Origin of the sequence: Amycolatopsis suaedae (genome assembly GCF_004214935.1) — a bacterium.
Lineage (GTDB): Bacteria > Actinomycetota > Actinomycetes > Mycobacteriales > Pseudonocardiaceae > Amycolatopsis > Amycolatopsis suaedae.
Window position 1 is genome coordinate 57,295 of sequence record NZ_SFCC01000011.1, and the last position, 111,664, is coordinate 168,958.

General features: G+C 70.7%; 115 protein-coding genes, 1 tRNA gene, 2 pseudogenes and 1 riboswitch (2 of these 119 running past the window's edge). Of the genes and pseudogenes, 61 read left to right on the forward strand and 57 right to left on the reverse strand.

What is annotated here, in order from left to right:
- The 3 genes and pseudogenes from EWH70_RS36715 to EWH70_RS21900 all read left to right on the forward strand — a co-directional run.
- Positions 1-15, forward strand: a pseudogene (locus tag EWH70_RS36715) (histidine kinase); its annotated part reaches 240 nt to the left of the window's first position; the annotation flags it as partial.
- Positions 16-61: 46 nt separating this feature from the next.
- Complete coding sequence (locus EWH70_RS36260; RefSeq protein ID WP_240687140.1) at positions 62-460, forward strand: ATP-binding protein; 399 nt, start codon at positions 62-64, stop codon at positions 458-460.
- A gap of 34 nt (positions 461-494) precedes the next feature.
- A pseudogene (locus tag EWH70_RS21900) lies at positions 495-1,019 on the forward strand (response regulator transcription factor); the annotation flags it as partial.
- Between the two features lie 883 nt (positions 1,020-1,902).
- On the opposite strand, the gene EWH70_RS21905 reads toward EWH70_RS21900, so the two are convergent.
- The 3 genes from EWH70_RS21905 to EWH70_RS21915 are packed head-to-tail and all read right to left on the reverse strand — an operon-like array spanning position 1,903 to position 3,673.
- Positions 1,903-2,613, reverse strand: a complete 711-nt coding sequence (locus EWH70_RS21905; protein ID WP_130477357.1) for a class I SAM-dependent methyltransferase — start codon at positions 2,611-2,613, stop codon at positions 1,903-1,905.
- A gap of 20 nt (positions 2,614-2,633) precedes the next feature.
- A complete protein-coding gene (locus tag EWH70_RS21910) occupies positions 2,634-3,170 on the reverse strand; it encodes a GNAT family N-acetyltransferase (protein WP_130477358.1) in 537 nt (178 codons plus the stop codon).
- A complete protein-coding gene (locus tag EWH70_RS21915; protein ID WP_130477359.1) occupies positions 3,167-3,673 on the reverse strand; it encodes a CGNR zinc finger domain-containing protein in 507 nt (168 codons plus the stop codon). Before EWH70_RS21915 ends, EWH70_RS21910 begins: the two co-directional genes overlap by 4 nt.
- A gap of 150 nt (positions 3,674-3,823) precedes the next feature.
- On the opposite strand from EWH70_RS21915, the gene EWH70_RS21920 reads away from it, so the two are divergent.
- From EWH70_RS21920 to EWH70_RS21940, 5 genes are all read left to right on the forward strand, one after another.
- Positions 3,824-5,080: a M14 family metallopeptidase gene (locus tag EWH70_RS21920; RefSeq protein WP_130477360.1), complete on the forward strand. Its 1,257-nt coding sequence runs from the start codon at positions 3,824-3,826 to the stop codon at positions 5,078-5,080.
- 73 nt (positions 5,081-5,153) lie between these two features.
- Complete coding sequence (locus EWH70_RS21925; protein ID WP_130477361.1) at positions 5,154-5,681, forward strand: gamma carbonic anhydrase family protein; 528 nt, start codon at positions 5,154-5,156, stop codon at positions 5,679-5,681.
- A 65-nt stretch (positions 5,682-5,746) separates the two neighbouring features.
- A complete protein-coding gene (locus tag EWH70_RS21930; RefSeq protein WP_130477362.1) occupies positions 5,747-6,175 on the forward strand; it encodes an uL11 family ribosomal protein in 429 nt (142 codons plus the stop codon).
- Positions 6,175-6,561 (forward strand): CGNR zinc finger domain-containing protein, encoded by a 387-nt coding sequence (locus tag EWH70_RS21935; RefSeq protein ID WP_130477363.1) that lies wholly within the window; start codon positions 6,175-6,177, stop codon positions 6,559-6,561. Before EWH70_RS21930 ends, EWH70_RS21935 begins: the two co-directional genes overlap by 1 nt.
- 11 nt (positions 6,562-6,572) lie before the next feature.
- Positions 6,573-7,841 carry a serine hydroxymethyltransferase gene (locus tag EWH70_RS21940; RefSeq protein ID WP_130477364.1) on the forward strand — a complete coding sequence of 423 codons (1,269 nt, stop codon included), beginning with the start codon at positions 6,573-6,575 and terminating at the stop codon, positions 7,839-7,841.
- A 50-nt stretch (positions 7,842-7,891) separates the two neighbouring features.
- Here EWH70_RS21940 and EWH70_RS21945 read toward each other — a convergent pair whose 3' ends face one another.
- On the reverse strand, positions 7,892-8,410 hold the full coding sequence (locus EWH70_RS21945) for an inorganic diphosphatase (protein WP_130477595.1): 519 nt from the start codon (positions 8,408-8,410) through the stop codon (positions 7,892-7,894).
- Positions 8,411-8,544: 134 nt separating this feature from the next.
- Between EWH70_RS21945 and dacB the strand changes: the two genes are divergently transcribed.
- The 13 genes from dacB (at position 8,545) to folK (ending at position 21,145) form a co-directional block, all read left to right on the forward strand.
- Positions 8,545-10,143 (forward strand): D-alanyl-D-alanine carboxypeptidase/D-alanyl-D-alanine endopeptidase, encoded by a 1,599-nt coding sequence (gene dacB, locus EWH70_RS21950; RefSeq protein WP_130477365.1) that lies wholly within the window; start codon positions 8,545-8,547, stop codon positions 10,141-10,143.
- Positions 10,144-10,153: 10 nt separating this feature from the next.
- On the forward strand, positions 10,154-11,194 hold the full coding sequence (locus EWH70_RS21955; protein ID WP_130477366.1) for a zinc-dependent metalloprotease: 1,041 nt from the start codon (positions 10,154-10,156) through the stop codon (positions 11,192-11,194).
- On the forward strand, positions 11,191-12,180 hold the full coding sequence (gene tilS, locus EWH70_RS21960) for a tRNA lysidine(34) synthetase TilS (RefSeq protein ID WP_130477367.1): 990 nt from the start codon (positions 11,191-11,193) through the stop codon (positions 12,178-12,180). The genes EWH70_RS21955 and tilS overlap by 4 nt, the downstream gene beginning before the upstream one ends.
- A gap of 2 nt (positions 12,181-12,182) precedes the next feature.
- Positions 12,183-12,731, forward strand: a complete 549-nt coding sequence (hpt, locus tag EWH70_RS21965) for a hypoxanthine phosphoribosyltransferase (protein ID WP_130477368.1) — start codon at positions 12,183-12,185, stop codon at positions 12,729-12,731.
- Positions 12,732-12,915: 184 nt separating this feature from the next.
- Positions 12,916-13,284, forward strand: coding sequence for a hypothetical protein (locus EWH70_RS21970; RefSeq protein WP_130477369.1), 369 nt, complete (start codon positions 12,916-12,918; stop codon positions 13,282-13,284).
- A gap of 16 nt (positions 13,285-13,300) precedes the next feature.
- Positions 13,301-14,605: a WXG100 family type VII secretion target gene (locus tag EWH70_RS21975; protein WP_130477370.1), complete on the forward strand. Its 1,305-nt coding sequence runs from the start codon at positions 13,301-13,303 to the stop codon at positions 14,603-14,605.
- Positions 14,605-15,387 carry an ESX secretion-associated protein EspG gene (locus EWH70_RS21980; protein WP_130477371.1) on the forward strand — a complete coding sequence of 261 codons (783 nt, stop codon included), beginning with the start codon at positions 14,605-14,607 and terminating at the stop codon, positions 15,385-15,387. Before EWH70_RS21975 ends, EWH70_RS21980 begins: the two co-directional genes overlap by 1 nt.
- Positions 15,388-15,432: 45 nt before the next feature.
- A complete protein-coding gene (locus EWH70_RS21985; protein WP_130477596.1) occupies positions 15,433-16,227 on the forward strand; it encodes an ESX secretion-associated protein EspG in 795 nt (264 codons plus the stop codon).
- 199 nt (positions 16,228-16,426) lie between these two features.
- Positions 16,427-18,832, forward strand: a complete 2,406-nt coding sequence (gene ftsH / locus EWH70_RS21990; RefSeq protein ID WP_130477372.1) for an ATP-dependent zinc metalloprotease FtsH — start codon at positions 16,427-16,429, stop codon at positions 18,830-18,832.
- Entirely contained in the window at positions 18,822-19,424 is a 603-nt protein-coding gene (gene folE / locus EWH70_RS21995) for a GTP cyclohydrolase I FolE (RefSeq protein ID WP_130477597.1), read from the forward strand. Before ftsH ends, folE begins: the two co-directional genes overlap by 11 nt.
- The gene (gene folP, locus EWH70_RS22000) at positions 19,421-20,254 is read left to right on the forward strand and encodes a dihydropteroate synthase (protein ID WP_130477373.1); all 834 of its coding nucleotides are present in this window, start codon (positions 19,421-19,423) and stop codon (positions 20,252-20,254) included. Before folE ends, folP begins: the two co-directional genes overlap by 4 nt.
- On the forward strand, positions 20,251-20,649 hold the full coding sequence (gene folB / locus EWH70_RS22005) for a dihydroneopterin aldolase (protein WP_130477374.1): 399 nt from the start codon (positions 20,251-20,253) through the stop codon (positions 20,647-20,649). Before folP ends, folB begins: the two co-directional genes overlap by 4 nt.
- Entirely contained in the window at positions 20,642-21,145 is a 504-nt protein-coding gene (folK, locus tag EWH70_RS22010; protein WP_130477375.1) for a 2-amino-4-hydroxy-6-hydroxymethyldihydropteridine diphosphokinase, read from the forward strand. Before folB ends, folK begins: the two co-directional genes overlap by 8 nt.
- Positions 21,146-21,564: 419 nt before the next feature.
- Here folK and EWH70_RS22015 read toward each other — a convergent pair whose 3' ends face one another.
- A complete protein-coding gene (locus tag EWH70_RS22015) occupies positions 21,565-22,494 on the reverse strand; it encodes a MerR family transcriptional regulator (protein WP_130477376.1) in 930 nt (309 codons plus the stop codon).
- 62 nt (positions 22,495-22,556) lie between these two features.
- On the opposite strand from EWH70_RS22015, the gene EWH70_RS22020 reads away from it, so the two are divergent.
- From EWH70_RS22020 to EWH70_RS22050, 7 genes are all read left to right on the forward strand, one after another.
- Positions 22,557-23,018, forward strand: a complete 462-nt coding sequence (locus tag EWH70_RS22020) for a DUF3180 domain-containing protein (RefSeq protein ID WP_130477377.1) — start codon at positions 22,557-22,559, stop codon at positions 23,016-23,018.
- Between the two features lie 69 nt (positions 23,019-23,087).
- A complete protein-coding gene (locus EWH70_RS22025) occupies positions 23,088-24,620 on the forward strand; it encodes a DUF6779 domain-containing protein (RefSeq protein ID WP_130477378.1) in 1,533 nt (510 codons plus the stop codon).
- A gap of 84 nt (positions 24,621-24,704) precedes the next feature.
- Complete coding sequence (locus tag EWH70_RS22030; RefSeq protein ID WP_130477598.1) at positions 24,705-25,835, forward strand: PrsW family intramembrane metalloprotease; 1,131 nt, start codon at positions 24,705-24,707, stop codon at positions 25,833-25,835.
- A 143-nt stretch (positions 25,836-25,978) separates the two neighbouring features.
- Positions 25,979-26,869 carry a Rossmann-like and DUF2520 domain-containing protein gene (locus EWH70_RS22035; protein WP_130477379.1) on the forward strand — a complete coding sequence of 297 codons (891 nt, stop codon included), beginning with the start codon at positions 25,979-25,981 and terminating at the stop codon, positions 26,867-26,869.
- Positions 26,866-27,789 carry a pantoate--beta-alanine ligase gene (gene panC, locus EWH70_RS22040; protein ID WP_130477380.1) on the forward strand — a complete coding sequence of 308 codons (924 nt, stop codon included), beginning with the start codon at positions 26,866-26,868 and terminating at the stop codon, positions 27,787-27,789. The genes EWH70_RS22035 and panC overlap by 4 nt, the downstream gene beginning before the upstream one ends.
- Positions 27,790-27,801: 12 nt before the next feature.
- Complete coding sequence (gene panD, locus EWH70_RS22045; protein ID WP_130477381.1) at positions 27,802-28,302, forward strand: aspartate 1-decarboxylase; 501 nt, start codon at positions 27,802-27,804, stop codon at positions 28,300-28,302.
- The gene (locus tag EWH70_RS22050) at positions 28,302-29,081 is read left to right on the forward strand and encodes a type III pantothenate kinase (RefSeq protein WP_130477382.1); all 780 of its coding nucleotides are present in this window, start codon (positions 28,302-28,304) and stop codon (positions 29,079-29,081) included. Before panD ends, EWH70_RS22050 begins: the two co-directional genes overlap by 1 nt.
- On the opposite strand, the gene EWH70_RS22055 is transcribed toward EWH70_RS22050, so the two are convergent.
- Complete coding sequence (locus tag EWH70_RS22055) at positions 29,078-29,392, reverse strand: DMT family transporter (protein WP_130477383.1); 315 nt, start codon at positions 29,390-29,392, stop codon at positions 29,078-29,080. The two genes, EWH70_RS22050 and EWH70_RS22055, sit on opposite strands and share 4 nt — an antisense overlap.
- A 33-nt stretch (positions 29,393-29,425) precedes the next feature.
- A riboswitch (guanidine-III (ykkC-III) riboswitch) is annotated at positions 29,426-29,488 on the reverse strand.
- A 59-nt stretch (positions 29,489-29,547) separates the two neighbouring features.
- On the opposite strand from EWH70_RS22055, the gene lysS reads away from it, so the two are divergent.
- Both lysS and EWH70_RS22065 read left to right on the forward strand, forming a co-directional pair.
- On the forward strand, positions 29,548-31,068 hold the full coding sequence (gene lysS, locus EWH70_RS22060) for a lysine--tRNA ligase (protein ID WP_130477384.1): 1,521 nt from the start codon (positions 29,548-29,550) through the stop codon (positions 31,066-31,068).
- Positions 31,069-31,201: 133 nt separating this feature from the next.
- The gene (locus EWH70_RS22065; protein WP_130477385.1) at positions 31,202-31,549 is read left to right on the forward strand and encodes a histone-like nucleoid-structuring protein Lsr2; all 348 of its coding nucleotides are present in this window, start codon (positions 31,202-31,204) and stop codon (positions 31,547-31,549) included.
- 593 nt (positions 31,550-32,142) lie between these two features.
- On the opposite strand, the gene EWH70_RS22070 is transcribed toward EWH70_RS22065, so the two are convergent.
- Positions 32,143-32,913: a (2Fe-2S)-binding protein gene (locus tag EWH70_RS22070; protein WP_240687156.1), complete on the reverse strand. Its 771-nt coding sequence runs from the start codon at positions 32,911-32,913 to the stop codon at positions 32,143-32,145.
- A 464-nt stretch (positions 32,914-33,377) separates the two neighbouring features.
- On the opposite strand from EWH70_RS22070, the gene EWH70_RS22075 reads away from it, so the two are divergent.
- Positions 33,378-35,936 (forward strand): ATP-dependent Clp protease ATP-binding subunit, encoded by a 2,559-nt coding sequence (locus tag EWH70_RS22075; RefSeq protein ID WP_130477387.1) that lies wholly within the window; start codon positions 33,378-33,380, stop codon positions 35,934-35,936.
- A gap of 60 nt (positions 35,937-35,996) precedes the next feature.
- On the opposite strand, the gene EWH70_RS22080 is transcribed toward EWH70_RS22075, so the two are convergent.
- Positions 35,997-36,836, reverse strand: coding sequence for an SDR family oxidoreductase (locus tag EWH70_RS22080; RefSeq protein WP_130477388.1), 840 nt, complete (start codon positions 36,834-36,836; stop codon positions 35,997-35,999).
- Positions 36,837-36,929: 93 nt separating this feature from the next.
- Here EWH70_RS22080 and EWH70_RS22085 point away from each other — a divergent pair, with 93 nt between their 5' ends.
- Both EWH70_RS22085 and EWH70_RS22090 read left to right on the forward strand, forming a co-directional pair.
- Positions 36,930-37,292: a winged helix-turn-helix transcriptional regulator gene (locus EWH70_RS22085; protein WP_130477389.1), complete on the forward strand. Its 363-nt coding sequence runs from the start codon at positions 36,930-36,932 to the stop codon at positions 37,290-37,292.
- Positions 37,293-37,316: 24 nt separating this feature from the next.
- Positions 37,317-40,433, forward strand: coding sequence for an AfsR/SARP family transcriptional regulator (locus EWH70_RS22090; RefSeq protein WP_130477390.1), 3,117 nt, complete (start codon positions 37,317-37,319; stop codon positions 40,431-40,433).
- Here the strand turns inward: EWH70_RS22090 and EWH70_RS22095 are convergent.
- Complete coding sequence (locus EWH70_RS22095; RefSeq protein WP_130477391.1) at positions 40,412-41,212, reverse strand: ABC transporter permease; 801 nt, start codon at positions 41,210-41,212, stop codon at positions 40,412-40,414. The genes EWH70_RS22090 and EWH70_RS22095 overlap by 22 nt on opposite strands.
- Positions 41,209-42,162, reverse strand: a complete 954-nt coding sequence (locus EWH70_RS22100; protein WP_130477392.1) for an ATP-binding cassette domain-containing protein — start codon at positions 42,160-42,162, stop codon at positions 41,209-41,211. The genes EWH70_RS22095 and EWH70_RS22100 overlap by 4 nt, the downstream gene beginning before the upstream one ends.
- Before the next feature lie 96 nt (positions 42,163-42,258).
- Between EWH70_RS22100 and EWH70_RS22105 the strand changes: the two genes are divergently transcribed.
- Complete coding sequence (locus EWH70_RS22105) at positions 42,259-43,236, forward strand: endonuclease/exonuclease/phosphatase family protein (protein WP_130477393.1); 978 nt, start codon at positions 42,259-42,261, stop codon at positions 43,234-43,236.
- On the opposite strand, the gene EWH70_RS22110 is transcribed toward EWH70_RS22105, so the two are convergent.
- Both EWH70_RS22110 and EWH70_RS22115 read right to left on the reverse strand, forming a co-directional pair.
- Complete coding sequence (locus EWH70_RS22110) at positions 43,220-44,041, reverse strand: SIR2 family NAD-dependent protein deacylase (protein WP_205669209.1); 822 nt, start codon at positions 44,039-44,041, stop codon at positions 43,220-43,222. The two genes, EWH70_RS22105 and EWH70_RS22110, sit on opposite strands and share 17 nt — an antisense overlap.
- The gene (locus EWH70_RS22115) at positions 44,038-45,450 is read right to left on the reverse strand and encodes a M1 family metallopeptidase (protein WP_130477394.1); all 1,413 of its coding nucleotides are present in this window, start codon (positions 45,448-45,450) and stop codon (positions 44,038-44,040) included. The genes EWH70_RS22110 and EWH70_RS22115 overlap by 4 nt, the downstream gene beginning before the upstream one ends.
- Before the next feature lie 13 nt (positions 45,451-45,463).
- On the opposite strand from EWH70_RS22115, the gene EWH70_RS22120 reads away from it, so the two are divergent.
- Entirely contained in the window at positions 45,464-46,231 is a 768-nt protein-coding gene (locus EWH70_RS22120) for an alpha/beta fold hydrolase (protein WP_130477395.1), read from the forward strand.
- A gap of 823 nt (positions 46,232-47,054) precedes the next feature.
- Here the strand turns inward: EWH70_RS22120 and EWH70_RS22125 are convergent.
- The 3 genes from EWH70_RS22125 to EWH70_RS22135 all read right to left on the reverse strand — a co-directional run bounded on the left by EWH70_RS22125 (position 47,055) and on the right by EWH70_RS22135 (position 50,288).
- Positions 47,055-48,032, reverse strand: a complete 978-nt coding sequence (locus EWH70_RS22125; RefSeq protein WP_130477600.1) for a peptidoglycan recognition protein family protein — start codon at positions 48,030-48,032, stop codon at positions 47,055-47,057.
- Between the two features lie 255 nt (positions 48,033-48,287).
- Positions 48,288-49,166 carry an HhH-GPD family protein gene (locus EWH70_RS22130; protein WP_130477396.1) on the reverse strand — a complete coding sequence of 293 codons (879 nt, stop codon included), beginning with the start codon at positions 49,164-49,166 and terminating at the stop codon, positions 48,288-48,290.
- Positions 49,167-49,187: 21 nt separating this feature from the next.
- Positions 49,188-50,288, reverse strand: a complete 1,101-nt coding sequence (locus EWH70_RS22135; protein WP_130477397.1) for a LacI family DNA-binding transcriptional regulator — start codon at positions 50,286-50,288, stop codon at positions 49,188-49,190.
- A gap of 191 nt (positions 50,289-50,479) precedes the next feature.
- Here EWH70_RS22135 and EWH70_RS22140 point away from each other — a divergent pair, with 191 nt between their 5' ends.
- From EWH70_RS22140 to EWH70_RS22150, 3 genes are read left to right on the forward strand one after another with little or no spacing between them, the layout of a single operon-like run.
- Positions 50,480-51,439 carry a metal ABC transporter solute-binding protein, Zn/Mn family gene (locus EWH70_RS22140; RefSeq protein ID WP_130477398.1) on the forward strand — a complete coding sequence of 320 codons (960 nt, stop codon included), beginning with the start codon at positions 50,480-50,482 and terminating at the stop codon, positions 51,437-51,439.
- Positions 51,436-52,245, forward strand: coding sequence for a metal ABC transporter ATP-binding protein (locus EWH70_RS22145; protein ID WP_130477399.1), 810 nt, complete (start codon positions 51,436-51,438; stop codon positions 52,243-52,245). Before EWH70_RS22140 ends, EWH70_RS22145 begins: the two co-directional genes overlap by 4 nt.
- Positions 52,246-52,248: 3 nt before the next feature.
- Entirely contained in the window at positions 52,249-53,133 is an 885-nt protein-coding gene (locus tag EWH70_RS22150; RefSeq protein ID WP_130477400.1) for a metal ABC transporter permease, read from the forward strand.
- Here the strand turns inward: EWH70_RS22150 and EWH70_RS22155 are convergent.
- Genes EWH70_RS22155 through EWH70_RS22165 form a run of 3 tightly spaced genes read right to left on the reverse strand, consistent with a single transcriptional unit; the run spans position 53,090 to position 56,930 of the window.
- Positions 53,090-54,406, reverse strand: coding sequence for an alginate O-acetyltransferase AlgX-related protein (locus tag EWH70_RS22155; protein ID WP_130477401.1), 1,317 nt, complete (start codon positions 54,404-54,406; stop codon positions 53,090-53,092). The genes EWH70_RS22150 and EWH70_RS22155 overlap by 44 nt on opposite strands.
- Before the next feature lie 49 nt (positions 54,407-54,455).
- A complete protein-coding gene (locus EWH70_RS22160) occupies positions 54,456-55,682 on the reverse strand; it encodes a DUF445 domain-containing protein (RefSeq protein ID WP_130477402.1) in 1,227 nt (408 codons plus the stop codon).
- A gap of 24 nt (positions 55,683-55,706) precedes the next feature.
- On the reverse strand, positions 55,707-56,930 hold the full coding sequence (locus tag EWH70_RS22165; RefSeq protein WP_420809084.1) for a DUF445 domain-containing protein: 1,224 nt from the start codon (positions 56,928-56,930) through the stop codon (positions 55,707-55,709).
- 125 nt (positions 56,931-57,055) lie between these two features.
- Between EWH70_RS22165 and EWH70_RS22170 the strand changes: the two genes are divergently transcribed.
- Positions 57,056-57,769 carry a coiled-coil domain-containing protein gene (locus tag EWH70_RS22170; RefSeq protein WP_130477403.1) on the forward strand — a complete coding sequence of 238 codons (714 nt, stop codon included), beginning with the start codon at positions 57,056-57,058 and terminating at the stop codon, positions 57,767-57,769.
- Here the strand turns inward: EWH70_RS22170 and EWH70_RS22175 are convergent.
- Positions 57,766-59,202: an FGGY-family carbohydrate kinase gene (locus EWH70_RS22175; RefSeq protein WP_338078602.1), complete on the reverse strand. Its 1,437-nt coding sequence runs from the start codon at positions 59,200-59,202 to the stop codon at positions 57,766-57,768. The genes EWH70_RS22170 and EWH70_RS22175 overlap by 4 nt on opposite strands.
- Before the next feature lie 126 nt (positions 59,203-59,328).
- Between EWH70_RS22175 and lepB the strand changes: the two genes are divergently transcribed.
- The gene (lepB, locus tag EWH70_RS22180) at positions 59,329-60,153 is read left to right on the forward strand and encodes a signal peptidase I (protein WP_130477405.1); all 825 of its coding nucleotides are present in this window, start codon (positions 59,329-59,331) and stop codon (positions 60,151-60,153) included.
- Here the strand turns inward: lepB and EWH70_RS22185 are convergent.
- From EWH70_RS22185 to EWH70_RS22225, 9 genes are all read right to left on the reverse strand, one after another.
- Positions 60,146-61,450: an alpha/beta fold hydrolase gene (locus tag EWH70_RS22185; protein ID WP_130477406.1), complete on the reverse strand. Its 1,305-nt coding sequence runs from the start codon at positions 61,448-61,450 to the stop codon at positions 60,146-60,148. The genes lepB and EWH70_RS22185 overlap by 8 nt on opposite strands.
- A 1-nt stretch (position 61,451) precedes the next feature.
- Complete coding sequence (locus EWH70_RS22190) at positions 61,452-61,772, reverse strand: ArsR/SmtB family transcription factor (protein ID WP_130477407.1); 321 nt, start codon at positions 61,770-61,772, stop codon at positions 61,452-61,454.
- An 87-nt stretch (positions 61,773-61,859) separates the two neighbouring features.
- The gene (locus tag EWH70_RS22195) at positions 61,860-63,296 is read right to left on the reverse strand and encodes an MBOAT family O-acyltransferase (RefSeq protein ID WP_130477408.1); all 1,437 of its coding nucleotides are present in this window, start codon (positions 63,294-63,296) and stop codon (positions 61,860-61,862) included.
- Between the two features lie 446 nt (positions 63,297-63,742).
- On the reverse strand, positions 63,743-64,711 hold the full coding sequence (gene rlmB / locus EWH70_RS22200) for a 23S rRNA (guanosine(2251)-2'-O)-methyltransferase RlmB (protein WP_130477409.1): 969 nt from the start codon (positions 64,709-64,711) through the stop codon (positions 63,743-63,745).
- A 2-nt stretch (positions 64,712-64,713) separates the two neighbouring features.
- Positions 64,714-66,090, reverse strand: coding sequence for a cysteine--tRNA ligase (gene cysS, locus EWH70_RS22205; protein ID WP_130477410.1), 1,377 nt, complete (start codon positions 66,088-66,090; stop codon positions 64,714-64,716).
- Positions 66,091-66,131: 41 nt separating this feature from the next.
- Entirely contained in the window at positions 66,132-66,818 is a 687-nt protein-coding gene (locus EWH70_RS22210) for an HAD family hydrolase (RefSeq protein WP_130477411.1), read from the reverse strand.
- Between the two features lie 159 nt (positions 66,819-66,977).
- Positions 66,978-67,463: a 2-C-methyl-D-erythritol 2,4-cyclodiphosphate synthase gene (ispF, locus tag EWH70_RS22215; protein WP_240687141.1), complete on the reverse strand. Its 486-nt coding sequence runs from the start codon at positions 67,461-67,463 to the stop codon at positions 66,978-66,980.
- Complete coding sequence (locus EWH70_RS36265; protein ID WP_130477413.1) at positions 67,460-68,104, reverse strand: IspD/TarI family cytidylyltransferase; 645 nt, start codon at positions 68,102-68,104, stop codon at positions 67,460-67,462. Before EWH70_RS36265 ends, ispF begins: the two co-directional genes overlap by 4 nt.
- Positions 68,105-68,138: 34 nt before the next feature.
- A complete protein-coding gene (locus EWH70_RS22225; protein ID WP_020669809.1) occupies positions 68,139-68,630 on the reverse strand; it encodes a CarD family transcriptional regulator in 492 nt (163 codons plus the stop codon).
- A 308-nt stretch (positions 68,631-68,938) separates the two neighbouring features.
- On the opposite strand from EWH70_RS22225, the gene EWH70_RS22230 reads away from it, so the two are divergent.
- Both EWH70_RS22230 and radA read left to right on the forward strand, forming a co-directional pair.
- On the forward strand, positions 68,939-69,577 hold the full coding sequence (locus EWH70_RS22230) for a hypothetical protein (RefSeq protein ID WP_130477414.1): 639 nt from the start codon (positions 68,939-68,941) through the stop codon (positions 69,575-69,577).
- Between the two features lie 39 nt (positions 69,578-69,616).
- Positions 69,617-70,999, forward strand: a complete 1,383-nt coding sequence (gene radA / locus EWH70_RS22235; protein WP_130477415.1) for a DNA repair protein RadA — start codon at positions 69,617-69,619, stop codon at positions 70,997-70,999.
- Between the two features lie 9 nt (positions 71,000-71,008).
- Here radA and EWH70_RS22240 read toward each other — a convergent pair whose 3' ends face one another.
- From EWH70_RS22240 to EWH70_RS22260, 5 genes are all read right to left on the reverse strand, one after another.
- Positions 71,009-72,142 (reverse strand): hypothetical protein, encoded by a 1,134-nt coding sequence (locus EWH70_RS22240; protein ID WP_130477416.1) that lies wholly within the window; start codon positions 72,140-72,142, stop codon positions 71,009-71,011.
- On the reverse strand, positions 72,135-72,692 hold the full coding sequence (locus tag EWH70_RS22245; RefSeq protein WP_130477417.1) for an RNA polymerase sigma factor: 558 nt from the start codon (positions 72,690-72,692) through the stop codon (positions 72,135-72,137). The genes EWH70_RS22240 and EWH70_RS22245 overlap by 8 nt, the downstream gene beginning before the upstream one ends.
- Positions 72,693-72,759: 67 nt before the next feature.
- Entirely contained in the window at positions 72,760-75,288 is a 2,529-nt protein-coding gene (gene otsB / locus EWH70_RS22250) for a trehalose-phosphatase (protein WP_165436362.1), read from the reverse strand.
- Positions 75,289-75,336: 48 nt separating this feature from the next.
- The gene (locus EWH70_RS22255; RefSeq protein WP_130477419.1) at positions 75,337-76,794 is read right to left on the reverse strand and encodes an alpha,alpha-trehalose-phosphate synthase (UDP-forming); all 1,458 of its coding nucleotides are present in this window, start codon (positions 76,792-76,794) and stop codon (positions 75,337-75,339) included.
- A gap of 26 nt (positions 76,795-76,820) precedes the next feature.
- Positions 76,821-78,326 (reverse strand): threonine/serine exporter family protein, encoded by a 1,506-nt coding sequence (locus EWH70_RS22260; RefSeq protein WP_130477420.1) that lies wholly within the window; start codon positions 78,324-78,326, stop codon positions 76,821-76,823.
- A gap of 214 nt (positions 78,327-78,540) precedes the next feature.
- Between EWH70_RS22260 and EWH70_RS22265 the strand changes: the two genes are divergently transcribed.
- Both EWH70_RS22265 and EWH70_RS22270 read left to right on the forward strand, forming a co-directional pair.
- Positions 78,541-78,613: transfer RNA gene (locus EWH70_RS22265), tRNA-Thr, on the forward strand.
- Between the two features lie 49 nt (positions 78,614-78,662).
- A complete protein-coding gene (locus EWH70_RS22270) occupies positions 78,663-79,307 on the forward strand; it encodes a GNAT family N-acetyltransferase (protein ID WP_130477421.1) in 645 nt (214 codons plus the stop codon).
- Here EWH70_RS22270 and EWH70_RS22275 read toward each other — a convergent pair.
- On the reverse strand, positions 79,300-80,034 hold the full coding sequence (locus EWH70_RS22275; protein WP_240687142.1) for a class I SAM-dependent methyltransferase: 735 nt from the start codon (positions 80,032-80,034) through the stop codon (positions 79,300-79,302). The genes EWH70_RS22270 and EWH70_RS22275 overlap by 8 nt on opposite strands.
- Before the next feature lie 190 nt (positions 80,035-80,224).
- Positions 80,225-80,731, reverse strand: coding sequence for a DinB family protein (locus tag EWH70_RS22280; RefSeq protein ID WP_130477422.1), 507 nt, complete (start codon positions 80,729-80,731; stop codon positions 80,225-80,227).
- A gap of 63 nt (positions 80,732-80,794) precedes the next feature.
- On the opposite strand from EWH70_RS22280, the gene EWH70_RS22285 reads away from it, so the two are divergent.
- The 3 genes from EWH70_RS22285 to EWH70_RS22295 all read left to right on the forward strand — a co-directional run bounded on the left by EWH70_RS22285 (position 80,795) and on the right by EWH70_RS22295 (position 83,180).
- On the forward strand, positions 80,795-81,106 hold the full coding sequence (locus EWH70_RS22285) for a hypothetical protein (protein ID WP_240687143.1): 312 nt from the start codon (positions 80,795-80,797) through the stop codon (positions 81,104-81,106).
- A 51-nt stretch (positions 81,107-81,157) separates the two neighbouring features.
- Positions 81,158-81,982, forward strand: coding sequence for a MerR family transcriptional regulator (locus tag EWH70_RS22290; protein WP_130477423.1), 825 nt, complete (start codon positions 81,158-81,160; stop codon positions 81,980-81,982).
- A 211-nt stretch (positions 81,983-82,193) separates the two neighbouring features.
- Positions 82,194-83,180, forward strand: coding sequence for a glycoside hydrolase family 25 protein (locus tag EWH70_RS22295; RefSeq protein ID WP_130477424.1), 987 nt, complete (start codon positions 82,194-82,196; stop codon positions 83,178-83,180).
- A 26-nt stretch (positions 83,181-83,206) separates the two neighbouring features.
- On the opposite strand, the gene EWH70_RS22300 is transcribed toward EWH70_RS22295, so the two are convergent.
- Positions 83,207-83,791, reverse strand: coding sequence for a TetR/AcrR family transcriptional regulator (locus EWH70_RS22300; RefSeq protein ID WP_130477425.1), 585 nt, complete (start codon positions 83,789-83,791; stop codon positions 83,207-83,209).
- An 87-nt stretch (positions 83,792-83,878) separates the two neighbouring features.
- On the opposite strand from EWH70_RS22300, the gene EWH70_RS22305 reads away from it, so the two are divergent.
- The 3 genes from EWH70_RS22305 to EWH70_RS22315 all read left to right on the forward strand — a co-directional run bounded on the left by EWH70_RS22305 (position 83,879) and on the right by EWH70_RS22315 (position 85,613).
- Positions 83,879-84,433, forward strand: coding sequence for a dihydrofolate reductase family protein (locus EWH70_RS22305; protein ID WP_130477426.1), 555 nt, complete (start codon positions 83,879-83,881; stop codon positions 84,431-84,433).
- A 12-nt stretch (positions 84,434-84,445) separates the two neighbouring features.
- Complete coding sequence (locus EWH70_RS22310) at positions 84,446-84,952, forward strand: GyrI-like domain-containing protein (protein WP_130477427.1); 507 nt, start codon at positions 84,446-84,448, stop codon at positions 84,950-84,952.
- 85 nt (positions 84,953-85,037) lie between these two features.
- On the forward strand, positions 85,038-85,613 hold the full coding sequence (locus EWH70_RS22315) for a dihydrofolate reductase family protein (RefSeq protein ID WP_130477428.1): 576 nt from the start codon (positions 85,038-85,040) through the stop codon (positions 85,611-85,613).
- Here EWH70_RS22315 and EWH70_RS22320 read toward each other — a convergent pair.
- The gene (locus EWH70_RS22320) at positions 85,577-86,788 is read right to left on the reverse strand and encodes an FAD-dependent monooxygenase (protein ID WP_130477429.1); all 1,212 of its coding nucleotides are present in this window, start codon (positions 86,786-86,788) and stop codon (positions 85,577-85,579) included. The genes EWH70_RS22315 and EWH70_RS22320 overlap by 37 nt on opposite strands.
- Before the next feature lie 118 nt (positions 86,789-86,906).
- Here EWH70_RS22320 and EWH70_RS22325 point away from each other — a divergent pair, with 118 nt between their 5' ends.
- Positions 86,907-87,830, forward strand: a complete 924-nt coding sequence (locus EWH70_RS22325; RefSeq protein WP_130477430.1) for a TetR/AcrR family transcriptional regulator C-terminal domain-containing protein — start codon at positions 86,907-86,909, stop codon at positions 87,828-87,830.
- On the opposite strand, the gene EWH70_RS22330 is transcribed toward EWH70_RS22325, so the two are convergent.
- Genes EWH70_RS22330 through EWH70_RS22350 form a run of 5 tightly spaced genes read right to left on the reverse strand, consistent with a single transcriptional unit; the run spans position 87,768 to position 90,883 of the window.
- Complete coding sequence (locus tag EWH70_RS22330) at positions 87,768-88,556, reverse strand: EI24 domain-containing protein (RefSeq protein ID WP_130477431.1); 789 nt, start codon at positions 88,554-88,556, stop codon at positions 87,768-87,770. The genes EWH70_RS22325 and EWH70_RS22330 overlap by 63 nt on opposite strands.
- Before the next feature lie 17 nt (positions 88,557-88,573).
- The gene (locus tag EWH70_RS22335) at positions 88,574-88,924 is read right to left on the reverse strand and encodes a hypothetical protein (protein WP_130477432.1); all 351 of its coding nucleotides are present in this window, start codon (positions 88,922-88,924) and stop codon (positions 88,574-88,576) included.
- 32 nt (positions 88,925-88,956) lie between these two features.
- Complete coding sequence (locus EWH70_RS22340; protein ID WP_130477433.1) at positions 88,957-89,859, reverse strand: M56 family metallopeptidase; 903 nt, start codon at positions 89,857-89,859, stop codon at positions 88,957-88,959.
- The gene (locus EWH70_RS22345; RefSeq protein WP_130477434.1) at positions 89,856-90,215 is read right to left on the reverse strand and encodes a BlaI/MecI/CopY family transcriptional regulator; all 360 of its coding nucleotides are present in this window, start codon (positions 90,213-90,215) and stop codon (positions 89,856-89,858) included. The genes EWH70_RS22340 and EWH70_RS22345 overlap by 4 nt, the downstream gene beginning before the upstream one ends.
- 32 nt (positions 90,216-90,247) lie before the next feature.
- On the reverse strand, positions 90,248-90,883 hold the full coding sequence (locus EWH70_RS22350) for an HNH endonuclease family protein (RefSeq protein WP_130477435.1): 636 nt from the start codon (positions 90,881-90,883) through the stop codon (positions 90,248-90,250).
- Positions 90,884-91,021: 138 nt separating this feature from the next.
- Between EWH70_RS22350 and EWH70_RS22355 the strand changes: the two genes are divergently transcribed.
- Positions 91,022-91,597, forward strand: a complete 576-nt coding sequence (locus tag EWH70_RS22355) for a P-loop nucleotide/nucleoside kinase family protein (protein ID WP_130477436.1) — start codon at positions 91,022-91,024, stop codon at positions 91,595-91,597.
- A gap of 74 nt (positions 91,598-91,671) precedes the next feature.
- Here the strand turns inward: EWH70_RS22355 and EWH70_RS22360 are convergent, their stop codons facing one another.
- From EWH70_RS22360 to EWH70_RS22380, 6 genes are all read right to left on the reverse strand, one after another.
- A complete protein-coding gene (locus EWH70_RS22360) occupies positions 91,672-92,805 on the reverse strand; it encodes a SagB/ThcOx family dehydrogenase (protein ID WP_130477437.1) in 1,134 nt (377 codons plus the stop codon).
- 155 nt (positions 92,806-92,960) lie between these two features.
- On the reverse strand, positions 92,961-93,761 hold the full coding sequence (locus tag EWH70_RS22365) for an ABC transporter ATP-binding protein (RefSeq protein ID WP_338078603.1): 801 nt from the start codon (positions 93,759-93,761) through the stop codon (positions 92,961-92,963).
- Positions 93,758-94,789: a FecCD family ABC transporter permease gene (locus EWH70_RS22370; RefSeq protein ID WP_240687144.1), complete on the reverse strand. Its 1,032-nt coding sequence runs from the start codon at positions 94,787-94,789 to the stop codon at positions 93,758-93,760. The genes EWH70_RS22365 and EWH70_RS22370 overlap by 4 nt, the downstream gene beginning before the upstream one ends.
- Positions 94,786-95,832, reverse strand: coding sequence for an ABC transporter substrate-binding protein (locus EWH70_RS22375; protein ID WP_165436363.1), 1,047 nt, complete (start codon positions 95,830-95,832; stop codon positions 94,786-94,788). Before EWH70_RS22375 ends, EWH70_RS22370 begins: the two co-directional genes overlap by 4 nt.
- The gene (locus tag EWH70_RS35550; RefSeq protein WP_165436364.1) at positions 95,829-96,188 is read right to left on the reverse strand and encodes a hypothetical protein; all 360 of its coding nucleotides are present in this window, start codon (positions 96,186-96,188) and stop codon (positions 95,829-95,831) included. Before EWH70_RS35550 ends, EWH70_RS22375 begins: the two co-directional genes overlap by 4 nt.
- A gap of 188 nt (positions 96,189-96,376) precedes the next feature.
- Positions 96,377-96,919: a sigma-70 family RNA polymerase sigma factor gene (locus EWH70_RS22380; RefSeq protein WP_130477439.1), complete on the reverse strand. Its 543-nt coding sequence runs from the start codon at positions 96,917-96,919 to the stop codon at positions 96,377-96,379.
- Positions 96,920-97,018: 99 nt separating this feature from the next.
- On the opposite strand from EWH70_RS22380, the gene EWH70_RS22385 reads away from it, so the two are divergent.
- Entirely contained in the window at positions 97,019-97,699 is a 681-nt protein-coding gene (locus tag EWH70_RS22385; protein ID WP_240687145.1) for a zf-HC2 domain-containing protein, read from the forward strand.
- Positions 97,700-97,764: 65 nt separating this feature from the next.
- The gene (locus tag EWH70_RS22390) at positions 97,765-98,151 is read left to right on the forward strand and encodes a hypothetical protein (protein WP_130477441.1); all 387 of its coding nucleotides are present in this window, start codon (positions 97,765-97,767) and stop codon (positions 98,149-98,151) included.
- Between the two features lie 2 nt (positions 98,152-98,153).
- Here the strand turns inward: EWH70_RS22390 and EWH70_RS22395 are convergent, their stop codons facing one another.
- The 8 genes from EWH70_RS22395 to paaI all read right to left on the reverse strand — a co-directional run bounded on the left by EWH70_RS22395 (position 98,154) and on the right by paaI (position 104,502).
- Positions 98,154-98,837, reverse strand: a complete 684-nt coding sequence (locus tag EWH70_RS22395; RefSeq protein WP_130477442.1) for a hypothetical protein — start codon at positions 98,835-98,837, stop codon at positions 98,154-98,156.
- A 34-nt stretch (positions 98,838-98,871) separates the two neighbouring features.
- Positions 98,872-99,291: a CoA-binding protein gene (locus EWH70_RS22400; RefSeq protein WP_130477443.1), complete on the reverse strand. Its 420-nt coding sequence runs from the start codon at positions 99,289-99,291 to the stop codon at positions 98,872-98,874.
- Between the two features lie 211 nt (positions 99,292-99,502).
- On the reverse strand, positions 99,503-99,895 hold the full coding sequence (locus EWH70_RS22405) for a hypothetical protein (RefSeq protein ID WP_130477444.1): 393 nt from the start codon (positions 99,893-99,895) through the stop codon (positions 99,503-99,505).
- Positions 99,888-100,250 (reverse strand): hypothetical protein, encoded by a 363-nt coding sequence (locus EWH70_RS22410; RefSeq protein ID WP_130477445.1) that lies wholly within the window; start codon positions 100,248-100,250, stop codon positions 99,888-99,890. Before EWH70_RS22410 ends, EWH70_RS22405 begins: the two co-directional genes overlap by 8 nt.
- Positions 100,251-100,284: 34 nt before the next feature.
- Positions 100,285-102,141, reverse strand: a complete 1,857-nt coding sequence (locus tag EWH70_RS22415) for a Na+/H+ antiporter (RefSeq protein ID WP_130477446.1) — start codon at positions 102,139-102,141, stop codon at positions 100,285-100,287.
- Positions 102,142-102,230: 89 nt separating this feature from the next.
- Positions 102,231-102,830, reverse strand: a complete 600-nt coding sequence (locus EWH70_RS22420; protein ID WP_165436365.1) for a TetR/AcrR family transcriptional regulator — start codon at positions 102,828-102,830, stop codon at positions 102,231-102,233.
- Positions 102,827-104,110, reverse strand: coding sequence for a phenylacetate--CoA ligase PaaK (gene paaK, locus EWH70_RS22425; protein WP_130477447.1), 1,284 nt, complete (start codon positions 104,108-104,110; stop codon positions 102,827-102,829). The genes EWH70_RS22420 and paaK overlap by 4 nt, the downstream gene beginning before the upstream one ends.
- Complete coding sequence (gene paaI / locus EWH70_RS22430) at positions 104,107-104,502, reverse strand: hydroxyphenylacetyl-CoA thioesterase PaaI (protein ID WP_205669216.1); 396 nt, start codon at positions 104,500-104,502, stop codon at positions 104,107-104,109. Before paaI ends, paaK begins: the two co-directional genes overlap by 4 nt.
- A 98-nt stretch (positions 104,503-104,600) precedes the next feature.
- Here paaI and EWH70_RS22435 point away from each other — a divergent pair, with 98 nt between their 5' ends.
- The 7 genes from EWH70_RS22435 (at position 104,601) to paaE (ending at position 111,227) form a co-directional block, all read left to right on the forward strand.
- Entirely contained in the window at positions 104,601-105,452 is an 852-nt protein-coding gene (locus EWH70_RS22435) for a 3-hydroxyacyl-CoA dehydrogenase family protein (RefSeq protein ID WP_276320573.1), read from the forward strand.
- 117 nt (positions 105,453-105,569) lie between these two features.
- Positions 105,570-107,600, forward strand: coding sequence for a phenylacetic acid degradation bifunctional protein PaaZ (gene paaZ, locus EWH70_RS22440; RefSeq protein ID WP_130477449.1), 2,031 nt, complete (start codon positions 105,570-105,572; stop codon positions 107,598-107,600).
- The gene (gene paaA / locus EWH70_RS22445; RefSeq protein ID WP_130477450.1) at positions 107,597-108,541 is read left to right on the forward strand and encodes a 1,2-phenylacetyl-CoA epoxidase subunit PaaA; all 945 of its coding nucleotides are present in this window, start codon (positions 107,597-107,599) and stop codon (positions 108,539-108,541) included. Before paaZ ends, paaA begins: the two co-directional genes overlap by 4 nt.
- Complete coding sequence (gene paaB / locus EWH70_RS22450; RefSeq protein WP_130477451.1) at positions 108,538-108,822, forward strand: 1,2-phenylacetyl-CoA epoxidase subunit PaaB; 285 nt, start codon at positions 108,538-108,540, stop codon at positions 108,820-108,822. Before paaA ends, paaB begins: the two co-directional genes overlap by 4 nt.
- A 4-nt stretch (positions 108,823-108,826) precedes the next feature.
- Complete coding sequence (gene paaC, locus EWH70_RS22455) at positions 108,827-109,684, forward strand: 1,2-phenylacetyl-CoA epoxidase subunit PaaC (RefSeq protein WP_130477452.1); 858 nt, start codon at positions 108,827-108,829, stop codon at positions 109,682-109,684.
- Positions 109,678-110,169: a 1,2-phenylacetyl-CoA epoxidase subunit PaaD gene (gene paaD / locus EWH70_RS22460; RefSeq protein WP_130477453.1), complete on the forward strand. Its 492-nt coding sequence runs from the start codon at positions 109,678-109,680 to the stop codon at positions 110,167-110,169. Before paaC ends, paaD begins: the two co-directional genes overlap by 7 nt.
- Positions 110,169-111,227: a 1,2-phenylacetyl-CoA epoxidase subunit PaaE gene (gene paaE, locus EWH70_RS22465; protein WP_130477454.1), complete on the forward strand. Its 1,059-nt coding sequence runs from the start codon at positions 110,169-110,171 to the stop codon at positions 111,225-111,227. The genes paaD and paaE overlap by 1 nt, the downstream gene beginning before the upstream one ends.
- Here paaE and EWH70_RS22470 read toward each other — a convergent pair.
- Positions 111,195-111,664, reverse strand: the 3' end of a protein-coding gene (locus EWH70_RS22470; RefSeq protein WP_130477455.1) for an MFS transporter. The gene runs 1,075 nt beyond the window's last position; the window shows 470 of its 1,545 coding nt (coding positions 1,076-1,545); its start codon lies beyond the right edge, outside the window — the gene reads right to left on this strand; its stop codon occupies positions 111,195-111,197. The two genes, paaE and EWH70_RS22470, sit on opposite strands and share 33 nt — an antisense overlap.

Genomic DNA, 111,664 nt, shown 5'->3' on the forward strand with positions numbered 1-111,664 from the left:
CGCCGGAATCGCCTCCGACGCGTGAGCGGCACTGGCGGACACGCGGACGCTGGTCAGCGCGTTGCGTGCGGACGGCGCGGCGCCGGTCGTCCCACAGCCAGGCTGGGAGGACGTCGAGGACCTCCTCACGCGGCGACGAGCGCGGATCGAGCTCGACGGCCGCCCGCCCGCGGGCACGACGTGCGTCGCGGTGTACCGGATCCTGCAGGAGGCCCTGCGTAACGCCGAACGGCACGCGCCGGGGCAGGCCGTGGACGTCAGCGTTATCCAGCGCACGACACGGTGGAGGTGCGGGTCAGCATCCCCGGTCGAAGGTGCCACCAGCGCGGCAGGAGCCGGGCACGGGATCATCAGTCTGCGGGAACGCGCCGCCGCGGTGGGCGGTCGGTGCGTGGCCGAGGTGGTGGGCGGCACCTGGACCGTCACAGCGGAACTCACCGACAGCCGGAGCCAGTCATGATCAGGACCCTCGTCGTCGACGACCACGCGACGGTATGCGAGGGCTTCGCCGCGTTGCTCGCCGCTCGGCCCAACATCGAGGTGATCGGGCAGGTGACGGGCGGCAGGCCGAGGATCTCGTCCGGAGCCTGAAGCCGGACGTCATCCTGATGGACATCCGGATGCCGCACCGGGACGGCCTCAGCGCGACACGCGAGATCCTGCGTGACACGCCCGCCACCCGGGTGGTGGTCATGACGACCTTCGACCTCGACGAGTACATCGTCGACGCGCTGCGCGCCAGCGCCAGCGGGTTTCTCCTCAAGAACAGCATGGCGAATCAGCTCGTCGATGCGGTGCGGGTCGTGGCAGCCGGGGACAGTCTACTCACTCCCTCGGTCACCCGCCGAGTCGTCGCGGAGCTGCTCTCCCGGCTACTGGCGGCAGGCACCCGTAGCCGCACAGTGCTCGACGAGCTGACGGAGCGGGAGATCGAGGTCGTCCGGCTCGTCGCACGTGGACTGTCCAATCAGGAGATAGCGCAGACGCTCCACATCAGCGTGTACACCGTGAAGTCGCACATCAGCAGGACGTTCACCAAGCTCGGTCTGCGTGATCGTGCGCAGGACGTCGTGCTTGCCTACGAGACCGGGCTTGTCGTTCCGGGAGCGACGGTTAGTTCCACGGAACTAGGGCGAGCCGGCTCTCCGGACCGACGCCGGCTGTGGCCGGCGTCCATAGCGTGGCGGCATGCCTTACGCCGACCTCGATGTCGCAACCCTGAGCGAGCTGTATTCCGTCCTATGCGGACGGTCTCCGTGCGGTGCTGGCCGAGCAAGGGGCCCTGCTGGCCGAGCGCTCGCCTCAGATTAAGCCGAAACTCGACGACATCGAAGCCGAACTCACCTACCTGCTCGTCCGGCAGATCCGGCCGAGTCAGGTCGTCGAGATCGGCTCGTTCCACGGCTGGTCGACCACGTGGATCCTGCGTGCGCTGCCGGACAACGGCGCGCGCGGGCAAGCTGATCACGATCGACCTCATCGACAACGCCATCGCCCACGTGCCCGCCACGCTGGGGCAGGACCGCTGGGAGTGCCGCCAGGGCGATGTCCGCGGACTGGACCTGTCCTGGATCGACGACACCGGCTACCTGTTCGTCGACGTGGCACACAGCGCGACGTTCGCGCGCTGGTATCTCCACTTCCTCCTGCCACTCGGTACCCCGGTCAGCGTCCGCGACGCGTTCCACCGCACGCGACTGCTCCCGCTCGCCGAGGGCAGGGAGGTGCTGCGCTGGCTCGCCGCCCAGCGGATCCGGTACTTCACGGCGGCGCCCGCTGCGGCTCCCGACGTCTACTGGCGACTCCGGGCCGTCAGCTCGGAACTCGGCCTCGAGCTCCCGATCCACCAGGGCGGGCGCAATCCGATGCTCTACTTCCGCACGCCCACGCTCGGCCTGTTAGTCAGACAGGGCGCAGGACGTAGCCCGCGTAGCGGTAGTCGTCGCCGTGCCTGCGCCGCATGTCGATCTCCACCCTGCTGGCCGCGACGGCCTCGGCCAGGGCGGGGTCGGCGGTCTCCAGACGCTGCTCGAGCGGGCCGTAGTACTCGTCGAACCAGTCGGAGTCCGGCATCGGCAGGACGGCGGCCACCTCGTAACCCGCCTTCCGCGCGGCGGCCGCGTTGGCTTCCGGGGTACGCAGCGGGTAGTGCTGGTCCCAGAAGGCGCGGGCCTCGGGAGCGGGCTCGGGCGTCGTCCACTCGCATTCGGTGACGACCAGCGTTCCGCCGGGAGCGAGCAGCCTGCGCCACTGCCGCAGCGCGTTGTCGAAGCCGAGGATGTACACCGACGACTCCGCCCAGAGCAGGTCGAAGCTGCCGTCGGCGTAGGGCAGGTCGGCCATGGAAGCCTTCACCGCGGTCACGGCGAGCCCCCGGCGTCGCGCGCGCTCGATCAGCTCGTCGAGGAACGGCTGGTGCAGGTCGACGGCCGTGACCTCGCACCCGGCCTCGGCCAGCAGCAACGCCGACCGGCCGGGGCCGCAGCCGAGGTCGAGGACACGCGGCCGTTCGGGCAACGGGCCTGCCAGTTCCAGCAGCCTGCGCGTGGTGGCGTCGGAACCGGGTGCCTGCCGGGGCAGACCGTCGTGCAGTGCGAAGAAGGCGTCGCTCATGGCGCCGAAGAATGCCTGAATCAGGCAGGCCGGGCGAACCGATATACGAAATGCCTTCGGTCGTCGATCGGGTTGTCCGGGGTCATCTCCGCCTCGGCGATGCGGGTGCCGCCCGCCTTCTCCAGCGCGCGCCAGGACGGGCGGTTCGCGGCCGACACGGCGACGAGCACCTCGCCGCAGCCGGGGTGATCGGTCCAGGTGCTGGCGACGACCTCGCGGATGATCCGGGGACCGAGGCCCTGGCCCACCCGGTCCGGGTCGCCGATGAGGTAGTCGATGATCATCGCGCCGTCCGAGACCGGGACGGCGGCGGCGAACTCGGCCAGGTCCTCCGCGTAGTCGTTGAGGCGGCAGCGCTGGACGAGCCCGACCGGCACTCCGTCGCAGGACACGAGCAGGTCCTCGTTCGGCTCCTCGCCGCGGATCGTCGGGCTGAAGTCGCGGGCCACCGCCTCCGGGGTGGTCTCGTGGTTCCACCACCGCTTCACGTGCTCGTTCTCCAGCCACTCGCCGAGCAGGCCGAAGTCGGCTTCCTCCAGGTTGCGCCAGGTGATCATCGAATCCCCCTCTTCCTCCGGTAGTACCTCGCCTGCCGTCCGCGCTGGCCGCAGCCGGGGTAACAGAACCGCCTGCGGGCGTGCCCGCGGACGAACAACATCGCGCACCCGGGCCCCTCGCAGCGCCGCAGCTCGCTGCCGCCGAGCAGCTCGACGGCCTCGGCGGCGATCCGGCCGAGCGAGGCGTCTTCTGCCTGCGAAAGACGGCGCGCGGTCCGCCGCCCGGCTCGCCAGTCCAGCCGGACGACCGTCGGCGCGGTGGCGGCCAGCCGGTTCAGCTCGTCGACGTCGGCCTGATCAGGCTCCCGTCCGGTCGCGGCGGCGTCGAACAGCCGGTGCACGCGGTCCCGCAGGTCCCGCGCGTCGCCTGCGGGCGCGGGGTGACCGATCTCGGCAAACCAGTCGCCGCCGAGGAAGTCGATTACCTCGGTGCCGTCCCGGTACAGCGTGTTGGCCAGCTCGACGGCGAACGGCTCAGTGCCGAGGATCGGGAACTCCGTCACATGCTGACGGTAACATGTCCAACTATCCGTCAGTCAGTTCTACGGGTAATTCAGCGGCATTTGATGCGTAGCGTTACGGATTGATCCCGGTCGGCTTTCACCGACAGGGTGGGAGGACTGTCGAGAACTCCCGAAGCCGAGGAGAACAAGATGCGCAGGAAACGCCTGCTCGCGGCCGCGATCGCCGCCGTGGCGCTGGTGTCGACCGCCGTCGCGGCGGGCAGCACGGCGACCGCCGCGCCCAGCGCGGCGCAGCAGTCGACGGTGGTCGATCTCTACGAGGTGCTTGGTACCGGTACCCCGCAGCTACGCACCAAGGTCGCCTCGTCGGGCGTCGACGTGGTCACGGCCAGGGAGACGACCACGATCATGGCCACCGCCGGCCAGGTCGGGGCACTGCGGGCGCAGGGCTTCGAGGTCCGCTTCCTCGGCGGGTACGCGCAGGACCGCAACGCCCCGGCGGAGCCGAGGGCGGCCGCCGCGGACTTCCCGCCCGGCGACGAGGGCTACCACACCTACGCCGAGGTGACCTCCGAGGTGCAGCAGACCGCGCGGGACCACGCGTCGATCGCACGGCTGTCCAGCATCGGCAACTCCCACGAGGGCCGGGCGCTGCACGCGGTGAAGATCAGCGACAACGCGGCGACCGACGAGAACGAGCCCGAGGTGCTGTTCACCTGCAACCAGCACGCGCGTGAGCACCTGACCACCGAGATGTGCCTGCGGATCATCAAGCGCTTCACCGACGGCTACGGCAGTGACACCAACATCACGAACATGGTCAACAGCAAGGAGATCTGGGTCATCCCGTCGGTGAACCCGGACGGCTCCGAGTACGACATCGCCAGTGGCCGGTACCGGATGTGGCGCAAGAACCGGCAGGGTCCGGGCACCGATCTGAACCGCAACTGGGAGTACAAGTGGGGCTGCTGCGGCGGTTCCAGCGGCAACACCGGCAGCGAGACCTACCGCGGGCCGTCGCCGTTCTCCGCGCCGGAGACCAGGGCCGTGTCGAACTTCGTGAATTCGCGCCGGGTCGGTGGTGCGCAGCAGATCAAGACGCACATCGACTTCCACACCTACTCGGAGCTGGTGCTGTGGCCGTACGGATACACCTACAACGACACCGCACCGGGGATGACCGCCGCCGAGGCGCAGCGGTTCCAGCAGGTCGGCAGGCAGATGGCGGCGACGAACAACTACACGCCGCAGCAGTCGAGCGACCTCTACATCACCGACGGTTCGGTCAACGACTGGATGTGGTTCAACCACAAGATCCTGAGCTACACGTTCGAGATGTACCCGCGTGGCTCGAACCCGGGTTTCTACCCGCCCGATGAGGCGATCCCGGCGCAGACCGCGCGCAACGACCGTGCCGTCGACATCCTGATCGGCGCCGCCGGCTGACACCATCCGTAAAGGGGGCCCACACGGCACGAGACGCCGTGAGGGCCCCCTTCACGGCGTCTAGGGTGACCCCATGCCGATGTTCTCCTTCGAGGGTGCCCGTCCGCAGGTGCACCCGGACGCCTGGATCGCCCCCACCGCGACGCTGATCGGCGACGTGACCGTCGAGGCGGGCGCGTCCGTCTGGTACGGCGCCGTGCTGCGGGCCGACTTCGGCCGCATCATCGTGCGCGAGGGCGCGAACATCCAGGACAACGCCGTCCTGCACGTCAACGCCGGCCGGGTGTGCGAGGTCGGCCGCAACGTCACCGTCGGCCACATGTGCCTGGTGCACGACTGCACGGTCGAGGAGCAGGCCCTGATCGGCAACGGCTCGACCATCCTCGACGAGGCGGTGATCGGCACCCGGTCGCTGGTGGCCGCCGGGTCGACGGTAACGCCCAAGACCGAGGTGCCGCCGGAGGTCGTCGCGATGGGCAGCCCGGCGAAGAAGTTCGTCCCGCTGTCGGACACCGCCCGGCTCTGGGTCGAGCACAACGCGGCCGTCTACCAGGAGCTGGCCCGGCGGCACGCCGCGGGCATTGAGCCGATCGAGGATTGACCTTCCAGTAACTGGAGACCATAGCGTCCCTGCTCGTTCCAAGGAGATCGAGCAAGGGGGACGCCATGCCACCCAAGGTCAAGAAACTCACGTTCCAGGTGACGCTGGAGCTGCCCGCCGGCGAGGCGCCGGTGGTCGACCTCGGCAAGATGCTGGGGCAGACCGGGGTGAACCTGGTCGAGGTCAAGAAGGCCTACGACGCCGCCACCGCCGCGCAACGCGGCGACATCGTGCCCGTGGTCGTGTCGGTGTTCGAGGACCGGTCGTTCGACCTGCGGCTGAAGACGCCGCCGACGGCGTTCCTGATCCGCAAGGCACTGGGCGGCAAGGGCTCCGGCAGGCCGGGGCACGAGAGCGCGGGCACGATCACCGAGGAGCAGCTGCGCGCGATCGCCGAGCGCAAGCTGCCCGACCTCAACACCGGCGACGTCGAGGCGGCCATGCGCACGATCGCCGGGACCGCGCGCTCGATGGGGGTGCGGGTCGAGGGCTGATGGCGCGCAAGTACGCGGTCAGCCCGCCGTTCCGCGCGCTCGACCCCGCGCTGGCGACGGCCGAGCGCCTGCTCGCGGACGGCCACCCGGGGCTGACCTGGGTGGCCGTCCCGCTGCCCGACGGTGCCGCGGCGACGGCCCGGCTCAACGTGATCCTCGCGGCGGCCGGGGCCCGGCCCCGGCTGGTCGCCACACCGACGGGCTGGCGGGTCGAGCACGTCGGCAACCGGCCCGAGGTCGGTGACCTGGTCGTCGCGGCGTGTGCGCTGGCCGAGCTGGTCGCGGTCGGCGGCTGGCAGCGGGTCAAGCACTGCGAGACCTGCGGGCAGGTGTTCTGTGACCGGACCAACGCCTGTACGCGTCGATGGTGTGCCCGGCATCGCTAGGCTGTGGGGCCATGACGCACCAGCCCGCGATTCCGACCCTGACCGCCGCAGACCCGGAGATCGCCGGGCTGATCGAGGACGAGGCCCGCCGTCAGCACGACAAGATCCGGCTCATCGCGTCGGAGAACTACGTCTCGGCCGCCGTGCTGGAGGCCACCGGCACCGTCCTGACCAACAAGTACTCCGAGGGCTACGCGGGCAGGCGGTACTACGAGGGCCAGCAGCTCATCGACCAGGTCGAGACGCTGGCCATCGAGCGCGCCAAGTCGCTGTTCGGCGCCGACCACGCCAACGTCCAGCCGTACTCCGGCTCGCCGGCCAACCTGGCCGCCTACCTCGCGTTCGCCCAGCCCGGAGACACCGTCCTCGGCATGGCACTGCCCGACGGCGGCCACCTGACCCACGGCTGGGGCGTCTCGGCGACCGGCAAGTGGTTCACCCCGGTGCGGTACGGCGTGCGCAAGGAGACCGGCCGCGTCGACCTCGACCAGGTCCGTGACCTGGCCCGCCAGCACCGGCCGAAGCTGATCTTCGCGGGCGGCACGGCGATCCCGCGCACGATCGACTTCCCGGCGTTCGCCGAGATCGCCCGCGAGGTCGACGCCGTGCTGGTCGCCGACATCGCGCACATCGCCGGGCTGGTCGCCGGCGGGGCCCACCCGTCGCCGGTCGGGCACGCGCAGGTGATCACCACGACCACGCACAAGACGCTGCGGGGCCCGCGGGGCGCGATGATCCTGTCCGACGCCGAGCACGCGAAGGCCGTCGACAAGGCGGTGTTCCCCGGGCTGCAGGGCGGCCCGCACAACCACACCACCGCGGCCATCGCCGTCGCGCTCGGCGAGGCGGCGAAGCCGGAGTTCCGCGACTACGCAGCGGCTGTCGTGGCCAACGCCAAGGCGCTGGCCGAGGCACTGATCGAGCGTGGCTTCGACCTGGTGTCCGGCGGCACCGACAACCACCTGCTGCTGGTCGACCTGACCAGCAAGAACGTCCCGGGCAAGCCTGCCGCGCAGGCACTGGACCGCGCCGGGATCGAGCTGAACTACAACACGGTGCCGTTCGACCCGCGCAAGCCGTTTGACCCGTCCGGCATCCGCCTCGGCACGGGCGCGATCACCACCCGCGGCCTGACGCCGGAACACCAGCCGCGGATCGCCGAGTGGATCGACCGGACGGTCACCGCCGTGCGCGGCGAGGACGAGGCGGCGCTGGACGTCATCGCGGGCGAGGTGCGGGACCTGCTCCAGGCCTACCCCATCCCCGGCTACCGGCCCTGACAGCACGTGAAGGCCACCTTCGCCGAAGGTGGCCTTCACGCGGCTGAAGGTTAGTGCGCCTCGCCGCCCTCGGCCTCGAGCTTGGCCAGGCGGTCCTTCTCCCGCTCGAACGAGCGCTCGATCTCGTTCTCCGCCTCGGTACGGCCTGCCCACGTCGAGCCCTCGACGCTCTTGGCGGGCTCCAGGTCCTTGTACACCTCGAAGAAGTGCTGGATCTCCAGCTTGTGGAACTCGTTGAGGTGGTGGATGTCGCGCAGGTGCTCCAGGCGCGGGTCGTTCGACGGGACGGCGAGGACCTTGTCGTCCGGGCCCTTCTCGTCGGTCATCCGGAACATGCCGATCGCGCGGCAGCGGATCAGGCAGCCGGGGAAGGTCGGCTCCTGCACCAGCACGAGGACGTCCAGCGGGTCGCCGTCCTGGCCCAGCGTGTCGTCGATGAAGCCGTAGTCAGCCGGGTACTGCGTCGCCGTGAACAGGGTGCGATCCAGCTTGATCCGCCCCGTCTTGTGGTCGACCTCGTACTTGTTGCGCTCCCCTTTGGGGATCTCGATCGTGACGTCGAACTCCACGCCGTCCTCGCTCACCTGTTCTTTGACTTGACATCACTAGTGTGGACCACGCGCCCGGGGGGAGGCGCAATGGACGGGTCCAGGTGTGAGATGTGCCCCGTCGCAGCCCGTGATCGCAGTCCAAGGAGGGGTGCATGGCGCCGCCGAACGACCCGCAGTGGCCTGCTGACGACCACGATGGCACCGATCGCACCTACGAGATGCCCATCCAGCAGCCGCAGCAGCTGCCCGTGCTGCCCGCCGTGGTGCACGCCCAGCCGATGCGCATCGAGCCGTCCGGCGAGCAGCACCCGGCGACGGCCGTCACACCCGGTGGCGAGCAGCCGCCACCCCCGCAGCCACCCCGCAAGCGCAGGCGCGGACTGCTGATCGGGGCGCTCGTGCTGGTCGTCCTGCTGCTCGGCGGCACGGCGTACGCGGCGACGCTGCCCGCGGTGTCCAACCGCCTCGGCCTGCCCTGGGCCCCCAACGCGCCCAAGGGCGACCCGCCCGGACCGGTGCCGGTCAGCCGGGTGCTCGCGCCGCCGGGGCCGTCCGCGCCCAGCCCCACCGCCGACGGCGTGCGCTCGGCACTGGCCGGGGTCGCCGGCAGCAGCGCGCTGGGCACCCTCACCGGCGCGGTCATCGACCCGGCCACCGGGAAGGTGCTCTGGGAGCGCGACGGCGGCAAGCCGCTGACCCCGGCGTCCACCACCAAGGTCCTCACCGCGGCCGCCGCGCTGCTGGCGCTCGACCACACCAGCCAGCTGTCCACGAAGGTCGTCCAGGGCAGCGAGCCCGGCACGGTCGTGCTGGTCGCGGGCGGTGACGTCACGCTGACCTCGCTGCCCGACGGCAAGGAGTCGCTCTACCCGGGCGCCGCGCACCTGTCCGAGCTGGTCGCGCAGGTCAAGGCGGCAGGCGTCGACGTCGAGCGGGTACAGCTGGACACCAGCCTGTTCACCGGCGCCAAGACCGCACCCGGCTGGGCGCCCGAGGACGCGCCGTCGACGTACATGGCGCCCGTCGAGCCGGTGATGCTCGACGGCGGCCGCGGCAACCCGGCCGAGTTCAAGTCCCAGCGCCTGGCCAACCCCGCCGCCACGATGCTCGGCAAGCTCGCCGACGCCCTCGGCGCCAGAGCCGCCGGTCAGGGCAAGGCGCCGGAGGGGGCGAAGGTGCTCGGCGAGGTGAAGTCGGCACCGCTGACCGAGCTGGTCGACATCCTGCTGACACAGTCCGACAACCTGATCGCCGATGTTGTCGGCAGGCTGGTGGCGATCAAGGCCGGTGCCGAACCGTCGTTCGCCGGCGGCGCGAAGGCGACGCTGGAAGTGTTGCGGCAGAACCAGTTCGACGTCGGTGACGTGGAACTGTCCGACGGCAGCGGACTGTCCACTTTGAACAAGGTGCCGGCCAGGACGCTGGCGCAGGTGCTGTCGGTCGCGGCGGCACCCGACGGCAAGGACCCGCGCACGGCCAAGCTCCGCCCACTGCTCGGCGGCCTGCCGGTCGCGGCGGGCAGCGGCACACTGGCCGACCGGTACACCAGCGGCGCCTCCGCCGACGGCAAGGGCTGGGTGCGGGCCAAGACCGGCACGCTGTCCGGCGTCAACACGCTGGCCGGTGTCGTGCTGGACAAGGACGGCCACGTGCTGGTGTTCGCGCTGATGTCGGCAGGTTCGGAACTGAAGGCGGGCCAGGGCGCACTCGACGCCGTCGCGGCCAAGCTCAGGGGCTGTGGTTGCAGGTAGCGTCAGGGGTATGAACGCCGAGCTAGCCGAGAACCGCAAGGGGCTCATCGACTGGTCGCTGGCGGCCTCGACCGGGGCGTTTCTGGTGCGCAACGGGCCGTCGGTGCCGCGGCAGGAAGCCGAGGAGACGGTCACCGAGCTGCGTGAGCTGACCGTCGACGCCGAGCGGCACGTCCGCGAGCTGACCGGCCTCGGCACGGGATTGCCGCTGCTGCCCGGCGAGGTCGTCGACCGCCCGGGCTGGGTCCGCGCCGCCGCCGAGGGCCTGGAGGCGCTGACCGGCCAGGCCCTGCCGCGCGAGACCGGCGGGCCGTTCCAGCCGCTGCTGGCCACCGGCGCCGGCGTCCAGACCGGCCTGGTCCTCGCCGTGCTGGGCGGCCGGGTGCTCGGGCAGTACGACCCGTTCGGCGGAGACGGCGGACGGCTGCTGCTGGTGGCGCCGAACGTCGCCGCCGCACAGCAGGCCATGAACGTGCCGGGCACCGACTTCCGCATGTGGGTCTGCCTGCACGAATGCACCCACCGGCTGCAGTTCACCGCCGTCGGCTGGCTGCGCGACTACTTCGCCGACGAGGTCGGCAGGCTGATCGGCGGGATGGCCGAGGCCGACGGTCTTTCCGAGCTGCTGGGCAGGCTGCCGGAGACGATCAAGCAGGCCCGGCGCGGGACGCTCGGGCTCGCCGAGCTGATCCAGTCGCCCGCGCAGCGGGCCGTGTTCGACCGCCTGCTCGCGCTCTCCACCCTGCTGGAGGGGCACGCCGACTACGTGATGGACGCCGTCGGGCCTGCCGTCGTCCCGTCCGTGACGACGATCCGCAGCAGGTTCACCGAACGCCGCAAGGCAGGCGGGATGATCGACCGGGTGCTGCGCAGCCTGCTCGGCATCGACGCCAAGCTCCGCCAGTACGCCGAGGGCGCCGCGTTCACCAGGGCGGTCGTCGACCAGGTCGGCATGGACGGCTTCAACGCCGTGTGGACCTCGCCCAACACGCTGCCGACCAGGAACGAGATCGCCGACCCGCAGGCGTGGCTACGCCGCGTGCACCGGTGAGCGGTCCCGCTCCGGCCGTCGCCCTGGTCCGCCATGCGGTCCGGGAGTTCTTCGGGGCGCCGGGGCGGACGGCCCTGCTCAGCGGCGGGCAGCTCTGCGTCGCTGTGTCCGGCGGCGCCGATTCGCTCGCGCTGGCCGAGGCAGCCGCCCACGTCGGGCACCGGCTGGGCGTGCGGGTGCGCGCACTCGTCGTCGACCACCGGCTGCAGGACACCTCGGCCGAGGTCGCCGCGGCCGCCGCCGCGGCCGCCCGGAAACTCGGGGTGGACGACGCCACGGTGCTGCCGGTGACCGTCGACGGCCCCGGCGGGCCGGAGGCGGCCGCGCGCCGGGCCCGCTACGCGGCGTTGCGCGAAGCCGCGGGCCAGGCGCCGGTGCTGCTCGGGCACACCCGCGACGACCAGGCCGAGACGGTCCTGCTGGGGCTGGGCCGCGGCTCCGGGCCGAGGTCGGTGTCCGGGATGCGCCCGCTGGACCCGCCGTGGGTACGACCGCTGCTGGACGTGCCGCGGTCGATCACCCGCGAGGCCTGCGAGGCGCTGGGCGTGCGCCCGTGGGCGGACCCGCACAACGAGGACCCCCGGTTCACCAGGGTCCGGCTGCGGTCGGAGGTGCTGCCGCTGCTGGAGGACGTGCTGTCCGGCGGGGTCGCGGCGGCGCTGGCCCGTACGGCCGCGCAGCTGCGGGAGGACAGCGAGGCACTGGACCAGCTCGCCGACGAGCTGCTGCTGCCCGCCCGCAACGGCCCCACGCTGGACATCGAGCCGCTGCTGGGCGCCCCGGCCGCGCTGCGCAGGCGGGCACTGCGGCGATGGCTGCTGGACCTCGGCGCACGCGACCTCACCGACGCCCACCTGCGGGCGGTCGACGCGTTGATCTCCGCTTGGCGGGGCCAGGGGCCGGTCTGGCTACCCGGTCGGTTGGAGGCCAAACGGGCACATGGCAGGCTTGCCGTCGGCCCGCCTGGACCGAGTAAAGGGGAGTGACCGTGTACGAGGGCGACATCGCCTCCGTGCTCGTAACCGAGCAGCAGATCAACGACAAGATCGCCGAGCTTGCCGCACAGGTGGCGGCCGACTACCCGCGGGAGGGCACGGACCTGCTGCTCGTCGGCGTCCTCAAGGGTGCCGTCATGTTCATGACCGACTTCGCCCGCGCGCTGCCGGTGCCGACGCAGCTGGAGTTCATGGCCGTCTCCTCCTACGGGTCGGCGACCTCGTCGTCCGGGGTGGTGCGCATCCTGAAGGACCTCGACCGCGACATCGCCGGCCGCGAGGTGCTGATCGTCGAGGACATCGTCGACTCCGGGCTGACGCTGTCCTGGCTGCTGAAGAACCTGGCCAGCCGCAACCCGGCGTCGCTGGAGGTGTGCTCGCTGCTGCGCAAGCCGGAGGCGGTCAAGGTCGACGTCCCGGTCAAGTACGTGGGCTTCGACATCCCCAACGAGTTCGTCGTGGGCTACGGCCTGGACTATGCGGAGCGTTACCGCGACCTGCCCTACATCGGCACTCTGGACCCGAAGGTCTACACGACGTAACCGGCAGCATCGATACCGGCAACTTCGCCGGGCGGCGTTGCCATGACCACCAGAAATGCGGAACCCTTCTCGTCGGGAACGCGTCATAGGTGGCAGTCGGGTGCGTTAACCTATGCGAAGAGGATGGGTCGCACGCCACCGAACTGGGCGTGACGAACCTGGATGGGGACAGGAGACAGTCGAAATGGGGAACAACAGCTTGGCGGACGCCGCCGCGTTCCGTAATGCGGCAGCCACCGGCCAGGTGGGTCTCGACCCGGACGCCGCGCAGACCGTGCTGAAGAAGATCCGCACCGGTAAGGACGCCGTCGAGACGCTGCTGCGCAACGCGGGTGCTCTCGCCGAGCCGCCGAAGCTGGGCGCGAACCCGGTCGGCAACGCCATGGCGGCCAAGGTGTCCCAGCGTGCCGACGGCGGAGGCGACTCCTACGCTGCCGCGCTGCAGAACCTGTACACCCAGTACGACCAGGCGGAGCAGGGGATCATCCAGGCGATGGCCCACTACCAGAACTTCGAGCAGGACACCGCCGACTCGCTGAACCGGAACGCCTGAGGGGGACAGAGCAACCATGGCACCGAGAGAAGACGACGGCTACGGCCAGGGCGGCCAGGGCACGTCGAGTGTCCCGCTGGGGGACAACTCCGAGTCGGCCAGCATCGTGGAGAGCGCCAGGGGGCGTTCCGACGGCTTCGACGTCGGCTCCGACCGCGCGATCACCACGCTGCCCAACTGGGACGCCCAGGAGAGCGAGCAGCTCTACCACGGCGCGACCGTGAACAACGACCCCACGACCGCCGCTGCGACCAGCCAGGCCTGGGGCAACCACAGCCGCGACCTGAACCAGGCGGCCAACGACCTGTACAACGCCATTTCCGAGCTGGGCGCCGCCTGGGTCGGCAAGGGCGCCGGTGCCGCGCAGGGCACCCTGGTCGCCATCGCCAACTCCAGCTCGCAGGCGTCCGAGGCCGCGCAGGCGATGAGCACCCGCCTTCAGCAGCAGGCCGCTGCCGCTGAAGAGGTCAAGAAGATGCCCGCGCCGAAGACGTTCGACCCGGCGGCGCAGACCGCGGCCATGCTGGCGGGCGGTCCGGCGGCCATGGTCGCCGACATGAAGGCGCAGCACGACGCCGCCAACGCCGTCAAGGCGCAGCAGGTGGCGATGTTCAACGCCTACACGCAGGCCATGTCCGAGGTCGACAGCAGCACGCCGAGCTTCGGCCCCGCCTCGCTGGGCCTGAAGAGCTACAGCGGTTCGGGCCAGGGCAGCTACGGCATCGGCAACGTCGGTGCGGGCGCCGGCGGTCCCGGTGCGGTCGGCGTCAGCGGCGTCGGCGGCTCGATCAGCTCGGTCAACGCCGCCACCGCCGGCATCTCGGACAACACCACGCAGGCCGGTTACACCGGCGCCGGTCCCGCCGCGGGCGCGGCGAGCGGTGCCGGTGCCCCGGCCCCGCAGGCCCCGGCGCCCTCGATGGGTTCCAACAGCGCCGCGGCGCTCGGTGCCGCCGGGCTGGGCGGTGCCGTCGGCCTGGCCGGTGGCAAGGCGCTCGGCCAGGGCAACCGCTCCGGTGCCACCCGCCAGTCGTCCACGGACGCCGCCGCTCCGGCCGCGGCTCAGCCCGCCGCCGGTGCTGTTCCGCAGCAGGCGCCCGGCATGGTGTCGCCCGGCGGCACGATCGGTGGCGGCGCTCCGATGACGCCCGGCATGGGCGGCATGGGTATGGGCGGTGCCGCCGGTGCCCAGCAGCAGGAGGAAGAGGAGCACACGCACGCCTCCTTCCTCATCGAGCCCGACCCGGACGACGCCTTCGGTGCCAACGAGGCCACGCCTCCGCCGGTCATCGGCGCGTGGTCCGAAGACGAGGACCGCTAGTGACCCGAGCGGAGCTGCTTTCTCCGCTGGAGCTGGATTTTCTGTGGGAAGCCTTCGGGGCGGGTGAACTGCCCTACCCGCTGAAGGTCCGCTCACACGGCGCCACCATGGACGAGCGCGCCGCCCTGCGGGGCCAGACCTTCAACGGCCTGGCCCAGCGGGGCGTCGTGGACCACCGGGGGCGTCCCGTGCCGGACGTCGAGGACTGGCTGGGCGTGCTCGCGGCACCCGAGATGAGCCTGGACGCCGTGCACATCCCGAACCCAGGCCTCGATCCGCTGCTCGCGGTCGCGGCCAGCCTCGGCAGCCAGGGCCTGCTGGCCGTCCAGGACGGCAGGGGGCTGCACCTGCAGCCCGTCCCGAACGACGGCCTGGCCAGCGCGATCATCGGCCTGTTGCCCGCCGCGCCGCGTGGCGCGGAGAAGTCGATCACCGTTCCGCTGGAGCAGTTGCTGTCCGGCTCCGGTGTCGACTTCCTGCAGCGCCGCGACGGACGGACCGCGGACGAGGACCGCAAGGCACTGTCCCGGCTGCACGCCCAGCCGCGGCTGCGTGGCGGGCAGATCGGCGCCAACGCCCGCAGCCGGACCGGCGGCAAGTCCCGCCCGCCGGTGCTGAGCTGGTTCGACACCGAGTCCGGCCGCTACTTCACGCAGGCCACCAGGGGCCGCGACGGCAGCGACTGGATCACCATCGCGCCCGCCGACGCGGCGACCCTGCGGCACCGCCTCGGTGAGATGCTGTCGGGAGCCGCGAACGCCGCGGGTGCGGCACGGATTTAGTACGACGAGGAGTGATAGGTGGCTTCCGCGGAGTTCTTCACGCCGATGGCCTTCGACTTCCTCTGGGAGGCCATGCGACTCGGCGAGGTGCCGTACCCGCTGCGGGTGCGTTCCCACGGCGCCACCGAGGAGGAACGCGTCCACCTGCGGCAGCGGACGAACACCGAGCTCAAGGCCCGCGGCGTCCGGGACGAGTACGGCAGGCTGGAACCGCACATCGAGGACTGGCTGACCGTCCTCGGCAGGCCGACGCTGTCCGTCGACGCACTGCACATTCCCGACTTCCAGGCGCCGCCGGTGGCCGTGCTCGCCGCGACGGACGGCCGGACGGCGGTGGTGGCCGTGCAGGACAACGACGGCATCTGGGTGCGGCCGACGTACCCGGAGAGCCTGGTGTCCACGGTCGTCGACCTGCTGCCGCCGGGCAGCCGCGGCACCGAGGCCTCGATCGTCCTGCCGCTGCAGGACGCCATGCGCACGCAGCCGAAGCGGCACGCCGTCCCGTCGGCGCCCGCCGAGCCCGAGGGCGGCAGGGGCCGTCGTGCGGGTCGCGGCCGTTCAGCGCTGAGCGAACGCGCGGCGGACCCGAGGGAGGCCTACGCGGTCCTGGCGGGCCAGCCGAGGATCCGCGGTGGTCAGCTCGCGGTGAACAGCCGTAACTCCGTCGGCGGTAAGCAGCGTTCACCGGTCCTGGCCTGGTTCGACACGGCGACCGGCCGTTATCTGAGCCTGTCCCGGCCCGGCCGGGACGGCAGCGAGTGGGTCACCGTCGCGCCGGCCGACACGAAGACACTGCGCAGCAGGCTGGGCGAACTGGCCGCCTCCTTGAGCGCTGCGTGATCTCCGCCACCCGGGTGGCGGAACAAGGAGCCGGGGCCGGTCGTTGACCTGCGGGAGGCTCGCCCGGCATCGGGATTATGCTGGCGGGTACCCTGGTATGTCGTGCACCCTGTGCGCCGCTCGAGTGTCAAGATCATGACGGCGGAATTCACACCTACCGCCTGAACAGGGAGGGTCGAGGCCACCACGGCCGAGCCATATGGACCGAAAGCGCCTGCTCAAGAACCCGCTGCTGTGGATCGTCGCGGTGGTGTTGCTGTTCTTCGGCTTCCAGATGATCTTCGACAGCGATCGTGCGTACACCCTGACGCCGACCTCGCAGGCGATCGCGCAGATCAGCGCGGGCAACGTCAAGGAAGCCAACCTCGAGGACAAAGAGCAACAGCTCAAGCTCACCCTCAACAACAAGATCGAGGTCGACGGCAAGCAGGTCGACCAGATCCGCACCCAGTGGCCGGCCGGCGCCGGTGAGCGGATCTACGACTCCCTGCTGAACGCCAAGACCAACGGTCAGCCGGTCAAGTTCACCACCACGGTCAGCCAGGACAGCTTCCTGACCCAGCTGTTGATCTACATGATCCCGCTGGCGCTGCTGTTGCTGCTGCTGATGTGGATGATGAACAACGCCCAGGGCGGCGGTAACCGGGTGCTCAACTTCGGCAAGTCCAAGGCCAAGCAGCTGAACAAGGACATGCCGAAGACCACGTTCAACGACGTCGCCGGTGCCGACGAGGCCGTCGAAGAGCTGTACGAGATCAAGGATTTCCTGCAGAACCCGGCGCGTTACCAGGCGCTCGGCGCGAAGATCCCGAAGGGCGTGCTGCTCTACGGGCCGCCCGGTACCGGTAAGACGCTGCTGGCCAGGGCCGTCGCCGGTGAGGCGGGCGTGCCGTTCTACACGATCTCCGGTTCCGACTTCGTCGAGATGTTCGTCGGTGTCGGTGCCTCCCGGGTGCGGGACCTGTTCGAGCAGGCCAAGCAGAACGCGCCGTGCATCATCTTCGTCGACGAGATCGACGCCGTCGGCCGTCAGCGTGGTGCCGGTCTCGGTGGCGGTCACGACGAGCGTGAGCAGACGCTGAACCAGCTGCTGGTCGAGATGGACGGTTTCGACGCGCGGGGCGGCATCATCCTCATCGCCGCGACGAACCGTCCGGACATCCTCGACCCGGCGCTGCTGCGTCCCGGCCGGTTCGACCGGCAGATCCCGGTGTCCGCGCCGGATCTGCGTGGCCGCAAGGCCATCCTCGGCGTGCACTCGAAGGGCAAGCCGCTGGCGCAGGGCGTCGACCTGGAGGCGCTGGCCAAGCGCACCGTCGGCATGTCGGGTGCGGACCTGGCCAACGTCATCAACGAGGCGGCGCTGCTCACCGCGCGCACGAACGGTCACGTCATCACCGACGCGGCGCTCGAGGAGTCCGTCGACCGCGTCGTCGGCGGGCCCGCGCGCAAGAGCCGGATCATCTCCGAGAAGGAAAAGAAGATCACCGCCTACCACGAGGGCGGGCACGCGCTGGCCGCGTGGGCGATGCCGGACATCGAGCCGGTGTACAAGCTCACGATCCTGCCGCGGGGCCGTACCGGTGGGCACGCGCTGCTCGTCCCCGAGGACGACAAGGAGCTGATGACCCGCTCCGAGATGATCGGCCGCCTGGTGTTCTGCATGGGCGGGCGGACCGCCGAGGAACTGGTCTTCCACGAGCCGACCACCGGTGCGTCGGCGGACATCGAGCAGGCCACCAAGATCGCCCGCGCGATGGTCACCGAGTACGGCATGAGTGCCCGGCTGGGTGCGGTGAAGTACGGCCAGGAGCAGGGCGACCCGTTCCTCGGCCGCTCGGCTGGCCGGCAGGCCGACTACTCGCTCGAGGTCGCGCACGAGATCGACGAAGAGGTCCGCAAGCTCATCGAGACCGCCCACACCGAGGCGTGGGAGGTGCTCAACACCTACCGGGACGTGCTCGACAACCTGGTGGTGGAGCTGCTGGAGAAGGAGACGCTGCAGCGCAAGGACCTGGAGCGGATCTTCGCCTCGGTCGAGAAGCGGCCGCACATCACGGTGTTCAACGAGTTCGGCGACCGGATCCCGTCCGACAAGCCGCCGATCAAGACCCCGGGTGAGCTGGCCATCGAGCGTGGCGAGCCGTGGCCCCCGCCGGAGCCGGAGAAGCCGGCCGAGCGTCCCGTGCCGCAGCCCGCGCCGACCCCGGTCGGTACCGCGCCCGGCGCCGGTGACCTGCCCGGTGGTCCGCCGCACACCAACCCGGAGCCCCCGGCCAACCCGTACGCGCCGCCGCCCGCCGGCGGTTACCCGAACGGCCGCCCCGGTGGGTCCAACGGCACCGGCTACTGGCCGCAGACCGGTGGCCCGCAGCAGGGGCCGCAGTACAACCCGCCGCCGAGCGCGGGTCCGCCGAACTACGGTGCGCCCCCCGGGTGGACCCCGGCGACCGCGCCGGGTGGCCGTCCGGCCGCGCCGCAGGGCGCCGGTCCCTCGGGGCCGGAGCACGGCTGGTTCGATCAGGGACAGCCCTCGCGCCCGCAGCCTGAGCAGCGGCGTGACCAGGACGGTCCGACCGAGCAGGACGGCGGCCATCGCCAGTAGCACGGCTCGCTACGGTGAGCCGGTGTTCGATCAGGACAGGGCTGAGAAAGCAGTTCGTGAACTGTTGCTGGCCTGCGGCGAGGACCCCGACCGGGACGGCCTGCAGGAGACTCCGGCGCGGGTGGCGCGGGCCTACCGGGAGATGTTCGCGGGGCTCTACGACGACCCGGACCACGTGCTGGACCGGACGTTCGACGAGAGCCACGAGGAGTTGGTGCTGGTCACCGACATCCCGATGTATTCGACCTGTGAGCATCATCTGGTGCCGTTCCACGGGGTGGCGCATGTCGGGTACATCCCGAACGCGCACGGCAAGGTGACCGGGCTGTCCAAGCTGGCCCGGCTCGTCGACCTGTACGCCAAGCGGCCGCAGGTACAGGAGCGGCTGACGTCGCAGATCGCGGACGCCCTGGACCGCAAGCTCAGCCCGCGCGGCGTGATCGTCGTGGTCGAGGCCGAGCACCTGTGCATGGCGATGCGCGGCATCCGCAAGCCGGGCGCGCGCACCACGACGTCGGCGGTGCGCGGGCTGCTGAAGACGTCGGCGTCGTCCCGGGCCGAGGCGCTGGACCTGATCAAGGGCCGGCGATGACCGCCCTGCTGGCCGGGCTCGGCCGGTGCGCGGTGATGGGGGTCCTCAACGTCACGCCCGACTCGTTCTCCGACGGCGGCCGCTACTTCGACGTCGACGACGCGCTGACGCACGCCCGCGAGATGTGGGCACGTGGTGCCGACGTCATCGACGTCGGCGGCGAGTCGACCCGGCCGGGCGCGTCGCGGGTGGACGCGGAAACCGAGATCGGCCGGGTGCTGCCGGTGATCCGCGAGCTGGCCGCCGAGGGCATCCTGCTGTCCGTCGACACGACCCGCGCGGAGGTTGCCGCGGCGGCCGTCGAGGCGGGCGCGCGGGTGATCAACGACGTGTCCGGTGGCCTCGCCGATCCGGAGATGGCGAAGGTCGCCGCCAGCACCGGCGCGCCGTGGATCCTGATGCACTGGCGTGGGCACAGCAAGGACATGAACGCGCTGGCCACCTACACAGACGTCGTCGGCGAGGTGCGGGCCGAACTCTCCGAGCGGGTGGACGCGGCGCTGGCCGCCGGCGTCGCCGCCGACGCGATCGTGCTGGACCCGGGACTGGGCTTCGCCAAGCACGCCGAGCACGACTGGGCACTGCTGCACGGGCTGGACGAGATCCTCTCGCTCGGCTTCCCGGTGCTGGTGGGGGCGTCCCGCAAACGTTTCCTCGGCAGGCTGCTGGCCGACGCGACCGGCGAACCGCGCCCGCCCGACGGCCGGGAGGACGCGACCGCGGCGATCACGACGCTCGCCGCGGCGGCGGGCGCGTGGGGGGTGCGGGTGCACGAGGTCGGTGCCTCACTGGACGCGGTGGCCGTCGTGGCGGCGTGGAGGAACGGATGACCGACCGGATCACGCTGACCGGCCTGCGGGTGTTCGGCAGGCACGGGGTGTTCGAGCACGAGAAGCGGGACGGGCAGGAGTTCGTCGTCGACCTCACGGTGTGGATCGACCTGGCCGGCGCGGCGGCGTCGGACCGGCTCGAGGACACCGTGCACTACGGCGAGCTGGCGCAGCTGGCGGCCGACGTCGTCGGCGGGGAGCCGTTCGACCTGATCGAGAGCGTCGCCGGGCGGATCGCCGACCAGGTGATGGCCGACGAGCGGCTGCACGCGGCCGAGGTCACCGTGCACAAGCCGAACGCGCCGATCCCACTGACGTTCGCCGACGTCGCGGTGACCGTCCGCCGGTCGCGGCGGGCGGCGGGCGGACCGGGGCGGGGACGTCCGCGTGAGTAGGGCGGTCCTGTCGCTGGGATCCAACCTCGGCGACCGGCTGGCGTACCTGCGTTCGGTGGTGGACGGTCTCGGCGACGCGGTGGTGGCCGTGTCCGGCGTGTACGAGACCGAGCCGTGGGGCGTGACCGACCAGCCGGACTTCCTCAACGCGGTGTGCGTCGTCGACGACGCCGGACGGGACCACTGGGCGTGGCTGCGGGCCGGGCAGGAGCTGGAGCGGGCGGCCGGCCGGGTGCGGGAGCGCCGCTGGGGGCCGCGGACACTGGACGTCGATGTGGTGACGGTCGACGACGTCCGCTCCGACGACCCGGAACTGCTGCTGCCCCACCCCGGTACGCCGGAGCGGGCCAGCGTGCTGATCCCGTGGCTGGAGATCGAGCCGGACGCCACCCTGCCCGGCCACGGCCCGGTGGCGGCGCTCCTGTCGGCCCTGCCCGAGTCCGAGCGCGCGACCGTCCGCCCCCGCCCCGGCCTGAGTCTCCGGCAAAGCACGTGACGACTTTGCCGTGAAGGGGGCCCTCACGGCATCAGACGCCGGGGTCCCGGCAAAGTCCGGGCGGTCGGGCGTCCGGCGGTGCTACCAAGGGCACTTTGGTTGCGTGTTGCGCTACCAAGGTGCCGTTCGTAGCGGTGGCGTCGGCCACCAGGCAGCCGACTATGCCGTGAAGGCCACCTTCACGGCATCAGACGCCGTGAAGGCCACCTTCACGGCATCCACGCCACCACACCAGCCCCACCAGTCACACCCGTCAAGCAGCAAGGGAGCTTTACTACCTTCTTCGTTAGTAAAGCTCCCTCGCTCACGCCCCACGCCCGACGGTGCCGGGCCCTGGCCTGAGTCTCCGGCAAAGCACGTGAAGGCCACCTTCATTACGTGTGACGTGGTGATGGTGGCCTTCACGTGCCCTGAGCCGTTCAGGGCGTCACGCGGACGGCCGCCATCAGCCACTGGACGTCGGGCTGGCGGCTCTCGATCGGCGGCCAGCCGTTGATGACCGCCAGCAGCTGCCAGTAGCGCTCCGCCCGCGGGTCGCCGCCCTGGCCGAACCGCTCCGCGTACGCCGCGCGGAACTCCGGATCGCGCACGTCCTGCCCCTCCGGAGCACCGGCGGCCAGCATCTCCTCGACCAGCTCCTGGGCCTCCGGCGCCGACGGGTCGACGCCGGACGTCCGCATCCGGGCGGCCCGCTCGAACCAGTCCATCCAGTCGGGACCGGGGCTGATCTTCTCGCCGGCGTCGAGCATGTCCGACTGCTGCTGGCTCAGGCCGCGGATCAGCCGCCGGAAGTCCGGGTCCTGCACCATCTCGGCGAACTCGATCCACGCCTCCAGCTGCTCCGGCGTCGGGTCGTCGGGCAGTTCGGGCTTGCCCGAGCGCATGTGTGCTTCGAAGTCCGCGTCGATGTTGAGTCCCTCGGTCATCTCGTCCCAGAACTCGTCGATCAGCCGCTTGCGCTCGTCGTCGGACATCGAGGCGAGCTTGTTCATCAGTTTCACTTCCTCCAGTTCGGATCCCCTTTTCACGACCGCTCGCAGCACCGCCCGGCGCAGCCGCAGCTTGCGGATCTGCTCGTCGAGCGCCTCGACGTGCTGTGTCGCCAGCTCGCCGAGGCTCGCCTCGCTGGTCAGCGCCCGTTCGACGTCCGGAAGCCCGAGTCCGAGTTCCCGCAAGGTCTTGACCAGCTCGAGCCTGGCCATGGCGTGCGTGTCGTACAGTCGGTATCCGGCGTGTGTGCGGTCGGTGGGCGGCAGCAACCCCTCATCGGAGTAGAACCGGATGGTCTTGACCGGCAGCCCGGTCCTCCTGGCCAGTTCGCCGATGGTGAAGACGCCCACGGAATCCATGCTCAACCCTCCAGTCGCTGGAGAGTCAAGCCTGGCACAAACCTGGTCAGTACGGTGGTGAGGTGCATTTCACCCGCCCCCGGGACCTGCTCGTCGCCGGACTGGTCGCACTGGCCCTCGTCTACCTGCTCTTTCAGTTCGCCTACGACTCGATCCCGCGCCTGCCGACGTTCGCCGGCGTGACGTTGCTGGTCCTGGCGGTCGTCGAGGCCGTGCTGGCCTACGTGCTGCGCAGCCGGATCCGCTCGGGGCGGGTGATCCAGCCGGTCGCCGTGGCGAGAGCGGTCGCGCTGGCGAAGGCGTCGTCGATCCTCGGGGCACTCATGGTGGGTGCGTGGCTCGCCGCTTTCGCGTACGTTGTACCGCGCGGAGCCGAGTTGACCGCGGCCGCGGAGGACCTGCCGAGTTCCATCGTCGGCGTTCTGTGCGGGGCGGCGTTGATCGCGGCGGCCATGTGGCTCGAGTACTGCTGCCGCACACCGAGTGATGGTGATCAGGATCGCCCACCCGGAGCGACCGGTTAACGCGCGGAATCCACCGCTCGAAGTACCGAGTAGGTCACGGTCGGGTTACTAGAAGGTACGGTGTTGGGCATGACAGGCGTGGGTGACGACTCGCGCGGCCGCCCCTGGGGTAAGCCGTGGCTCGTTGTCGGCTTCGTCCTCGCCGTCGGCGCCACCGTCGCCCTGGTCATCAGTGAGGACATGCGGTGGCTGCGGCTCGGTATCGTCGCCGCGCTCTGGGCGGCGTTGATCGGAGCCTTCGTGGCGGCGAAGTACCGCCGTCAGGTCACGGCCACCGAGGACGAGGTGGCGCAGGCGCAGGCCGTCTACGAGCTGGAGCTGGAACGGGAGATCGCCGCCCGGCGCGAGTTCGAGCTGGAGATCGAGGCGGAGACCAGGGACCGCGTCGAGGCCAGCTCCCGCGAAGAACTGGAAGCCCTCCGCTCGGAGGTCATCGCGCTGCGGGAGAGCCTGCAGACGTTGTTCGGCGGCGAGGTGCTCTTCGAGCAGGTCGCCCTGACCGCGCAGGCGACCCGGATGCGGTCGCTGAACGAGAACCAGCAGCAACGGCTCGTCCAGGCGGGCGGCGATGTCAGCCCCCGGCGCCCGCAGATCGCCGCCGCGCCGAAGAAGCAGGAACGGGTCATCGACGTCGAGCCGAAGACCGACATCTCCGGTTCGCTGAACCCGCCGACCGAGCAGAACGCGCCGGTCCCGCCGCGCCGCCCCGAGCGCGAGGAGGCCACCCGCCGCGTCCCGCCCGCACGGGTCAAGCGGCCGGAGGAGCCACGCAGGCCACCGCAGCGGCCTGCCGACCCGCCGACCCGCGACATCGCCGCCGTCCTCGACGGTCCGGTCCGTCCGCAGCAGCCCCCACGTACTCCCCAGCCGGTCGTCAAACCGGCTGCCGAGCGCCGTCCGCGCCCACCCGTCGAACGGGTACGCCAGCAGCGGCCGCCGGAGCCGAAGCCGGCTCCCAAGCCCGCTGAGCCGGTCGAGGAGCTGCCGCCGCTGCCACAGCCGAAGGCGACGCCGAAACCGCAGCCCAAGCCGGAACCGGCACCTGAGCCCGTGCTCGCCGACCTCCAACTCGGCGACTGGTCGCCGTCCTGGGAGAACGGCCGGTCCAACGGCACCAACGGTTCCAACGGCCGCCCGGCCCGCCGCGCCGAGCCGGAGCCCGAGGCACCACGGCGCAATCCGACGCTGCCGGTCGAGATCCGTGATGTCCCCGCGTCGGGTGGCCGCAGGCGGCGCGCGGAGGCCGCCGACCCGGCACCGAGCCAGCCGGCGAACGGCACGCCGAAGCCGCCCCAGCCCCAGCCGGAGCCCGCGTCCGGTGGCCGCAGGCGCAGGCCGGACGGCGAACCGCCGTCGTGGGAACGCAAGGCCGACAGCGGCTCCCGGCACGCCTCGGGCAGTCACGCCAAGCCGGATGCCGGCGACAGCCGCGTCAGCGGTTCGCATGCCCGGCCGGACGCCGAGCCACGCCGCCGCCGGGCCGAGGAACCCGAGCCGCCCGCCCGCGACGGCTCGCACGCGGCCGGTCGCTCGGTGACCGAGCTGCTCGCCGCGCACGGCGCGACCGGCGCCACCCCACGCAGGCGGCGCCGCGCCGACTGACGGTCGCCTTCTCTAAGGTGTCCGACCGTGACCGCAACGACCGGGCCTGCGAGCCTGCGCCGGCATCCGCCCCGCCGCGTCAGTGTGCTGCTGCCGGTACTGGGCCTGATCGCGCTCGCGCTCTGCGGGCTGGTGTTGTTCGGTGTGCTGAGTTCCCGCGTCGGCGTCCTCGCCGTGGTGATCGGCGTCGCGGCGGCACTGGTGCCGGTCGGCGTCGTCGTGGCGGCCCTGCTGTGGATCGACCGCTGGGAACCCGAACCGGCCCGGTTGCTGCTGCTGACGTTCGCGTTCGGCGCACTCGTCGCGACGGCGACCGCGTTGCTGATCAACAACACCGCCGAGACGGTCGGCGACCTGCTGCTCGGCAGCGGCAACGGCAGCAAGATCAGCGCGATCGTGTCGGCGCCGCTGGTCGAGGAGGCCGCCAAGGCGGCCATCGTGCTGGTGGTGATGCTGCGCAGGCGGGGCGAGTTCGACGGTGTGGTGGACGGCATCGTCTACGCCGGGTTCTCCGCAGCGGGCTTCGCGTTCACCGAGAACATCTACTACTTCGGCAGGGCCTTCGCGGAGAACGGATTCGGTGACGGCACGACCGGCGGCGTGCTGGCCGCTTTCATCCTGCGCGGCGTCCTCTCACCGTTCACGCATCCGCTGTTCGCCGTGTTCACCGGCGTCGGGATCGGGGTCGCGGCGCGGACGGCGAGTCCCCAGCTACGGGTGCTGGCTCCGCTGGGCGGCTACGTCGTCGCGGTCGGGCTGCACGCGCTGTGGAACGGGGCGGCGACGCTCGGCGGCGCGCAGGCGTTCCTCTCCATCTACTTCCTGATCATGGTTCCGCTGTTCGTCGGCATGCTGATGCTGGTGTTGTGGCAGCGCCGCAGGGAACAGCGCATCATCGCCGCCGCGCTGCCCGCGCTCGCGTCCGCACGCTGGATCGCGCGGTCCGAGGTCGACCTGCTGGCGAGCCTGAGCGGACGCCGCAAGTGGCGCAGGCAGGCCCGCAAGGAGTCCGGGCGCACCGCCGCGCGTGCGGTGGCGGAGTACCAGGCTTCGGTGACGGAGCTGGCTTTCCTGCGCAGGAGGATGGCGACCGGCACGGCCGGGGCCGAGGCGGGCGAACGCCAGAAGGAACTGCTGTCGGTACTCAAGGCGTCACGCGCCGAGGCCGTCCGGCTCGCCGGTGGCGGTACGGAAAATGGTCACCACCGAGGGTGACCCGAGCCGGGTGAAGCTCGTCACGGCTGTCCGTTCCACTACCGGAAGGGCGGTTACCCTCGCGCCGACGTCCGGTACCCGCGAGGGAGCGGGACTGGAACGGGTGAGGGAGCATAGGCAGTCATGAGCGTCAGGGGCGGGTTGTGAACCGCCCGGCACGGCTGGCGGTCGGCGTGGTCTCGGCCGGCCGGGTCGGCAGTGTGCTGGGCGCGGCGCTTGCGCGGGCCGGCCACACGGTGGTCGCGGCGTCGGGACTCTCGGCCGCGTCGCTGGCGCGGGCGGAGCGCCTGCTGCCCGACGTTCCGCTGTTGCCGCCGGATCAGGTGGCGGGCCGGGCGGACCTGGTGTTGCTCGCGCTGCCCGACGACGCGTTGCCCGGCATGGTCCGCGGTCTGGTCGCCACGGGATCGCTGCGGGCGGGCCAGATCGTCGTCCACACCTCGGGGGCACACGGCGTCGAGGTGCTCGCCCCGGCCGTCGAGGCGGGCGCGCTGCCGCTGGCGCTGCATCCGGTGATGACGTTCACCGGACGCTCGGAGGATCTGGACCGGCTGGCCACATGCTGCGTCGGCGTGACAGCCACCGCGGACGACGAAGCGGCGTGGAACGTCGGCGAGGCACTGGTGATGGAGATGGGCGGCGAACCGGTGCGGGTTCCCGAGTCGGCCCGCGCGCTCTATCACGCGGCGCTCGCACACGGCGCCAACCACCTGATCACACTCGTCTCGGACTGCGCGGATCTGTTGGGGGGCGCGGGAATCGGCAACGCCGAGCGGCTGCTCGGTCCGCTGCTGTCGGCCGCGCTGGACAACGTGCTGCGGCACGGCGACCGCGCGCTGACCGGACCGGTGGCCCGCGGCGACGCCGGGACCGTGCGTACCCACCTCGACGTGTTGAACGAGCGCGCCCCCGATGTCGCTGTCTGCTACACGGCGCTGGCTCGCCGGACCGCCGCCCGCGCCGAGGCCGCGGGGCTTCTCGACAATGCCGCCGACATCACCGAACTGCTCGACGAAGGTCAGGACCCGACGTGACATCCGCGAAGACCGCTCCGAAGTTCGCCCGCAGGCAGCTGAACGTCTACCAGCGGCCCGCCGACGTGTCCCGGGTGAGTTCCGCGCTGCACGGGGTGAGCAGCAAGGTCGCGCTGGTGCCGACGATGGGTGCGTTGCACGCGGGTCACCGCGAGCTGCTGCGCCGGGCGCGCAGGCTGCCGAACACCGTTGTGGCGGCGTCGATCTTCGTCAACCCGCTGCAGTTCGGCGAGGGCGAGGACTTCGACGCGTACCCGCGTCCGCTGGAGCGGGACCTGGAGGTGCTGGAGGAGGTCGGCGCGGAGCTGGCGTTCACGCCGTCGGTCGAGGACATCTACGGCGAGGACACCGGCATCACGATCGAGCCGGGCCCGCTCGGCGCGGAGCTGGAGGGCGCGTCGCGTCCCGGCCACTTCGCCGGGGTGCTGACCATCGTGGCGAAGCTGCTCAACATCGTCCGCCCGGACTACGTGTTCTTCGGCGAGAAGGACTACCAGCAGCTGGTTCTGGTGAAGAACATGGTGCGGCAGCTGAACTTCGACACGAAGGTGGTTCCGGTTCCCACCGTGCGTGAGCACGACGGCCTGGCGCTGTCGTCGCGCAACGTCTACCTGTCCCCGGACGAGCGGCAGCGTGCCGTGGCACTGTCCGCGGCGCTCACCGCGGGTGCACACGCGGGCCGCCTGGGTGCCGATGCGGTACTGGATGCGGCGAACCGCACGCTTTCGGCTGTGGACGGGATTAATCTGGATTATCTTGATCTTCGTGGAACCGATCTGGGGGCTCCGCCCGTCGATGGTGAGGCAAGGTTGCTCATCGCGGCGAAACTCGGGAGAACACGCTTGATCGACAACGTTCCGGTTCTGCTCGGCGCGGCTGCCGAGCACCCGGATGACGGATCGCCGGAAGCAGGGGAATAGAGGGAGTCCGCGATGTACCGCACGATGCTGAAGTCGAAGATCCACAGAGCGACCGTCACGCAGGCCGACCTGCACTACGTCGGCTCGGTCACGCTGGACAAGGACCTGATGGAAGCGGCCGACCTCCTGCCCGGGGAGCAGGTGGCGATCGTCGACATCACCAACGGCGCCCGGCTGGAGACCTACGTCATCGAGGGCGAGCGGGGCAGCGGGATCATCGGCATCAACGGTGCCGCCGCCCACCTGGTGCACCCGGGTGACCTGGTGATCCTGTTGTCCTACGGGCAGATGGAGTCCGCCGAGGCGGCCGCGTACCAGCCGAGGGTGGTGTTCGTCGACGCCGACAACCGGGTCGTCACCCAGGGCGACGACCCGGCCGAGGTGCCGGAGGGGTCGGGCCTGCTGAACGGCTCGCTGCCGCTGCTGCCGTCGAACGGCGACATTCCGGGCTTCCCGGTCGCGGAGACCGTCGACGCCGCCCGGCTCGACGCGCTACTGCACGCTGACAGCTGATGCTGCTAGCGGTCGACGTCGGCAACACCAACATCGGCCTCGGGCTGTTCTCCGGTCGCGGCGAGCAAGCGCGGCTGGAGCACGACTGGCGCCTGCGCACGGACGCCACGGCCACCGGTGACGAGCTGGCCCTGACCCTGCGCGGGCTGCTCGGGGCGGACGCCGACGCCATCACCGGCATCAGCGTCCTGTCGACGGTGCCGAGCATCCTGCGTGAGCTGCGCGACATGCTGACCCGGTACTACGGCGGCGTGCCGACGGTGATCGTCGGGCCGGGTGTGCGTACCGGGGTGCCGCTGCTGGTGGACAACCCCAAGGAGGTCGGGCCGGACCGGCTGGTCAACACGCTGGCCGCGCACCACCTGCACAGCACCGCGTGCGTGGTGGTCGACTTCGGGACGACCACCAACGTCGACGTCATCTCGGCGAAGGGCGAGTTCCTCGGTGGTGCGTTCGCGCCGGGGATCGAGATCTCGGTGGACGCGCTGGCGGCCCGCGCGGCCACACTGCGCAAGGTCGAGCTGGTGCCGCCGCGGTCGGTGATCGGGAAGAACACGGTGGAGTGCCTGCAGTCGGGCATCCTCTACGGCTTCGCCGGGCAGGTCGACGGCCTGGTCCGGCGGATCCTGCGGGACCTTCCCGGCGACGAGCCGGTGACGGTGATCGCCACCGGAGGCCTGGCGCCGCTCGTCGTGGACGAGTCGGAGACGATCACCGAGCACGTTCCCGAGCTGACCCTGCTCGGCCTGCGTCTCGTGCACGAGCGCAACGTGCGTTAGTGCAGGAGCTTGAGCCCGACCACGCCGGCGACGATCAGCACCAGGCAGAGAATCCGGCCGGCCGAAACCGGGTCACCGAGCGCGACCATTCCGTAGACGGCTGTGCCGATGGCGCCGATGCCGACCCAGATCGCGTAGCCGGTACCGATCGGAATGGTGCGCATGGCGTAGGCCAGGCCCGCCATGCTCAGCACGAGGCTGACCAGGAACACGGCGCTGGGGACGAGTCGGCTGAACCCCTTCGAGGCGCCGAGTGCGGCAGCCCACACGGTTTCCAGCACGCCGGACACGACGAGCACGATCCAGGACATCACGACCTCCGCAGTGACAACAGGTTGTTGTGTACTGCGTCGTCTTGTCGTGCCGGGTACGACGCCCTCGTCCGGGGCAGGAAGCTCCTGCCGATTTCGAGGTTAACAGTAATCCGGTTGGCTCTGCCCAAGCGCGTGTTCGTACGCTAAGGGCCATGACCGAGACCTCTCCCGCGGACCTCACGGGGCACGCCAGTATTGACGACGATCTGCCCGAACAGATGCGCGTGCGGCGGGAGAAGCGGGAGCGGATCCTCGCCGAGGGGATCGAGCCCTATCCGGTCGAGGTGCCGCGTACGCACTCGCTCGCCGAGATTCGCGCCACACATTCCGGCCTGCCCGCTGATACGGCCACCGGCGAGCACGTGGGAATCACCGGCAGGGTGATGTTCCTGCGCAACACCGGCAAGCTGTGTTTCGCCAGCCTGCGCGAAGGCGACGGCACCGAGTTGCAGGCCATGATCAGCCTGGCCAACGTCGGCGAGGACGCTCTCGCGGCGTGGAAATCCGATGTCGACCTCGGTGACCACGTTTTCGTCTCCGGTGAGGTGATCACCTCGAAACGAGGCGAGCTTTCCGTGCTCGCCGACGGGTGGAAACTGACCAGCAAGGCGTTGCGCCCGCTGCCCGTCGCACACAAGGAACTGGCCGAGGAAACCCGCATTCGCCAGCGCTACGTCGACCTCATCCTGCGGCCGAAGGCACGCGATGTGGTGCGTACCCGCGCGGGCGTTCTGCGTTCGCTGCGTGACTCTTTCCACCGGCGTGGCTTTACCGAGGTCGAAACGCCGATGTTGCAGACTCTTCATGGTGGTGCGAGCGCTCGTCCGTTCGTCACGCACTCGAATGCCTTCGACCTGGAGTTGTACCTGCGTATCGCGCCGGAGCTGTATCTCAAGCGGTGTGTGGTCGGCGGCATCGAGAAGGTCTTCGAGATCAACCGCAACTTCCGGAATGAGGGTAGCGACTCATCCCATTCGCCCGAGTTCGCGATGTTGGAGTACTACGAGGCGTACGCCACGTACGACACCAACGCCGTGATGACGAGGGAGTTGGTCCAGGAGGCAGCGGAAGCCGTCTTCGGTACGCAGGTGGTCACGCTTTCCGACGGCACGGAGTACGACCTGTCGGGCGAATGGGCGACACTCACCATGTACGGCTCGCTGAGCGAGGCGCTGGGTGAGGAAGTCACGCCCGACACGCCCGTCGAACAGCTGCGGGCGCATGCCGCTTCGCGCAATATGGAAGTCGACCCGAAACTGGGCCACGGCAAACTCGTCGAGGAGCTGTGGGAGCATCTGGTCGGCGACCACCTGCACGCTCCGACATTTGTCCGGGATTTCCCTGTCGAGACCTCCCCGCTGACCAGGCAGCACCGTACCCAGCCCGGGGTCGCGGAGAAGTGGGATCTCTATGTGCGTGGTTTCGAACTGGCCACCGGCTACTCCGAGCTGGTCGATCCCGTGATCGAGCGGCAGCGGCTCACGGAACAGGCTCGTCTGGCAGCGGCCGGTGATAGTGAGGCTATGCGTCTGGATGAAGATTTCCTGCGAGCTCTAGAGTACGGAATGCCGCCGAGCGGTGGTGTCGGAATGGGCATCGATCGGTTGCTCATGGCACTCACCGGTCTCGGTATCCGGGAGACCATCCTGTTCCCCCTGGTTCGCCCCGAATAACCCAATCGAGATTTGCGTTTACCGGCTCGAGCGAGTACTAATATGGAAGTCGAAGCTCCTGTCAAGGGGCTGGTGGCCCCTAGATCATTCGAGCCCGTGGTAGCAGGCGGCTACCCAAAGCAGGAGGAATCTGATGGCTGAGAAGGTTCTCGTCTCCCTTGTGGACGACCTCGACGGGTCGGACGCCGACGAGACAATCGAGTTCGGTCTCGACGGCGTCAGCTACGTGATCGATCTGTCCGCGGAAAACGCGGAAGAGTTGCGGGACGCTCTCGCGCAGTACGTGGAGCACGCCCGCCGGCTCGGTGGTCGTAAGCGCACGGGTGGCCGTGCCGCCACGAAGTCCGTCGCCCGTCCGCCGTCGGTGGACCGCGAGCAGAACCAGGCGATTCGCTCGTGGGCCCGCAAGAACGGTTACCAGATTTCCGACCGGGGTCGCATTCCGGCGGAGGTCGTGGAGGCCTACCACCAGAAGAACTGAGCGAAATTCACGAAGGGGCCGTCGGCACGTTCGCCGACGGCCCCTTCGTCGCGAATGCCGCCAAAGCTCGTGAAGGCCACCTTCACCACGTCTGACGTCAGGGCCCCGGCAAAGTCAGGTGGTCCGGAGCGCGTCATTCGCGTTCCGGAAGGCGAGACTCGCGGTCCTGAGGACGAGACTCGCGGTGAATGACGTGTTCGGGAACGCGAAACTCGTGCTCCGGCCCGGCAGGGTCGCGCGAGCGGCCCGTTCGGCCAGCCGAGGACGGGGGCTGGTCTCGCTATCTGGACCCGGCATACCGGTCAGTGGGACCTGACAGGTGGGAACGTGCAACTCGCGGGTCCGGAACGGTCGACTCGCGCGTGAGAACGTACGACTCGCGCGAACGGACCGCTCACGCAGGCCACCGGCACCACGTGAGAACCCGGTCCACATCGTGAGTTCTGCGCTCACGCACGCGAGTTCTGCGTTCCCGACCGCGAGTTCCACGCTCCGGCACGCGAACCCCACCCTCCCGCACAACGTCACACCAGGACTCCCGACTTCGCCGGGCATCCGCGGCCTCGGGCGACATGCGAACCGGCTTTAGCGGGCTAAAGACGGCGGCCGCAGGTCCGGGGGCAGCCCGCGCACTCGGACTCGCCGGGCAGCAGGTAGGAGAAGCAGCAGCTCTCACGCCGGCGGGACCACTCGCGGTGGCCGTCGGCGTCGGTGGTCGTCCGCAGGGTCGACGCCGACGTCAGCGGCGGGTGCACGGCGTCGAGCACCAGCGCGGCGTCGGCGACGCCGGCGCCCTCGGACTCGACCGTCCCGCCCTGCTTGCCCGCCCACCACAGCGAGTTGTCCAGCGCGTCGGTGGCCGCGGCCCACAGCATCCGGGTGCCCAGCCTGCTCACCCGCGTGTACGCCGCGACGAACCGCGCGGCATGCGCGGTGTAGCGCGCCCGCAGCACGGCGACCAGGGCCTGCTCGTCGGCGACGACCGTTGCCTCCGGCAGTGCCGAACCGGGGTCGGACGGGAGGCAGTAGAACCGGTCGCCCAGCACGGCGATGCCGTCCGGGTGCGGCCTGCCCTCGTTCAGCCGGAACGCCAGCTCCGCCGGATCGAGCGACGGAACCCGCCGCTCGTGGTGCAGCAGCAGCGCTGCCGCGTACGCGGGCACGTGCAGGTACCACGACATGATGTACCCGGCGGCCGTCCGGCTCGGCGCGGTTCCGTGCTGCTCGACCAGCCACTCCGACAGCAACGCCTGCCAGGTACGGAAGTGCTCGGGGTCGTCCAGCAGGTCGCCGCAACGCTGCCAGCCGGTCGCGTCGGCCGGCAGGTCGAACCGGATGCCTGCCCGGCGCTGGAGGCCGTTCACCCTGGTCAGGGACCCGGCGAGCGCGGCGGACCCCGCGAAGGGCGCGAACCGCTGCGTCTCCAAGACCGGACCTCCGGGGACTAAGGGATGCCTTACCTTACAGTCTGTGTCCCACGTCGCCATCCGGGGAACCCGAAAGTGGGAGAGGTAACGCCCAGCCGTGCGGTTCCACCAGGTGTTCGCGCTGAGCGGACAGGGCCGCGCTCAGGAATCCTCCGTCCGGCCCATGCGTTGTTCCAGGTGTCCACGAGCGGCGGAATCCCATATCACGAGGTCAGCGGGCCGGAACGGCCTCGACGTGGCCGATTTGTCCGCCGGAGCCAAGCCCCCAGGTCCGCGCAGGGAAAAACACAGTGGTACGCCAGCGCGACCGCGCGGCTACTACAGTGGTCTCACGGTGCTGAACTCATCGTGGATGGAGACGGTGGGGAGTCACCGCCGGCGCAGCAGTCGAGGGAGTGTAAATGTTCGAAAGGTTTACCGACCGCGCGAGGCGGGTGGTCGTCCTGGCCCAGGAAGAGGCCAGGATGCTCAACCACAACTACATCGGCACCGAGCACATCCTCCTGGGTCTGATCCACGAGGGTGAGGGTGTCGCCGCCAAGGCGCTCGAGTCGTTGGGTATCGCGCTGGAAGGCGTCCGTCAGCAGGTCGAGGAGATCATCGGCCAGGGCCAGCAGGCTCCGAGCGGGCACATCCCCTTCACGCCGCGTGCCAAGAAGGTGCTGGAGCTGTCGCTGCGCGAGGCGCTGCAGCTCGGCCACAACTACATCGGTACCGAGCACATCCTGCTCGGCCTGATCCGCGAGGGTGAGGGCGTCGCCGCCCAGGTGCTGGTCAAGCTCGGCGCCGACCTCAACCGCGTCCGCCAGCAGGTCCTCCAGCTGCTGTCCGGCTACCAGGGCAAGGAGCCTGCCGAGGCCGGCGGCGGCCGGGGCGAGGGCACCCCGTCCTCCTCGTTGGTGCTGGACCAGTTCGGCCGCAACCTGACCTCGTCGGCCCGCGAGGGCAAGCTCGACCCGGTCATCGGCCGCGGCAAGGAGATCGAGCGGGTCATGCAGGTGCTGTCCCGCCGCACCAAGAACAACCCGGTGCTGATCGGCGAGCCCGGCGTCGGCAAGACCGCGGTCGTCGAGGGCCTCGCCCAGAACATCGTCAAGGGCGAGGTGCCCGAGACGCTGAAGGACAAGCAGCTCTACACGCTGGACCTCGGTTCGCTGGTCGCCGGCTCGCGGTACCGCGGTGACTTCGAAGAGCGGCTGAAGAAGGTCCTCAAGGAGATCAAGACCCGCGGCGACATCATCCTGTTCATCGACGAGATCCACACGCTCGTCGGCGCGGGTGCGGCCGAGGGCGCGATCGACGCGGCGAGCATCCTCAAGCCGATGCTGGCCCGCGGTGAGCTGCAGACCATCGGTGCGACCACGCTCGAGGAGTACCGCAAGTACGTCGAGAAGGACCCGGCTCTGGAGCGTCGCTTCCAGCCGATCCAGGTCGGCGAGCCGTCGCTGGAGCACACCGTCGAGATCCTCAAGGGTCTGCGGGACCGCTACGAGGCGCACCACCGCGTCTCGATCACCGACTCCGCGCTGGTGCAGGCGGCCACCCTGGCCGACCGTTACATCAACGACCGGTTCCTGCCGGACAAGGCGATCGACCTGATCGACGAGGCCGGCGCCCGGATGCGCATCCGCCGGATGACCGCTCCGCCGGACCTGCGTGAGTTCGACGAGAAGATCGCCGACGTGCGCAGGGAGAAGGAGTCCGCGATCGACGCGCAGGACTTCGAGCGGGCCGCGCGCCTGCGGGACGAGGAGAAGACCCTCCTCGGCCAGAAGTCCGAGCGGGAGAAGCAGTGGAAGGACGGCGACCTCGACGTCGTCGCCGAGGTGGACGACGAGCAGATCGCCGAGGTCCTGGCCAACTGGACCGGTATCCCGGTGTTCAAGCTCACCGAGGAGGAGACCACCCGCCTGCTCCGCATGGAGGAGGAGCTGCACAAGCGGATCATCGGCCAGGAGGACGCCGTCAAGGCGGTCTCGCAGGCGATCCGCCGTACCCGCGCCGGCCTGAAGGACCCGAAGCGCCCGTCCGGTTCGTTCATCTTCGCCGGCCCGTCCGGTGTCGGTAAGACCGAGCTGTCCAAGGCGCTGGCGAACTTCCTGTTCGGCGAGGACGACGCGCTCATCCAGATCGACATGGGTGAGTTCCACGACCGCTACACCGCCTCGCGGCTGTTCGGTGCCCCTCCGGGCTACGTCGGCTACGAGGAGGGCGGCCAGCTCACCGAGAAGGTGCGGCGCAAGCCGTTCTCCGTGGTCCTGTTCGACGAGATCGAGAAGGCCCACCAGGAGATCTACAACACGCTGCTGCAGGTGTTGGAGGACGGCCGCCTGACCGACGGCCAGGGCCGCACGGTCGACTTCAAGAACACGGTGCTCATCTTCACCTCGAACCTCGGGACGCAGGACATCTCGAAGTCGGTGAGCCTCGGCTTCCAGTCCGGCAACGACGAGGGCTCGAAGTACGAGAAGATGAAGCAAAAGGTCAACGAGGAGATGAAGAAGCACTTCCGGCCTGAGTTCCTCAACCGGATCGATGACATCATCGTCTTCCACCAGCTGACCAAGGACCAGATCATCAAGATGGTCGACCTGATGATCACCAGGGTCGAGACGCAGCTGAAGGCCAAGGACATGGCCATCGAGGTCACCGAGAAGGCCAAGTCGCTGCTGGCAAAGCGCGGCTTCGACCCGGTGCTCGGTGCCCGGCCGCTGCGTCGCACCATCCAGCGGGAGATCGAGGACCAGCTGTCCGAGAAGATCCTGTTCGGTGAGGTGCAGCCCGGCCAGATCATCGTCGTCGACGTCGAGGGCTGGAACGACGAGGAAGGCGAGAAGGACGACAAGGCCGTCTTCACCTTCCGCGGCGAGTCCAAGCCGTCGAGCGTGCCGGACGCTCCGCCGGTGAGCGTCGCCGCCTCCAGCGGTGACGAGTCCCCTGGCGAGAACGAGGCCGAGTAGGACACCAGCGCAAGGCGCCGGCACCCCACGCGGGTGCCGGCGCCTTCTGCGTTACGGCCCTCAGCGGAACGCGGCGACGTTGCGGGCGGCCCAGTCGGCGAAGGAACGCGGGGCGCGGCCGAGAACTCGCTCGACGTCCGGGCTGACGCGCAGCTCCGCCGGGTTCGGGGAGCCGAGGATGTCCAGGGTGTCGTCGGCGAGTTCCGCGGGCATGCTCCTGGTCATGCCGGCTTTGGCCGCTTCGCGGGTGAGTTCCTGGAACCGCACCGGGGAGCCCAGCGCGGCGGCGATCGCCGCGGTCTGCCCGCGCGGCGTGATCACTTCCGGGCCGGTCAGTTCGTACACGCCGCCGGTGTGCCGGTCGTCCAGCAGGCAGGCCGCCGCGACCTCGGCGATGTCCGCCGGATCGACGATCGGCACCCCGGTGTCGCCGAAGGGCGCGGCGACAACGCGCTGTGTGCGGACGGATTCCGCCCACCACAGGGCGTTGGAGGCGAAGCCGCCCGGTCGCAGGATGGCCCAGGCCGAGCCGGACTCCCGCAGCGTGTCCTCCAGTTCCCGCATCGCGACCCGGGTGGTGCCGAACGGTCTGGTCGCCACACCCAGTGAGGACAGCAGGACGACCCGGCGAACTCCGGCGGCCACGGCCTTCTCGATGATGTCGGCCGGGTTGGCCCCGATGGCGTGCAGGTCGCCGGACAGTAGCAGGAACAACGCCTTCGCCCCGGCCAGCGCGGGTTCCAGGCCGGTGGGTTCGGCCAGGTCGGCCACCACGTGGCGGACGCCGTCCGGGACGGCGGCGGCGTTCCGCGACACCGCCGTCACCTGCTCGCCCGCCTCGGCCAGTGCTCGCGTCAGCGGTCGGCCGATGTTTCCGGTGGCTCCGGTCACCACGATCATGAACAGCTCCTTTGTCCGAATGTGCGCTGTGGTCACGACGCTAGAATCCGGGCTTACTTTTGGTAAGGACATACCTTGAGGTAAGCTCAGAACATGGCGGGAGGTATGCAGATCACCGGGGCCGGGCCCGAAGCCCGCTATGAGGTGTTTCACACCGACTGCCCGGCGCGCGACGTGGTCGACCACGTGACCAGCCGGTGGGGCATCTGGGTGCTGATCTCCCTGCGGAACAACGACCTCCGGTTCTTCGAACTGCGGGAGAGCATCCAGGGCATCAGCGAGAAGATGCTCGCCCAGTCGTTGCGGGCACTGGTGAAGGACGGCCTGGTCTGGCGAGAGGTCGAGCCCGCGACGCCGCCACGCGTCACCTATGGGCTGACCGAGTTCGGCCGGGAGGTCGCTGAGCCGCTGACGGAGCTGTTCGACCGGATCACCCGGCGGCTCCCCCGGCCATAGCTCCGGTTCTGGAAAGCTTGGGTCGTGCGGGTGCGGTTGCTCGGGCCGGTCCAGGCCCTCGCCGACGACGGGACGCCGCTCCCGGTCGGCGGCGCCCGCCTGCGTGCGCTGCTCGCCCTGCTGGCGCTGGACGTGGGCCGCCCGGTGTCCGTGGAACGGCTCGTCGACGGCCTCTGGGGCGGCGAACCACCCGCTGACGCGGCCAACGCGCTGCAGTCCCTGGTCTCCCGCCTGCGCCGGGCGCTGCCCGCCGGTGTGCTCGCCCGCACCACGGCGGGTTACCGGCTGGACGCCGAGGACACCGACGCCGACCGGTTCACCGACCTCGCCACCCGGGGCCGCGCCGAGCTGGCCGCCGACCCGGCGCGGGCGTCGGCCCTGCTCACCGAGGCCCTTGACCTCTGGCACGGGCCCGCACTCGCCGACGTCGACGCACCGTTCACCACCGCGCACACCGCCCGGCTCGCTGAGCTGCGCCTGACCGCTGCCGAGGATCGCTACGACGCCGAGCTGCGGCTCGGCAGGCACGCCGGCGTCCTCACCGACCTCGCCGCCGACGCGGACCGCCATCCACTGCGGGAACGCCTGGCCGCCCTGCTCATGCGCGCTCTCCACGCCGCGGGCAGGCAGGCCGACGCGCTGGCCCGCTTCGAACGCGTCCGCGCCGAGCTGGCCGACGAACTCGGCGTCGACCCGTCCGAACAGCTGCGCGAGGCTCACCTCGCCGTGCTGCGGGGCGAGCAGCGGCCCGCGCGGTCACCGGCCCAGAGCACCGTGCCGGTGCGGCTGACCAGCTTCGTCGGCAGGGCCGACGAGTGCAAACTCATCGCCGAGCGGCTCGCCGATCACCGGCTGGTGACGCTCGTCGGTCCCGGCGGCGCCGGCAAGACCCGCCTGGCCACCGAAGCTGTCGCCGACGTCGACCGGAAGTGGTTCGTGCCGCTGGCCGCGGTCGGCGAGGCGGACGACATCGCCGCCGCGGTGTACGACGCGCTCGGCCGCTGGGAGCCGGGGCCCGCCACGGTCGTCGACCGCATCGTCGAGGCCGTCGGGCTCGCCGGGGGTGGGCTGCTGGTGCTGGACAACTGCGAGCACCTCGTCGACTCGGTCGCCGCGCTGGTGGCCGAGCTGCTCGGCCGGATCGGCTCGCTGCGGATCCTCGCCACCAGCCGCGAGCCGCTGGCCGTCACCGGCGAGGCGGTGTGCCCGATCGGCCCGCTCGCGGTACCCGAGCCGGGTGCGCTGGCGGCCGAGGCCCTGGACGCCCCCGCCGTGCGGCTGTTCGTGGACAGAGCCACCGCTGCCCGGCCGGGGTTCACCCTGACCGACGCCAACGCCGCCGCCGTCGCGGAGATCTGCCGCGGCCTGGACGGGATGCCGCTGGCGATCGAGCTGGCGGCCGCGCGGCTGCGGTCGATGACGGTCGAGCAGGTGGCCGAACGCCTCGACGACCGCTTCCGCCTGCTCGCCTCCGGCGACCGGGCCGCGCTGCCCCGGCAGCGCACCCTGCGTGCGGTGGTGGAGTGGAGCTGGGACCTTCTCGGCGACACCGAGCGGACGCTGGCCCGCAGGCTGTCGGCGTTGCCGGCCGGGCTGAGCCTCGCCGGCGCGGAAGCCGCCTGTGCCGACGAGGTCCTGCCAAGGGAGGACGTCGTCTACCTGCTCGGCAGCCTCGTCGAGAAGTCCATTGTGGACAGCTACGTCGGCGCGGGTGGCGAGCCGCGGTACCGCATGCTGGAGACCATCCGCGCCTACGCCGCCGAACACCTCGCCGAGTCCGGCGAGCACGACGTCGTACTGGAGCGGGCCACGGCCTGGTTGCTGGACCGGGTCGAACCGCTGGAGCCGATGCTGCGCGACCGCCGTCAGCTGGCGGCCATCCCGGTGTACGACGCCGAGTACGAGAACCTGCTCGCCGCCGCCCGCTGGGCCATCGACACCGGGCGCGCCGTCCCGGCCCGCAGGCTCGTGGACGCCCTGCTGTGGTTCTGGATGCTGCGTGGCCACGACACCACCAGCGCCAGCATCACCGGCCGGATCCTGACGCTCGCCGACCGGCTTCCCGACGATGCCAGGACTACCTACGCCCTGGTGGCCGCCCAGCGCCCGTTCGTCAGCGGACCCCGTGACGACGAGCGGCAACTCGTCGACGACTGCGTCCGGACCGGTGCCGTCGAACGGTACCCGCCACTGACCCTGTTCCTGCCGATGGTCGCACTGCTGAGCCGGGACGCCGAACTCCTCGAACGGGAGCTGACCCGCGCGCTGTCCACGACGGACCCCTGGCGCAAGGCTTGCGCGATGTGGGCCAAGGGGTTCATCTGCGCCGACCGTGGGGACCAACTCGCGGCCGACGAGGCGCGGGCCGAGGCCCTCGCCGGGTTCGAGGCGGTCGGCGACCGGTGGGGAATCGCCTCGACACTCGGCATGCTGGCCGACGGCCGGTCGCTGCGCGGGGATCACGCGGGCGCCATCGCGGCCCACGAGCGGGGGATCGAGCTGGCGGCCGAACTCGGTTCGGCCGACGACCTGTCCCGGCAGCTCTGGCTGCTGTCGTCCCAGCGGCGCCGGGCGGGTGACCTCGCCGGTGCGTGGCGTGATCTGCGTGAGGCCGAGCGGGTCGGCCGGGCGGTCCAGGATCGCCAGTTCGAGGTCGTCGTGCTGGCCGGTTCGGTGGAGCTTTACCGCATGGAGGGCAACCTCGCGGCGGCCGGCGCGGCGCTGGCCGAGGCGGAGCGGCGGCTGACGGCCGACATGTTCCCGGCGACCGTCGGAGAGGACTGGCTGAACCAGGTCAAGGCGGCCGTGGCGATGGCCGAGGGACGGCTGGCCGACGCGGAGACCTGCGTGCTGGCCGCGCTGACCTACTCGACCGGCCGCCGTGACTTCGCCGACGTCGCGCAGGGCGCCGAGTTGCTGGCCCTGCTGCGGCACCGGCAGAGCGACGCCGCGGACGCCGCGCGGGTGCTCGGCATGAGCGAGGCACTGCGGGGCGTGTTCGACGCCGGGAACCCGGAGCTGACGCAGCTGGTCGCCGAGCTCACCACGGAGCTCGGCGACCAGGGGTTCCGCCTGCACTACGAAAGCGGCAGCCGGATGTCCAAAGAGGACGCGGTCGCCTACCTGCTGCGCCGCAGGTAGGCGCGGACGGCCAGCGGGAAGAACACCACGAACACCGCGCCTGCCCAGAGCACGCTGCCCAGCAGCGGCCCGCCGATCTCGCCACCGGTCGACAGGGCCCTGGCCAGCCCGGCGAGCTGGCTGACCGGGCTGATCTCCACCCAGCCACGCAGCCAGTCCGGCAGGGACGCCGCGGGGACGAACACGTCGCTGGCCATGGTCAGCGGCATCATCACCGCCATCAGGATTCCCTGCGTGGCACCGGGGCTGCTGACCAGCATCCCGACCCACACCGCGATCCAGCAGAACGCCAGCCCGAACACCACCAGCAGCGCGAACAGCACCACCATCGACAGCACACCGGTGTGCACGTCGAAGCCGAGCACCATGGCGAAGGCCAGCAGAACGGTCAGCGCCACCAGGTACCGCGCCACGTCGGCGAACACGGCACCGACCAGTGGAGCCGAGCGGGCGATCGGCATGCTGCGGAACCGGTCGAACACGCCCTTGCTGGCGTCGGTGTTGAGGTTCACGCCTGCCGAGATGCTCGCCATGATCGTGTTCTGCACCATCATGCCCGGCACCAGGACCTGCAGGTAGTTGTCGACGCTGCCGTAGATCGCGCCGCCGAACAGCGTCGAGAAGACGGCGAGCATCACGATCGGCATGATCGTGACGTCGGCGAGCTGCTCGGGGTTCTTGCGCATCTTGATGAGGCCGCGCCGGGTCAGCGACAGGCCGTGCCGCAGCGCCGCCGCCGTCCCGACCGTGCGGGCCGGTGCCACGGTCAACGTGGTCATGCCGGCACCTCCTCTCGTGCCCGGTCACCGGTCAGCGCGAGGAAGACCTCGTCGAGGCTGGGCAGCCGCAGTGCCAGCTCGTCGGCCGTGATGCCGGCGTCCTCCAGCCGTCTGACCACAGTGGACACCAGCGCCGGGTCGGCGACCGGTGTGGTGAGCAGACCGGTCGCCGGATCGGCGTCCGGCACGATCCCGGTCAGCTCGGTCAGGATGCGGGCGACCTCGCGGACGTCGGCGGCCACGGTCGGCCGGACCTGCAGGGTCTGCCCGCCGACCTGCCGCTTGAGTTCCCGGGCGGTGCCGCCCGCGACGACCCTGCCGTGGTCGAAAACAGTGATCCGGTCGGCGAGCTGGTCGGCTTCCTCCAGGTACTGCGTGGTCAGCAGCACGGTGGCGCCGTCGGCCACCAGATCCCGCACGACCTGCCACATCTCGTTGCGGGCGTGCGGGTCCAGGCCGGTGGTCGGCTCGTCGAGGTAGATCAGCTCGGGCCTGCCGACCAGGCTCGCGGCCAGGTCGAGCCTGCGGCGCATCCCGCCCGAGTAGGTCTTGACGGCCCTCCCGGCGGCCTCGGTCAGGCCGAACCGCTCCAGCAGCTCGGCGGCCCTGATCCTGGCCTGCGCCCGGGAGTGGTCGAGCAGCCTGGCGATCAGCACCAGGTTCTCGGTGCCGGTCAGGTCCTCGTCGACCGAGGCGTACTGCCCGGTCAGGCCGATCAGTGCGCGGACCCCGACCGGGTCCCGCAGCACGTCCCTGCCACCGACCAGTGCCCGCCCCTCGTCGGGCCTGATCAGCGTGGCCAGGATGCGCACCGCCGTGGTCTTGCCGGCGCCGTTGGGGCCGAGCACCCCGAGCACCGAGCCGGTGGGGACCTCCAGGTCCACACCGTCCAGCGCCGTCGTGGCGCCGTAGCGTTTCACCAGGCCTTCCGCCTGAATCGCGAGCGACATCAGATCCTCCCTGTCCGTCGCGGTCGGGATTCACAGTGGACCGACGCGCTGTCAGCGCTCGCACATCCGGCTGTCAGCTCCTGGCAGACTGGCGTCATGCTTGATCAGGAGCAGGTCGCCGAGCCGGTGGTCAGGCGGCGGAACCCGCTGGTGACGGGCCTGCTGGTGGTGATCGCCGTACCGTTCGTCGTACTGGTGCTGCTGCGGTTGCTCGGCATCGACGGCAACCGGTACACGGCCGCGGCGCTGGCGCTGGTGCCCTACGCGACGGTCGGCGGTCTGCTGCTCGGCGTGGTCGCGCTGGTCCTTCGCCGCTGGAAGACCGGTGCGCTGGTGTTGCTGCTGGCGGGTGCGCTCGTGCTGACCCTGCTGCCCAGGATGTCCGCCGACGAGCAACCCGCCGTCAACGGCAGGCCGCTGAAGGTGATGGCCGCCAACCTGTACTTCAGCCAGGCCGACCCCGCCACGGTGGTCCGGCTCGTGCGGGACAACGGCGTCGAGGTGCTCACGCTGCTGGAGCTGAGCCCGCAGGGCGAGGCGGCGCTGGAGAAGGCCGGGCTGTTCACCCTGCTGCCGCACCGGGTGTCGAAGGCGGCGGCCGCCGGGGCCGGTTCCGCCGTGGTGTCGAAGTACCCGCTGACCGAAGCGCCGCTGGCCGGGCCGTCCGCCCTGAAGCAGCCGGGTGCGCGGGTCGAGTTCGGCGACGGGACCGGGGTGGAGATCGTCGCGGTGCACCCGCTGCCGCCGGTGGAGTCGATGGACGACTGGCGGACGACGTTGAAGGGCCTGCCCAAGCCCACCGGCGACCTGCCGGTGCGCATCCTCGCGGGTGACTTCAACGCCACGCTGGACCACGAGGTGTTCCGGGACGTCCTGGACGGCGGTTACGCCGACGCCGCCGACGAGCGCGGCATGGGCCTGTCGGCCACCTGGCCGGAGGGCCTGTTCCCGCCGCCGGTGACGCTGGACCACATCCTGGTCGACGACCGGGTCGCCGTGCGGGACTTCAAGGTTTTCGAGCTGCCCAACGGCGACCACAGCGCCGTCTACGCCGAACTCACCGTCCCGGTCTGAGCCGTTCGTCCAGTTCGGACAGTGCGGGCAGTGCGCCGGATGGGATGGAGACGCCCCTGCCGTGCCGGACCTCCGGTTCCCTCGGGTTGATCCGGATCAACGCGCCGGTCGCGGCGCTGGCCAGCTCGGCGTAGCGGCGGACGGTCGGCACCGCCCTGCCCGCGCCCAGCTCGACCACGACGAGATCACGTTGGCGCCTGCGCCACTCGTTCAGCTCCCGTAGCTGGGCGTCGGTACGGTCGCCGACCCAGCCGAAGTCGCCGAACATCAGGATGTTCGGCCGCGCGACACCACCGCAGTCCGGGCAGGACGGCAGCGGCGGCACGGCCCGCATGGTCTCCTCGTCGACGGTCACCGTGACGTCGGCAGGCCAGATGCGTTCGGTGCAGCGGGCCAGGCACTGCAGGTGGTGGATCGACCCGTGGGCCTCGGCGACGCCGGTGAACCCGGCTACCTGGAACTGTCCGTCCACATTGGAGGTGAATACCCGGACGCCGCCGGGTGCCCGCTCGCCCCAGGACCGCAGCAACGCGAAGCCCGCGTGCGGCACGGTGCGCCGGTACAGCTCGAGGCGGTGGCCGTAGAAACCCCACGCCAGCTCGGGGTCCGCGGTGAAGTGCTCGGGATCGGCCAGCTCGACGAACCGCATGCCGAGCCGGGCGTACGGCGGGTAGGCCTCCCAGAAGCCGTGGTCGCCACGGAAGTCGGGCAGGCCGGAGTCGACACCCATGCCGGCGCCGGCGCACACCAGCAGGGCCCCGGCTCCGGCGAGCAGGCTCGCCGCGTGGTCCAGTTCGGCGTTCACCGCAGCGACTCCGGGAACAGGAACTCGTCGGCCGGCACCTCGTCACCGCGGAACCACGCGTCGAAGAACGGCGTGAGGTCCCTGCCCGCGGCCTCGTTGACGTACTGTTCCAGCTCCCGCCAGCTCGCGTTGCCGCCCCGGTGACGGGCCGGCCACTCCCGCAGCACCCGGTTGAAGACGTCCTCGCCGACCGTGCGGCGCAGCGCGTGCACGGCCAGGATGCCCTTGTCGTACACCCCGTCGAACTCCTTGCCCTGTCCCATCTCGTGTAGTTTCGCCTGCCACGGCCGCGGGTTGTCCCTGGTGCGTTCGACGGCCGCGCGGTACTTCGCGTCGAGGTCGGCGCCCTCCTTGGCCTCCGCCCACAGCCACTGGGCGTAGCTGGCGAAACATTCGTTGAGGCAGACGTCGGACCAGTCGCGCACCGACACGGAGTTGCCGTACCACTGGTGTGCCAGCTCGTGGACCACGGTCTCCAGGTCGGCCCAGGCCGCGTAGGTGGGCCTGCCGTTGGTCTCCAGTGAGAAGCCGATGCGTTCGTTGAGGTAGATCCCGCCTGCCGTGCTCTGCGGGTACGGTCCGAACTTGCCCGCCAGGAACTCGATGACCTCCGCCGTGCGCGCGGCGATGGCGCGCTTCGACTCGGCGCCGGGTGCGTAGGCGTTGATCAGCGGGGTGCCGTCGGGCAGCGTGCCGCGGTCGACGGTGAACCGGTCGATGGAGACGGTCGTCAGGTAGCTGGCCGTCGGGTTGTCCTCGGCCCACCTGCTGGTCGTCCAGCCGCCGTCGGTGCTGGTGCCTGCCTCCTTGCCCGCGGCGACGACCTGCCACTGCTCGGGCACCCGCACGCTCAGGTGGAAGGTGGCCTTGTCGCGCGGGGTCTCGTTGACGGGGAACCAGAACGCCGCCGAGTGCGGCTGGCCGAGCGCGTACGCGCCACCCGCGCGGGTGGGCATCCAGCCGCCCGCGCCGACGCTGCCGTCGGGGTGTGAGGTGGGGGTGCCGCCGTAACGCACCCGGGTGTGGAACGTCGAGCCGGCGGCGACCGGCTTGGCCGGGGTGACGACCAGCTCGAAGTCGCCCTCCCTGGCGAACCGCGCGGGGGCACCGTCGACCTGTACCTCGGCGACCTCCAGGCCACGCAGGTCGAGGTTGAACCGGCTGAGGTCCTGCGTGGCCTTGGCGGCGACGGTGGTGTCACCGTCGAGGCGCTTGGTCGCCGGGTCGTAGCTGACCGACACCTGGTAGTCGACGGCGTCGTAGCCGCCGTTGCCGTCGTTGGGGTAGTACGGATCGCCCGCGCCGGGTGCGCCCTCGCCGCTCGTCGACGCTGGTGTGGCACCGTCGGTGGTGCAGCCGGCGATGAGCAGGCAGGCGAGGAAGCTCGTGAGTGCGGCGCGGCCGTGCATGGAGGGAGCGTAGATGGGTTCGCGTGAGGGCGTCGTGGACTTCGGCGGTGAGGGCGTGCCGATCGTGCTGCTCCACGGGCTGATGGGCAGGGCGCGGACCTGGTGGGACGTCGCCCAGTGGCTCAAGCCGTACGGTCACGTGGTCGGGCTCGACGCGCGGGCACACGGCAGGGCGCCACACGTCGGGCCGTGGACGACCGAGTCGTTCGTGGAGGACGTCGCGGCACTGATCCGCGAGCTGGACGCCGGGCCCGCCGTGATCATCGGCCACTCGATGGGCGGGCTGCACGCCTGGGGTACCGCGGCGACCCACCCGGAACTGGTGCGGGCCGTGGTGTCCGAGGACATGGCGCCCGACCAGCGGGGCAAGACCGTCGACGTGTGGCGGGACTACTTCGAGAGCTGGCCGGTGCCGTTCGAGTCGCTTGCCCACGTGCGGCGGTTCTTCGGCCCGGCAGGCAACTTCTTCGCCGAGTGCGTCGTCGAGCGGGACGACGGCTTCCACCTGGTCGCCGACCTGTCCAACCTGTACGAGATCGCGGCCGAGTGGGGGCGGCGGGAGTACTGGTCCTACGTCGAGGGGCTCAAGTGCCCGCTGCTGGTCGTCGAGGGTGGCGGCGGCGCCATGCCGCCCGGTCAGCAGGCCGAGGTGGCCGAGCGGGCGGGTGGCGAGGCGACGCACATCCTGGTGGAGGGCGGCGGTCACCTGGTGCACGAGACGGCACCCGGGCAGTTCCGCGGCGCGGTGGAGGCGTTCCTGTCCCGGGTGCTGTCTCGCTGACCGCCGGTATGGTCCGTGGGCGGGGATCGTGCGCGAGCGTGGAACTCGCGTGCCGGAACGTAGAACTCGCGTGCCGGAACGCAGAACTCGCGTGCGTGAGCGCAGAACTCACGATGTGGACGCCGGTTCTCACGTCGTGCCGGTCGTCCGCGTGAACGGTCCGTTCGCGCGAGTCGTACGTTCTGGGGCGCGAGTCGTAGGTTCTGACGCGCGAGTTGTACGTTCCCGCCCGCCTGGTTCCACTGTCCGGCACGCTGGCTCCGGCTCGCGAGACCGGCCATGTTCTCGGCTGGCCGAACGGGCCGCTCGCGCGGCCTGCCGGGCCGGAGCGCGTGTTTCGCGTTCCTGAACACGTCATTCGCGTTCCCGAACACGACACTCACCATCCGGACCCGGTATCCCAGCCCGTGAACCCACCCTCGCGCCAGCGGGCCACTCGCCGCGAGTCTCGTGCTCAGGAACGCGAGTCTCGCCTTCCGGAACGCGAATGACGCGCTCCGGACCACCTGACTTTGCCGGGGCCCTGACGTCTGACGTGGTGAAGGGGCCTTCACGTGCTTTACCCGGGTCGGTGTCTCGCTATCTGGAACCGCCGTGCCGGGCGGTGGGACCAGCGAGCGGGAACGGACAACTCACGGGTCCGGAACGGACGACTCGCGCGAACGGACCGTTCACGCGGACGACCCGCACCACCTGAGAACCCGGTCCACAGCATGAGTTCTGCGCTCCGGCCCGCGTGTTCTGCGTTCGAACGCACAGGGCCCGGCTTTGCCGGGCCCTGTGCGTCTCACGTAATGAAGGTGGCCTTCACGTGCTTGGAACCCTAGGCGAGCAGGTCCTTCCAGGCCTGCGTGGTGAGCGGGGCGCCGGTCGAGGTGACGCGCGTGCCGGAGGCCTCCACGAGCACGGCCGCCGCGCGGGCGGCCTCGCTGCCCGTGCCGGGCGTGACCGGCTGCGTGATCAGCGGCCAGATGTCGGCGCCGATGAAGCCGGACTCGTCGGTGTGCAGCGTCGCCGTGCAGGTGTGCTGCTCGATCCCGCGGGCCTTCGCCAGCGTGGCCACAGCGTCCTTTGTGGACCCGCCGAACACGCCGTCGGCGGTGACCCGGGTGCCCTGCGCCCGCAGCAGGTGCTGCGCCGCCTGCACTTTCGGTCCGGACTCGCCGGGCTTGAGCAGCGGCCACTCCCTGGGATGCCGCACGTCGACGCCCAGCTTGCCCGCCACGGCCTCCCGCAACTCGGGCAGCCTGCCGTACAGCACACCGCCGGGGCACTCGGTCGAGTTGAAGTCGCGGTGGCCCTTGATGTTGTCGGTACCGATGCCGTACTGGCTGGCCATGTAGGCGACCAGGTCGACCAGCGACTTCCACAGCGCCGGCGTGACGTCGACCGAGGTGTACAGGCCCTCGTTCTCGATCCCGATCACCTGGCTGTTGTGCCCGCCGACGTTGGCACCCTGCACGTGCTGCCGCCCGCCACGCAGGATCTCCAGGCTGCGGTGCCTGCCCTCGGTGATGTGCCCGCCGCGGCTGTTGGTGAACTGCTGGCCGGTGTCGATCCAGCCGCGGGTGTCCATGTGGAAGTTCTGGATGGCCCGCGAGATCTCGAACGCGTGTTCCTTCGAGAAGTCGTTGCTGTTGCCGGGCTCGACGGTGTGGTGCACGACGATGTAGGTCGGCTTGTGGTTCTCGACCGTAATCGCACCACGCGGCGGCCGGGCTTTCCATGCCGACACCGGGTGAATGGTCGGTTCCGGTGCGGCCGCGCCCGGCGCCGCACCGGCGCCACGCGCGGAGAGCATTGCCAGGGTGCTCACCGCGGTCACGGTCAGACCGCCTTTGAGCAGGGAACGGCGGTCGAATCCAGGTGTTCTGGCCACGTTCGATCTCCCTCGACGGGGGCGGGGACGCCCAGATCGGATATGTGGTTATGCGCAGGTATTCATGCAGGGTTTGCACGCAGACGGTAACCGCAGGATCCACCGCAGACAACCGTTGACCAACTTTCGTCGCTGATTGTCAGAAATCACCGGAGTTGATCAATTGCTCCATTCAGCCTAATGCTCGCCGGGTAATGCGAACAAGCCGTCGGAAGTCTGCTCGACGAGGCCGTCGACCAGTAGCGAGTCCAGGCACCTGTCCCGCTGGCCGGACTGCGACCACACCAGATCCAGCCGCGCCTTCTCCACCGGTCCCTCGGTGCCGCGCAGGACGTCCAGCAGCAGTCCTCGCACCTGCCGGTCCGTTCCGGCGAACTTCTGCACGGCCTTGGCGGGCCCGGTGTACTCCGGACGGCCCGCGTGCTGCCAGGCGCAGTCGTCGTGGACCGGGCACACCGCGCACCGCGGCGTCCGCGCCGTGCACACCAGCGCGCCCAGCTCCATCAGCGCGGCGGACAGCTTCGCCGCACGCGGTTCGTCGGCGGGCAGGAATGCCTCGACGTCGGCGAGGTCGCGGGTCGTCGACGGCGGACCGGCGTCGCCCGCGCCGTGCACTGCCCTGGCCACCACCCTGCGGACGTTCGTGTCGACCACCGGCGCCCGCCTGCCGTAGGCGAACGCGGCGACCGCGCGGGCGGTGTAGGCCCCGATGCCGGGCAGCGCCAGCAGGGTGTCCACATCGGACGGAACGACGTCGCCGTGCTCGGCCGCGATCACGCCGGCCGCCGCGTGCAGGCGCAGGGCCCGCCTCGGGTAGCCGAGCTTGCCCCAGGCCCGCAGGACCTCACCCTGGCTCGCGGCGGCGAGCGCCGAGGGCGCCGGCCAGCGCTCCAGCCACTCCTGCCAGATCGGCAGCACCCTGGCCACCGGCGTCTGCTGCAGCATGATCTCGCTGACCAGCACGCCCCAGCCGGTGCGATCGGGCGCCCGCCAGGGCAGGTCCCTTGCCGAGGTCTCGAACCAGCCGATCAGCCTGTCGATCGCGGGTTCACGCATGGGGGCGAGACTACTGCGGCCTCACGGCCCGAACCACACCTGCTCGGCGGTCCTCGGCGGCGCCGAGGTCGACCGGACCTTCAGCTCGGTCGGCAGCGTGATGACCCTCGGGTTGAGGTGCTCGGCCGAGGCCAGCAGCAGCTTGCCCGCGGCCTTGCCCTTGTCCAGCACCGGCTGGTGCACGGTCGTCAGCCCGGCTCGCTCGGCCTCGGCGATGCCGTCGAAGCCGGTGACCGTCAGGTCGGCGGGGACCCGCAGGCCCCGGCGGTCGGCCTCGGCCAGCGCGCCGAGCGCGAGGATGTCCGACGTGCAGATCAACGCGGTGACCTGCGGGTACGCGTCGAGCAGCTGCCTGGCCGCGCTCGCGCCCTCCTCCACGGTGTGATCGAAGCGTTCGACCACCGGCACGCTCGCCCACTCGACCCCGACGGCCTCGAACGCCGTGGCCAGCGCGGCCAGCCGGGTCCGCTGGACGTGGAAGTGGGCCGACCGCTGACGCTCCAGCGAGGCGAAGTCGTCGTTGCGTTCCCTGGCCAGCCGCATGCACAGCACGCCGACCTGCCGGTGGCCCAGCTCGACGAGGTGGTTGGCGAGCAGCGTGATGGCCGCCGCGTCGTCCGGGCCGACCCGGTCGACGCCCTCGACCCTCGGCTGATCGATGATCACCGTCGGCACCGGGCGCTGCAGCACGGCGGCCAGGTGCGGGTCGTCGTCCGGCACGGAGTAGACGACGAAGCCGTCGACGCCCGCCCGGTGCACGGCCGCGACGTCCTCCCTGCCCGGGCTGGCAGGCACCAGGTGCAGGCCGACGCCCGCGTCCTCGCAGGCCAGTGCCAGTCCCTCCAGCACGCCGACGGCGGCGGGGTCGCGGAAGGCGTAGGACAGGTTCTCGGTGAGCAGCAGGCCGACCGCCCCCGCCTTGCGGGTGCGCAGCGAGCGGGCCACGGGGTCGGGCCCCGGGTAGCCCAGGCGCCGCGCGGTCTCCAGTACCCGCCTGCGTAGTTCCGGCGACAGCTGGTCGGGCCGGTTGTAGGCGTTGGACACCGTGGTCCTGGACACGCCCAGCTCAGCGGCCAGCGACGCCAGTGTCGCCTGCCGCCTGGAACGGAGGGGACGAGCCATCAGCCAACCGTAACGGTTCAGTAGCCAATCCTGAAGCGACACCCCAGCGTCAAATGGGGTGTGACGCTGAGTACTCAACGGCCCGGTGGCGTTGCCGAATCGTCGCACGCCTGAGGTAAAGTGAATTCGACAACGGTTTCCATTAGCTACTGATTGTCGATCACACCACCACACGTGTCAGGAGCCGCACCATGAACATCCGCCAGATCGGAGGCGTACTCGCCGCCGGCGCCCTCGCGCTCGCCACGGTGGCCTGCGGTGACGGCACGCAGCCAGCTGCGGAGCCCGGCAAGCTGCCGGTCGCGGTGTCCACCAACGTGTGGGGCAGCGTCGTCAGCGCCATCGGCGGCGACAAGGTCGAGGTGAAGGCGATCATCGACGACCCGGGTGCGGACCCGCACTCCTACCAGTCCAGTGCCGAGGACGCGGCGACCGTGCAACGGGCCAAGCTGGTGCTCTACAACGGCGGCGGCTACGACGACTTTTTCACTCAGATGGCCGAGCAGGCGCCGAACGCCAAGAAGCTCGTCGCGTTCGACATCTCCGGCAAGGCCACCGCGGAGCCGCCAGCCCACGAGGAGGGGCACGAACACGAGCACGGCCACGAGGGGCACGAGCACGGCGCGGTGAACGAGCACGTCTGGTACGACCTGCCGACCGTCGGCAAGGTCGCCGACCAGGTGGCCGGTGCGCTCGGTGAGCTGCAGCCCGCGGACAAGGCGCAGTTCGACGCCAACGCGGCGGCGTTCCGGACCAAGCTCGGCGAGGTCACCAGGAAGGTCACCGCGATCGGCGAGGGCAAGCCGGAACGCAAGGTCATCGCCACCGAGCCGGTCGCCCACTACCTGCTGGAAGCCGCGAAGCTGACCGACGCCACCCCGCCCGACTTCGCCAAGGCCATCGAGGAGGAGAGCGAGGTGCCCGCCGCCGCCAAGCAGCAGGCCCTGCAGCTGGTGACCGGCAAGCAGGTCCAGGCGGTGGTCAACAACATGCAGACGATCACCCCGGTCACCCAGGAGCTGGTGGACAAGGCCCGGTCGTCCGGGCTGCCGGTCGTCGACGTGACCGAGACGCTGCCCGACGGCCAGGGCGACTACATTGCGTGGATGACTTCCGAGGTTGACGAGCTGGCCCGCGCGCTGGGTTCATGACGGTTCCGGTAGAGATCCGCGACGCCGGCCTGCGGTTCGGCGAGCGCACCCTGTGGTCCGGGCTCGACCTCGACGTCGCGCCCGGTGAGTTCCTCGCCGTGCTGGGGCCGAACGGCTCCGGCAAGACCAGCCTGCTGCGGGTCCTGCTCGGCCTGCAGGAGCTGAGCTCCGGCACCGTGCGGCTGGCCGGCGGGGCGCCGGGCGTGGCCAACTCCCGCGTCGGCTACATCCCGCAGCAGCGGGCCATGGACGAGGGCCTGACCATGCGCGGGACGGACCTGGTCGGGTTCGGGCTGGACGGCCACCGCTGGGGCACCGGCCTGCGTGGCCTGGCCCGGCGCCGCAAGCGCGTCGCGGAGGCCGTCGCCTGGGTCGGCGCCGAGTCCTACGCCGGTGCGCCGGTCGGCAGGCTGTCCGGCGGTGAGCAGCAGCGGCTGCGGGTCGCGCAGGCACTGGTCGGCGAGCCCGAGGTGCTGCTGTGTGACGAGCCGCTGCTGTCGCTGGACCCGGCGCACCAGCGCGCGGTCAGCGAGCTGATCGACGCGCGGCGGCGCGAGGCGGGTACGGCCGTGCTGTTCGTCACCCACGAGATCAACCCCATCCTGTCCTATGTGGACAGGGTGCTGTACCTGGTGAACGGTCAGTTCCGCATCGGCACGCCCGACGAGGTGATGAGCTCGGAGACGCTGTCGCAGCTGTACGACAGCCGGGTCGAGGTGATCAACGTCGGCGGACAGATCCACGTCGCGGGCGCACAGAGCGCGCTGTGCGAGGACGAGCCGCACCACATCGGCGAGACGGTGTAGCCGATGGAGAAGATGTTCGACTTCGTGCTGACCTGGCAGCTGCTGGAGCTGCCCTCGGTGCAGAACGGCCTGCTCGCCGCCGGTGTGCTCGGCCTGGTCGCCGGGGTCCTCGGTCCGCTGATCGTGATGCGCCGGATGTCGTTCGCCGTGCACGGCACCGCCGAGCTGGCGTTCACCGGTGGGGCCGGTGCGCTGCTGCTCGGCATCGGTGTCGGCTACGGCGCGCTGATCGGCGCGGTCGTCGCCGCGTTGCTGCTCGGCCTGCTCGGCGGCCGCGAGTCCGACCGGGACTCGGTGATCGGCGTGATCCTGTCGTTCGGGCTCGGCCTCGGCGTGTTGTTCCTGTGGCTCTATCCCGGGCGGGCCAGCAACAAGTTCGGCCTGCTGACCGGCCAGGTCATGTCCGTCGACACCGTCGACCTGACCCTGCTGGTGACCTCCGGCGCCGCGGTGCTGGTGGCGATGGCCCTGATCCACCGGCCGCTGCTGTTCGCCAGCGTCGACCCGGCGGTCGCGGTGGCCAGGGGCGTGCCGGTGCGGGTGCTGTCGCCGGTGTTCGCGGTCCTGGTCGGGGTGGCGACGGCGCTGGGCGTCCAGGTCGTCGGGGCGCTGCTGGTGGTGGCGCTGATGGTGACGCCTGCCGCCGCGGCCGCGCGGGTGACCGCGAGCCCGTGGCGGGCGACCGTGCTGGCGGTGGTGTTCGCCGAGGTCGCCGCGCTCGGCGGGATCGTGTTGTCGCTGGCACCCGGTGCCCCGGCGAGCGCGTTCGTCACGGCGATCTCGTTCACCATCTACCTGGTGTGCCGCCTGGTGGCGGCCCGCCGGGCCCGCTCGCGGCGGGGGATCAGCGAATCGGGCGAGCGGCCAGTGTCTCCCGCACCTGCCTGATGAACGCGTCCTGCAGGAACGGCAGGTTGCCCGCCGACGCGGCACGCTCGACCATCTCGACGACGACGACCTCCGAGTCGGCGAACGCCTCGACGGCCGCCGACGTGCTGCCCCGCGAGTTGAAGTAGGCCAGCATCGTCAGGTCGCGGAAGCCCGCGGCGAGGTAACGCGAGGACACGGTCAGGAACGAGTCGCCGTAGAGCAGCGTGCGCTCGTCGATGATCCCGGGCAGCGGCCGGTTGCGGATGCGGACCGGCTCCTCGATGTTGTTGATCTGCTCGCCGTTGCGGTTGGTGACGCCGTCGGGCAGCAGGTGGAACCGCGCGCTGCTGCGTTCGCCGCGCTTGCCGATCAACGGCGGCAGGTCGGCGTCGATCGTGTAGTCGCCGTCCGGCGCGACGACCCAGCCCGCGGTGGAGCCGGGGCGGATCTGCTCGGCGAGCGTGCGGGTGAAGACCACCGAGCCGTCGTCGGTCCAGTGCGAGTCCTTGGCCGGGTAGATCTCCCTGCCCATCCGCTGCTGCTCGGCGGCCAGCGCCGGGCGCAGGTCGACCGCGCCTGCCTCGCGCACCAGCCGGTCCCACACCTCGGGGGACGCGGCTGTCGCGCAGTCCTTGCCGGGGTAGCTGCCCGGCAGGTGCTGCGGAACCATGGTCGTCTTGTCCGGCGCGACGACCAGGACGAACCGCCTGCCGGACCGTTCGACGGCGTCGCGTAGCGCGAGCAGCTTCTGCACGGACTCGGCGATGGGCCGGGTCGGGACGCACTTGGCCTCGGTGTCGTAGCCGTAGTACAGCCAGCCGTCGTTGCCCTCGATGACCTTGCGGTAGCCGGCTTCGCCGCCGGTCGGCCCGGGCGCGGGACCGTTCGGTGCGAGCGGGCCGCCCGGAGCGGGCGGGCTGCCGGGCAGCGGGCCCGAGTTGGGTACGCCACCCTGGTCCAGCGGCGCGGGCTCGCCGAACAACGCGCGGCTGATGCCGTCGGCGGCCGCGATGGCGCCGCTGCGGAAGATGAGCTGGTCGGTGGCCCATGCGGGCAGGCCGGTGAACACGCCCCAGCCTTCGGACAGCGACGGGAAGCCGGCCAGCTTGTGGTTCTCGATCTCGGCCGGGCGTGCGCCGAAGACCCAGAGCAGGGTCGGGGTGAGGAAGAAGACGAGTGCGCAGGTCAGCGCAGTCCGCTGACGTCCGCTGTGCCGGGGCCGGTAGAGGGCGTGCTCCCTGGGCAGCCACGCCTCGTGCACGGCCGGCAGCCGCTGCGGTTCCTCCTCCACGCCCCCAACGTTAGCCCGTTCGTGTCCGCCGCGGGCCAACTGGCTCCGGTCAGCCGAGCATGACCAGGACCTGGAGCTCGCCGACCAGGAAGCCGATGATGCCGCCGACGGCGATCAGCTTCCACTCGTCCTGCCGGAACGCCGGCCGCAGCAGTCCCTCGTACTCGACCGGGGTCAGCTTCAGCATCCGCTCCTCGACCATGTTGGCCACGTCCATCGCCCGCGTCAGGTAGCCCTCCGCCGACCGGACCGTCGCGGGCAGCCGCTTCAGCGCCTTCTCCGCCGCCGCCTGCTTCATCTCGGTCAGGCGCCGCGGCCCGACCGTCACGGCCAGCACCGGACGCGCCCGCGACGCCTGCTCGTCGACGGCCTTGGTCACCATCCGCTGCACCAGGCCGAGCAGCCGGTCCGACCGGGGCCCGCGCAGGATGGCGTCGAGCAGGTTCGGCACGGTCAGCACCTCGTGCGCGATCAGCTCGCCGTACTGCCTGGCCACCTCGGCCCGCCGTCGCTGGAACTTGCCCTGCAACGTGTAGCGGTGGAACAGCCGGATCGGCTCCCTCGGGACGAAGATCAGCTTGATCGCCAGCCAGTCGGTGAACAGCCCGATGCAGCCACCCGCGATCGGCAGCACCCACGGCTCCTTCGTCAGCGCCCACACGACGGCCTGCGCGATCCCCAGGATGAAGCCGAAGTAGATGCCGGTGCGGGCGATGAACGCCATTTCCGGCCGGGACGTTTCCCTGATCAGCCGCACCAGCAGCCTGCGGTCCCTGGTCAGGTTCTGCACGGTCATGTACTTGACGTCGAGCACCTCGTCGAGGTTCTCCCGCAGCTCGGTCATCAGCTCGCGCACGATGCGCGGCGACTGCGCCTGCATCTGCTTGATGACCAGTTCCTGCGCCATCGTCGGCAGCGCCTCCCACATCCGCGGGTGGTGCTCGGCCAGTACCTCGCGGGCGATGTCGTCGACGGCGCGCAGCAGCGGCTGCTCGATCTCCCTGGTGATCCGGTCCGGGTCGATCCTGGCGAAGATCTCCTTGAGGTCCAGCAGGTTCGCGGTCAGCAGGTCGGTCGCGACGGCCGCCATCCGCCCGCCGTGCTTGGGCACGACCCCCTGCCAGCCGAGGAAGGGCGGGATGCCGACGAACTCCAGCGGCTTGAACATCATCTCGATGGCGACCCGCTTGGTCACGTACCCGATCAACGCGGCCACGAACGGGATGGCGGCATACAGCGGCCAGTGCTCAGCGAGATCGGCCAGCACCGCGTCCATGCCGCGCACGTTATCGGCAACCGGTCAGTGCAGCAGGAGCAGGACCTGCAGTTCGCCGACGAGGCCGCCGATGATCGCGCCGACGGCGATCAGCTTCCACTCGTCCTGCCGGAACGCCGGCCGCAGGATGCCCTCGAACTCGATCGGCGTCAGGTCCCGCATCTTCGTCACGACGGTGTTGCGGACGTCGAGTGCCTCGGTGGCGTAGCTTTCGGCGTGCCGGACGGTCTCCGGCAGGTGCTCGATGGCCTTCGCCGCGGCGGCCTTCTTCAGTTCCTGGTACTGCCGCCCGCCGACGGCCAGCGCCACGATCGGTTTCGCGATGCTGGCCTGCTGGTCGATGGTGCGCTGCACCTCGCGCTGGATCATCGCGAACAGCCGGTCGGCCTTCGGGCCGGTGAGCACGGCCTCCATGACGTTGCGCACGGTCAGCACCTCGTCGGCGATCAGCCCGCCGTAGTCGGCTGCGACCTGCTGACGGCGCTTCTGGAACATGCCTTGCCAGCTGAAGAACAGGAACCGCTTCGGCTCCCGCGGGTAGAAGATCATCTTCAGCGCCAGCCAGTCGGTCACCAGGCCCGTGCAGAAGCCGAACAGCGGCATCACGAGCGGCTCTTTCGTCAACGCCCAGACCACGAACTGGACCAGTCCGATGACGAAGCCGAACCAGATTCCGGACCGGGCGATGAACCGCAGCTCCGGCTGCGCGACCTCCTTGATCAGCCGGCAGGTGAGGGCCTTGTCCCTGACCATGGCCGAGATCAGCATGTCGTTGACGTCGAGGACGTCGTCGATGTTGTGCGACACCTCGCGCAGCAGCCGGGCCACGACCTTCGGCGCCTGCGCACGCACCTGGTCCAGCAGCATGCGTTGCGCCCGGGCGGGCAGCATCTCCCACAGCCTGGGCTGGTGCTGTTCCATCACCTCGCGGGTGACGTCCTCGACGGCCCGCAGCAGCGGCCCCTCCAGCTCCTTGACCATCCGGTCCGGATCGAGCCTGCCGAAGATCTCCTTCGGGTCGACCAGGTGACTGGTCAGCAGGTCGACGGCCGTGGTCGCCATGCGCCGCGCGTTGGCCGGGATGACGCCCTGCCAGCCGAGGAACGGCTTGATGCCGACGAACTCCAGCGGCTTGAACATCATCTCGATGGCCACGCGCTTGGTGATGTAGCCGATCAGCGCGGCGATGAGGGGCATGCTGGCGTAGACGTGCCAGTGCTCCGCGATGTCGGCGAGAATCGCGTTCACGGCACCCCCTCCCGCGTTAGCGGCAGGCCAACAGTAGCCGATCCACGATGTGGGCCGCTTGATCCACCAGCGTGCGCCCGTTTGGCGGTATGTGCCCGAACACCTCCACTTACTAGAGTGCACCAATGGTTGCTGCCGACACGCCCGAAACGGCCCCCAAAACCACCCATTTCGACGTCGTCCTCCGCGGCTACAACCAGCAGCAGGTCGACGCCCGGCTCAAGGAGCTGATCAAGGAACTCAAGACGACCGCGCGCAATCGCGACGAGGCCGTCGCCACGTCCGCGGAGCTGTCGAAGTCACTCAGCTACGCCCAGCAGGAACTGTCCGAGGCCAAGGCCGCACTGGCGCGCCTGACCGCGGACCCGGCCAGCGTGTCCGCGATGAGCGAGCGGGTACGGATGATGATGAAGCTGGCCGAGGAAGAGATCGCCGAGATGCGGCAGAAGGCCGACGAGCACGCGGCGGCCACGCAGGAGAAGGCCGACAAGTACGCCCAGGACACGCAGAAGGCCGCCGAGAAGGCAGCCGACGAGCTGAAGGCGGAGGCCCGCAGGGAGAACGAGCAGCGCGCCAAGGAGGTCTCCGACGAGCTGGCGGCCAAGCGGGCCGAGGTCGAGAAGCAGCTCGCCGACGAGCAGGCGACCGCCAGGGAGCGGGCGGAGAAGCTCGTCGCCGACGCCGAGCGCAAGCAGGCCGAGGCGACCTCGGAGCGTACCCGCGCGCTGGAGCTCAAGAGCGAGGTCACCGAGCGGCTCACCGCGGTGGACAAGGCGGTGCGGGCGGCGCTCGGACAGCTGGAGCCCGCCGAGCAGAAGGAGCCCGCGACGGCGTCCTAACGGGTGGCGACGGCGAACAGCTCGTCGTCGATCCAGCCGCGAGCGTGTAGTTCGGTGCAGAACCGGTGGTACGACTCGGTCATCGCGTCCTGTTCGCCAGGGACGGGTTCGACCACCGTGCCACCGGCCGCACCGGAACACGCCTCGATGAGTCCACCTGGGACGATGGCGCCGAGCGCGAGCAGCGCGGCACCGTAGGCCGGTTCGGCGTGCGGGCTGGGCCGGACCCCGAGCCCGGTCACGGTCGCGCGCACCTGTGTCCACAACGGACTGTGCAGGTCGCCGGCGGCGAGCAGCGGGTCGGTGACCGGGATGCCGAGGCGGCGCAGGTGGTCCAGGGCGAGCCGTTCGACGAACGCCACGCCCTCGACCCTGGCGCGGTGCAGCTCGACCTCGTCGGCGGGCTCGGCCGACGTGAAGCCGTGGGCTTCCGGGCTGGCGAAGGGAAAGCGCTCGCCCGAGCCGCGGAGCGGGTACGCCACGATGCCGGCCGGGCCGCGTGCGCAGGCGGCCGCGTCGAGCCGGTCGCTGTCCTCGGGCAGCCAGGCGTCGCCGGTGTTGGACGCGCCGCCGGGCAGCCACCAGCCGTCGGGGTGCGGCTGGCTGCTCACGGTGCCGCTGGGATCGGGCACCAGACCTTCGGTGACGCCACGCAGGCGGTATCGCGAGCCGAGAATGCCGACGAACTGACCGGGCGTGACGGCGCCGGACGCGAGCTGCTGGGCGTAGCCCTCGGTCACGCCCGCGACGACCGGGCAGCCGACCGGAAGACCGGTGAGCGCGGCGGCGAGCCGGGACACCTTGCCGATCCGGGTCCCCGGCGCGACGACCCTGGGCAGCAGCCGTCGGCCGACCTTCAGCGCGTCGAGCACCTCGGTGGGCCACTCGCCGCCGAGCGGGTCGTAGCCGCAGGCGACGGCGTGTGCGGAGCTGGTGTCGTTGTCGCGGCCGGTGAGCCGGGCGGTGACCAGGTCGGCCGGGTGCCGGACACCGGCGAGCCGGGGCTGGTTCCCGGCGAGCCAGGCGATGCGGCCGATCGCGGAGTCGGCCTTGACGGCCAGGCCGAGCCGTCGCCAGCGGGCAGCCCCGGCGTGTGCGGCCGCGCGGTTGTACTCCGCGCCGCGGACGTCGCCCGCGAGCAGCGCCGGCCCGGCGGGCTCGCCCCTGCGGTCGACCGGGACGACGATCCCGGACGGCGTGGTGACGGCGACGGCGCCGATGTCGTGCCGGGGCAGTACGGCGGTCAGCTCGCACAGCGACCGTTCGACGGCGGGCCACCAGCCGCGGGCGTCCTGCTCACGGTGGCCACCCGCGCGTTCGCTGGGCGGAGGATGCGAGGAGGTGGCGGACGCGAGCACGGCGCCGCTCCCGTCGACCGCCAGTGTCCGGACCCGGCTGGTGCCGACGTCGATGCCGATCGTCACGCCGCTCACCTCGTCCACCGTAGCGCGGACCGGTGGAGCTAACGGTTCGGGAGCGACCCGGGAAACATACGTTTCGTTATCGGCCTGGTTGCTAGCGTTCGCGGGAGCGACTCGTGAAGCCTGGGGATCGGTGACATGTCCGGACTGGACGTGATGGTGGACAGTGAGGAGCCGGACCTTCCCCAGAAGCGTCCGCGAATCCTGCATTGGACTGCCTACGGTGGTGTCGCGCTCATCGTGGCCGGTGTGCTGCTGGTCGTCGGTGGCTACCTGCACCCGCGGATCTCCAGCGCGTTGTCCGGCATGGGGTTCAGCAACGCGGTGATCATGCCGGACACCGCGGCGATGGGCCCGACGCTGCTGTCCGGGGACAAGCTGCTGCTGGCCGACGTGGCCGACGGCGATCTCCGCCGCGGTGACGTCGTCGTGCTGGACACCGCCGAGTGGGACCCCGCCGTTCCGCTGTCCGTGCGCAGGGTCATCGGGCTGCCCGGCGACGCGGTGATGTGCTGCGACCAGGCGAACCGGCTGGTGATCAACGGCGTCGCGGTGGAGGAGGACTACCTCGGGACGGTCGACCCGTCGGTGTCGTCGATCGCGTACATGCCGTTCTCGGCCATCGTCCCGGCGGGCAGGCTGTTCGTGCTGGCCGATGGCAGGGCGGCGGGGATGGACTCGCGCATGCACGTCGGCAACCAGCACGCCGGGACGCTGCCGGTCACCGGTGTCCGCGGCCGTGGCGCCCGGGTCGAGTCGGCCAGCGGGCAGGTACGGGACCTGCCCGAGGCAACGCCGTTCATCCGCGTCGGCCTGGCGCAGCCGCGTAGCGCGGGCGAAGGCCTGGACGAGGTGAACGGCGCGATGGTCGGTGGCTTCGTCGTCGGCGGTCTGGGGGTCGTGACGGTGTTCGGCGCGGCGGCCTTCCGGGTGCTGGGAGGCCGCCGCGCGTCCGTCAGCTGAGCAGGAACTCGCGGATCTGCTCGCCGACCGGCTCGGGCGCCATCCAGAACGCGCTGTGGTCCTGGTCGGGCAGGGCCAGCACGGTGACCTTCGGCAGGATCTCGGCCAGCGCGTGGGCGGCGACGCGGTGGTAGGACTCGCTGTGGGCGCCGACGGACACGGCGACCGGCGCGTCGATCGACCAGCGGTCGGCAGGCAGGGGCTTGCCGTCCTGCAGCCCGCGGAGGATCCGGCCCTCGTAGGCGTAGGTGTGGGCGTACCGGGCCATCTGGTCCCAGGACGGGTCCTGCTTCATCGGCTCGATGTACTCGGCGGGAACGCGGATCAGCTGGGTCATCACGTACTCGACGGCCTCGCTGCGCTTGCCCGCCGCGACGAGCGCCTGCACGGTTTCGAGGTAGTCGGCGGGCGCGGGCGGCCGGGAGTCGTCGACGATGAACGCCGGATCGTAGAGGTAGACCCCGGTCACCTTGTCGCCCAGCGCGCTCGCGGCGTCCAGGGTGAACCCGCAGCCGCCGGAACCGCCTGCCAGCGCCGCGGACCCGCCCGCGATGTCGACCAGTGCGGTGATGTCCTCGATCTCCCGTGCCGGGTCGTAGGGCTGCGGGTCGCCGCTGGCGCCGCGGCCGCGGCGATCGAAGGTGTACACCGTGAAGTGCTCCGAGAGCTTGTCCGCGAGGCCGGCGACCCCGGTGTGGTCCTCGGCGACGTTGCTGATCACGATGATCGCCGGGCCGGAGCCGGTCTTCCAGTAGGCGATCGTGGTGCCGTCGGCGGAGTTGAAGGTCTGCATGATCGTCTCTCCTTGGATTGTTTCGAGCAGGTCGTTGAGCCGGTCGAGGGCCTCGGCGTAGCCCTCGGCCATCTGAAGTTCGACGGCCCGTTGCAGTGCCTGGCCGTCGGGGAAACTCGCCGCCACCTCGACCCGGCAGCCGGTGCCTGCCGGGCTGAAGGTGACCGCGGTCGGGAACGTGCCGGTGCCGTCGGACTCCCAGGCGTCGTCGGCGAAGGTGTCGTCGTAGGCCAGTTCGGCGTTGGCGACGACGACGTTGTAGGTGGCGAGGCTGCGGACCGCCTGCGCGGATCCGTCCGTCGGCGCGATCTGGAAGCGCCAGCGTCCGCCGGGGCGAACGTCCATCTCGTACACGGTGGCGGCCCAGCCCTGCGGGCCCCACCACTTGGTGATCGCGTCGGCGTCCGTCCACGCCCACCAGGCGCGGTCCACGGCGGCCGCGTAGCTGCGGCTGATGTGGATGGTGTTGTTCGCCCGGTCGATCACGATGCCGTCTTCGGTCATGTCATTTGTCCGTCTCGTCAAGGAAGGAACCGAGGCGGTCCATCCGGTCCGACCACAGGCCGGCGAACCGCTGCACCCAGTCGCTCAGTTCACGCATGGATTCGGGCCGCAGCCGGTAGATCCGCTGCTGGGCCTGCTTGGTCGCCTCGACCACGCCTGCCTCGGCGAGCAGCCGCAGATGCCGTGACACCTGTGGCTGGCCCATGTCGAGCGCGTCGACGATGCCGCCGACCGACCGTGGGCCGTTCCTGAGCAACTCGACGATCCGGAACCGGTTCGGCTCCGAGATCGCCGTCATTCGCTGCTGCACGCTGTCGACCATGACTAGAACATACACGATGGCATATATACACGCAAGTGTATGTACGGACGGGGTTGCCAGGCAGCCGGTAACCAGCCGGTCCGGGCGTCAGAACTGGTAGTACAGGAACGGGCTGAAGGTGCCGGTGGCGACCAGGATCGAGGCGTAGACCAGGCCGACCGTCATCACGCTCACCCGCAGGACGAGTGCCGTCCGGCTCCGGGACGACTCGATGAGCGGCCCGGTCACCGGGTGGGCCGGCAGGAACAGGACGGTCGCGGCGATCAGCAGCAGCACCAGCCGCTGGTTCGTCAGCGCCGACTCGACGACGTCGGTGAGGCCGTCGAAGTCGGGCAGCACCATGTGGCCGATCATGCTCAGTGCGTGGGTCATGTCCGCCGACTTGAAGAACACCCAGCCGAACACCACCAGCACCATCGTCAGCGCGCGCCGCGCGATGCGGGCGTGCCGGGACTTCGGCGCCTCGTTCCAGCCGAACGCGCGTTCCACGATCAGCAGCGCGCCGTGGTAGATGCCCCACACCAGAAACGTCCAGTTCGCGCCGTGCCAGAAGCCGGTCAGCACGAAGACGATGCACAGATTCCGGTAGGTCCGCCCGGCACCGCCGCGGTTGCCGCCGAGCGGGATGTAGACGTAGTCGCGGAACCAGCGCGACAGCGACATGTGCCAGCGCCGCCAGAACTCGGTGATGGTCACCGACGAGTACGGCCTGGCGAAGTTCTCCGGCAGCCGGAAGCCGAGCATCCGGCCCAGCCCGATGGCCATGTCCGAGTAACCGGAGAAGTCGAAGAACAACTGCAGCGTGTACCCCAGCGCGCCCAGCCATGCGACGGCGAACGTCATCTGGTTCGGCGGAGTGGAGAAGCACGCCTCGACCATCGGGCTGAGCGAGTCGGCGATGATCGTCTTCTTGCACAGGCCGAGCGCGAAGCGCGGGAAGCCCGCGGCGATGTCGTCGAGGCGGTGCGAGCGGTGCTGCGGCAGCTGGTCGGCGATCTCCCGGTAGCGCACGATCGGGCCTGCCACGAGCTGCGGGAACATCGAGATGTAGGTGGCGAACGACACCGGATTGCGCAGCGCCCGGCGCTCACCCCGGTAGACGTCGACCACGTACGAGATGTGGTGGAACGTGTAGAACGAGATGCCGATCGGCAGCAGCAGCTCGGCGACCGGGAAGTCACCGCCGAACAGCTGGGCGAACCATGCGATCTGCTGGGTGGCGAAGCCCGCGTACTTCCAGACCACCAGCATGCCGACGTCGACGCAGATGACCGCGATGAGCAGGCCACGGCGGCGCTTGGGCTTGCCGATCTCCCACGCGTTCGGCTCCAGCGCGGGTCCGGCCAGGTAGTTGATGGCCATGCAGGCCAGCAGCAGGAGGGTGAACGCCCCGGCGCCGCTGGCGTAGAAGATCAGGCTGGCGACCGCGACGATGCCGTTACGCCAGGACCGTGGGCACACCAGCACGGCGATGAGCACCGCCGGCATGAAGTACCACAGGAACAGTGGCGACACGAACGACATCGGTGGGGGTCCCCCAGGTCACGGAATGGCCTCGTGACCCTAACCGAGCCCACTCACCGACGGGAGCCGCTCCCACTTTGTCGACTTGTCGCCTCGCCGTCGAAATGCCGTGAAGGGGGCACTCCCGGCGGGGGCCGCGCGAGCGGCCCGTTCGCCACGCGAGGACTGGGACCAGGCCAGCGGGAACGTGCAACTCGCGGGTCCGGAACGGACAACTCGCGCGTCAGAACGTACGACTCGCGCGTGAGAACGTACGACTCGCGCGAACGGGCCGTTCAGGCTGGTGAGCGGCACTACGTGAGAACCCGGTCCACATCGTGAGTTCTGCGCTCACGCACGCGAGTTCTGCATTCCGGCCCGCGAGTTCTGCGCTCCAGACCGCCACCTCGCCCTGCCCGAGGCCCGACTTTGCCGGACCCACGGCATGCGAAGCCTCACCACGTGCTTCAGACGCGACCGGCCACGCGACGGCGGCGGGCGACCTCGGCCAGCAGGACGCCCGCGGCGACCGAGGCGTTCAGCGACTCGACACCGGCGGCCATCGGGATGGACACCGTCGCGTCGCAGGTCTCCCTGACCAGCCGGGACAGGCCGCGGCCCTCCGAGCCGACCACCACGACCAGCGGGTCGGTCGCCAGGCTCAGCCCGTCGATGTCCACCGAGCCGTCGGCGTCCAGGCCCGCGATCATCAGGCCCTCCTTCGCCCACGCCTTGAGCTGCCGGGTCAGGTTGGTCGCCACGGCGACCGGCAGCCGGGCGGCGGTGCCCGCGCTGGTCCGCCACGCGACGGCCGTCACGCCCGCGCTGCGCCGCCCCGGCAGCAGCACGCCGTGCGCACCGAACGCCGCCGCCGACCGGATCACCGCACCCAGGTTGCGCGGGTCGGTCACCCCGTCCAGCGCGACCAGCAGCGGTGGCTCACCCGAATCCTGGGCCGCCGCCAGCAGATCGTCGGGGTGCGCGTACTCGAACGGCGGCACCTGCAGCCCGAGCCCCTGGTGCACGGCCCGGTTGGTCTTGCGGTCCAGTTCCTCGCGCGGCACCTCCAGGATCGAGATGCCCTTGTCCGCCGCCAGCCGGACGGCCTCGGTGACCCGGTCGTCGGCGTCGACGTTCAGCGCGACGTACAACGCCGTCGCCGGCACACCTGCCCGCAGCGCCTCGACGACCGGATTGCGGCCGGCGATCAGCTCCGGCCCCTCGGCCTTCTTGGCCGCGGCCTTCGCCGACCGTTCCGCACGCGCGGCGGCCGCCATGGCCCGCCGCTGCGCGGGGTGGCCGGTGCGGTTCTCGGCCCTGGGCGTCGGGCCCTTGCCCTCCAGCCCCTTGCGCCGCTGACCGCCGGATCCGACGACCTGGCCCTTCTTCGTACCGGCCTTGCGGATGGCGCCACGACGCCGGGAGTTGCCTGCCATACCTAAGCTTCTCTAACTGTCCACTGAGGACCATCGGGGGTGTCTTCGACCGCGACACCCGCTGCGTGCAGGCGGTCGCGGATTGCGTCGGCCCTGGCGAAGTCGCGCTCCGCGCGGGCCGCGATCCGCTCCTCGAGCATGCTCTCGACGAGCGACGCCAGCGCCTGCCTGGTCGGGCCCTCGTCGCCGGCCCCGGCCCAGCGCGGCGACAGCGGGTCCAGGCCGAGCACGCCGGTCATCGCCCGCAGGCTCGACGCCAGTTCGACGGCCCTGGAGTTATCGCCCGCGTCCAGCGCGGTGTTGCCGTCCCGCACGGTGTTGTGCATCACGGCGAACGCCTGCGGGGTCGCCAGGTCGTCGTCCAGCGCGGCCGCGAACGCCGGATCGACCTGCCCGACCGGCACGTCACCGGCCCTGCGCAGGAACTGCTCGATCCGCTGGTAGCCCTGCGCGGCCTCGCTGAGCGCGCCCGGCGAGTACTCGATCGTCGACCGGTAGTGCGGCTGGACCAGGTAGTACCGCAGTTCGACGGCCCGGTGCTCACGCAGCATCTCCGGGATCGCCACCACGTTTCCGAGCGACTTCGACATCTTCTCGCCCGCCAGCGTCACCCACGCGTTGTGCAGCCAGAACCGGGCGAACCCGTCACCTGCCGCGTTGGACTGGGCGCGCTCGTTCTCGTGGTGCGGGAACACCAGGTCGACGCCGCCGCCGTGGATGTCGAACTCCGCGCCGAGGTAGGTGGTCGCCATCGCCGAGCACTCTAGGTGCCAGCCCGGCCGGCCCGGTCCCCACGGCGTCGGCCACGACGGCTCGCCGGGCTTGGCGGCCTTCCACAGCGTGAAGTCCCTCGGGTCCCGCTTGCCCTCGCCGGCCGACTCGCCCTGCTGGACCTCGTCCAGCTGCTGGCGGGACAGCTCGCCGTAGCCGTCGAACGACTTCACCGCGAAGTACACGTCCCCGCCGGACGCGTAGGCGTGACCGCCGTCGATGAGCCGCCGCATCAGCTCGACCATCTGCGTGACGTGCCCGGTCGCCCTCGGCGCGATCGACGGCGGAAGGCACCCCAGCGCCTCGTAGGCGTCCTCGAAGGCCCGCTCGTGGGTGAAACCCCACTCCCACCACGGCCTGCCCGCGTCGGCGGCCTTGGTGAGGATCTTGTCGTCGATGTCGGTGACGTTGCGGACGAACAGCACATCAAGTCCACTGTGGACGAGCCAGCGGCGCAGGACGTCGTAGTTCAGCGCACCGCGGACGTGCCCGATGTGCGGGACGCCCTGCACGGTGGCCCCACACACGTACATCGACGCCGTTCCACTGCGCGCGGGATGGAACTCCCGCATGGACCGGGTAGCGGTGTCGTAGAGGTGTAAGGCCACGCCGGAATGGTACGGGTTCGGCCGGTGACCCGTACCACTGACTACAGCAGCTCGTGTGCCCGGACCGCCTTGAGCAGCGCGTCCGGACGCTGCGCCGTCGGCAGCGGGTCCACCAGCTCGAAGGCGCAGCCCAGTGCCCTGGCGCCGCCGTCGGCCTCCTCGCTGTCACCCACCATGAGCGTGCTCGCGCCCTCGGAGCCCACTGCCTCCAGCGCGGCGCGGAAGATCTCCGGCTGCGGCTTGATGGCTCCTACCTCGAAGGACAGCACGAAGGCGTCCACGTACTGGTCCCACCCGCGGGCGGAGAACGCGGGCCGGATGTCGAAGGCGATGTTGCTCAGGACGCCGACCTTGACGCCCCGGCCTGCCAGGCCCTTGAGCACGGCCTCGGTGTCCGGGTACGGCGTCCAGCCGGCGGGATCGATCAGCCGGTCGTAGAGCGCCTTGGCCTGCTCGACCTTCGGCACGCCGGACTGCCGCAGGACCTCCAGGTAGACCTTGCGGTGCAGCTGGGCGTCCAGGTCGCGGTTCTCCCACGCGTGCTGGTGCTCGGGATCCAGGTCGACGACCTGCCCGATCGGCGCGGTCATCCGCCGCATCAGCTCCGTCTGGGCCTCGAAGTCGAGCGGGTCGCCGTCGGCGCCGGTCAGGTCGGACAGCCAGGTCTCGTCCTGCTCTAGACGGAATACGGTTCCGGAGAAGTCGAACAACACCGTGTTGATGGCCACAGCCTCAGGCTACGGTGTTTGATTGCCCTCGCTTCGCTCGGGCGCGGTCGGGCCCTTCAGTCGGTGTCTTCCCTCCTCGCCGTTCGGCCGCGAGCGGCCTCTGCGGCTCGTCAGTCCAGACACCGCCGGGCCCGACCGTGTGCCGTGCCCGGTGAGCTTCTACGGAACAGGGAGCGGCGCGGGCAGCAGCAGCGCCGTCGCGATCGCGGCGATCCCCTCGCCCCGGCCGGTGAGGCCGAGGCCGTCGGTGGTCGTACCGGTGACGCTCACCGGCCCGCCCGCGGCCGCCGACAGCACGTCCTGGGCCTCCCGGCGACGCGGTCCGATGCGTGGCGCGTTGCCGATCACCTGCACGACGGCGTTGCCGAGGACGTAACCCTCCGCCCGGACCAGCTCGGCCGCGTGCGCGAGGAACTCCGCGCCGTGCCTGCCCGCCCAGCGCGGGTCGCCGGTGCCGAACACCGCGCCGAGATCACCGAGACCGGCCGCGGACAGCAGCGCGTCGCACAGCGCGTGGGCGGCGACGTCGCCGTCGGAGTGCCCGGCACAGCCGTCGACGCCCGGCCAGTGCAGCCCGGCCAGCCAGCAGTCCCGGCCCGCCTCGATCGGATGGACGTCGACACCCTGCCCGACCCGTGGGTTCACCGAGCGGCCCTTTCGCTGAGGATGGTTTCGGCGACGGCGAAGTCGAACGCGCTCACGATCTCCGCGCCGTCGGGATGACCTTGCACCATGGCCACCGAGGCGCCCGGGACCGCGAGCGGATCCGCGGGCCATCCCGCGGCCTCCAGCCACGCCGGCCGCAGTGCGCGAGGGGTCTGGACCACCCGCAGCAGGTCCCGGTCGGCGGTGCCGGTGATCGTGCCGTCGGCATCGACGAGCTTGACCGTGTCGGTCACCGGCAGCACCGGTACCGCGACGTCGACCTCCTCGGTCAGCGCCGCGAGCACCGCGCCGACGGTCTCCGGCCGGGCCAGCGCGCGGGCGGCGTCGTGGACCACCGCGACCTCGAACCGTGTCCGGTCGACCACGCTGACGGCCCGCCGGAGCGAGTCGCTACGATCTGCGCCACCGGAGACCAGCTCGATGGTCATCGGGCCCCGGACAGCATGAACCGCCGGCTCGCACTCGGCGAACCGGCGGTCCGGTACGACGACAACAGCGTGCTCCACCAGGCCGGACGCGGACAGGCCACGCACGGCATGGGTCAGCAACGGTTCACCGTGGACGGTGTCGAGCACGTCCGAGGCCGGGTTGTCGGCAAGGACGAGCGCGACAACATTCATGATGTTCTGCTGCGCGGTATTGCGAGATGGATTGTCAGACGGCGGCGGTCTCCAGGACCTCGTCGAGCAGGACCTCGGCCTTGCCCTCGTCGGTGCCTTCGGCGAGTGCCAGCTCGCTCACCAGAATTTGCCGCGCCTTCGCCAGCATGCGTTTCTCGCCGGCGGACAGGCCGCGGTCCTTCTCTCGCCGCCAGAGGTCGCGCACCACTTCGGCCACCTTGTTCACATCGCCGGAGGCGAGCTTCTCCAGGTTGGCCTTGTACCGACGAGACCAGTTCGTGGGCTCCTCGGTGTGCGGAGCACGCAGCACGTCGAAAACTCGATTCAGACCGTCCTGGCCCACGACATCGCGCACGCCGACGATCTCGGCGTTGTCTGCGGGCACGCGAACGGTCAGGTCACCCTGCGCGACCTTGAGGACGAGGTATTTCTTCTCCTCGCCCTTGATCACGCGGGTCTCGATCGCTTCGATGAGTGCGGCACCGTGGTGCGGGTAGACGACGGTCTCTCCGACCTTGAAAACCATGTGTCCTCTGCCCCTTTCGCTACAACCATGCTAGCACGCTGCGCATCACCCCATCTAGCGCCCCGGGTTCCGTCGTCGCAGGTCAGCGGCAGGATCGTGGGCCGGACGGGGGTTGACAAACGTGCATTTCCCATGCTCATGCAGGTGACGGCGAAGACTGTCGGAGCGAATTCGCCGAATCCGATCTAATCCACTGTGGACGGTTGATCTTCGTGACGCCCGTCTCTACCGGCAGCCGGGTTCGGACCCGATCGGCCCATCCGGCTACCCTTCGCGGGGATACCGATCGGCATGAAGGGACTCGGACCGTGGGGCAGCAGAAACGACGCATCCTCACCTCGGCCGTGCTGGGCCTCGGTGCCGCGCTCGTCGTCGCGGGCTGCGGTGCCGGCCAGATCACCCAGACCGACACGCAGGAGCCCGCGGTCAACGGCGCGTTCGCGCAGGTCGGCAGGCTGGTCGTGCGGGACGCCTCGCTGGCGTTCCCGACCGGGGAGCACGGCGTCTACCCGCCCGGCTCCAACGCGCCGCTCAAGCTGACCATCATCAACCAGGGCGCGACCGACGACGAGCTGCTGTCGATCCAGGCCCAGGGCGCCCAGCCGCAGGTCGCCTACGAGGGCTCCAGGGCCGTCGTCGCCGGCGCGACGCTGCGGATCGAGAACACCGCCGAGACCCAGGCCGAGCACGCCGGGCACCAGCCCGCGCAGCCGCCGACCGGCGAGGCGCCGCCCGCCGGCGAGGAGGGCACCCAGGTCGGCAAGGCGCGGGCCGTCGTCCAGGGGCTGACCAACGGCCTCTACCCGGGCCAGATCTTGCAGGTCACGCTGAACTTCCGGGACGCGGGCCCGGTGACCATCGGCGTTCCGATCGGGCACTCCACCCGGCCGCGGCCGGAGGCTCCGGAGGGTGAGCACGGCGGTCACGGAGCGCCCGAGCAGCACTGATCGCGGGACTGTCGGTCCGGGTCGTTAACGTGTGCGGGCGTGGCGAAGAAGGGCGGCAGCACCTACCGCTGCGGTGAGTGCGGGTACGAGACGGCCAAGTGGGTCGGCCGGTGCCCGGAGTGCCAGGCGTGGGGGACGATCGAGGAGCGAGGCGGGCTGAAGCCCGCCATCGCCCGGGTCGCCGCGGGCGCGCCCAGTTCGCCTGCGCGGCCCATCGGGCAGGTCGACGTCGAGGCGGCCAGGGCACGGCCCACCGGCGTGTCCGAACTGGACCGTGTGCTCGGTGGCGGGCTCGTGCCCGGCGTCGTGGTGCTGCTCGCCGGTGAGCCCGGTGTCGGCAAGTCGACGCTGCTGCTGGAGGTCACCTACCAGTGGGCCGCCGGCGGCGGTGCGGGCCCGGCGCTCTACGTCACCGGCGAGGAGTCGGCGGGGCAGGTGCGGCTGCGGGCCGAACGGACCGGCAACGTCCACGAGCGGATGTTCCTGGCGGCCGAGAGCGACCTGTCCGCGGTGATCGGGCACGTCGACGCCGTCCAGCCCGGGATGCTGATCGTCGACTCGGTCCAGACCATGGCATCGCCGCAGGTGGAGGGGCATCCCGGCGGCGTGACGCAGGTGCGGGCCGTGACCGCGGCGCTGGTGTCGCTGGCCAAGGAACGCGGGCTGCCGGTGCTGCTGGTCGGCCACGTCACCAAGGACGGCTCGGTCGCCGGGCCCAGGGTGCTGGAGCACCTGGTGGACGTCGTGCTGCAGTTCGAGGGGGACCGGCACTCGACGCTGCGGATGGTCCGCGGGATCAAGAACCGCTTCGGCGCCGCCGACGAGATCGGCTGCTTCGAGCTGCGGGAGGACGGCATCGTCGGCATGCCGGACCCGTCCGGGCTGTTCCTGAACCGGTCGGAGGAGGCCGTCCCCGGCACGGCGGTGACGGTCACCGTCGAGGGCAAACGGCCGCTGCTGAGCGAGGTGCAGGCACTGGTGGCGAAGTCTCACCTGCCGCAGCCGCGGCGCGCGGTGAGCGGGCTGGACTCGTCGCGGGTGCAGATGGTGCTGGCCGTGCTGGAACGCCGGGCCAAGCTCTCGCTCGGCGACAGGGACGTCTTCGCGGCGACCGTCGGGGGCATGAAGGTCACCGAGCCGGCCATCGACCTCGCCCTGGTACTGGCCATCTCGTCGTCCTACGCCGACGTCGCGCTGTCGCCGAGGCTGGTCGCCGTCGGCGAGGTCGGGCTGGCCGGGGAGATCCGCAGGGTGACCGGGGTCGGCAGGCGGCTGGCGGAGGCCGCGCGGCTCGGGTTCACCCACGCGCTGGTGCCGCCGGACTCCGGAAAGCTGCCCGACGGCATCCGCGTGCTGGAGGTGGCCAACGTGGCCGACGCGCTGAACGCCGCCGCCCACGCGGGACCCGCACGCCCCCGATGAACGGGGGCGCTACCGAGTGGCGCCGCGCTGGCCGACCACCTGGTAGGTGATCGTGGTCTCCTCGACCACGGAGCCCGTCTTCGCCTCGATCACGGCACCACCCTTCGGATTGAGGGGGGCGTCCCGCAACGCGATCTTGCGCGTGCCGATCACCTGCGTCGTCGCCGGGTCGACCAGGACCTCACTGCGCAGGTAGCCGGGGGAATCGTCGACCCCGATCGCCACGGCGGCCCGGCCGTCCCTGGTGCTGACGTCCTCGGTGACCCGCAGGTAGGGGAAGTAGCTCAGCGCCTGGAACACCACGCTGCGCTGGTCGCGGGTGAGGTCGCCCCTGGACAGCATCGCCTCGAAGACGTACGTCAGGAACTCAGCGGGGCCGGCACCCATGGTGTTCGCCTCCTCGCGGAGGCGCTCGTACAACTGGCGACCGTTGGCAGGGAAGCTCACCGGGTTCTCGTACCAGTAGCCGGTCTTCCGGTAGTCGCCTCGGGGCGCTATGTACGTTCCCTCGCTCGCGGTCGTCCCCGAGATCTGGTCCGGGCTCGCCTGGTTGCGCTCGGTCCGTGCCGGTGCCGGGCGGTTCACATCCCGGTCGAAGCTCCGCTGCCATTCGTCGGCCCGGTCGAACGGGATCCACTCCTGCCGGAGCTGCTCGTTGCCCAGGCCCATCTCCAGGCGTTCGGGCGTCTCGACCTGGCCGTGAAGCCACGTGCGCGTGGTGGCCAGGAGGTACTGCCCCGGCCCCTGCGGCAGGTCGCTGCCGTGTCCGACGAAGCGTTCGGCCGAGTTGAGCGGTACGTCGCTGACCGGCGGCAGCGGAGGGTAACTACCGTCGGTGTTCCGGCCCGGTATCGGGGGAACCTCGGGGTAGGCCTTGCCCGAGGCCGGCGTGAGGTTGTCGTCGCCGCCGGTCAGTGCCACGACTCCGGTCCCCACCACGACGACCGCGGCCGCCGCGGCGACGAGCGGTACCCACCGGGCCCGCCGGGGAGCCAGCGGGACCACGGCCTCGGGTTCGCCCCGCATCGCGGCCGTCAGCCGGGCCTTCGCGGCTGTCCGGGCGGAGTCGGTCATCGCCGGCTGGTCGGCGCGGACGGTCCGGACGGCAGCGTCGACGCGCTCCTCCCAGTTCTGCTCAGTCATGCTGCTCCTCCAGAAGGTTGGCGTACTTGCGCAGGGCGCGGCGGGCCCGATGCAGGCGGGTACGGCAGGTGGTGAAGCTGATGTCGAGTGCCTCGGCCACCTCGGCCGGTTTCAGCCCCGCCCAGGCGACGAGCAGCAGGACGTCGCGTTCCTCCTGGCGGAGGTCGGCGATGCCGTCCGCCATCGCACGGACGTGGCTGGTGGCGTCGGCGCGGGACACGGCCAGCGCGTCCGGCGGTTCGGCGTCGACGGCCTTGCCGCCCTCCCGCGCGTAGGCCCGCAGGCCGCGGACCTCACTGCGGGTGTGCCTGCGCAGCAGGTTCGTCGCGATGCCGAACAGCCATGCCCGCGCCGGCGCCCGGTCCGGCCGGTAGCGGTCCCTCGCGGTCCAGGCAGCCAGGAACGTCTCCGCCACCAGGTCGTCGGCGGTGGCCGCGTCGAGCCTGCGGGCCAGGTAGGCGTGCAGGCTCGGGGCATGGCTGTCGAACAGGGCGGACAGCAACCGGTCGGCGTGCGGACCGGACAGGTCCGGCCGGTCGGCGTCGCTCATGAGTGTTACCCCAGTTCTGGTCACACCCGTTCTTGCCCGCGACGGCCTCGGCCGTTCCCGGCGCGCGTTACTGAGCCAGCAGGTTGGCGCAGCGGATCAGCCCGATGTGCGAGTACGCCTGCGGGTGGTTGCCCAGCGAGCGCTCCGCGATCGGGTCGTACTGCTCGGGCAGCAGCCCGGTCGGGCCGGCGGCGTCGACGATCTGCTCGAACAGCTCCTCGGCCTCGGTCCGCCTGCCGGTCAGCAGGTAGGCCTCCACCAGCCAGGCGGCGCAGATGTGGAACCCGCCCTCGCTGCCGGGCAGGCCGTCGTCGCGGCGGTACCGGTACACGGTCGACCCGCTGCGCAGCTCACCCTCGATCGCGGTGACCGTCGCCTGGAAGCGCGGGTCCTGCGGGTCGAGCAGCCCGGACAGGCCGACGAACAGCGACGCGGCGTCGAGGTCGGTGCCGTCGTAGGCGGTGGTGAACGCCTGGACCTCCTCGTTCCAGCCGTGTTCCAGCACGTCGGCGGCGATCTCGTCGCGCAGCGAGGGCCACGGCGCGGGGATCTCCCTGCCGTACACCTCGCCGAGCCGGATGGCCCGGTCGATGGTCAGCCAGCCCATGACCCGCGAGTACACCCGGTGCCGCGGCACGTGCCGCTCCTCCCAGATGCCGTGGTCGGGCTCGTTCCAGCGCCGGGTGACGGCCTCGGCCATCGCCCGCACCAGCTGCCAGTCCTTGTCCCGCAGCTCGCCACGGGCCCGGGCCACGTCGACCACCAGCTCGACGACCGGCCCGAACACATCCAGCTGAACCTGGTGGTTGGCCAGGTTGCCGACCCGCACCGGGCGCGAGCCGGCGTAGCCGGGCAGCGACTCGATGACGGCTTCCGCGCCGATCTGGGTGCCTGCGATCGTGTACAGCGGGTGCAGCCGTTCCGGGCCCGCCAGCGTGGCCAGCACGCCGTGCAGCCAGTCCAGGTAGCCGTCGGCCTCGTCCAGCGAGCCGAGCGCGACCAGCTCTCGCACGGTCATCGCGGCGTCCCGGATCCAGCAGTAGCGGTAGTCCCAGTTGCGGACGCCGCCGATCTCCTCGGGCAGCGACGTGGTCGCCGCCGCCAGCACACCGCCGGTGTCGGTGTTGCACAGCCCGCGCAGGGTCAGTGCGGAGCGGGCGACCAGCTCGGACTGGACGCCGGGCAGCTTGAGCGTCTCCGCCCATTTCGACCAGTACGCACCGGCCCTGGCCCGGCGGTCGGCCTCGGAGAGGTCGTGCGGTGCCAGGTCGGTCGTGCCGCAGCGCAGCTCCAGCACGATCGGGCTGTCCGGAGTCGGCCGTACCAGCGCCGTGGCGGTGTCGTGCAGGCCGTCGGAGTGGATTTCCCAGGCGACGTTCGGCGCCCGCAGGACGATCGGCTCCGACGTGCCGAGCACCCGCAGGCCGTCCTCCTCCGGCACCAGCTTGACCGGCACGCCGCCGAACTCCGGCCGCGGCGCGAACACCACGCGGGCCTCGGTGTCGCCGGAGATGACCCGGACGATGTCGGTGCGGTGCTGCGGGCTGTCCGGCTCCAGGTAGTCCGTGACCAGCAGGCGTGACCAGCGGGTTTCCACGGTCATCGTGTTCGGCAGGTACCGCTGGCCCAGCGGCAGGCCGTTGCGGTGCGGCTTGATCGAGAAGTGGCCGGCGCCGGTGCCGCCGAGCAGGTCGGCGAACACGGCGGGCGCGTCGGCGCCGGGGTGACACAGCCAGGTGAGCTTGGCGTCCGGGGTCAGCAGGGCGACCGAACGCTCGCTGGCGAGCATCGAGATGCGCTCGATCGGCGTCGCCTGCTCGCCGTAGAGCCAGTTGCGCCGTTCCTCCAGCATGAACGCCAGCACGGTGGCGACGTCGACGGTGTCCGGAACCCGGTACGCCGCAAGGGTTTCCCCTTCGCCGACCTTGACCCCGAGGTCGGGGCCGGCCAGGCGGGCGAACGCCTTCTCGTCGGTGACGTCGTCGCCGAGGAAGACCGCCGCGGTGGCGTTCATCTGGTGGCGCAGGGTGTCCAGGGCGCGGCCCTTGTCGGTCTGCACGACCGCGAGTTCCACGACCTCCTTGCCGTCCGTCGTGGACACGCCGTCCCATGTGGACGGTCCACTGTGGACATCGGCGAGGACCTTGCGGCCCGCCGCGTACTCCGCGCGGCGGACGTGCACGGCGATGCTGGCCGGCTTGACCTCCAGCGAGACGCCGGGGACGCCCTCGACCAGCTGCTCCAGCTCGGCCTCCAGCCTGCGGTGCAGTTCCTTGGCCTTGGCGTCGAGCGCGTGCACGAAGCCGATGTCGAACTCCGAGCCGTGGCTTCCCACCAGGTGGACCTCGGACGGGAGTCTCGACAGGGTGGCCAGGTCCCGCAGGGCGCGGCCGGAGATCACCGCTGTGGTGGTCTCGTGCAGGCCGGCAAGGGAACGCAGGGCGCCGACAGACTCGGGTAGGGGTCGAGCCTCGTCCGGATTGGACGTGATCGGAGCCAGCGTGCCGTCGTAGTCACAGGCGACCAGCAGGCGCGGCGTCCGGGCGATCTGCACGATCGCGCGCCGGAGCTCGGCGGGCAGTGCCTCGGCGGTCAACACTCCTCCTATGGAGCAACGTACGTGGTGGGTATGGGGAGGGTACGGTCAGGCGGAGGGCTCGCTCCCGAGAGCTTCGAGGAACGAGCGCGCCCAGCGGTCAACGTCGTGGGTGAGGACCTGACGACGCAACGCACGCATCCGACGCCTGCCCTCGGCCGGGTCGAGCGTAATGGCAGCCTCCAGAGCGTTCTTCACCCCGTCGAGGTCATGCGGATTGACGAGGAAAGCGCTGGTCAGCTCGGCTGCCGCGCCCGCGAACTCGGACAGCACCAGCACGCCGCCAAGATCATGACGGCACGCCACGTACTCCTTGCAGACCAGGTTCATGCCGTCCCGCAGCGGCGTGACGACCATGACGTCGGCCGCGGAGAAGAAGGCGGCCAGCTCGGTACGGTCCACCGATTGGTGCAAATAGTGCACGACCGGGTGACCTACGCGGGCGAACTCGCCGTTGATCCGCCCGACCATCTGCTCGATGTCGCTGCGCATCTGCTGGTAGTGCTCGACGCGCTCGCGGCTGGGCGTGGCGAGCTGGACGAACGTGACGTCCTCCGGCTTGACCCTGCCCTCGTGCAGCAGCTCGTGGAACGCCTGCAGGCGCAGGTCGATGCCCTTCGTGTAGTCCAGCCGGTCGACGCCGAGCAGGACGGTCGCCGGGTTGCCGAGGTCGGCCCGCATCTGCTTCGCCTTGGCGATGACCTCCGGCTTGCGGGCCAGCGTGTCCAGGCCCGCCGAGTCGATCGAGATGGGGAACGCGCCGACCCGCACGGTGCGGTTGCCGACCTGGACCACACCGGGCCGGGACCGCACGCCGACCGCGCCGCGGCTGGGCTCCAGGCCGATGAGCTGGCGGGCCAGCCACAGGAAGTTCTGCGCGCCACCCGGCCGGTGGAAGCCGACCAGGTCGGCGCCGATCAGGCCGCGGACGATCTCGGCCCGCCACGGCAGCTGCATGAACAGCTCGACCGGCGGGAACGGGATGTGCAGGAAGAAGCCGATCCGCAGGTCGGGCCGCAGCTCCCGGAGCATGCTCGGCACCAGCTGGAGCTGGTAGTCCTGCACCCAGACCACCGCGCCCTCGCCCGCGACCTTCGCGCTGGCCTCGGCGAACCGGCGGTTGACCTTGACGTAGCTCTCCCACCAGCCGCGGTCGAACACCGGGCGGGCGACCACATCGTGGTACAGCGGCCACAGCGAGGCGTTGGAGAACCCCTCGTAGTAGTCACGGACGTCCTCTGACGACAGTGAAACCGGGTGCAGCACGAGACCGTCGTCGGAGAACTCGTCGACCTCGACGTCGGGGACGCCGGGCCAGCCGACCCACGCTCCCTTGCGGGAGCGCAGGAACGGCTCGAGGGCCGACACCAGCCCGCCGGGGCTGGCCGACCACCGTTGGGTGCCGTCGGGTGCGCGGTCCAGGTCGACCGGCAGCCGGTTGGCCACCACGACGAACTCGGCGCCGGAAGAGGTGCTCGCTGGCTCGTTCTGGTCGGGGCTGGGCATGGTCTGACAGTAGCGTGGTTGCGCCGTCAGTCGAGTCGTCTGCTGCCCGTCTCCAGGGGTCCTGCCATCCGTGGTCCGGCCAGCTTCCGTTCGAGCCTGCCGAGGCCCGAGCGCACCGGCTGGGCGAGGTACTCGCCGAGCACCACACCCGCTGCCAGCGCAAGGCCGACGGCGACCGCCGTCATGAGCGTGCCGAGCTCACCGCCCGGGTAGACGCCCATCTCGTACAGGCCGCGGTAGGTGGAAAGGCCCGGCAGCAGCGGTGTGATCCCGGACACGGCGACGACCAGCGGGGTCTCCCGCAGCCGCCGCGCCAGCACCCCGCCGCAGAACCCGACCAGCGTCGCCGCGACGGCCGAGGACGTCACCGGGTCGGCCCCGCCGAGGCCCAGCGCGCCGTAGGCCGCGGCACCGACCGCCCCGGCCGCGGCGGCGACCAGCAGCGACCGCAGCCGGGCGTAGCTGGCCAGCGCGAAGCACGCGGCCGCGCCGGCGCCGGCGAGGACCATGATCGGCAGGTCCAGTGCCGTCTGGCTGACCGTCGGCAGCGGCGTCTGCCGGACGATGGCGAACAGCGGTGCGATGTTGAGTGCCAGCGCCACGCCGGTGATCAAGCCGGCACTCATCAGGCCGACTTCCATCGTCCGGCCCGCGGCGGTCACGTTGTAGCCGGTGATGGCGTCCTGCACCGCCGAGACGGTGGACAGCCCGGACAGCAGCACGGTGATCGCTGCCGCGACCACCAGCGTCGGTTTCTCCGTCGGCAACAGGTTGATGTTGACGATCAGCACGGCCGACAGCGTGGCGATCAGACCGCCGACGACCTGCTGGAAGAAGAACGGCAGCGCGAACCGGTTCAGCAACCTGCCGACCCGGTCGACGACGGAACTGATCACGAAAGCGACGAGCGCCGTCGCCCAGTCGCCGCCGATGAGCAGGCTGATGCACGCGGCCATGCCGCCCCACGCCAGCGTCGAGACGAAGCGCGGGTACGGGTGCGGCGCGTCGGTGATGCGCTGCAGCTCGGTGTAGGCCTCCTGGGCGCTGATCCGGCCGCGGGTGATGCGCTGGATCAGCCGTTCGGTCTCGGACAGCCGCGTGTAGTCCAGCCCGCGGGCGCGGACCACGCGCAGCGCCGTGACCGGCGACGCGTCGGTACCGCGGTGGCAGGTGACCGTGATCGAGGTGAAGATGACGTCGACCTCGCAGTGCGGCAGGCCCAGCGCCGACGTCAGGGCGAGGATCGTCGCCGTGACGTCCGAGGCGCCCGCCCCGCTGGACATCTGCACCTCGCCGATGCGCAGCGCCAGGTCCAGTACGAAGTGGACGGTCGACTCGTCGGGGAGGGCGGGACCCATCTCGGTCGTCGTCTCGGTGGCCGGCTGCTCGCCGGTGTCCGCCTCGAGGATCTGCCAGGCACGGGTGTGGTCCTGGCGTCCCGGTCTGCTCGGCTGCCTTCCAGCCGGTGCTTCCAGGATGTGCCAAGCGCGCCGGAGGGGTCCCGCTGCCCTGCCGCGCCTGCTGATCGCCATGTCCAACCACCTCCCTGCTCCGTGCCCCGTGGACCATCGACGGCGGCGGGCCGGCCGTTGCACCCCCGTGACCGTGGCGTGCGCCACGTTTTACGCCGCCGGGACGGCTCCGGTGTGCTACGTGATCGGGTGTTTCGCAGTTTTACACAGGTGGCGGGCGGCCATGCCCCGATCGAGGGCCCCGTATACTCCGGTGCGCCCCGTGTGGGCGCGTGCCGGCATAGCTCAGTTGGTAGAGCATCTGTCTTGTAAACAGAAGGTCAGGGGTTCGAGCCCCCTTGCCGGCTCCGAACAAAGTCGAGTGCGCCCGATGCGCCGTCCGCATACGGTCCGGGTGTGCTCAGTACCTACCCACCACTGAACGTCCAGGTCCGGACACCGCGGCTGACCCTGGCCGGCGCGACCGACGAGTTACTGGAGCGGCTGGTCCCGGTCGTCCGCGCGGGCGTCGTCGACACCGCGCCACTGCCGTTCGACGACCCGATGTCGCTGTACGCGGACAGTCCCGAGCGCGAGTGGCGGTGGCTGCGGGGTATCTGGGCCGGGCGGGCCCGCGTGGACCCGGCGTTCTGGCGGCTCTACTTCGTCGTGCTGCTGGACGGCGAGCCGGTCGGCATGCAGGACCTGACCGGGTCCGATTTCGCCAAGTTCGGGACGGTGGACACGTTCTCGTGGCTCGCACCTGGCCGCCGCGGGCGCGGGATCGGGAGGGAGATGCGCGCGGCCGTGCTGCACCTGGCGTTCGCCGGGCTGGGCGCACGCGAGGCGGGCAGCGACGCCTTCACCGACAACCACGCGTCCAACAAGGTGTCCCAGGCGCTGGGCTACGAGCCCAACGGCACCACCTGGGACACCCGTCGCGGCGAGGTCGCGCCGATCCAGCGCTGGCGACTGACCCGAGACGCCTGGGACCGGACCCGGCGCGACGACATCGAACTGATCGGCGTGCGGGAGTGTCTTCCGGTGCTGGGGCTCAGCTGATCCGGGTCGCGCGCAGGTGCCACACCTGACCGACGATGCGGCCCTGCTCGTCGGTCCTGAGCGCGCTCGGGTCGTCCACCTCGGGGACCTGCTGCATGAGCTGCATCGCGTGCGCGAGCCCTTCCTGCGTGAGCGAGGTGGTGTAGTCGGCCGCGCGGATCTCGTGAATGTCCCAGTGGCGGCCGAGGTGCTGGCGCAGGTCGTCCTGGCTGACCGCCATCGGTATGGCGAGGGCTTCGTTGCCGACGTCGGCGAAACAGAGCAGGTGCAGCCGCGCGCCAGGGCGGGTGACCCGGTGCAGTGCCGCGCTGTAGGCGCTGCGCTGGTCGCCTTCGAGGCAGTGGTACAGCGCGCTGTCCAGAACGGTGTCGAACTGCGGCTCGATTCCGTCCAGGGTGGTCGCGTCCGCCTGCACGAAGTCGACCCGCGCACCCTGCCGGGCAGCCCGCTGGCGGGCGATCTCCAGCGCCGTGGTGGAGCCGTCCACGCCGGTCACGTGGAAGCCGCGGGTGGCGAGGAAGATCGAGTTGTCGCCCTGGCCGCAGCCGACGTCGAGCACGTCGCCCCGCACGTCGCCGGCGTCGGCGAGTGCCACCACGACGGGCTGCGGCTCACCGATGTCCCATGGAACCTTCTCGAACGCCGCCTCTGAGCCGTCCACTGGCGGTTTCCCCTGGTAGACGGCGTCGAAGTCGATTTCCTGGATGCTGAAGGCCTGGTCGCTCACGCGTGATCCCCTGTCTCTCGACGTAACTCAACGCTTGATGAAAAGCGTGGCACTGGAGCGCTACCGTGTCAACACGCCCAGTGTTCGGCCAAGCACGTCCGGGGCGGCTTTAGCGGGCTAAAGACGGCGCTTCGTGACCGCAGCTAACTAGGCCGGCGGGAGGCCCCCGTCATTCGGGTGGCCGCGGCGCTCAGGCGCCGGTGACGCCGTCGACGCCCTCGCGCAGGAAGTCGGCGTGCCCGTTGTGCCGCGCGTACTCGTGGATCAGGTGCAGCATCACCAGCCGCAGCGAGACGTCCTCACCCCACCGTGGCATGTGGGCGACCACGTCGAGCGACTCGGCGGCCCGCTCGATCCGGCGCGAGTGCTCGACCTCCGCCTGCCACGCGCCGAACGCCTCCGCCCGGCTGGACTCCGACGCGTCGTACGCGATCTGGTAGTCGCCGCTTTCGGACCAGACCAGCGGGATGTCCTCGCCGTTGATCACCTTGCGGAACCACGTCCGCTCCACCTCGGCCATGTGCCGGACAAGGCCGAGCAGTGACAACGTCGACGGCGGCATCGACTGCCTGCGGAGTTCGTCGTCGGTCAGGCCGTCGCACTTCATGGCCAGCGTGGCGCGGTGGTAGTCCAGGTAGGCACGCAGCATCACGCGCTCGTCGGCGATTTTCGGCGGCTCGATCCGTTCCGTGGTCACGCCGTCCTTCTACACCAGCGTGTGCGCCACGGTTTCGTCGGTGCCGCCCCGCATACTGGGGTCGTGGCTGAGCCGATTCCGCTGTTCGAGGTCAACCGGGTCGACCCGTCCCGGTTCGCGGCCGAACAGCACCGGCTGTTCACCGGTCAGCGGCTGCGGATCGGGCGGTCGGGCACGGTGCACGAGGTCACCTGGGTGGACTGGATCAACGGCCTCACGCTGCCAGCTCCCGCCTGTCACCAGGGCTGGTCGGGGCTGGGCGCCTCCGGCGAGATCACGCCAACCACCCACGCCAGCACCTGCCTGAAGTGCCGTCGCCTGCGCGGGCTCCCGCCGTCCGACGACGCGGACCAGCCGGCCTTGTTCCCACTCTGACCAGCGGCGCTTGACCGTGACACGGTGTCAGGCTCTCGACTGTGAGGCGTCATGTTCACCATCGGAGATTTCGCCAGGCACGGGCGCGTGTCGATCCGGATGCTGCGGCACTACGACGCCATCGGACTGTTGCGGCCGGCGAAGGTCGACCGGTTCAGCGGCTACCGCTTCTACACCGCCGCGCAACTGGCCCGGCTCAACCGCATCATCGCGTTGAAGGAACTCGGGTTCACCCTGCAGCAGGTGGGCGAGATCCTCGACGAGCGGGTGACCGGCGAGCAGCTGCGCGGCATGCTGCTGCTGCGGCAGACCGAGCTGCGGACGGCCGCGGCCGAGGCCGCCGCGCGGCTGGCCCAGGTCGAGGCGAGGCTCCGGATGATCGAGAGCGAGGGATCGATGCCCACCCAGGACGTCGTCGTCAAAAGCCTGCCCGCCGTCCGGCTCGCGGAGCTCACCGGAGTCGCCACGTCGTTCGCGCCGGAGAACATCGGACCGGTCATCAAGCCGCTCTACGCCGACCTGATGTGCAGACTGGCCGAAGCCGGAGTGACACCGACCGGCCCCGGCATCGCCTACTACGAGGACTCGCCGACGGCCGAGGATGCCGTTCTCGTACACGCCGGGATCGAGATCGCCGGTGACGTGCCGGACAGCGCCGGGGTCGCCGTCGTGGACCTGCCGCCGGTGCCCGAGGCCGCCACGATCGTGCACCGGGGCTCGATGGACAACGTGCTGTCGAGCATCCAGGTGCTCGCCAAGTGGATCGACGGCAACGGCTACCGGTCGACCGGCTACAACCGGGAGCTGTACCTGGAGGTCCCCGAGGACGAGGACGGCTGGGTCACCGAACTTCAGGAACCCGTCCGGACGGTCTGAGGTATTTCGCCCGTTTCGTCCAGTCGCTGGGCCGGACGGGGCAGCGGTGCACACGCCGGGCGACCGCCGGCTGGAGCAGCCGGGTGAACCGGGATGCCGGATGTGGCTCCCGTAAGGAGAAGGCGTGCGGGGCGTGGTCGGTTGGTTGATCACGTCTCGTGCGCCTTCGTGCGCATCTAACTACCATCGAACGGGTAGTGAGGTGACTTCCATGGTGTTGTTCGGTCTTGACATCAGCCACCACCAGGGCGGCGCCCCCGACCTGCCCAGGGCGCGGGCCGAGGGTGTCGAATACGTCTTCTGCAAGTCCACGGAGGGGTCGACGTTCGTCGATCCCCGGTTCGGCGGCAACGTCGCCCGCGTCCGCGGCGCGGGGATGCTCGTGGCCGCCTACCACTACCAGCGCAACACCTCGGCGGCGGCGCAGGTCGACAACGTCCGTCGCGTGGTGCCCACGAACGTCCCGGTCATCCCCGACGTCGAGGCGAACTCGGGCAGCGTGGCGCTCACCAGGGAACTGGTCGACCGGCTGCGCGGCGCGGGTTACTCCGTGCCGCTGCTCTACCTGCCGCGCTGGTACTGGCAGCAAATCGGCTCGCCGAGCCTGGCCGGCCTGCCGCCGCTGTGGTCGAGCCGGTATCCGGACAACGCGCCCGGCACGATCCCCGAGGAGTACGCCGATGTGCCGCCGCATTACTGGAACGGCTACGGCGGACTCGGCGTCGCGGTGCTCCAGTTCTCCAGCTCCGGCCGGGTCGCCGGGTACGGCCCACTCGATCTCAACGCCTACCAAGGTACGAAACAGCAACTCGCCGCCCTGCTCGGCGGCCAACAGGAGGACGACATGCCATCCGTCGACGACCTGCTCAACGGCAAGGTGGGCGAGAGGCCCGACGGCAGCTACGTCTCGCTGAAGGACGCCGTCATCAACCCCTACCTGAACCTCTACTACGCCAACCCGCAGTGGGACCAGACCAAGATCGACGCCATCATGGCCAAGCTCGGCACGCTGACGACGCTGGTGGCCAAGGAGAACGGCGTCAGCGCCGAGGACATCGCCGGCGCGCTGCGCAGCGGGTTCGACGCGGACCTGCGGCCGGTCCTGCAGGAGGCCGCGGTCGCCGAGCTGGGCGAGGAGAAGGGGCAGCAGTTCACCGAAACGGTGCTCGCCCGGCTCGGTGAACGCCTCTCCGGTTGAGTTTGCCCGGCGCCGTCTTTAGCCCGCTAAAGACGGCGCCCGGGCGGCAGGGCGCGGGTCACGGCCTCGGTGATCAACGCGTCGACGTCCTCCTCGGGGAGGGCGTCGGGCAGGGTGAGCCGTTCGAGGATCAGCCAGTTGAGCGAGAAGTAGAGCAACCGGACGGTGGTCGCGTCGCCCGGTAGGCCGGACTCGGCGTGCGCGGCGAGGTTGAACGCCAGGTCGTCGCCGATGGTCCTGGTCAGCACGGCCCGCAGCGCCGGGCGGCGCGTCGCCTCCAGCCGCAGCTCCATCAACGCGAGAAATCCCGTTCGGTACGCGGCCACCCGGCCGACGACCTCGCGCATCACGTCGGCCAGCTTCTCCGCCGTCCGCGGGCCGGACAGGTTGTCGGTGAGCACCGACGGCTCCGGCTGCAGCCGCTCGTAAATCCGCCCGCCGATCTGCAGGAACAGGTCCTCCCGGTTGCGGAAGTAGTTCGACGCCGTCCCGCCCGGCACGCCGGCGCCCGTGTCGACGGCCCGGAACGTCAGCCCGCGCGCGCCCTCGGAGGCCAGCACCTCGATGGCCGCGTCGATGAGAGCGGCCCGCCGGGCCGGGTTCTGTCGCATGAACGGTCCTTTCGCAGAGCACGTTGACGCCGTGCCGCCCAAAGTACTACATTCAAACCACTCTGAACGTAGTACTTAGGAGCCGGCATGCGAAAGCTGACCTACTACATCGCCATGACGCTCGACGGCGTGATCGCCGGCCCGGCCGGCACGACGGACTTCTTCATGGTGGACGGGCCGCACCAGGCGGCGATCAACGAGACGTTCGCGGACACCGTCCCGCCACCGTGGCGGGAACAGCTCGGCTTCGGTGCGCTCACCCGGTTCGACACCGTGCTGATGGGCCGGCAGACCTACGACCTCGCACTGGCCGAGGGCAATCCCAGCCCCTATCCGCACCTACGGCAGATCGTCGCCTCCCGGACGGCGCGCACGAGCACCGACGTGGAGTTCACCGCGGACCCGGTCGCCACCGTCCGCGAGCTGAAGCAGCGAGATGGTCTCGGTATCTGGCTGTGCGCGGGCGGCAAGCTGGCGGGCGCGCTGCGCGACGAGATCGACGAGCTGGTCCTCAAGGTCCAGCCGTTCGTCGCCGGTGGTGGCCTGCGGCTGGTCGACGGTGACTTCTCCCCGGCGCGCTTCACCCTGGCCGACAGCCAGGTGTTCGACAATGGGGTCACGGTGCTCACCTACCGCCGATGAACCTGGAGCCGCATGCCGAACGAACCGACCATCGTCGACCGCCCGGAGCAGCCTTACGTCGCGATCGAGGGAACCGTCGGCCTGACGACCTTCGGCGAGATCGCCGACCGGCTGCCCGAGGTGTTCGCCTTCCTCGGCAGGCGCGGCATCGCCCCGGCCGGGCCGCCGTTCTTCCGCTACCTGGAGATCGACATGGAGACCCACCTGGTCGTCCAGGCGGGCGTGCCGGTCGCCGAGCCGCTCGACGGCGAGGGTGACCTCCTCGCCGCCGCCCTGCCGTCCGGCCGCTACGTCTCGTACGTCCACACCGGCCACCCCGACCAGCTCTTCGACGTCACCGACCGCGTCCTCGGGTGGGCCGACCAGGAAGGCCTGACCTGGGACCGGATCCCCGGCGAGGACGGCGAACGCTGGGGGTGCCGGCTGGAGATCCTGCACACCGATCCAGCCCAGGAGCCCGACCTGGACAAGTGGGTGACCGAGCTGGCGTTCCGGCTCACGCCCGCGCAACCGTCCTGACGGAATTTCCGGCGAGGTGTCGAAAGCCGTTCCCGGCGTTCGACGCGTCGGGTGACAGCACCCGCCTCCCCGGAAGGACAGTCCCATGGCACTCGTGATCTGCGACATGTCGATCTCCCTCGACGGCTACGTCACCGGGCCCAACGACAGCCGCGAGAACCCGTTCGGCGACGGCGCGGGCAGCCTGCACGACTGGCTGTTCAACGACCCGACCGCCGACGACCGGGCACAGTTGCGACAGGCAGCCGACGGCACCGGCGCGATCGTGATGGGCCGCAAGTCGTTCGACAAGTGCGTGGACATGTGGGGTGCCGACGGCCCGCTGCCCGGCGCGCCGAGCTTCGTCGTGACGCACCGCGAGCCGCCCGCGTCCTGCCCGCCGTCGTACACGTTCGTCGGCGACGTCGCCGAGGCGATCAGGCTGGCCAAGGCGGCCGGCGGGGACAAGGCCGTCGGCCTGCACGGCGCCACCGTCATGCAGCAGGCGCTCCCGCTCGGTCTGGTGGACGAGATCGTCGTGCACGTGATCCCGCTGCTGATCGGCGGCGGCACCCCGCTGTTCGCGAGCCTCGACTCGGCCATCTCACTGGAGCGCATCGACGCCGTCGTCACCCCGGCCGCGACTCACCTGCGGTTCCGCGTCGTCAACCGGCCCTCGTAGTCCCGCAGCGTCACGGCCTCGGACTTCGCCTGCATCCCGGTCACCATGCCGCGCCACGGCCCGGCGAGCATGGCCCGGCTCACCAGGTTGCGCAGTGCGATTCCCGGGCGGGTCCTCGGCAGGAACGCCTTGAGCCCGCCGGGCATCGGCTTCTGGTTCTCCCGCACGTACTCGGCGAGCGCCGACTGGTAGCGGGGGAACGCGACCTCGTGGTCGCCACCGGCTGCGGCCAGCTCGCCCGCAAGCACGTACGCGCCGACGATCGCCATGCTCGTGCCCATCCCGACCGAGCCGCCGGACAGGCTGTCGCCGAGCAGGGTCACCCGCCCGCGCCACCAACGGTCCACCGACACCCGTTCCGACCGATCGAAATAGAAGTCGGATGCTCGCGACATCTGGTTGAGCAACTCGGGGACCAGCCAGCCGGCGTCGGCGAACGCGTCGGCGACGATTCGCCGCTGCGCCACGACATCGCGGCGGTCGTGCGGGATGGGCGGGCAGGCGAACATCATCACCGCGCGAGCCTCGTCACCGTCGCCGACCGGGTACAGGCCGGCCATGCGGCTGCCGACCAGGTTGTGCATCCGTTGCCAGCCACCGAGGTCGACGGGCGAGCGCGTGGTGAACACCGCGGTGTAGTAGCCGTTGTCCGTGAGGAAGCCGGTGTCCGGGCCGAACGCCAGGTTGCGCACGGTCGAGCGGACGCCGTCGGCGCCGACCACGAGGTCGAACCGGCGCGCCGGACCGTGCGCGAACGTCACGTTCACCCCGTCCGCGTCCTCGACCAGACCGGTGACGGTGTCGCCGAAGACGTACTCGACGCCGTCCGGCGTCGCCTCCCGCAGGATCCGCGCGAGGTCGCTGCGCAGGATCTCGATCTCCGCGATGATGCCGCCGGAGTCGCCGAGCAGGTCGGCGGGCCAGGTCAGCACCGGCCGGTCACGATCGTCCACCTGGTACGTCCCGCGTACGCCGGTGTGCCGTTCGCGGACGAGGTCGAGGATTCCCATCCGCTCGACGACGTCGCGGGCGACACCACGCAGGTCGACCGCCTGCCCGCCGCGGCGGGGTTCGGCCGCCCGCTCGACGACGGTCGGCCGGAAGCCGTGACGGTGCAGCCAGTAGGCGAGTGCCGGTCCGGCGATTCCGGCGCCGGAGATGAGTACGTTGGACATGGGTTCCCCTCCGAACTAGTGCAGTGCGTACGCTGTACAAGCTAGAACTGCAAAGGAGACCCGCGCACTAGTGCACTAGTTCGCCGGGGGTGGTGCACTAGTGCGGGAAGGGGTGGACGTGACACCGTCCGAGGAGATCGTGGCGGAGCTGCGGCGCCGCATCACGCGGGGCGAGTTGCTGCCGGGGGACCGGGTGCCGTCCACCCGTGAGATCACCAGGGACTGGGGCGTGGCGATGGCGACCGCGACCCGCGTGCTGGCGTCCCTGCGTCAGCTCGGCCTCGTGCGAATGGTCCCCGGTGTCGGGACGGTCGTCGTCGAAGGGCCGGCCGCACGGAGTGTCCGCCGGCGTGCCCCGCAGGGCGAGGTGACCGGCGAGCGGGTGGTCCGCACGGCCATGGCCATCGCCGACACCGAGGGGTTGCGGGCCCTTTCGATGCGGCGGGTGGCCGCGGAACTGGGGCTCGCGCCGATGACGTTGTACCGCCACGTGCCGAGCAGGAACGAGTTGCACCTGCGGATGGCCGACACGGCGTTCGGCGATCAGCCGCCCGGCGCGGCGACCGGCACGCCGCGTGAACGCCTGGAGCAGGTGTTGCGTGGGCAGTGGCGGATCTACCGCAGGCATCCGTGGCTGGCGCAGGTTCTCTCGCTCACCCGGCCCCAGCCACTGCAGAACCTGCTCGACCACGGTGAGGTGACGCTGGCCGTGCTCGCGGGCTTCGGCCTGTCGGCGGCCGCGCGGCTGAACACGCAGATCGCGTTGTTCGGCTGGGTTCGGGCGGTGGCGCTGAACCTGGCGGCCGAGGCCGACGAGCGAGAGGACACCGGGCTCACCGAGGACGAGTGGGCGGCCCGTTCGCAGCCGGAGTTCACCCGGATTCTCGCGCAGGGGCGGCATCCGGCCTACGCCGCGTTGTTCGCCGAGTTCGCGGAGACCGGCTACGACCTCGACCTGGACGAGGTGTTCGAGCTGGGACTACAGCGGATGCTGGACGGTCTGCTGCTGTCCCTTGGCGGCGGCAAGAAGCCGGTGGGATAGCACGGTTCCGCCGGCCATCGCCGCCGGGAACACGATCAGCGCCGCCAGCGGGATCAGGCACAGCAGGTAGGCGGGCAGCGCGAAGCCGAGCGTCATGGACCTGTTGCGGCGCAACGTCCTGCGGCGCTCGCCGAGCCCCATTCCGCGGCGGGTGAACGGAATGCCGGTCAGCTCGATGCCCAGCAGCCACGCGCCGACACAGGCGGCGATCACCGGCACGACGGTCTGCCCGAGTACCGGGATGAACCCGGCGAGGAACAGCGGGATGGCGTACAGAATCGCCAGCAACACCAGCAGGATCGTGTCGCGCAGGCCGATTCCGAACGCCTTCGCCCAGCCGACCTGCTGGGACTCCGGAACACCGCCGAGCACCGTGTCCTCCACCCGCTCGGCGATGGCCTCGTAGAACGGTCCGCCGATCATCACCGTCAGCCCGCTGAACACCAGCAACGACAACGCGATCGCCCCGGCCACGACGGAGATGCCGATGGCGACCCTGGTCAGCGTCTGCCACGTCGAGGACCAGTCGTCGGCGAACGGGGTGGCCCAGGTGACCAGGTCGCTCGCGTAGATCAGCAGGGTGACCAGGCCGCCGAACAGCAGAATGCTGGTCAGCAGCGCGGGAATCGCGCCGAGCAGGAGCAGCTTCCCGTTGCCGAGCACCAGGCGGAAGCCCTGGGCGAACAGGCCGACACCGGAACCGAAATCACGCAGCGACTTGACCACCGGCGAAGCCTACTGGGTCACCAGAACACGGCAATCCCGACATTGATCAACGCCAGCGCGGCGACGTTGCCCAGCATGTGCCTGCTCGGTGTGCGGTTCTTGCGGGCGTAGAGCACCGCCAGTACCAGCACGGCGAGCGCGATGAGCAGCTTGACGCCGATCTTGACGTTGTTGACCTCGTTGGGCACCAGCTTCGCCGACGCGATCCCGACCAGCGCGACCCCGGTGACCACCTGGGTGATCGCGCAGGCGAGCAGGACCGTCGGGCCCTTCTCGTGCTGGGCGAGTGCCTGGTTGACCACGACGGCGAGGATGCCGGCCATGCCGAGCAGGTGCAGCAGGACCAGAGCGTTGTAGACGACCACCATGGGGGAACTCTACTACGTCTCGTAGTAGAAAGTCAGACAGGGAGAGCGAACAGGCTCGCCGGAGTGGCGAGCGCGGTCAGCGACACCACCAGGACGACGGCCCGCAGCAGCAGCCGGGGGCTCGCGGGCGGCTGGCGAAGTCGGTCGATCCGCAGCCGGACGTGGCTGTCGGCCGCGGCCAGCGTGCCGGCGGGCGCGCGGGGGCCCGCCGCGGCGAAGCGCTCCAGCGCGTCGGCGAGCGTCTCGCGGCCGTGCCTGCGTGCGGCGTGGTCGTCGGCGCACAGCTCGATCAGCAACTCGACGGCCGCCAGCGCGCGCCTGGCGAGCTGGTTCTCCGGCAGTGCGCGGTGCAGTGCGGTGAACGGCGCCAGCACGAGGTGGTGACGGGCACGGGCGTGCGCGTGCTCGTGCGAAAGGACGGCGGCGAGCTGGGCCGGCGTCAGCAGCCGGAGCGTGCCCGCGCTGATCACGACCCGCGACTTCGGGCCGGGCAGGCAGTACGCGGCCGCGGCGGGGTGATCGAGCACGAGCGCGGTGCCCTCGGTGCGGGCCACGAGCCGCAACAGCTCGCGGTGCCGCTTGCGCGACCGGGCCGTTCGCACGGACCAGTGCAGTTGCGCGCCGAGCAGCCACAGCGCGAGCGCCACTCCCGCGCAGGCGGCCAGCAGCCGCGGCGGCGTGACGTGGGCGGGCAGGTGCCCGGTGAACAGGTCCGAGCAGAACGCCGCGACCGACGGCAGCACGCCGAGGTGGTAACCGCCGAGACCGATCCCGAGCAGCAGGCCCAGCACGGCGAGCACCGCGGTCAGGCCGGTGACCTGCCAGAGCAGTACCGCGGTGCGCGGCGCCCGCAGGAACAGACCGGTGTGGCCCAGCACCAGAACGCAGACGCCGGCGAGGACCAGCGCGGCCGCATGGTGCAGGGCCTCGATCATGGCTGCTCCCTCGACTCGTCGAGCGCGTCGCGCAGCGTTCTGGCCTCGTCGGTGGACACCGACCTGGCGAACTGCACGAGCGCCGAGTCGCGGTCGCCCGCCAGTTCGAGCGCCTGCACCATCAGCTCGGCGATGTAGGTCTCGCGCGGGGCGGCCGCGGCGTAACGCCACGCGCGGCCGTCCCGCTCACGGTTCACCAATCCCTTGCGTGCCAGGCGATCGAGAACCGTCATGACGGTGGTGTAGGCCAGTGCGCGATCGGCGAGGTCGCCGTGGACCTCGCGGCCGGTCGCCGGGACGTCACGAGCCCACAGCGCTTCCATCACCGCGCGTTCGAGATCCCCGAGCCGACTCACCCGGCCGATACTACCGACCGTCGTAATCCTGTCTACGAGGAGCAGGTGTTCAGTGCGGACTGCAGTGCCGACTTCTCCGCTGTCTGGGCGGTCAGACCCCAGTGGTGCTTGCTGCGGATCCACACCTTCGCGTAGGTGCACCGGTAGCTCGAGACCGACGGCTGCCAGGCTGCCGGGTCCTTGTCGCCCTTGGCCTGGTTGACGTTGTCGGTCACCGCGATCAGCTGCGGCCGGGACAGGTCGTTGGCGAACGACTCGCGCCGCGCGTTCGACCAGGACCGGGCCCCAGAGCGCCACGCCTCGGCCAGTGGCACGACGTGGTCGATGTCCACATCGGACGCCCGGGTCCAGGTCGCGCCGTCGTACGGGCTGTACCAGCGGCCGGACGTCGCCGCGCACGAGCCGTCGACCACGACGTTCGTACCGTCCCGCTTGAGGACGGTCTCCCGGGTGTTGCAGCTGCCGGACACGGTGCTCCAGTGCGGGAACTTCTCGCGCGAGTAGCCGTCGAGCGAGCCCTCGTTCGCCGTCCGGATCGCGTTGAGCTGTGACTGGGCGGTTGCCTTGCTCGGAATGTTCGGCGGGGTCGCGGCCGCGGGCGTGGCGAGCGCGACGGTCAGCGCGGCCACGGCGGCGCCGGACAGCAACAGTGCGGGCAAGCGGGACATCGGACCTCCCGGTGGGGACTGCAGGGGACGAATCGACTGTCCTCGGCCGTGATTGCGGAAACGTGGCTTTCCGGCGACGGTTGGCGGAAGAGGTCCCAACACCGGGAACGCACGCGGCGTTGACTACGTTGGGGCCGCATGGGCGTGCTGGTGGACGAACCGGGCACCACGGTGGAGATCCGCCTGCCACGGCGTGGAATGGTGATCATCGCCGGACTCCCCGGTGCGGGAAAGAGCACCCTGCTCGCCGGCATCACCGAGACGGCGGGCGCGATCGTGCTCGACTCCGACCAGGTCAGGCTCGTGCTGGCCGGCAGGCTGCCGGCCGCGGTGCCCTACCGCACTTACCGGCCACTTGTCCACGTGCTGCACCGCTTGCGCATCCTGTACTTCTGTGCCATCACCCGTCGTCCCGTCCTCGCTCACGAGCCGGCGACCAGGGCGAGTACCCGCGCCCTGCTGGTGTTGATCGCCGCGGTGACCGGGCGAGGACCGTACCTGCTGTGGCTGGACACCACGCCCGACCAGGCGGCGATGGGGCAGCGGGAGCGTGGCCGGATGCTCGGCTCCCGGTCGTTCTCCCGGCACCTGCGCAGGGCCGGCCGGGTCCGCCGCAGGCTCGACGCCGGGCGTGGCCTGCGGGGATGGGTCTCGGTGGACGTCCTGCCCCGGCCCCCGCTCGGCACCCCCGTCGTCCTGCGACCGCTGCACTGACAGACGGTCAACAGCCCGACGGGGTTACCGGCGAGTTATCCACAGAACTTGTCCACATGTGGGTGAGTGGGCTGTCACCCCGGGTAAGGCGTGCTGGCCACAGGCATATCGATCGGGTGGCCGTCGGTCGGCCCGGCCGGCCGGCCCGCCCCGAGCAGGTACAACGCGGTCTCGCCGATCCCGTCCACGCCCAGCGCGGTCTCGACCTCGGAGTCCCGGAACGCGGCCGTCTGGAACGGCCCGAGCCCGACGGCCGTGGTGACCAGGTCGAATGTCTGGGCCAGGTGGCCGGCGTCCAGCATGATCATCCGCAGCGTGCGGGGGTGCTTGTACTTGTAGGTCGTGCGCTTGATCATCGCCGTCAGGAACACCACGAACCCGGCGTCGACGGCCATCCGCTGGCCGAACGCCAGCCGGTCGACGGCGGCCCGGTCGAAGGCCGGGTCGATCAGCTCCAGCGCGTGCAGTTCGGCGTTGTAGTGGTAGAGCCCGGGCGCGACGCCCTCCACGTCGAGCACGCCGATGTAGGGCTCCAGCTCGTGCCGGGCTCCGCCGCCGGGGCTGGTGCGCATGAGCAGCGTGCCGTACTCGCGGGCGTCGACGAAGTACATCGGGGCGAACGCGTAGTGCAGCACGGTGGCCAGTTCGCGCAGGGTCACCGGCTCGCTGGTGAACTCCCGGTGCGTGCGGCGGGCGAGCAGCACCTCGTCGAAGTCCCTGCGCAGTGGCAGGAACGCCCGGGGCAGCCGGACCAGCGGAGCGTCCGGATAGCTCTTGAAGATCGGCGGAGGTGGCCCCGCCGCGAGCGCGACGGCGGCCGCCGCGGCACGGTGTTCCTCGTCGTCGCCGATGTAGGCGGCGTCCTTGGTGCCGAAGTGGAAGAACCGCGCCTCCTCGCTCCACGCCGCCCACTCGCTGATCAGCGTGTCCTCCCGCTCGGCCTGCTCGGGTGAGCGCAGCAGCCCGGCCTCGGCCAGCGCGGTCACCGCGGCCCGGACCGACTCCGGGTCGTAGCCGGGCAGGTCGGCCAGGACGGTCTCGACGTCGGTCCACTCGTCGAACAGATTCAGCAGGTTCATGGTGGCCGCGTCGACCACCGTCGCGTTGTCCTCGTCGTTGTCGGACGACTTGGCCGTCAGGTAGTCCTCGAGGACGAACTCGCCCTCGCTCCAGTAGCCCACCAGTGTGCGGGCACGACGAAACTTCACCGGGTCTCCCCTACGGATCAGTGGTGCAGAATGGGAGGGGGAGGTGCGACGTCCGAGGTCGCACCTCCCCCTTTGTGTGCTGCCCGCGGACTACGCCGGGTGGTTGCTCAGCAGGTTGCCGCGGGTCTTCTTGCGGCGCACAACGACGGTGTACGTCATGCCGGTTCACCTCCTTCCACAGTGGACAGACTGGACAGGATCAGGTGCGGACGTCCGGTCCGCGGGTGGGGGATCACGTCGGCGTCGACCTCGAACACCGAGCGCAGCAGGCCGGGGGTGAGCACGTCCTCCGGCGGTCCGCTGGCGACGACCTCGCCTGCTCGCAGCACGTGCAGCCGGTCGCAGTAGGTGGCGGCGAGGTTCAGGTCGTGCACCGCCATCACGGTGGTCATGCCGAGATCGCGGACCAGCCGCATGAGGTCGAGCTGGTGCCGGGCGTCGAGGTGGTTGGTCGGTTCGTCGAGCACCAGCACCCGGGTCTGCTGGGCCAGAGCGCGGGCCAGCAGGACGCGCTGACGTTCGCCGCCGGACAGCGTCGCGTAGTGCCGCCCCGCCAGTGGCAGGGCGTCGACCCGCTCCAGCGCCTCCCGCACGATCTCCGCGTCGCGTGCGGTGGCCGCGGCGAACGGGTGCTTGTGCGGGGTACGGCCCATGGCGACCATCTCGCGGGCGGTGATGTCGAACTCCGCGCGTGTTTCCTGTGGCACCGAAGCGATGTCGCGGGCCGCTTCCCGGGGTCTGAGATCCCAGACGTCCACTTCGTCCAGTAGCACCTGGCCGGACGCCGGGCGCAGATGCCGGTAGACGGTGCGCAGCAACGTCGACTTGCCGCTGCCGTTCGGGCCGACCAGGCCGGTGACCTCGCCGGCGGCGGCCAGCACGGACGCGCCGGCCAGGATCTGCCTGCCGCCCAGCTCGACGCGGATGTCCCGCAGCCGCAGCGCCACCCCGCTCACAGGCCCGTCTCCGACAACCTGCGACGGCGGGCCATCAGCGCCAGGAACACCGGCGCGCCGATCACCGAGGTCAGCACGCCGACCGGGATTTCCTGTGGCCGCAACAGAAACCGTGCCAGCAGATCGACCAGCACCAGGAAGCCCGCACCCGCGAGTACCGCGGCGGGCAGCACCCTGCGGTGGTCGCTGCCGACCAGTAGCCGGACGGCGTGCGGCACCACCAGCCCGACGAAGTAGATGGCACCCGACAACGCCACCATCACCCCGGTGACCAGCGACGTCGAGGTGAACAGCTCGCCCCGTAACCGGTTGGCCGGAACGCCGAGCCCGGCCGCCGTCTCGTCGCCGACCAGCAGGGCGTTCATCCCGCGTGCCCTGGCCAGCAGCGCCACGATGCCGACGGCCAGCGCCACGGCCGGGACGCCGAGGTCGGCCCACCTCGCGCCGGCCAGACTGCCGAACAGCCAGAACAACGCGGAGTTCGTCTTGCCGGGGTCGTCTGCCTGGAGTACCAGATAGTTGGTGACGCCGAGCAGCGCGTACCCGACCACGACGCCGACCAGCAGCAGCCGGGTCGGCGCGAGCCCGCCCCAGGTGCGGGCGAGCAGGTAGACGAGCCCGAACGTCAGCATCGCTCCGACGACGCCGGCGAGCGCGTGCGAGGTGACGCCCCAGAAACTGACGCCGAGCACGATCGACGCCACCGCCCCGACCGACGCGCCCGACGAGATGCCGAGCAGGAACGGGTCGGCGAGCGGGTTGCGTACCAGTGCCTGTGTCGCCACGCCGACCACCGCGAGACCCGCGCCCACCAAGGCGGACAACAGAACGCGGGGCAGTCTGAGATCCCAGACAATGGCGTCCTGGGTGAGTGTCCAGCCGCTGGGGTCGCCGAGCGCGGTGATCCGGTGGAACAGCACCTGCCAGACGACGTCCGGCGGAACGGTGACCGAGCCGTAGGCGATACCGGCGGTCATGGCGAGCACCAGCAGCACCGCGAGCGCGGTGAACACGAGCGCGACCTTCACCTGACGCGGTCCGGGTGCAGCTGGCGGGCGAGGGAGACGACGGCGTCGGCGCTACGCACCCCGCCGTGGGAGGCCTGCTCGTAGACCAGCCGCGCGAACCTGCCGTCGCGCACCGCCGGTGTGCCAGCCAGCCCGGGGAAGCCGCGGACGAACTTCTCGGCCTCGGCGAACGCGGCGTCGTTGGCAGCCTGGTTGCCCTTGTCGTAGATGATCAGCAGCACGACCTCGGGGCCGTCCTGTGCGATCTGTTCCCAGCTGAGCTTCTGGTAGGCCTTGTCCAGGTCGGCGAAGATGCTCTGGCCGCCTGCCAGGTTGACCACGGCGTTGACGGCCTGGCGGTTGCCCGGTGCGTACGGCGTCTGGGTGCCTTCGTCGAACTCGAACGGGAACACCTTCGGCCGCGGCGCTCCCGCGATGGCGGTGCCGACGTTGGCGACCTTGCCGCGCATCTCCTCGATCAGCGCGTTGGCCCGGTCGGCGACGCCGAACGCGGTGCCGAGGTTGCGCAGGTCCTGGTAGATCAGTTCCAGATCGGTGCGGGCGGCCGGGGTCGCCGCGGCGCAGGCGGTGCTCAGCGCGAGGTAGGAGTTGACCCCGGCGTCGGCGAGTTCCTGCTGGGAGGTGGCGCCCTGTGCCTCGAAGTTCGAGGAGAACCCGCCGAGCACGAGGTCCGGTTGTGCGGCGAGCAGTTGCTCGCGGGGTACCGGCTTGTACGCGCCGGGGGTGTACGCGCCGGCGAGTTTCGGCAGTGCCTGTGCGGCGGCGTCGAACTGCGGTGGGAACACGCCTGGCTTCGGCGGGGAGCCGATTCCGACCACAGTGGACTGAACACCCAGCCAGAACAGCGGTTCCAGCACGCTGTCGGTCAGGGCGACCACCCGCTTCGGTGGCGTGCTGAACTTGACCGTGCGGCCGGTGCAGTCCTTGATCTCCGCCGGGGTGTAGCCGGCCGCCTGTGGCGCGGCCGGCCCGGCCGTTCCGGATGGACCGCCGCAGGCCGTGAGGGCGGCGGCGAGGACGAGAACCGTGAGCTTCCGCGTCAACTCGGCCTCCCGACGCCGGTGGACGGGTGGGTGAGCCGGGCTGTCAGCCGCGCGGTGCCGCCCGCGGAGTCCGGGTCGGCGGTGCCGGACCAGCAGCCGTCCGCACCGGCCAGCAGCACGGCGACGCCCTCGGCAGGGCAGGACTTCACGCAGCCGGACACGGTGACGGTGATGGCGTCGCGTCCCAGCAGGGCGTACATGTCGCGTCGCAGGTCCCGTACCCAGGCGCCGGTGTCGTGTTCCCGGCACCGGCCACAGACCAGCAGCACCGAGTCGGCGCGCCGCCGCAGGGCTGGGCTCTCGCTCGTCCGCATGGCATTCATGTCGTTGAGCTTGCCGGGAAAGTTCCCGTCCATTCGGGTGATCCCACGCCCCGGCGCCTCGTGCCTGCACACTTCGGCCCCCAGCGCAACTCCCGCGCCCCGCCCGAGGGCGATGAAGGGAGCTTTGCTCGCGTCTTAGGGTAGTAAAGCTCCCTTGCTCCCCGAAAATGCCCGAAATGACCGGTTGGGTTTGTGGGTGGATGGGACTTTCGTGGGCGGGGTCAGCCGGGGAGGGCGCGGGCGTCGCCGCCGGAGGAGACGGCGGCGGCCAGGTACTCGCGGGCGCGGAACACCCGCGAGCGGATCGTGCCGACGGCGCACTCGCAGACCTCCGCCGCCTCGGCGTAGGACAGGCCGGCCACCTGGGTCAGCACGAACGCGTCCCGCCGCTCGGGGTCCAGCTCGGCGACCAGCTGCTGCAGCACGACCAGCCTGCCGTGGTCGGCCAGCGCGGGCTCGGTCGTCAGGTCGTCGAGCGGGCTGGTCTGGGGCTTGCGTTTCGCCCCGCGCAGGTGGTCGGCGGCGACCCGCCGGGCGATGGCCAGCAGCCACAACCGGGCGGGCGAACGGCCCTCGAAGTCCCGCAGCGCGGCGAACGCCCGCAGGTAGGTGTCCTGCACCAGGTCCTCGGCCGACCGCGGGTCGGCCAGGTAGCCGAGCAGCCTGTGCAGCTGGTGGCGGGTGGCCGCGACGAACCGCTCGGCGGACGCACGGTCACCCGCGGCCGCCTGGAACGCGTGCCGGGTGATCTCGTCGTCGTCCACGAGCAGACACCCTAGAGGGCCGCGGACTACACCGACTGGGCGAATCGGCGGAACTTTTCGCCGTCCGCTGCCGACCTGCACGATATGGACTGTTCCACCGTGCGTGAGGCCGTGTCCGCGACCCTGGACGACGAGGATCCCGGGGTGCCCGCGGAGCGGATCGACGAGCACCTCGCCGGGTGTGCGGCCTGCCGCGAATGGCGGGAGTCCGCCATCGCCGTCACGCGGCTGGCCCGGCTGTCGACGGCGGGCACGCCACCGTCCGTCGGTGAGCACGTCTTCGCGGGCATCGGACGGCCGAAGCGGGTCCGCAGGCGCGACCGGCTGCGGGCCGGGCTCGTGTTCGCCGCCGTCGCGCAGTTGTCGGTCGTGGTGTCCCAGCTGCTGGCGCCGCACCTGGCGCAGCAGAGCAGCGCGGGGCATCTCGGACACGAGACGGCCGCGTTCAACTTCGCCGTCGCGATGGCGATGCTGTTCGTCGCGTGGCGGCCGAACCGTGCGGGCACCCAGCTGCCCGTGCTGCTCAGCTTCACCGCGATTCTCGCCGTTCTGTCCATTGTGGACCTGTTGAGTGGCGCGGTCGGCTGGTACCGGCTGAGCAGCCACGTTCCGCTCCTGCTCGGTGTGCTCTGCACGGTCCTGCTCGGGCTGACCCAGCGCGGCACCCCCGCGCCGGGGACGGTCGCCGGTGAACCTTCCGGCGAGACCGTGGTCGAGACCGACGCGCCCGCCCCGCCGACCGCGGACAAGCACCGCCCGCCGGCCGCCCGCGCGGCTTAGGAGTAGGGACCCCTCCCGGGCACCCGGGGTTACCGTCTTTCGCCTGCGGAAGACGGGAGCCGACGGTGGCCGACGACGAGATCTGCCTGTTCTGCCTGAAGCCGATCGAGATCGGCCAGTTCGTGGCGTTGTCCAAGGTGTACGCACGTCAGCTGCTCGGCGCGTCCCCGCCGCGGCGTTCGAAGGTCAAGGCACCCAAGGGCACGATGTGGGTGGCCCACGTCGCCTGCGCGCGGGCGGCGGAGAAGGAAGTCTGCGTGTTCTGCGGGGAGGGCATCCTGTGGGGCGAGCAGGTCGCGGGCCTGCCGGAGACCTACGTGCGGCGGCTACTCGGTGGTGCCGAGCCCGACGAGCGGTCCCGGTCGACCGACCCGCGTGGCCGCCCGTGCGTCGTCGCGCACGGCACATGTGCGACCGAGGCCGGGGTGGACCTCGACCAGGCCGAACGATGAGGTCAGAGCGAGAACGCGGTGACGTACTCGGCGTCCCGCGGGACGTAGCGGTACCGCTTCATCAACGCACCCACGACGGCGGGCATGTGGCCGGCGCCGTACACGACCGCCACCCGCAACGGCTCCGCGGAACGTCGCTCGTGCAGCGTGAACAGGGCGTCGACCAGCAGCCGGTCCCGCTCGTCGACCACCAGCTCCTCCATACCGGGCGGCAGCTCGCCCGCCTCGTCGACGATCGTGTCGTCGTCGACGGCCGCGTGCCTGGCCATCGTCGCCCGGGTGCCGGTCAGCAGTACGAGCAGCGCCGCCACCGGAATCAGGCTCCACATGAGGACGCGGCTGGTCCACGGCACCCTGCGCCAGGATTCCCTGAGCTGTCCGGCGGTCATGTCCGGCCGCACCAACGGGATGTCCAGCTCGGCCAGCCGCAGGTTCTGCACCACGAGTCCGCGCTTGAACCGCATCACCCGGTACACCGCGGTGAGCAGGGCCGTCTGCGCCGATCGCGGCATGCCCTCGGCGACCACGACGTCGCATTCGGCGATCCGCCTGCGGATCTCCGCGTAGTACCTGGCCTCGCCGACGTGCAGCATCGGGAACAGCACGAACTCCAGCGGGGTGCCCGCGCGGCGCATCCGCGTCACGACCACCCGCACCCAGAGCGTGCTGACGTCGACGATCTGCATGGCGCCAGTCTGCGCGGCGCCGGTCTCGGATCGGCTACGAAGCCGTACCCCTCGCGCCGGTCAGCGCACGGACGACGGCCATGCACTGGTCCTCGACGTAGGCCAGCCCGGCCTCCTCGGCGATCCGCCGGGCCTCGGCGGACACGATGCCCTGCTGCAGCCACAGCGCTCGCGCGCCGATGGCGACGGCCTGCCGCGCGACGTCGGCTGCCTCGGCCGACGGACGGAAGACGTTGACGATGTCAACCGGCTCCTCGATGTCGGCAAGCCGCTGGTACGCCCGGTGGCCGAGCAGCTCGGTGGCACTCGGATGCACCCCGACGATCCGGAAACCGGACGCCTGCATGGCCGCGGGCACCGAGTGCGCGGACTTGCCGGGGTTGGTGCTCAACCCCACCACGGCGATCGTTCCGGCTCCGTCCAGGAGCCGCGCGGCGGTCTCGAAGTCGTCCATGACCCGTGTAACACCCGACGGGGTACGCCGATTCCGCGAGCGAGCGGGACGGCCTACCCCGGCCTAAAATCAGCACTCGGGGAAGGAGCACGCGATGACAGGCGGATCCCGACGCTTCGGTCGCCGTTGCCGGCACGACTACGAGATCGGCGACCTCAAGCCCGAGGCGGCCGACCAGGAGGCCCCGCCCGGCGACAACGGTGAGAAGGCCTCAGCGCCCAGCGGTACGACGGAGCCAGAGAAGGCCGAGGACCGGTAGCACCAGCGGGATGAACAGGTAGCCGCGGCCGTAGTCCGACCACACGGTGGCGTCCGGGAACGCCTCGGCGTCGACCAGGCTGAACGTCCCCACCGCCAGCACGCCGAGCAGTTCGAACGCACACGACGCCGTCGCCACCGCCCGGCTGCCCCTGGCGAGCGCGACCGTGGCGAGCACGTAGACCACGGCCGCGACCGCGGACAGCACGTAGGCCAGCGGCGCCTCGGAGAACCGGGTGGCGATCTGCACGACCGACCGCGACGTCGCGCCGATGGCGAAGATGGCGTAGACCGCGATCAGCAGCCTGCCCGGTCCGGTGCGGGTGGCTTCGGGAGTCTCAGGCATGGCCGTCCCAGATCTGCTGCATGCGCACGATCATGACCGGTAACGCGAGGCAGGCCACGATCAGGACCGCCGTGCCCCAGCGGCTGCGTTCGGCGAGCGACCACGCCACCGCGATCGGCAGGATGATCAGGCACCCGATGAGGTAGCCGACGAACGACGCCCCGGAGACCGGGCGGTCGGTGCCGACGAGCTTCACCACGCCGATCACCAGCTGCACGACGAACGCCAGCTCGATGACGCCCAGCGCGATCAGCAGGAACGTGTCCGGCCGGCGGTTGCGGATCACCAGCACGAGTGCCCACAACGCGCCGAGCAGGGTGGCGATGATGAGCCCGGTGGCGAGTGCGTCGACCATGGTGACCCCGACATTACTACTCAGCGTCGGAGAGCTAGCCGAGTGCCCTGTCCACGAAGCACCAGCGCCAGCTCTCGCCCGGTTCGTGACTGCGCATCACCGGATGGCGGCTGTCGTGGAAGTGGGCGGTGGCGTGCCTGCCCGGCGAGGAGTCGCAGCAGCCGACGTGCCCGCACTCCAGGCAGATCCGCAGATGCACCCAGGACTTCCCCTCGGCGAGGCATTCCTCGCAGCCCGCCGTGTTCGGTTCGGCGTCGGCGGGTGCCTTGCCGAGGTGTCTGCACGAACCCGCGGTGGCTGCCGGGGTGGTCAGCTCGCTGTCGCTCTCGGCGGCGTCACGTTGCAGCTGGTCCAGCGTGGACTCCTCGATGTCCAGTGTCTCCAGCACCCGGCGCAGCACGACGTCGTCCGCCCTGCCCTGGTCGCGGGCACGCAGCAGGACCTCGCGTTCGGCGGCCAGCATCTCCGTGCGCAACCGCAGGTAGGCCTCGCTCGGGGTCTCGGCCAGCTCGCTGGCCGTGCCGAGCCGTTCCCATGCCGCGTCGGTCCGCTGCCGCAGCCGGTCCCGGAGGCGGTCGATGACGTCCTCCGGGTCCTCCGGCTTGCGGATCTCGTCGAGCCGGACCATGGCCGCGTACTTCATGTCGTGCAGCAGCCCGGCCTCCTGCAGCGCGTCCTCGGCGGGGTCCGGAGCGGGCAGCCGCAGGCTTCTGACCAGCCTGGGCAGCGTCGTGCCCTGGACCAGCAGGGTGCCTGCCACGACGGTGAACGCGGCCAGCACCAGCACCGCGCGGTGCGGCGTTTCCGGTGGCAGCACGAACGCCGCCGCGAGCGTGACGACGCCCCGCATGCCCGCCCAGCCGATGACCGTCGAGTACGTCCACGGCCAGGCCCGGCCGCGCAGCAGCCTGCGCAGGCCGCCAATGGCGTACATCCACAGCAGCCGGGTCGCCACCGTCGCCAGCAGCACGGCCGTGCACACGACGACGAGCGTGCCGATGCCCAGTTCGCTGCGCCCGGCCTCGGCGAGGATGCGCGACAGCTGCAGGCCGATCAGCAGGAAGACCACGTTCTCCAGCAGGAACTGGATGGTGCGCCAGTTCAGCCTGCTGGCCAGCCTGGACGAACCGGACAGCAGCCGCGGCGCTTGGTGGCCGAGCATCAGTCCGGCGATCACCACGGCCAGCACGCCCGAGCCGTGCACGACCTCGGCGGCGATGTAGGCGACGAACGGCACCACCAGCGACAACGCGGTGTCCAGCACCGGGTCGTCCAGCCGCTTGCGGACGGCCGATGCCACGAACCCGATCAGCAGACCGGCCACGATGCCACCGCCAGCCGCCAGCAGGAAGTCGCCGCCGACCTCCCACAACGTCACCGACCCGGCGATGGCCGCTATCGCGGTGCGTAACGCGACCAGCGCGGCGGCGTCGTTGATCAGGCTCTCGCCTTCCAGGATGCGCACGATCTTGCGGGGCATGCCGACCCGGCGGGCCACCGCCGTCGCGGCGACGGCGTCCGGCGGCGCGACGACGGCACCGAGAGCCAGGCCGGCCGCGAGCGGCAAATCGGGGATCACCCACCACGTGACCAGCCCGACCGCGACCGTGGTGAACGCGACCAGGCCGACCGACAGCAGACCGATCGGACTGCGGTTGGCCTTGATGTCGATCAGCGAGGTGCGGATGGCCGTGGCGTAGAGCAGCGGTGGCAGCAGGCCGAACAGGACGACCTCGGGGGACAGCTCGTAGTGCGGCACACCGGGGATGAAGGAGAGGCCGACACCCACCACGATCAGGCACAACGGCTCCGGCCAGTCGAACCGGCGGGCGATGCCGGTCACCGCCAGTACGACAACAACCAGCCCCGCGATCTCCGCAGCGGTCTCCATGCGCACATCCTGCGCCGCCTACCCCGCTACGCGCGAGTCCACCGCCCGGCCCCCGCGAGTCCACCACTCGGGACCCGCGAGTTGACCGTTCAGCGCCGCCGCAGGCCGTCGAACGCCACCGCGCACACCGCGTCGGCCAGTGCCGTGTCCGGCTGGCCGCCGCGCGGCCGGTACCACTCGATGAGCGAGTTGACCAGGCCGAACAGCAGCCTGCTGGTCACCGCCGGGTCGACGTCCGGACGCACGTCGCCCTCGGCCGCGGCCTCGGTGACCAGGTCGGTGACGATCCGGTCGAACTCCCGCCGCCTGGCCAGCGCGGAGCGTTCCACCTTGGTGTTACCCCGCACGCGCAGCAGCAACGTGACGAACGGCAGCCGGTCGACCAGGACCCCGACGCTTCCGCGGACCAGCCGCTCCAGCCGGTCGATGGCCCGGCCGTCGCCGGCCTGGACCTCGTCGGCCACGGCGAACAACCCGTCCAGCGCCCGGTCCACGGCGAGCCGCAGCAGTTCCTCCTTGCTGCGCACGTGGTGGTAGATGGCCGACTTCGTGATGCCCAGCTTGCGGGAGAGGTCCTCCATGCTGGTGCCGTCGTAGCCGCGCTCGTTGAACAGCTTGACGGCCACCAGCAGCAGCGACTCCTGGTCGTAGCCCGGCCTGCCACGCCGGGAGCCGGTCACCGCCGTCATCGCCCCTCCCGCTGGTCGATCACTCTGCGCAGCTTTCCCATCGAGCGTTCCAGCGTGTCCGGGTCGACGACGTCGACGGACACGCTCACCCCCACGGTGTCCTTCACCTCGGCGATCACCTCGGCCGCCGCCGGGCCACGCCGGTCGGCGGGGGTGTCGTGCCGGGCCTCGACGCGCACGGTCAGGCTGTCCATCCGGCCCTGCGTGGACAGCAGCAGCTGGAAGTGCGGCGCCAGCCCCGGTGTGCGCAGCACGATCTCCTCGATCTGCGTGGGGAAGACGTTGACGCCACGCAGGATGATCAGGTCGTCGGTGCGGCCGGTGACCTTCTCCATGCGGCGGAACGCCGGTCGCGCGGTGCCGGGCAGCAGGCGGGTCAGGTCACGGGTGCGGTAGCGGATGACCGGCATGGCCTGTTTGGTCAGCGAGGTGAACACCAGCTCGCCGCGCTCGCCTGGCGCCAGCACGGTCTCCTCGACCGGGTCGATGACCTCCGGGTAGAAGTGGTCCTCCCAGACGTGCAGGCCGTCCTTGGTCTCGGCGCACTCCTGGGCGACGCCGGGACCCATCACCTCGGAGAGGCCGTAGATGTCGACGGCATCGATGTCCGCCCGCTCCTCGATCTCGGCCCGCATCTGCTCGGTCCACGGCTCGGCGCCGAAGATGCCAACCCGCAGCGCGGTCTTGCGTGGGTCGACCCCCTGCCTCTCGAACTCGTCGAGCAGGGTCAGGAAGTAGGTCGGCGTGACCATGATGACCTCGGGCTCGAAGTCGACGATCAGCTGCACCTGCCGGGCGGTCATGCCGCCGGAGGCCGGGATGACCGTGCAGCCGAGCTTCTCGGCGCCGTAGTGCGCGCCGAGTCCGCCGGTGAACAGGCCGTAGCCGTACGCCACGTGTACCCGATGGCCCGGTCGTCCACCCGCGGCGCGAATGGACCGGGCCATGACCGTCGCCCAGTTGTCGATGTCCCGTTCGGTGTAGCCGACGACCGTCGGTTTGCCGGTCGTGCCGCTGGAGGCGTGGACGCGGCGCAGGTCCGCGCGCGGGACGGCGAACATGCCGAACGGGTAGTTGTCGCGCAGGTCGGCCTTCGTGGTGTACGGGAACTTCGCCAGGTCCTCCAGGCTGCGGCAGTCCTCCGGTTTGACGCCCGCCTCGTCGAACTTCCTGGTGTAGCAGGGAACGTTCTCGTAGGCGTGCTTGAGCGTCCACTGCAGACGTTCGAGTTGGACGGTGCGCAGCTCGTCGGGGCTGAGGTTCTCGGCGGGATCGGTCACGACGGGTCCTTGGGCGGGGAGATGGTGCGGCTGCGGCCGCGGAACTCGGCCACGACCTCCCGGTGCCCGGGGGTGTCCCGGTACACGGTGACGTCGTAGATCCCGTTGCGCCCGTAGCGGGTGCGCTCGTGCGCGACGGCGGTCAGCTCGTCCCCGAGACGGGCCGAGGTGACGAACGTGATGTCGGCTCCGGCCGCGACGGTGACCGGGCCGTGGCTGTTGCACGCGCAGGCGAACGTGGTGTCGGCGAGCAGGAACAGGTACCCGCCGTGAGCGATCTCGTGGCCGTTCACCATCGCGGCGGTGATTTTCATCCGAACGGTGGCCATGCCGTCGCCGGCTTCGACGAGTTCCATCCCGAGCGCGCGTGACGCCTCGTCGGCCTCGAACATCCTGTGTGCTGCTGTCGTCACGTGCTCAGCCCTTGCTTACTGACCGAATGGACGGTTAATAATGTGAGCCGGTTCAGTTCGGTGTCAAGGGAGACGACGTGGCGGACGCGCGGCGGGTCGGAGTGGTCGGCGGCGGCAGGATGGGTGCGGGCATCGCCCAGGTACTCGCCATGGCCGGCGCCGAGGTGACGGTGGTGGAGAGCGACGCGGGCGCGGCCGAGGCCGCCAGGGAGCGGGTGCTGGCCGGACTGCGTGGCGCGCAGGAGCGAGGCAAGCTCGCCGAGCCGCTGGATTCGGTCGCCGAACGGGTCATCGTGCGCACCAGTGTCGGCGAGTTGCCCGCTGACGCGGAGCTGGTCGTCGAGGCGGTGCCCGAGGTGGCGGCGCTCAAGGTCGACGTGCTCACCGCCGCCGAGCGGGCCGTCGGCGACCAGGCCGTGCTGGCGACGAACACCAGCTCGCTGTCGGTCGGCGAGCTGGCCGCTGCGCTGCGACGCCCGGAGCGGTTCATCGGGATGCACTTCTTCAACCCGGTCCCGGCGTCGAAGCTGGTCGAGGTGGTGCTCGCCGGGCAGACGTCGGACGAGACGCGCGACCGGGTGCTGGCCTGGGTGTCCGAGCTGGGCAAGAGCGAGGTCGTCGTGCGGGACTCGCCGGGCTTCGCCACCAGCAGGCTGGGTGTGCTGCTCGGCCTGGAGGCCATTCGCATGCTGGAGGAGGGCGTCGCCGACGCCGAGTCCATCGACCGGGCCATGGAGCTGGGCTACCGCCACCCGATGGGCCCGCTGGGCTCGACCGACCTGGTCGGCCTCGACGTCCGGCTCGCCATCGCCGAGTACCTGGCGAGCACGCTCGGCGACCGGTTCGCCCCGCCCCAGCTGCTCCGCGACAAGGTGGCCCGCGGCGAGCTGGGCCGCAAGACCGGCCAGGGCTTCCACACCTGGGCCTGAGGCGTCTTTAGCCCGCTAAAGACGCCTCGGTGGGTTCCGATCGGGGCCGCCGCGAGGTATCGTGACTTACTGAACGTACGGTTGGTAATTCGGCCCGGGCACAGGAGGACCGCCTCGATGCAACCCCTGCGTAGCTACGTTTCCGGCAGCTGGCACACCCCCGACGACGAGGGCGTACCACTGCACGACGCGGTCACCGGTGAGGAGATCGCCAGGGTCTCCGCGACCGGCGTCGACCGGGCCGCCGCGCTCGACCACGGCCGCCGCGTCGGCGGGCCCGCCCTGCGCGAGCTGACGTTCCACCAGCGCGCCGCCCTGCTCAAGCAGCTCGGTCTGCACCTGCGTGAACACCGCGACGAGCTGTACGCGCTGTCCGCGAAGACCGGCGCCACCCTCGGCGACTCGAAGTTCGACGTCGACGGCGGCATGGGCGTGCTGCTCGGGTACGCCAGCAAGGCCAAGCGCGAGCTGCCCAACGACACCGTCTACGTCGACGGCCCGGTCGAGCCGCTGTCCAGGGGCGGCACGTTCGTCGGCCAGCACATCGCCACCCCGCTGCGTGGCGTGGCGGTGCAGATCAACGCGTTCAACTTCCCGGTGTGGGGGCCGCTGGAGAAGTTCGCCCCGGCGTTCATCGCCGGTGTGCCGAGCCTGGTCAAGCCGGCCAGTCAGACCGCGTACCTGACCGCGCGGCTGGTCGAGCTGATCGTCGAGTCGGGCATCCTGCCGGAGGGCTCGATCCAGTTCCTCGCGGGCGGCGCGGGTGACCTGCTCGACCACGTCACGCCGCAGGACCTGGTGTCGTTCACCGGCTCCGCATCCACCGCGCAGCAGCTGCGCGCGCACCCGGCCGTGGTCCGGCACGCGGTCCGGTTCAACGCCGAGGCCGACTCGCTGAACCTGTCCGTACTCGGCCCGGACGCCACGGCCGGCACGCCCGAGTTCGACCTGTTCGTCCAGCAGCTGGTCACCGAGATGACCGTCAAGGCAGGCCAGAAGTGCACGGCCATCCGGCGCGCGTTCGTCCCGGCGGGCCGCGTCGACGAGGTCGCCGAGGCCGTCGGCGCCCGCCTGGCCAAGGTCACCGTCGGAAACCCCGCCAGCGAGTCCGTCCGGATGGGCGCGCTGGCCAGCCTGGAGCAGCGCGAGGAGGTCCGCCGCTCGCTGAAGGCCCTGCTCGCGGCCGGCAGCATCGTGTTCGGTGACCCGGAGCGGGTCGAGGTCGTCGACGCCGACGCCGAGCGCGGCGCGTTCATCTCGCCGGTGCTGCTGAAGGGCGACGCCGACCGCGCCGAGCCGCACGAGGTCGAGGCGTTCGGGCCGGTCAGCACGCTGATGGCGTACGAGAGCACCGACCACCTGATCGACCTGGCCGCCCGCGGCCAGGGCAGCCTCGCCGGGTCCGTGGTCACCGCCGACCCGGCTTTCGCCCGCGAAGTCGTGCTCGGCGCCGCGCCGTGGCACGGCAGGCTGCTGGTGCTGGACTCGACGAACGCCAAGGAGTCCACCGGGCACGGTTCGCCGTTGCCCGCGCTGGTGCACGGCGGCCCCGGCCGCGCGGGCGGCGGCGAGGAGATGGGCGGCATGCGTGGCGTCCTGCACCACATGCAGCGCACGGCGGTACAGGGCAGCCCGAACGTCCTCGGCGCGGTCACCGGCCGCTGGGTCACCGGCGCCGACCGCGGTGCCGACTCGACGCACCCGTTCCGCAAGTCGCTGGCCGAACTGCGGATCGGTGACACGGTGACCGCGGGGCCGCGGCAGGTCAGCCTCGCCGACGTCGAGCACTTCGCCGAGTTCACCGGCGACACGTTCTACGCCCACATGGACGAGGAGGCCGCGGCCGCCAACCCGTTCTTCGGTGGCCGGGTGGCGCACGGTTACCTGATCGTGTCGTTCGCCGCCGGCCTGTTCGTCTCGCCCGAACCGGGCCCGGTGCTGGCCAACTACGGCCTGGAGAACCTGCGGTTCCTCACGCCGGTGTTCCCCGGCGACGAGCTGACCGTCACGCTCACCGCCAAGCAGATCACCCCACGCATCGACCAGGAGTACGGCGAGGTCCGCTGGGACGCGGTGGTGACCAAGCAGGACGACACCGCCGTCGCCACCTACGACGTACTCACCCTGGTGGCCAAGGAGCAGCCATGACCGGCACACTGTCCGAAGAGGACCTGGAGACCCACTTCGAGCGGACAATCGCGCGCGACCAGCGGATCGAGCCGAGGGACTGGGTACCCGAGGGCTACCGCAAGACGATGGTCCGTCAGATCGCGCAGCACGCGCACTCGGAGATCATCGGCATGCAGCCGGAGGGCGCCTGGATCACCCGCGCGCCCTCGTTGCGGCGCAAGGCGATCCTGCTGGCGAAGGTGCAGGACGAGGCCGGGCACGGGCTGTACCTGTACTCCGCGGCCGAGACGCTGGGTGCCGACCGGGCCGACCTGACCCAGAAGCTCATCGACGGCAAGCAGAAGTACTCGTCGATCTTCAACTACCCGACGTTGAGCTTCGCCGACGTCGGCGTCATCGGCTGGCTGGTCGACGGCGCGGCGATCTGCAACCAGGTTCCGTTGTGCCGCAGCAGTTTCGGTCCGTACGCGCGGGCGATGATCCGGATCTGCAAGGAGGAGTCGTTCCACCAGCGGCAGGGCTACGAGCTGCTGATGACGATGATGCGGGGCACGCCGGCGCAGCGCGAGATGGTCCAGGACGCGGTGAACCGCTGGTGGTGGCCGTCGCTGATGATGTTCGGTCCGCCCGACCACGACTCGCCGAACACCGAGCGGTCGATGGCGTGGAAGATCAAGCGGCACACCAACGACGAGCTGCGGCAGCGGTTCGTCGACATGAGCGTGCCGCAGGCCGAGGCACTCGGCGTCACGCTGCCCGATCCCGACCTGAAGTGGAACGCCGACCGCGGGCACTACGACTTCGGCGAGATCGACTGGTCCGAACTCAAGCGCGTGATCAGCGGTGACGGCCCGTGCAACGCCGAGCGGGTGGAACGGCGGCGCAAGGCACACGAGGACGGCGCCTGGGTGCGCGAGGCCGCGGCGGCGTACGCGGCGAAGCGGAGGGAATCGGCATGAAGCACGACTGGCCGCTGTACGAGGTTTTCGTGCGCAGCAAGCGCGGGCTGAACCACGTGCACGTGGGTTCGCTGCACGCCGCGGACGACGAGATGGCGGTGCGGCACGCACGCGACCTGTACACCCGCCGCAACGAGGGCGTCAGCATCTGGGTGGTCCGGTCATCCGACATCACCGCGTCGAGCCCGGACGAGAAGGACCCGTTCTTCGCGCCCAGCGCCGACAAGGTGTACCGCCACCCGACGTTCTACGACATTCCCGACAACGTCCCCCACATGTGAGCCGGTGATGTTCGACAACGCCTACGAGGCCATCACCGAAGCCGCCGACGACGCCCGCTGGGCGTTCGGGACCGGCTTCGAGGACCCGCTCGCGGGTATCGACACCACCGTTCCGTCCGATGTGGACGCCGCGGCACTGGCGGAGTACTGCCTGATGCTCGGCGACGACGCGCTGATCATGTCCCAGCGGCTGCAGCAGTGGTGCACGAACGCGCCGGAGCTGGAGGACGAGGTCGCGCTGGCCAACATCGCACTGGACCTGCTCGGCCAGGCGCGGCTGTTGCTGGCCAGGGCGGGCAAGGCCGACGGCAGCGACCGCGGCGAGGACGAGCTGGCGTTCTTCCGCGACCCGGCGGAGTTCCGCAACGTCCGGCTGGTCGAGATCCCCAATGGGGACTTCGCTGTCTCGGTGGCCAGACTTCTGGTCTTCGCCACCTGGCGGCTGGCGTTGTTCCAACGGCTGGAGTCCACCGTGGACCCGGTGCTGGCGGCGATCGCGGCCAAGGGCGTCAAGGAGCTGACCTACCACCGCGACTACGCCGCCCAGTGGGTGGTGCGTCTGGGTGCCGGGACGGAGCTGTCGCACGAGCGGATGCGGGCCGGGCTGTCGACGGTGTGGCCCTACGTCGGCGAGTTGTTCGCGCGGCACCCCGCGGAGTCTGGGATCCAAGACACCGCCACGGTGCGCGACGAGTTTGACGCCGTGCTCGCCCAGGTGCTCGCCGCGGCGACGCTGCCGGATCCCGGTCCGGCAGGCCCGGCGGTGCTGCTGGGGCGAACCGGCGACCACACCGAGGATCTGCTGAGTCTGGTATCCGAGATGCAGAGTGTGGCGCGGGCGCACCCGGAGGCGACATGGTGAGCGCGCTCGCCGTCGCGGAGACGGTCACCGATCCCGAACTGCCGATGCTCACGCTCGCCGACCTCGGCGTCCTGCGTGAGGTGTCCGAAGTGGACGGCAAGGTGACGGTGTCGATCACGCCGACCTACACCGGCTGCCCGGCCATGGACACCATGCGCGACGACCTGGTGCACGCGCTGAACGGCGCGGGCTTCGCCGACGTGGAGGTCCGCACGGTGCTGCGGCCGGCCTGGAGCACCGACTGGATCAGTGCCGAGGGCCGTCGCAAGCTGGCCGAGGCCGGTATCGCCCCGCCTGGCTCGGCACCCGTGCGGGCGCCCGGGCCGGTGCCGTTGACGCTGAGCCCGCCGGCGAGCCGGGTGGCGTGCACGCATTGCGGGAGTACCGACACCGAGCTGCTGTCGGCATTCAGCGCCACCGCGTGCAAGGCGTTGCGCCGGTGCCGGTCCTGTAGTGAACCGTTCGAGCACGTCAAGGAGATCTAGTGGCGCGCCCTGAGTTTCACTCGCTGAGAGTGTCCACTGTGGAGCGTCTCTGTGACGACGCGGCCGCGGTGACGTTCGACGTGCCTGCCGAGCTGGCGGAGGTCTACGCCTTCCGGCCGGGGCAGTCGCTGACGCTTCGCCGCTGGATCGACGGCGTCGAGCAGCGCCGCAACTACTCGATCTGCGCACCGGCGGGCGCCGCGCCGCGGATCGGGGTACGGGAGGTGCCGGACGGACTGTTCTCCACCTGGCTGGTGCGCGACGTCCGGCCGGGCGACGAGGTCGAGGTCCTGCCGCCGACCGGCAACTTCACGCCGGACACCGAGTCGGCGCACCACGTGCTGATCGCGGCCGGGTCGGGCATCACCCCGGTGCTGTCGATCCTGGGCACCGTGCTGGCCGACGACAAGTCGACCGCGACGGTGTTCTACGGCAACCGGCGCACCGACACCGTGATGTTCGCCGACGAGCTGGCCGACCTGAAGGACCGCTACGCCGACCGGCTGGAGCTGGTCCACGTCCTGTCCAGGGAGCCGAGGGAGGCCGAACTGTTCACCGGCAGGCTCGACGCGGAGAAGCTGTGTCAGCTGCTCGACCTGCTCGTGGATGTCGACTCCGTGGACCACTGGTGGCTGTGTGGCCCGTTCGGCATGGTCACCGACGCGCAGGACGTGCTGGCCGACCGTGGTGTGCCGAAGCAGCGGGTGCACCAGGAGCTGTTCTACGTCGACGACGTCCCCCCGCCGCCCGTCCGCCACCGCGAGGCGTCGCTGGAGGGGCCGGGCAGCGAGGTGACGATCGTGCTCGACGGGCGGTCGACCGGGGTGCTGCTGTCCAGGGAGGAGTCGATCCTCGACGGGGCGCAGCGGTCGCGGCCGGACCTGCCGTTCGCCTGCAAGGGCGGGGTGTGCGGCACCTGCCGGGCGAAGGTGGTTTCCGGTGAGGTCGACATGCGGCGCAACTTCGCGCTGGAGGAGGCCGAGGTGGCCGCCGGGTTCGTCCTCACCTGCCAGTCCCGTCCCGTCTCAGACGAGGTGACGGTCGACTTCGACTCCTGACTCCGGGGGTTCGGGCAGCGCGACCGAGCGCAGCATGGTCACCGCCAGCGCGGCGGCCACCAGGCAACAGACCGCGCCGATGGCCATGGTGACCTGCACTCCGCTGGTGAACGCCGCCTGCGCGCCTGCCAGCAGGCCGGCGTCACCGAGTTGCCCCGCCACCGCGGCGGCGCCGGCCAGCGTGTCCTTGACCGCCGCCGCGGCCTCGGCGGGCAGGCCGGGCGGCACCTCGACGCCGTCGCGGTAGACGGCCGCGCCGATCGTGCCCAGCACGGCGATGCCCAGCGCGCCGCCGAACTCGGTGCTGGTCTCCGAGAGCGCGGACGCCACGCCCGCGCGTTCCGGTGGGGCGCTGGCCAGGACCATGTCGGTGGACACCACCGACACCATCCCGATGCCCGCCGCCATCAGGCCTCCGCCGAGCACCAGCAGCGCCA

Bases quoted from the DNA above. Each gene is read 5' to 3' on its own strand.
- EWH70_RS21905 (WP_130477357.1), bottom strand. From the start codon at position 2,613: ATGAGCGACGCCTTCTTCGCACTGCACGACGGTCTGCCCCGGCAGGCA.
- EWH70_RS21910 (WP_130477358.1), bottom strand. From the start codon at position 3,170: ATGATCACCTGGCGCAACCTGGAGGAAGCCGACTTCGGCCTGCTCGGC.
- EWH70_RS21920 (WP_130477360.1), top strand. From the start codon at position 3,824: ATGCGCAGGAAACGCCTGCTCGCGGCCGCGATCGCCGCCGTGGCGCTG.
- EWH70_RS21925 (WP_130477361.1), top strand. From the start codon at position 5,154: ATGCCGATGTTCTCCTTCGAGGGTGCCCGTCCGCAGGTGCACCCGGAC.
- EWH70_RS21930 (WP_130477362.1), top strand. From the start codon at position 5,747: ATGCCACCCAAGGTCAAGAAACTCACGTTCCAGGTGACGCTGGAGCTG.
- EWH70_RS21935 (WP_130477363.1), top strand. From the start codon at position 6,175: ATGGCGCGCAAGTACGCGGTCAGCCCGCCGTTCCGCGCGCTCGACCCC.
- EWH70_RS21940 (WP_130477364.1), top strand. From the start codon at position 6,573: ATGACGCACCAGCCCGCGATTCCGACCCTGACCGCCGCAGACCCGGAG.
- dacB (WP_130477365.1), top strand. From the start codon at position 8,545: ATGGCGCCGCCGAACGACCCGCAGTGGCCTGCTGACGACCACGATGGC.
- EWH70_RS21955 (WP_130477366.1), top strand. From the start codon at position 10,154: ATGAACGCCGAGCTAGCCGAGAACCGCAAGGGGCTCATCGACTGGTCG.
- EWH70_RS21970 (WP_130477369.1), top strand. From the start codon at position 12,916: ATGGGGAACAACAGCTTGGCGGACGCCGCCGCGTTCCGTAATGCGGCA.
- EWH70_RS21975 (WP_130477370.1), top strand. From the start codon at position 13,301: ATGGCACCGAGAGAAGACGACGGCTACGGCCAGGGCGGCCAGGGCACG.
- EWH70_RS21985 (WP_130477596.1), top strand. From the start codon at position 15,433: ATGGCCTTCGACTTCCTCTGGGAGGCCATGCGACTCGGCGAGGTGCCG.
- ftsH (WP_130477372.1), top strand. From the start codon at position 16,427: ATGGACCGAAAGCGCCTGCTCAAGAACCCGCTGCTGTGGATCGTCGCG.
- folP (WP_130477373.1), top strand. From the start codon at position 19,421: ATGACCGCCCTGCTGGCCGGGCTCGGCCGGTGCGCGGTGATGGGGGTC.
- folB (WP_130477374.1), top strand. From the start codon at position 20,251: ATGACCGACCGGATCACGCTGACCGGCCTGCGGGTGTTCGGCAGGCAC.
- EWH70_RS22015 (WP_130477376.1), bottom strand. From the start codon at position 22,494: ATGGATTCCGTGGGCGTCTTCACCATCGGCGAACTGGCCAGGAGGACC.
- EWH70_RS22025 (WP_130477378.1), top strand. From the start codon at position 23,088: ATGACAGGCGTGGGTGACGACTCGCGCGGCCGCCCCTGGGGTAAGCCG.
- panD (WP_130477381.1), top strand. From the start codon at position 27,802: ATGTACCGCACGATGCTGAAGTCGAAGATCCACAGAGCGACCGTCACG.
- EWH70_RS22050 (WP_130477382.1), top strand. From the start codon at position 28,302: ATGCTGCTAGCGGTCGACGTCGGCAACACCAACATCGGCCTCGGGCTG.
- EWH70_RS22055 (WP_130477383.1), bottom strand. From the start codon at position 29,392: ATGTCCTGGATCGTGCTCGTCGTGTCCGGCGTGCTGGAAACCGTGTGG.
- lysS (WP_130477384.1), top strand. From the start codon at position 29,548: ATGACCGAGACCTCTCCCGCGGACCTCACGGGGCACGCCAGTATTGAC.
- EWH70_RS22065 (WP_130477385.1), top strand. From the start codon at position 31,202: ATGGCTGAGAAGGTTCTCGTCTCCCTTGTGGACGACCTCGACGGGTCG.
- EWH70_RS22075 (WP_130477387.1), top strand. From the start codon at position 33,378: ATGTTCGAAAGGTTTACCGACCGCGCGAGGCGGGTGGTCGTCCTGGCC.
- EWH70_RS22080 (WP_130477388.1), bottom strand. From the start codon at position 36,836: ATGATCGTGGTGACCGGAGCCACCGGAAACATCGGCCGACCGCTGACG.
- EWH70_RS22085 (WP_130477389.1), top strand. From the start codon at position 36,930: ATGGCGGGAGGTATGCAGATCACCGGGGCCGGGCCCGAAGCCCGCTAT.
- EWH70_RS22095 (WP_130477391.1), bottom strand. From the start codon at position 41,212: ATGACCACGTTGACCGTGGCACCGGCCCGCACGGTCGGGACGGCGGCG.
- EWH70_RS22100 (WP_130477392.1), bottom strand. From the start codon at position 42,162: ATGTCGCTCGCGATTCAGGCGGAAGGCCTGGTGAAACGCTACGGCGCC.
- EWH70_RS22105 (WP_130477393.1), top strand. From the start codon at position 42,259: ATGCTTGATCAGGAGCAGGTCGCCGAGCCGGTGGTCAGGCGGCGGAAC.
- EWH70_RS22115 (WP_130477394.1), bottom strand. From the start codon at position 45,450: ATGCACGGCCGCGCCGCACTCACGAGCTTCCTCGCCTGCCTGCTCATC.
- EWH70_RS22120 (WP_130477395.1), top strand. From the start codon at position 45,464: ATGGGTTCGCGTGAGGGCGTCGTGGACTTCGGCGGTGAGGGCGTGCCG.
- EWH70_RS22125 (WP_130477600.1), bottom strand. From the start codon at position 48,032: ATGCTCTCCGCGCGTGGCGCCGGTGCGGCGCCGGGCGCGGCCGCACCG.
- EWH70_RS22130 (WP_130477396.1), bottom strand. From the start codon at position 49,166: ATGCGTGAACCCGCGATCGACAGGCTGATCGGCTGGTTCGAGACCTCG.
- EWH70_RS22135 (WP_130477397.1), bottom strand. From the start codon at position 50,288: ATGGCTCGTCCCCTCCGTTCCAGGCGGCAGGCGACACTGGCGTCGCTG.
- EWH70_RS22140 (WP_130477398.1), top strand. From the start codon at position 50,480: ATGAACATCCGCCAGATCGGAGGCGTACTCGCCGCCGGCGCCCTCGCG.
- EWH70_RS22145 (WP_130477399.1), top strand. From the start codon at position 51,436: ATGACGGTTCCGGTAGAGATCCGCGACGCCGGCCTGCGGTTCGGCGAG.
- EWH70_RS22150 (WP_130477400.1), top strand. From the start codon at position 52,249: ATGGAGAAGATGTTCGACTTCGTGCTGACCTGGCAGCTGCTGGAGCTG.
- EWH70_RS22160 (WP_130477402.1), bottom strand. From the start codon at position 55,682: ATGGACGCGGTGCTGGCCGATCTCGCTGAGCACTGGCCGCTGTATGCC.
- EWH70_RS22170 (WP_130477403.1), top strand. From the start codon at position 57,056: ATGGTTGCTGCCGACACGCCCGAAACGGCCCCCAAAACCACCCATTTC.
- lepB (WP_130477405.1), top strand. From the start codon at position 59,329: ATGTCCGGACTGGACGTGATGGTGGACAGTGAGGAGCCGGACCTTCCC.
- EWH70_RS22185 (WP_130477406.1), bottom strand. From the start codon at position 61,450: ATGACCGAAGACGGCATCGTGATCGACCGGGCGAACAACACCATCCAC.
- EWH70_RS22190 (WP_130477407.1), bottom strand. From the start codon at position 61,772: ATGGTCGACAGCGTGCAGCAGCGAATGACGGCGATCTCGGAGCCGAAC.
- EWH70_RS22195 (WP_130477408.1), bottom strand. From the start codon at position 63,296: ATGTCGTTCGTGTCGCCACTGTTCCTGTGGTACTTCATGCCGGCGGTG.
- rlmB (WP_130477409.1), bottom strand. From the start codon at position 64,711: ATGGCAGGCAACTCCCGGCGTCGTGGCGCCATCCGCAAGGCCGGTACG.
- EWH70_RS36265 (WP_130477413.1), bottom strand. From the start codon at position 68,104: ATGAATGTTGTCGCGCTCGTCCTTGCCGACAACCCGGCCTCGGACGTG.
- EWH70_RS22225 (WP_020669809.1), bottom strand. From the start codon at position 68,630: ATGGTTTTCAAGGTCGGAGAGACCGTCGTCTACCCGCACCACGGTGCC.
- EWH70_RS22240 (WP_130477416.1), bottom strand. From the start codon at position 72,142: ATGACTGAGCAGAACTGGGAGGAGCGCGTCGACGCTGCCGTCCGGACC.
- EWH70_RS22245 (WP_130477417.1), bottom strand. From the start codon at position 72,692: ATGAGCGACGCCGACCGGCCGGACCTGTCCGGTCCGCACGCCGACCGG.
- EWH70_RS22255 (WP_130477419.1), bottom strand. From the start codon at position 76,794: ATGCCCAGCCCCGACCAGAACGAGCCAGCGAGCACCTCTTCCGGCGCC.
- EWH70_RS22260 (WP_130477420.1), bottom strand. From the start codon at position 78,326: ATGGCGATCAGCAGGCGCGGCAGGGCAGCGGGACCCCTCCGGCGCGCT.
- EWH70_RS22290 (WP_130477423.1), top strand. From the start codon at position 81,158: ATGTTCACCATCGGAGATTTCGCCAGGCACGGGCGCGTGTCGATCCGG.
- EWH70_RS22295 (WP_130477424.1), top strand. From the start codon at position 82,194: ATGGTGTTGTTCGGTCTTGACATCAGCCACCACCAGGGCGGCGCCCCC.
- EWH70_RS22300 (WP_130477425.1), bottom strand. From the start codon at position 83,791: ATGCGACAGAACCCGGCCCGGCGGGCCGCTCTCATCGACGCGGCCATC.
- EWH70_RS22305 (WP_130477426.1), top strand. From the start codon at position 83,879: ATGCGAAAGCTGACCTACTACATCGCCATGACGCTCGACGGCGTGATC.
- EWH70_RS22310 (WP_130477427.1), top strand. From the start codon at position 84,446: ATGCCGAACGAACCGACCATCGTCGACCGCCCGGAGCAGCCTTACGTC.
- EWH70_RS22315 (WP_130477428.1), top strand. From the start codon at position 85,038: ATGGCACTCGTGATCTGCGACATGTCGATCTCCCTCGACGGCTACGTC.
- EWH70_RS22320 (WP_130477429.1), bottom strand. From the start codon at position 86,788: ATGTCCAACGTACTCATCTCCGGCGCCGGAATCGCCGGACCGGCACTC.
- EWH70_RS22335 (WP_130477432.1), bottom strand. From the start codon at position 88,924: ATGGTGGTCGTCTACAACGCTCTGGTCCTGCTGCACCTGCTCGGCATG.
- EWH70_RS22340 (WP_130477433.1), bottom strand. From the start codon at position 89,859: ATGATCGAGGCCCTGCACCATGCGGCCGCGCTGGTCCTCGCCGGCGTC.
- EWH70_RS22350 (WP_130477435.1), bottom strand. From the start codon at position 90,883: ATGTCCCGCTTGCCCGCACTGTTGCTGTCCGGCGCCGCCGTGGCCGCG.
- EWH70_RS22355 (WP_130477436.1), top strand. From the start codon at position 91,022: ATGGGCGTGCTGGTGGACGAACCGGGCACCACGGTGGAGATCCGCCTG.
- EWH70_RS35550 (WP_165436364.1), bottom strand. From the start codon at position 96,188: ATGGACGGGAACTTTCCCGGCAAGCTCAACGACATGAATGCCATGCGG.
- EWH70_RS22395 (WP_130477442.1), bottom strand. From the start codon at position 98,837: ATGCAGATCGTCGACGTCAGCACGCTCTGGGTGCGGGTGGTCGTGACG.
- EWH70_RS22400 (WP_130477443.1), bottom strand. From the start codon at position 99,291: ATGGACGACTTCGAGACCGCCGCGCGGCTCCTGGACGGAGCCGGAACG.
- EWH70_RS22405 (WP_130477444.1), bottom strand. From the start codon at position 99,895: ATGCCTGAGACTCCCGAAGCCACCCGCACCGGACCGGGCAGGCTGCTG.
- EWH70_RS22410 (WP_130477445.1), bottom strand. From the start codon at position 100,250: ATGGTCGACGCACTCGCCACCGGGCTCATCATCGCCACCCTGCTCGGC.
- EWH70_RS22415 (WP_130477446.1), bottom strand. From the start codon at position 102,141: ATGGAGACCGCTGCGGAGATCGCGGGGCTGGTTGTTGTCGTACTGGCG.
- EWH70_RS22420 (WP_165436365.1), bottom strand. From the start codon at position 102,830: ATGACGGCGGTGACCGGCTCCCGGCGTGGCAGGCCGGGCTACGACCAG.
- paaI (WP_205669216.1), bottom strand. From the start codon at position 104,502: ATGTTCGAGGCCGACGAGGCGTCACGCGCGCTCGGGATGGAACTCGTC.
- paaZ (WP_130477449.1), top strand. From the start codon at position 105,570: ATGCAACCCCTGCGTAGCTACGTTTCCGGCAGCTGGCACACCCCCGAC.
- paaA (WP_130477450.1), top strand. From the start codon at position 107,597: ATGACCGGCACACTGTCCGAAGAGGACCTGGAGACCCACTTCGAGCGG.
- paaB (WP_130477451.1), top strand. From the start codon at position 108,538: ATGAAGCACGACTGGCCGCTGTACGAGGTTTTCGTGCGCAGCAAGCGC.
- paaD (WP_130477453.1), top strand. From the start codon at position 109,678: ATGGTGAGCGCGCTCGCCGTCGCGGAGACGGTCACCGATCCCGAACTG.